Origin of the sequence: Moraxella macacae 0408225 (assembly GCF_000320365.1) — a bacterium.
Lineage (GTDB): Bacteria > Pseudomonadota > Gammaproteobacteria > Pseudomonadales > Moraxellaceae > Faucicola > Faucicola macacae.
Map to the genome: position 1 here is coordinate 1 of NZ_ANIN01000002.1, position 115,343 is coordinate 115,343.

Genomic DNA, 115,343 nt, shown 5'->3' on the forward strand with positions numbered 1-115,343 from the left:
TATTTAGTATCAATGCTAGATGCCTTGCTACTAACTTGATTGCCAGCACTTGTGGCTAATTTTAATGTTCCATCAGTCTCGTCAAGCTTTAACACAATCTCTTTTCCTGCAATTAAATCAGATACACCAGTTTTGTTAAATGTATAATGAATTCCGCAAACTAATCCTGTTGAACCTGACGGTTTCTGTTCAAGCACTACAGCTTTCCCATACTTTCCTGTTAACTCCTCTGTTCCTGATGCTGCTTTTTTTGTATCAGCAAAACAACTCCCATTCTGACGATTGGTTGCAATAGTTGTCTTTAACCCATCTGCTAAAGTAAACGCTTCAGAAACCTGCGACTTAGCAATATAATCCTGATAAGCTGGGATAGCAATCGCGGCTAGGATACTGATTACAGCTTTTCAATACTGTTTTTATCAAGTCCAGTGGCTTGTATAATCATGTGTATGGGTAACCCTAGGTTTTTAAGTTTTTGGGCGGTTTGTAGGATGCCCTGATTCAACCCATCTTCCCAAGCCACCTGCTTGGCATATTCTTGAGTTGCCATGTTGTCTCTGTAGGTCTTTAGACTTAGTTCATATCGCATCCACTCTTCTCGGTTCATGTTGGCGATTTTGGCTTGTTCAAAGGCTTGTTCAAATACTTCATTGCCGTCAAATACTTGGGGTATCATTTGTAAGTCCTTTAGGTTTTTTAGATAAAATAACCATTTATCAAGGTTTGTGGTTAACTCGTTTTCTCCTTTGTCAAACTTTGGCATCTCAAAGTAGATAAGGGTTAGTTTATCATAAAAGATTTGATTGTTTTGGTCTTTTAGTTGTACTTTATGAATGACTTGTTTGTTTGTGTCATTAAAGCAAAAGTCCAAAATACTAATACAGTATACCGCTTTTAATTGATAATGCCAGTCTTTACCTTTTTTGGCTTGTTCTGTGATGGCAAAGGTTGAGTAGTAAAGGGTTCTGTCTTTAAAGAAAGCTTGTTTGGTTCTTTGTAGTTCTACAATAAACTGCTCACCTGTAATGCTTTCACAAAAGATGTCATAAATGGCTTTGCGGTCATCAATGGTTTCTCCCAATGCTTCTGTGTTTTTAAAGGTTAAATCAGCAATTTGATGATGATCAGGTAAAATGGAGTTTAAAAAGCTGATTAAAAAAGGTTTGGATGCAACTGTGCCAAACAGTCTTTTAAAACCAAAGTCTGTGTAGGGGTTAATAAAGGTTGGGTTTGTCATAAAAGAGTTTCTTAATGGTTTATGTTAATAAAAATTGTAGCATAGAATGATGGTGATTTATAGTGGGTTTGTTTGTTTATGGGTTAATCAGTATCCTAGCCGCGATTGCTTTGCCTGCGTATCAAGACTACATTGCCAAATCTCAAGTGGCAGAGGCGTTTACATTGGCTGATGGATTGAAAACGAGTATTGGGACGAATAGACAGAGTGGATCTTGTTTTTCTAACGGTGCTAGTAGTGCAGGTGCTGATGACAAAACCACAGGTAAGTATGGTACAGCTACAATTCTTCAAGAAACAGGAAAAGATAATAAATTAACCTGCGGAATTCATTATAAATTCGATCAAGTTAAAGTTTCTGACTTGCTTAAGACTAAAGAAATTGTTTTAAAACTTGATGAAAGTAGCGGTACATTGAAGTTAGGAACTGTTAGTTCTAAGTCATCTAACATTGACACTAAATACCTACCAAGTGCTTTTAGATAAATACTACTTTACTTTAAAAGTAAAAACCCCAATATTACGTTGGGGTTTTGTTGTATTAAGGAGTTATGATTATTTGAATGCACTAGGTAAATATTTTTTAACATCAGAAGTACTTGTCTTAGAAGCAACAGTATCCAACTTCAGTGTACCGCTAGTCTCATCAAGTTTTAAGACAATTTCTTTGTTTGTAAGTAGATCTGAAACGCCACTTGCATTAAACTTATAATGAATTCCACAAATTAAACCCACTGTACCTTTTGGCTTTTCCTCAAGAACTGTCGCTGTTCCATATTTACCTGTTAATACCTCTACTCCTGCTGTTGCTGATGTCTTATTATCAAAACAACTCCCATTCTGACGATTGGTTGCAATCGTTGTCTTTAACCCATCTGCTAAAGTAAACGCTTCAGAAACCTGCGACTTAGCAATATAATCCTGATAAGCTGGGATAGCAATCGCAGCTAGGATACTGATAACAACAAATTATTTATATATTTTAATTTTATAATAAAGTTAAATTAACATATTAACTTACCGTGCGTTATCCTACAACTTTTATAAAAAAAATGCTAAACTATTACATTTAGTATTTTTTTGTTAGTGGATTTTGAGTGTTGTGTATGCCGACCCATCGTGAGCCGTCTATTGTATTTGCCATCGCCGTTGGCGTAGCGATTTTGGGCTATTTGTTGCCGTATCATTCACCACTTGGGCGAGATTTTTTGGTGAATGACTTTTCGTTTATTACAGTGGCGTTTGGCACAGCGGTGGCATTGTTCACACAAAACCATTGGCGTGGCGTGCATTTATCAGCGTGGACGTGGCTAGGTTTTATCACAATCTTGCTCGGTCAGTTGGTTTTTTTGCCAATTGCTCACCCTGATGCTCTGATTTTTCCGATTATTTGTTTAGTTTTGGTAATTTTTTCTAGTAGCATTGCTTATCAATTTACCGATAAAGCCTTGTTGTTAAATATCGTATTTGGCTTTGCTATTGTTATGGCATTGACAACTTTTATTATCCAAATTATGCAAATTTATGATTACACGGTTTTTTGGCAAAACTGGGTGATTGTGCGTAATAATGCCCTACCAAATCGATTAGATGGCAATTTTGGTCAAGCAAACCACGCAGGTTACGGTTTTGTATTGGGTTTGTGTGCATTGATTTATCAGTTGCACCAAAGTTTTATGCAGGATCATATGCAACAAAAATTGGCAAATTATCTGTTATGTTACCGTATTGGCCTGGTAATATTGTTTGCTTTATTTTGTGCAGGGCTTGCTTTTACTCAAAGCCGAGCAGGAATGCTGATGATGATCGGCATGATTGCGGTGTATTTTTTTGTCCAACCTATGCGTTGGCGAACAAAATTTGCCTTAACGGCGACGGCTTGGCTGTTTTTTGCTTTGTATTATTTGATGGCAAGTTGGCTTGGCAATCATCTGTTAAACGCAGGTGGTCTTGGTGCACTTGGGCGTATGGCGGGCGGTCAAGGCAACCGCCCAGCACTGAATGAACGGGCGCTTATGATGTTTGGTGATAATCCGCTGTTTGGCGTGGGTTGGAATAACTATATGAAAGCCAGTGTGGATTACGCCCAATTTTTTAAATGGCCAGAAATTGCCGATCATTCGCACAATTTTATCACCATGATTTTGGCTGAAATGGGCGTTGTCGGCCTGCTGTGTTGTTTGCCAATTGCTTGGATATTGTTAAAAGCTGTGCATTTTCGTCATTCGGCACAAAGTGCAATTGCCCTGGCGTTTGTGTTGGCAAGTTTGCTATATGCCAGTGTGGAATATCCGCTATGGTATTTTCGCTATTTGGTTATATTTGCCATATTTATGACTTTAATCGAAACACGCGATTCATTTTTTGTAAAAAAAGCCTTCGCTGTAAAAACAACATTAACTGTAAAAAAAGCATTGCAAATCAAACATATAGCTTTATTACGCTTAAGCGGTGCTACAAGTTTTGCTATGGTATTGGCAGGAATTTTTTATGCATATCAATATCTTAATTTAGGTTATTTAAATTATAGCCGCTTTACCACTCACAAAAATCACCAATTTCGCGATGATCAAATTGATTATAATAATAAACCATTGTTTGGTTTTAGTGCTTATAATCAACGCTTATTGGCAATGCAAGTACCGCTAAATGCCAACCATTTGGCGACAAAAAAACAAATTTTTGCCAATGTATTAACCAATGACACATCACAGTTTAATTTGTTGGCTTATGCCCAATTATTGGCATTGGAAAATAAGCCCAATGAAGCAATGAAATACATTCAAGCATCGTGTGTTATGGTAAAAGATATCAGTTTTTGTGATAATGTAGACAGTGATTTGGCAAAATTGGCTAAAAAGAACCCACAAGTGTTTGCTAATTTATACCAAAACTTTGTAGCGTGGCGCAAGCAACACCCTCAAAAAACAGGTTTGCATGTCAAATCTGAAATTTTTGATTAAAAACGATGATTAAAAACATTGATTAAAATAATGAACAAAAAAAACGATGAAATTTTAACATGATAAAACCTGCTTTTTTGGTTCTGTGGCGGTATCTGTGGGTACGGTTATTGGTCGGGTGGCTTGTCATTGCGATCTTGCCTGCTATGTGGCGATGGACTGGTCGGATATTACGTTTAGATTTACTTGATACTCAATTTAACAGTCTTGTATTGGCAAGTGTGGGCGTGGTGCTAACAACCCTTGCGTTAAACCGTCTGTCGCAGTTTCCCGGGCAACGTTCGTTTAGTTACGTATTACCAACCTTGTTGTTTGTGGTGCTGCTGTTGGCTTCGGTGTTGCTGATTTTTCGCTTGCCTTATTCGCTGTATTATTTGGCATTTGCGTCGATGCTTGGGTTGTTGTTTTTTTTGGTGTCGTATTTGCTTGAGCAAAAAATTTCCAAACCGTTTATGGCGTATATTCCACTTGGACGCTGTCAAAATTTTGAAACCAGCATTCCGATTAATTGGCTGCGTTTAGACAAACCGCAACTGGATCCTGAAATGGCTAAACGCATTGATGGCATTGTGGCGGATTTGGCAAGCCCTAAACTGAATGACGATTGGCAACGGTTTTTAACCAAACAGACTTTGTGTGGCGTGCCTGTGTTTAATCAACAACAAGTGTACGAAAGTTTAACAGGGCGTTCGCCGATTCAACATTTGTACGAAAATGATTTAGGTTCGTTATTGCCCTCACAAAACTACTTAATTGCCAAACAATTGTTGGATATGTTGGTGGTGATTTTGGTAAGCCCTTTGGTTGTGCCAATTTGTGTGTTAACGGCTGTTGCCATTCGTTTTGAAAGTCCGGGCAAGGCAATTTTTGTGCAAGAACGCGTAGGCCAAGGAGGAAAATTGTTCAAAATCTACAAATTTCGCAGTATGTACAGTGATGCAGAAAAACATGGGGCAAAACTTGCGCAAAAAAATGACAGCAGAGTGACAAAAATTGGCAAGTTCATTCGCAAAACACGCATTGATGAATTGCCACAATTTATCAATGTGCTAAAAGGTGAAATGAGTTTAATCGGCCCTCGTCCTGAACAGTTGAGTTTTGTAAAAGAATTTGAACAAAAAATTCCATTTTACAATTATCGCCATATCGTCAAACCCGGAATATCAGGTTGGGCACAGGTTACTCAAGGTTATGCAGGCAATGAAGACGAAACGGCGTTAAAAATTCAATATGATTTTTTCTACATCAAAAATATTTCTTTGGCATTGGATTTGTTGATTGTGATAAAAACCGTGCAAACCATGCTAACAGGATTTGGCGCAAGGTAGTTTAATTTTCATCATTTGTGTCTGTTGCAACAACTGGTTGATTGTTAATCATGCTGTGCGGTTGAATCATATTCTGCAATGTTGGCAACAAACTGCCAATAATCCAATCATGACGCCAACCCAATAACGCCAAGGGCAACGCTCGCTTATTGTCAATAGCGTGGGCGTATAAATCACCAAGCCATTTTTTGCGCATCAGTATGTTTTCTGGGATATTTAACGCTTTGGCATGTGCGTTAATTAAATCTTGTAGGGCTTCTTGTATGTTGCTTGGTAGTTTACGGTAAGGTATTGGTATAAGCTCGGGATAAGTTTTGCAATCGGTTTTTTGCACCTGATGGATAATATTTAAAATTTCATTACCATACATGCGGATAACTTGCGGTTTAATATCGTGATAGCCAAGCTGTTTTATGCCAAACGGCGGTTTTTCCACCAGTTCTTGCAAGGCTTTTGGACGTAAAATATAGGTACGTGGACGGTTAATTGAACGTGCCAATTGTTCGCGCCATTCGCATAAAGCCTGCAATATTGCCAATTGTTCACGATTGTAGTTAAAATTTGCCACATTTAAATACAATTGATCATCGGTAATTTGGCTTAAATTGTATAATTCAGTGCTATAATCTTGACAGTCTTGTTTGGCATATTGCCACAGATTTTGTTGATTAAGCTGTTGTTTTAACGCATTGTATAACGCAAGCAAATAGCGTACATCGTCGCTTGCGTATTGTTCTTGTTCAAAGGTTAGTGGTCTTTTTAGCCAGTCGGATTGGCTTTCACCTTTATTAACATGAATGTCAAGTGTATTTAAAAGGGCTGTTTGATAACCTAAACTTAATTCACCTGTTAAAAAACCAAGCCCAATTTGAGTATCAAACACATTGGTTAAAGCTGGCAATTCTGACAACAAATAATAAATACCCAAATCCTCACCACAAGCGTGAAGCACCATCGTTGGTATATCGCCAATCACTTGCCAAAAATCGTACAAATCCAATTTTGGTGCGTCTAACAAATAAATCACCGTCCCTGTGTTAATCTGTAGCAGTGCAAGGCGCGGAAAAAAAGTATCTCGCTTGATAAATTCGGTGTCAAGGGCAATGATGTCTAATGTGTCAAGTTCGTCCAAAAGTCGTTCTAGTTGTTCATCGGTTTTTATCCAAACAGTGGGTAAATCGTTTAAAATTTGTAATTCGTGGGCGGTTGGCGGTTGTTGAGTAAGCATGGCATGATCCAAAATTATTGCAAAAATTGCTATAAAAACTGCTATAAAAAATTATAAAGAAAAATTGTAAACAATGTTTGTTAAAAATGTTTGTTAAATATGGTAAGTTTTGTTATACTCATCTTACCATATTTAGCGTTTTGTATTCTATCCTTTTTCAACTGTTTCACCAACCACTTGTTTAACTAACAAGCGTTTAACCAATAAACGTTTAACCAATAAGGAAATCCAATGAATAAGTTCAGACAACGCCTTGTGCTTCCATCGTTACTTGCATTAACCACTGCAATGCTCCTAACTGCTTGTAATAATGACAATAAGTCATCTACAAACAAACCTGCCATTACCAATACTACAAAAACACCAAGCAACCTTGGCAATAGCCCAATTACTTATGGAGTGCGTCCTTTTTATCTGATTGATGACATGACAGACAGTGTGGTAAAAACGCAACTACAAAACGCCAGACATCAAACCCCAAAACGCAGTGAATTCTCCATTGCTCACCGCGGTGCAACGCTACAATTTCCAGAACACACCCAAGAAAGTTATGTAGCGGCACATTATCAAGGTGCAGGGGTGCAAGAGTGTGATGTGGCATTTACAAAAGATCATCAACTTGTATGCCGTCATTCTGATGCTGATTTGCACACAACAACCAATATTTTACAAACCCCATTGGCAAATAAATGCACGCAGAATTTTCAACCGGCTACTTTTGACTCACAAGGCAAACTTATAACGCCCGCCAGTGCAAAATGCTTGACTTCAGATATTACCTTGGCTGAATTTAAAACCTTAAAAGGCAAGCAAGATGCAAGCAACCCCAATGCACGCACGGTACAAGAATATTTAGTAGCAACACCATCGTTTCGTACAGATTTATACGCCCAAAATGGCACTTTGTTAAGTTTTGATGAAGCGTTGGCATTGTTTAAACAAATGGGGGTTAAAGTAACGCCTGAATTAAAAGAACCCAGTGTTACCATGCCACATAATGGCTATAGCTATGACAATTATCGTCAGGCGGTGGTTGATTCGCTACAAAAGGCAGGTTTTGCACCCCAAGACACAATTTTACAATCATTTAAAATTGATGACTTGCATTATTGGATAAAAAACAATCCAGAATATGGCAAAACCGCCGTGTTCTTAATGGACGATAGCAATGCAACAAAAACTGGGGCAACTTTTAACACACAAGATCCAAATACTTACAAATACACCTTTGCACAATTAAAAGCAATGGGTATTCAAAACCTTGCACCTGCAACATGGCTGTTGGTAACCAATCAAAATGGTAAAATCGTCCCAAGTGAATTTGCCAAACAAGCCAAAGCCCAAAACCTAGGCTTGATCGCATGGACGGTAGAACGTTCAGGTCCTTTGGCATCAGGCGGTGGTTGGTATTATACAGGCATTAATGATATTGTAAATAATGACGGTGATGTGTATGAGCTGATTGATGTGCTTGCCAAAGGTGTTGGCGTGAAAGGCATTTTTTCTGATTGGCCTGCAACCGTAACCTATTATGCAAATGCCAATGGTTTATAATCCTAAGTATTAACCACAAGCACGGTTAAAGCCTTGTACGATTTTGCAAGGCTTGTCCAAGTGTGATGCTGTCTAAATATTCAATCTCGCCTGACATTGGAACGCCTTGAGCAATACGCGTGATATTTTGCACATAAGGCTTAATGGCTTCGCTGATAAAATAAGCCGTGGTCTGCCCTTTGTCTGTGGTGCTCGTCGCTAAAATTATCTCGTTTATCGGATTGTTTTGCTGTGCTTGGTTGTATAAACGCTGAATCAATTGGTCAATGCCAAGTTGCTCCGCTCCAATGCCATCTATCGGAGATAACACGCCACCGAGTACAAAATATTGCCCTTGAAAACTGGCTGTTTGTTCAATTGCCATCATGTCTGATGCGTTTTCTACAATGCACAGTTGGTTTTCATCGCGATGTGGGTTGCTACAAATTGGGCAAACATCATCATCGGACAAGCCACGACATTGTTTGCATTGTTTGATTTCGTTCATAGCAATGAGTAAGGCCTCAGCAAGCTGTATTCCTTGTGAGCGTTTATGAGTAAGCAGGTTTAAAGCCATGCGTTGGGCGGTTTTTTGTCCAACACTTGGTAGGACTTTAAGCTGTTTTACAAGGTTGTCAAATTTTGGGCTAAACACAAAAATATCCAAAAAGTTAGATGTTAATTATCCACAAAAACCAATTATCGACAAAAATAACCGATAAAGCAAATTTTATCGGTTATTTTGCTAAATTTTGATTAACCAAACAAGCCTTGCATACCAGGCGGCAAGCCCATACCGCTTGTTGCCCCTGCGATTTCTTTTTCGTGCAACTCATCGGCTTGGCGTACCGCATCATTAATTGCAGCGGCGATTAAATCTTCAATCATATCTGGATCATCTTGTAGCAAACTTGGGTCAATGCTAATGCGTTTGACAACGTGCTTGCCATTCATGGTAACTTTTACCAAACCGTTGCCTGCTTCGGCATGAACCTCTTGTTCTGCCAAGCGTTTTTTGGCATTTTCAACATTGGTTTCTACCTGTTTTTGCATCATTTGGGCTTGTTGCATGAGTGCTTGTAAATTCATAAGTATTCCTTAATTGAAAAATTGAATAAAAGAGTTATTGTACCGAATTTGATGGGGCAATGTCTAATAAAATTGTAAGAATGGGTTAGAAATTTTAAAATTTTTAACCATTTGGGTGTTAAAGTTGGTTATCAGTATCCTAGCCGCGATTGCTTTGCCTGCGTATCAAAATTATATTGCACGCTCACAGGTAGCAGAAGCGTTTACTTTAGCAGACGGACTTAAAACTAGCATCGGTACAAACAGACAGAATGGGACGTGTGGTACAGAAGAGATAACAGGCAAGTACGGTACAGCTAAAATTCTTGAAGATAAAGGTACAGGAACACCAGCCAAATTAACTTGTGGTATTAATTATAAGTTTAATACAACTGGTGTTTCTGACTTTCTTACAGGCAAACAAATAACATTGAAACTTGATGATGATAGTGGTGCTTTAAAATTAGATGTTATGAAAGGTGGTGAAAATACCGTTGAGGAAAAATACTTGCCAAGTGCATTTAAAAAATAATTAAATCTTACACATTTAGCTGTATTCATATATTAAAAAAGAGTAACTTAGGTTACTCTTTTTATTTTTTACAATTACTTTATTTAGATTATTGAAATGCACTTGGTAGGTATTTTGTAGGAATATCGGTAGCAGCAGCACCTTTTACTGCATCTAATTTTAATGTACCGCTATCTGAATCAAGTTTTAGGGTAACATTCTTGTTTTTAATCAAGTCTGAAACTTTAGCTTGATCGAATTTATAATGGATTCCACAAGTTAAACCCGTTGCTGTTCCTTTTGGTTTTTCTTCGAGAATTGTAGCTGTACCATACTTACCTACAATCTTATCCTCAGTACCTGCACTAGTAGCAGCGTTAGCAAAACATGATCCACTCTGCCTATTCGTCCCAATACTCGTTTTCAATCCATCAGCCAATGTAAACGCCTCTGCCACTTGAGATTTGGCAATGTAGTCTTGATACGCAGGCAAAGCAATCGCGGCTAGGATACTGATTAACCCATAAACAAACAAACCCACTATAAATCACCATCATTCTATGCTACAATTTTTATTAACATAAACCATTAAGAAACTCTTTTATGACAAACCCAACCTTTATTAACCCCTACACAGACTTTGGTTTTAAAAGACTGTTTGGCACAGTTGCATCCAAACCTTTTTTAATCAGCTTTTTAAACTCCATTTTACCTGATCACCATCAAATTGCTGATTTAACCTTTAAAAACACAGAAGCATTGGGAGAAACCATTGATGACCGCAAAGCCATTTATGACATCTTTTGTGAAAGCATTACAGGTGAGCAGTTTATTGTAGAACTACAAAGAACCAAACAAGCTTTCTTTAAAGACAGAACCCTTTACTACTCAACCTTTGCCATCACAGAACAAGCCAAAAAAGGTAAAGACTGGCATTATCAATTAAAAGCGGTATACTGTATTAGTATTTTAGACTTTTGCTTTAATGACACAAACAAACAAGTCATTCATAAAGTACAACTAAAAGACCAAAACAATCAAATCTTTTATGATAAACTAACCCTTATCTACTTTGAGATGCCAAAGTTTGACAAAGGAGAAAACGAGTTAACCACAAACCTTGATAAATGGTTATTTTATCTAAAAAACCTAAAGGACTTACAAATGATACCCCAAGTATTTGACGGCAATGAAGTATTTGAACAAGCCTTTGAACAAGCCAAAATCGCCAACATGAACCGAGAAGAGTGGATGCGATATGAACTAAGTCTAAAGACCTACAGAGACAACATGGCAACTCAAGAATATGCCAAGCAGGTGGCTTGGGAAGATGGGTTGAATCAGGGGATAGAGCAAGGTATGGAAAAAGGCATCCTACAAACCGCCCAAAAACTTAAAAACCTAGGGTTACCCATACACATGATTATACAAGCCACTGGACTTGATAAAAACAGTATTGAAAAGCTGTAATCAGTATCCTAGCCGCGATTGCTTTGCCTGCGTATCAAGACTACATTGCCAAATCTCAAGTGGCAGAGGCATTTACATTGGCTGATGGATTGAAAACGAGTATTGGGACGAATAGGCAGAATGGATCTTGTTATGCTAATTCTACTGCCACTACTGCAGGTGCTGAAGATAAGATCACTGGCAAATACGGTAAAGCTGAAATTTTACAGGAAACAAAAGATAATAAATTAAACTGTGGTATTTATTATAAATTTGAAGCAAAAGGAGTTTCTGATCTGCTTAAAAACAAAGAGATTGTATTAAAAGTCGATGAGGACAGCGGTACATTAAAATTGATGTCAGGTTCAAACACACTAGGTCAAAAGAAATCTGATATTCCAACTAAATATTTACCAAGTGCTTTTAGATAAATACTACTTTTATTCTTTTATTGTAAAAGTAGAAACCTCAACACAATATTGAGGTTTCTTTATATAGAATATAAGAAATTATATTAATGTATTAGCTAGGTTTTTTAAACGCACTTGGTAAGTATCTGTTTTCAACACCGTTAGTCTTACCACCCATATTTTCCATTTTTAACGTACCGCTAGCTTCATCAAGTTTTAATACAATTTCTTTTGATACAAGTAAATTAGAAACACCAGTTTTATTAAACTGATAATGAATACCACACACCAAAGTTTTTCCTGTTCCATCTTGCAAGATTGTAGCCGTGCCGTATTTTCCCATAATTTTATCTGGATTGTATTTACCTTTGGCTACATCTTCGGTTGAAGCCGCCGCCGCACCATCTGCAAAACACGTCCCACTCTGTCTATTCGTCCCAATACTCGTTTTCAATCCATCAGCCAATGTAAACGCCTCTGCCACTTGAGATTTGGCAATGTAGTCTTGATACGCAGGCAAAGCAATCGCGGCTAGGATACTGATTACAGCTTTTCAATACTGTTTTTATCAAGTCCAGTGGCTTGTATAATCATGTGTATGGGTAACCCTAGGTTTTTAAGTTTTTGGGCGGTTTGTAGGATGCCTTTTTCCATACCTTGCTCTAATCCCTTTTTAATCCCTTTTTCCATACCCTTTTTAATCCCTTTTTCCATACCCTTTTTAATCCCTTTTTCCATACCTTGCTCTATCCCCTGATTCAACCCATCTTCCCAAGCCACCTGCTTGGCATATTCTTGAGTTGCCATGTTGTCTCTGTAGGTCTTTAGACTTAGTTCATATCGCATCCACTCTTCTCGGTTCATGTTGGCGATTTTGGCTTGTTCAAAGGCTTGTTCAAATACTTCATTGCCGTCAAATACTTGGGGTATCATTTGTAAGTCCTTTAGGTTTTTTAGATAAAATAACCATTTATCAAGGTTTGTGGTTAACTCGTTTTCTCCTTTGTCAAACTTTGGCATCTCAAAGTAGATAAGGGTTAGTTTATCATAAAAGATTTGATTGTTTTGGTCTTTTAGTTGTACTTTATGAATGACTTGTTTGTTTGTGTCATTAAAGCAAAAGTCCAAAATACTAATACAGTATACCGCTTTTAATTGATAATGCCAGTCTTTACCTTTTTTGGCTTGTTCTGTGATGGCAAAGGTTGAGTAGTAAAGGGTTCTGTCTTTAAAGAAAGCTTGTTTGGTTCTTTGTAGTTCTACAATAAACTGCTCACCTGTAATGCTTTCACAAAAGATGTCATAAATGGCTTTGCGGTCATCAATGGTTTCTCCCAATGCTTCTGTGTTTTTAAAGGTTAAATCAGCAATTTGATGATGATCAGGTAAAATGGAGTTTAAAAAGCTGATTAAAAAAGGTTTGGATGCAACTGTGCCAAACAGTCTTTTAAAACCAAAGTCTGTGTAGGGGTTAATAAAGGTTGGGTTTGTCATAAAAGAGTTTCTTAATGGTTCATGTTAATAAAAATTGTAGCATAGAATGATGGTGATTTATAGTGGGTTTGTTTGTTTATGGGTTAATCAGTATCCTAGCCGCGATTGCTATCCCAGCTTATCAGGATTATATTGCTAAGTCGCAGGTTTCTGAAGCGTTTACTTTAGCAGATGGGTTAAAGACAACTATTGCAACCAATCGTCAGAATGGGAGTTGTTTTGCTGATACAAAAAAAGCAGCATCAGGAACAGAGGAGTTAACAGGAAAGTATGGGAAAGCTGTAGTGCTTGAACAGAAACCGTCAGGTTCAACAGGATTAGTTTGCGGAATTCATTATACATTTAACAAAACTGGTGTATCTGATTTAATTGCAGGAAAAGAGATTGTGTTAAAGCTTGACGAGACTGATGGAACATTAAAATTAGCCACAAGTGCTGGCAATCAAGTTAGTAGCAAGGCATCTAGCATTGATACTAAATATGTGCCTAATGCATTCAAATAATCTAAACAAAATAGCTCTTAAAAATAAAAAGAGTAACCTAAGTTACTCTTTTTATAATGTATAATTAAAAATATTAATTTTAATTATTTTTTAAACGCACTTGGTAGGTATTTTGAAATATCAGCACTGCTTGTTTTACCACCCATATTTTCTAATTTTAAAGTACCACTATCTTCATCAGCTTTTAATACAATTTCTTTATCTTTCAGTAAATCAGAGACCCCTTTGTTATTAAACTTATAATGAATACCACAATTTAATTTCTTATCCGCTCCTGTTGCTTGAAGAATTGTGGCTACACCATATTTTCCTGTAACTTTGTCTTCAGCATTCGCAGTAGTGGCAGTAGAATTAGCATAACAAGATCCATTCTGCCTATTCGTCCCAATACTCGTTTTCAATCCATCAGCCAATGTAAATGCCTCTGCCACTTGAGATTTGGCAATGTAGTCTTGATACGCAGGCAAAGCAATCGCGGCTAGGATACTGATAACCGATACCTATCATTTTGTAAAAACAGATAACAAAAAACCCTCTCTAAAAAGAGAGGGTTTGTATATGGTGGATCGTCCGCGACTCGAACGCGGGACCAACGGATTAAAAGTCCGCTGCTCTACCAACTGAGCTAACGATCCGATTGAGTGCGTATTATACGCATATTTTTGCAGATTGCAAGGTTTTTTTGGATAATTTTGTAAATTTTGGCAAAAATTTTATGAATGCGTTTTATGCTTGTGCCATTTCTGTGAACACTTGTTTTGCCATTGCCAAGGTAAAATCCAAATCCTCTTGGCTGTGTTCACTGCTCATAAAACCAACCTCAAAAGCAGATGGGGCAAAATAAACCCCACGCTTTAACATACCGTGAAAAAATTTGGCAAATTTTTTGGTATCACATTTGTTAACATCGTCAAAATTTTGTGGTAAGCCATTGTCGGTAAAATACATGCCAAACATACCGCCCAACTGTGTGGTTGTAAAACCGATGCCGGCTTCTTTTGCCAATTTTTCCAAATTATGGGTTAAATACTGAACTTTTGTACTTAATTTTTCATAAAAACCATCTTGGGTCAATAAGTCAAACATAGCAATTCCTGCTCGCATAGCCAGTGGATTGCCTGACAATGTGCCTGCTTGATACACACCACCAAGCGGTGCAATGTGCGACATAATTTCTTTTTTGCCTCCAAACGCACCAACAGGCAGACCTGCTCCGATGATTTTACCAAACGTTGTTAAATCCGGCGTGATGCCAAAACAAGCCTGAGCACCGCCTAAATTGACGCGAAAACCCGTCATCACTTCGTCAAAAATCAGCACCGTACCAGTGTCGCTACATAATTTGCGTAGTGTGTCATGAAATTCTTGACTGGGAATAATCATATTCATATTGCCTGCGATGGGTTCAACAATCACGCATGCCAGTTCATTGCTAAATTTTTCAAAACAGTCTATTAATGCTTGCTTATTATTATACGGTAAGGTTATTGTGTGTTTGGCAAAATCAATGGGTATGCCTTTTGAGGTTGGTTCACCGATATCAAGCATGCCAGAACCTGCTTTTACCAACAAACTGTCAGAATGTCCATGATAGCAACCTTCAAATTTGACAATTTTATCACGCCCTGTATAACCACGAGCCAAACGAATGGCGGACATGGTAGCTTCTGTGCCAGAACTTGTCATTCTTATCATGTCAATGCTTGGAATTAGTTCACAAATTTTGTCGGCAATTGTGGTTTCAAAAGGTGTTGGTGCGCCAAAGGATAAACCGTCATCAGCGGCCTTTTTTACCGCTTCTATGATGTGTGGGTGGCTATGCCCCAAAATCATAGGCCCCCAAGAACCGACATAATCCACATATTCACCACCATTTGTATCGTATATTTTTGATCCTTTGGCACGGCTAATAAAAACAGGCACGCCACCTACACCTGCAAACGCTCGCACAGGTGAGTTGACACCGCCTGCAATATGGATTTTGGCTTGGTTAAATAAATCTTGGTTGGTGTTATTCATGTTATTCCTATGTTTGGGTTAAAAATTTAAATTTTAAACTTAAAGGTTGAATGGTTGAAAGTATTCAGATCAGGGTTTATTTTTTGTATTTTTGGCAATTTTTTTACTTTCGCCAGTATGAGCCAACACAATGTTTGGCTCGTCTGCCACTTGCAGATCTTGTTTTTCGCCTTGTTCGTATAACGCTCCTGCACGTCCAACAATCAGCGGATCGGGCAGGCATACGTTTTTGTTTTGTTTTTGAGTGTAGGGCAATTTGTTTAGAACATAACGCATTGCTCCTAATCTGGCGCGTTTTTTATCGTCAGACTTGATGACAATCCAAGGGCTTTCGGCAGTATCGGTATTGTAAAACATTGCTTCTTTTGCTAGGGTATAATTATCCCATTTGTTTAACGATGCTTTGTCAATTGGTGATAGTTTCCACTGTTTTAAAGGGTGGGCTTCGCGTTGGGCAAATCGACGACGCTGTTCATCACGACTGACTGAAAACCAAAATTTAATCAAATGAATGCCTGATGCAATTAAATGTTTTTCAAATTCAGGCACTTGACGCATAAAATCCTCGTACTGTTCATCGGTACAAAAGCCCATAACACGCTCGACGCCTGCACGGTTATACCAAGAACGGTCAAACAGCACAATCTCACCTTCGGTAGGCAAATGTTGCACATAACGCTGAAAATACCATTGTCCTTGTTCCTGTTTGGTTGGTTTTTCTAGGGCAACAACCCTTGCACCGCGTGGGTTTAAATGCTCCATAAAGCGTTTAATTGCACCGCCTTTTCCTGCGGCATCACGTCCTTCAAACAAAATCACTACTTTTTGTCCGGTTTCTTTAACCCATTTTTGTAATTTGAGCAGTTCAACTTGCAGTTTGTATTTTTGGGCTTCGTAATTTTTACGGCTTAAGCGGTTTTTGTATGGGTATACGCCCTCTCGCCAATTATCTGCCAATTCGTCATCTTTTTTTAAGCCAGTTTTGATACGGCTTGTGATTGCTTGTTTGGCAAACATATCTTTTAATGTGGTTAATTCATCGGCGGTTGCATCGTATAGCAAGGCTTCAAGATGTGCATTGCTTTGTTGCATATTGCCTTTTTTTAAATCAGTTAACAATGTTTCATCAATGGCGGATTTGGTTTTGGTGGCTTTTTTTACTTGGCGATCTTGTTGTGTGATTGTCAACAAGGTATCTGGATCGGTTTCGTAAGGTTCGGTAACTTTTTGTACTTTGTTGTTGGTGGGTTTGTTGTTGGTAGGCTTATTGGCAGCATTGGTAGCTTTGCGAGCGGTTGGTTTTTTTGGGGTGGTTGCCATACGTTACTCCAAATAGCTTAAACTATAAACAATTTAAAATATAAAAAAATAACACGAACAGATTTATGCTTTTAACATAGAGCATTTAGTAGTAGCATAGAGCATTTTTGCTAAATTTACAATAAGATTTTTTATAACATGCATCAAAAATACAGCCAAGTATGCCAACTTTTCGTCATGATTTTTGTTAAAAAGTATGCTATCATAGAGAGATTTTTATTTTTTGTAAAACGTATTTTTATAAAAAATAGGTAATTATAAAAAGTAGTTTTAATTTTTAAAATCAGATTTTACAAACCAGGTAAGTATTATGAATGCCCAAGATTTAATTGATTTATTGCAACCACATTTTCCAAATGGCCTTATCCAATCTGCCAACAATGGCAACAAATTTGATCTGCGTGTTGTTGATGACAGTTTTAAAGACAAACGTCCTGTTGCTCGTCAACAAGCCATACTTGCACTTGTCAATGACAAATTTGCCAGTGGTGAGATTCATGCTCTAAATATTCAAGCCTTAACTTATAGCGAATGGCAGGCAAAACAATAATTGTACAAATTATACAGTAATTGTTTGACAATAATTGCTTGTCAATTGCTTGTCTATTTTTAAGTGGGTTAAGTTTTAAGCAGATTAAGGAAGTTTTATGGATAAATTTGTCATCAACGGCGGTACAAAAGTTGAGGGTGAAGTGCGTATTTCCGGGGCAAAAAACGCCGCTTTGCCCTTATTGGCAGGAATGATTTTGGCAAAAACGCCGATGACCTTAACCAATATACCAACCTTGCAAGATGTAAAAACCCTGATTGCGCTCATTGCTGGCATGGGGGTTAGCATCGAAAAAAAAGGCGATACGGTAACTTGCGACACCAGTACCATTAACAATTATTACGCCCCTTATGAACTGGTTAAAACCATGCGTGCTTCTATTTTGGTATTAGCACCACTGCTTGCACGTTTCGGACAAGCGGAAGTTTCGCTTCCTGGTGGCTGTGCTATTGGCAGTCGCCCTGTGGATCAGCATTTAAAAGCACTGGAAGCTATGGGTGCAGATATTGTGGTAGAAAACGGCTATGTAAAAGCAAAAGCTCCGCTTGGCAAAGACGGCAAGTGCGGACGTTTAAAAGGTTGTCATTTTACTTTTGACATGGTTACCGTTGGTGGCACAGAAAACACGCTGATGGCGGCGGTTTTGGCAGAGGGCGTAACGCATTTGGAAAATTGTGCTCGCGAGCCTGAAGTGGTGGATTTGGCAAACATGCTTGTCAAAATGGGGGCAAAAATTGACGGTATTGGCACGGCTTATATGACGATCACAGGCGTGGAACAATTAAACGGTTGTGAGTATGCAGTTTTGCCTGATCGCATTGAAACCGGTTCGTATTTGGCATTGGCAATGATGACAGGCGGACGGGTAAAAGCAACCCATACCGATGCAAGCATTATGCAAGCTGTGTTAAACAAATTTAGCGAAATGGGCGCACAGGTAAATGTTGGTGATGATTGGATTGAAGTGGCCATGAACAAACGCCCTGTTGCTGTGGATATTCGCACTCAGCCGCACCCGGCTTTTCCGACCGATATGCAAGCACAATTGATGACTGTGTGTGCAATTGCTGATGGTACAAGTACAATTATAGAAAATATTTTTGAGAACCGTTACATGCATGTGCCTGAACTTAACCGCTTGGGAGCAAAAATCAGTGTAGATGGCCATACAGCCGTGGTTAAAGGAGTAGAAGCCTTAAAATCCGCCCCTGTGATGGCAACCGATTTGCGTGCATCGATGTCGCTTGTTATTGCAGCTGTGGCCGCCGAGGGCAAAACCACCATTGAACGGATTTATCACATTGATCGTGGTTATGAAAATGTCGAAGAAAAGCTGCGCGGACTTGGGGTAAAAATTGAGCGAGTGAAAGATTAAGTGAGTGAAAGATTAAGTGAAAGCCAAATGAGCAAGGCATTTTTAAAATGGGCAGGGGGCAAAACCAAACTTGTTCCCTTTATAAAAGCCCATTTACCCGCCCATTTTCTAGATAATAAAACCAATAAACGCTTGATTGAGCCGTTTGCAGGTTCAGCAAGCGTGTCGTTGTTATTGGATTTTGATGAGTATTTATTAAACGACAGCAATGTTGATTTGATTAATTTATACAAAGTATTAGCCGAGCAAAAACAAGAGTTTATTGCTTATGCTAAGTCTTATTTTTGTGAGAAAAACAATCAAGAGCGGCGTTTTTATGAATTAAGAGACGAGTTTAATAATAGTGATGATATAATTAAAAAATCAGCGTTATTTATTTATCTCAATCGCCATGCTTTTAATGGGCTATGTCGCTATAATAAAAAGGGCGGTTTTAATGTGCCATTTGGGCGGTATAAATCACCGTATTTTCCAAAAGATGAATTGCTAAATTTTGTTGATAAATCAAGCAGAATGCGCTTTTTTTGTGGTGATTTCGCTAAAATGTTTGATTTTATTGATAGTAATGATGTAATTTATTGCGATCCGCCTTATATGCCCTTAAGCGAAACTGCGTCATTCGCCAGTTATGCCAAAGATGGTTTTAATTTTGATGACCAAATGCGTTTGGCAAATTTGGCACAAGATTTTTGTTATAAAGCACAAGCGATTTTAATTTCTAATCACGATACCAAACAAACGCGCAATTTGTATCAAGGGGCAATCATAAAAACCGTGCAAGTGCAAAGAAATATTGCAGCCAAAGCCAGCAGTCGGCAAAAGGTGGGTGAGTTATTGGCGATTTATAAAAAAAATAATATAAGAAAAAATAATGATAACAGGTTATCAATCATGTCAACCAACTGGCTTAACCAACCATTTTAACCAAATTAACCAACCAAATAAGACAAACCATGACCAATGAAACTTTTAACGGCTTAACCCTTGCCTTATCCAAAGGGCGTATCTTAAAACAAACCATGCCAATGCTTGCTAAGGCGGGCATTGAAATGCTTGAAGATGTAGAACAATCGCGTAAGCTGATTTTTTCTACGACGCACCCTGATGTGCGCGTGCTAATTTTGCGAGCATCTGATGTACCAACTTATGTTGAACATGGGGCGGCGGATTTTGGTGTGGCGGGTAAAGATGTGCTTTTAGAATACGGTTCGGAAAATCTGTATGAATTGCTTGATCTAAAAATTGCCCAATGTCGCTTAATGACTGCAGGCGTGGCAGGATCAGTGTTGCCAAATCGCCGTTTGCGTATTGCCACCAAATATGCCAATGTGGCACGCGAATTTTTTGCCAGTCGTGGTGAACAAGTAGACATCATCAAACTTTACGGATCAATGGAGCTTGCACCGCTTGTTGGTTTGGGGGATTTAATCGTAGATGTGGTTGACACGGGCAATACGTTAAGGGCGAATGGCCTTGAGCCGTTAGATGAAATTTGCCAAGTTTCATCACGCTTGATTGTTAATCCGGTTAGTTATAAGCGTAAATTTGCCTTGCTTGAAACAATTTTAACCAGTTTTAAACAAAGTATCAAATAAAACCGAAGTATCAAATAAAACCAAAGTGTCAAATAAAACTTCATTATGCTAAATGATATTTTGCTTGGCTTGACAAGCCTTATCACATCAGCGTTAAGTGCTGTTACAGGCGTGGGCGGCGGTATGATTTTAATCGGATTAATGCCGTTTTTCTTACCGAGCCTTGCCATCATTCCTGTGCATGGCATTACGCAACTTGCCAGTAATGCCAGCCGTGCGTGGTTTGGGCGTAAGGATATTATTTGGTTGCCGTTTAAGCGTTTTGTTATTGGTTCAATATTAGGCATGGTGGTATTTGGCATACTTATCCGTTTTGTCAAACTTGACTTAATTCCACTGTTTATCGGGCTTTATATTTTACTTTTGCAATGGTCATCGATATTTAACCGCCTGATCCGTCGTTTTGAAAGTTTTGTGTTGGTGGGGTTTTTGCAGACAGGGCTTGGTGTGTTTGTGGGTACGCCCGGGCCTTTGAATGTTGCGGTGTTAAACAGACATTACAGTGATGCACATCAAGTTGTTGCCACAGGGGCTATCATGATGACTGTGGTGCATGGGGCGAAAGTTTTGGTGTATATGACCTTGGGGTTTGTGTTTTATGATTATTGGCAATTGTTGGTTTTTATGGTGGTGATGGCAACAGCAGGTTCGTGGCTTGGCACAAAATTGCGTCATTGGTTTTCGGCAAATTGGCTAAAAAAAATTTTGCCTTATTTGCTTACGTTGCTTGCGTTAAAATTGATTGTTGGGATTGTGATAAAATAACCGTTGTTTAAATATGACATTGGATCACCTGAAACTAGATCACCTGAAATTTGTGCAATGCTTTCAAAATTCCATCTTCATCGGCATTGGGGCAAACAAAATCCGCCACTTGTTTTAAATCAGTATGCCCGTTACCCATTGCAATGCCAAAACCGACAGCTTTTAGCATTTCAATATCATTGAGTCCATCACCAAACGCCCACGCTTGAGTCATGTTTAAATTAAGTTTATCCAATACCGCTTTGATACCGCGAGCCTTTGATCCGTTAGCGTCCAAAATATCCACGCCAGAAATATGCCAACGTATGGTTTTTAAATGTTTTGGCAAAATTTGCATGAGATTTTCGTCTTGATTGTTGTCATAAAATGCCAAAATTTGGTAGATTTTTTCGCTGTGTTGTGAAGTGTCATCAAAATTTGCATTTAGTGTATAAGGAATGTGTAGGGCGTTTAGGGCGTTTTTTAACGCACAAGTTTCAGACAAAGCAACGATCTTATCTGCAGTCATATAAGCACAAGCAACCCCAATTTTGTGTAAATACTCACGAATAAACACAACATCTTTTTTGTCAAGAGCAAAATCTACCAACGGTTTGTTGCGATACAGCACATATTGTCCATTGATGGTTACAATCACATCAATGCCTATCTCATCAATCAATTGCAAAATCACAGGCGGAAAAACCCCAAGTCCGCGTCCAGTTGCAATTGCGATTAAGATACCGCGCTGTTTTAACGCCAAAAACACCTGCTTAATGCTATCTGGCACGCGGTTTTGTTGTTTAAGATACAGTGTGTCATCGATATCAAAGAAAATAATTTTAGGAGGGGCAGGTTTTGTATTGTGTTTATTCATACTTTTTTGACTGATATGTTATTTTTTGACTGATGTGTTATTTTGGTCGATGTGTTTATTTTGACTGATATATTAGCACATTTTGTTAATCATGTTTGGCAAAACAACATAAAAATAACATGAATAAAAACTTGCATTAACAAAACGCTTAAGAAAAAATTTGGCAAAATCACACAAAATGCGTAAAATATCCTATCTTTTATTAAACTTGAAAAGTTTTTATTATGCCAACTTTAGTCAACAACCTTACAAGCTCAGAGCTAATGGCTGCTATTGATCTTGGTTCTAACAGCTTTCACTTAGCCATTGCCCGTCTTGATCATCACGAGGTGCGAAAACTAGCCTCAATGTCTGAAAAAGTTCAACTTGCCAACGGTTTAGACGAAAACAATTATTTAAGCCTTGAGGCGATCGAACGTGGGGTTTTGTGTTTGAGTCGTTTTGTTGGGCGTTTGGGGGCGGTTTCACCGGAGCGTTTGCGCGTGGTTGCAACCAATACCTTGCGTCAGGCCAAAAATGCTGATGAATTTATCCGCCGTGCCAATGCTGTTTTGCCAAAACCGATTGAAGTCATTGCAGGGCGCGAAGAGGCACGCTTGATTTATCTTGGCGTATCACACACCAATGCCAGCAGTGATAAACGGTTGGTTATCGATATTGGTGGCGGTTCAACCGAGTTTATTATTGGCAAAGGTTTTGATCCGATTTTGACCGAAAGCCTACAAATGGGCTGTGTGTCTTTTAGCAAACGCTTTTTTGTCAATGGTGAAATTAACGAAGAAAATTTTGCCAAAGCCATTGCTTGGGCGCGTAAAGAGCTATTGGTAATCAGTCGTCAATACCAAAAAACCGGGTGGGATAGTGTTACCGGATCGAGCGGTACTATCAAGGCGGTAAAACAGATTTTGGTGAGTTTGGGCTTAGATGACAACGATCAAATTACCTTTAAAGGGGTTGAATATTTAAAGCAACAGTTAATTAAATTTAAACATATTGACAACATTGATTTTGCTGAAATTAAAGACACGCGAAAAGCAGTGTTGCCTGCAGGCGTGGCGGTATTGTTGGCAAGCATGAGTGTGCTTGGCATTGACAAAATGACGTATTCTGATGGTGCATTGTGCGAGGGCGTGATGTATGATATGCTTGGGCGTTTTGCCAGTGAAGATGTGCGTGATAGAAGCGTACAAGCCTTGATGATTCGTTATTCAGTGGACGCCAAACAAGCCAAAAGAGTGGTAAAAACCGCCAAACAATTGTTTGATCAAGTGCAATCTGTGCTTGGGTTAGACGAAGAAGATGCCGATTTGTTACGGCGTGGTGCGTATTTGCATGAAATTGGACTTGCAGTATCACACAGTGGCTATCACCGTCATAGCGCGTATTTGTTAGAAAATTCAGACATTGATGGTTTTTCTCAAACCGACAAGTCTCGCTTAGCCCAAATGACCTTGCACCACAGGCGTAAACTTAAACACGAAGGCTATCAGTTAATCTGTCAAGCAGGCGGTGAAAAACTGCTGTATTTAACGTTATTGTTGCGTTTGGCGGTTTTAATTCACCACAGCCGCAACAAACAAGAGACCTTGCCACTTGTGTTAAACTTAGCCGATAAACAGCATTGGCAAATTAAGCTGTGTCAAAATTTAAACCAGTATCAAGGTTTAAACCAAAATTTGGACAACAATCAACTTTTGTTGTCTGATTTGCAAGAAGAAAGCCAACTTTGGCAAAAATGGGGCATGTCATTGTCAATTCAATTGCAATGATTTGTCTTAAACTTAACCTTAAATTTATCAAACCATTGACTACACAAGGAAGAAAACCATGTCCGTCTGGGAAAAAGTACAGTTAGCACGCCACCCAAAACGCCCATTATTTTTAGATTATGCAAATACACTGTTTAGTGAATTTGATATATTACAAGGCGATAGAGCCTATGCCGATGATAAAGCAATTTTGGGCGGATTGGCAAAATTTAATGGCAAGCCTGTCATGCTTATCGGTCAACATCGTGGGCGTAGCACGCGTGAACGCATCGAACACAATTTTGGTATGGCAAACCCTGAAGGTTATCGCAAAGTCATTCGTTTGGTTAAAATGGCTGAACGTTTTGATTTGCCCGTGTTTACTTTTATTGACACGCAAGGGGCATACCCCGGTGTTGGTGCAGAAGAGCGTGGCCAAGCCCAAGCAATTGCTGAAAGCATTGCCACTTTTTCGGCCTTAAACATACCTGTTATTGCCACAGTGATAGGCGAGGGCGGTTCTGGTGGGGCATTGGCAATTGCAGTAGCAGACCGCGTTAATATGCTTGAAAACAGTATTTATTCGGTCATTTCTCCTGAAGGTTGTGCCTCGATTTTATGGAAGACTGCGCAAAAAGCCCCACAAGCCAGCGAAGCGTTAAAACTATCCGCGGATAATTTGCACGCATTGGGGCTGATTGATTGTGTGGTAAGCGAAGGCGAGGGTGCAAATATCAATAGCGAAGTGGTGATGAATAACTTACGCGTAACGCTACAAAATCAATTGGAGGATTTATCCGCTTTGTCAAATGATGTGCGCTTACAACAGCGTTACGATAAATTGATGAGTTTTAACTCAACAGTAAGCCTATAACCACTGTAAGCCTATAACCACTGTAAACCTGTAACCACTTTAAGCCTGTAACCACTGGGCTATAAAACCACCAAGCAATAACAATAAAGTTTAAGGAATAATCATGGGTAAAATTCATTCAACATTAGACTTAAATTGGCAAACCGATGCGTTAGATGGTCTGGATTTTGCCCCACAAACCTTGGCGGTGCGTGGCGGTTATCATCGCACCGATGAAGGTGAGCATTCTGAGGCGATTTTTACTACCAGTTCGTATGTTTATCAATCTGCCAAAGATGCCGCCGATCACTTTAATGGCAATAAAAAAGGCAATGTATACAGTCGACATACCAATCCAACAGTGCGTGCTTTTGAACGGCGCCTGGCCTTGATGGAGGGCGGTGAGCGTTGTGTGGCAACCGCAAGTGGCATGGGGGCAATTTTAACCATGTGTTTGGCATATCTAAAAGCAGGCGATCATCTGCTTTGTGCCAAACAATTGTTTGGTTCATCGGTGGCATTGTTTGAGACTTATTTTAAGCCGTTAGGGGTTGAGGTTACTTATGTCGACTGTTTTGACAACACAGCGTGGCAACAGGCCATTCAAGCCAATACCAAAATTTTATACTGCGAAAGCCCATCAAACCCACTGGCACAAATTGCCGATTTACAATTTTTAGCCAAACTTGCTCATGCACACAACGCACTTTTGATTGTGGATAATTGTTTTGCCACGCCCGTGTTGCAAAAACCGTTAGCACTTGGAGCGGATATCGTTATTCATTCAGCAAGCAAATATATTGACGGCCAAGGACGCGTACTTGGCGGTGCCTTGGTTGGTTCTGATGAACTGATGGAAAAAGCGTTCACAGTGATTCGTACAGGTGGCATTAGTTTATCGCCGTTTAATGCGTGGGTATTGTTAAAAGGGCTTGAAACCTTGTCAATACGCATGAAAGCCCACTGCGAAAATGCCAATCAAGTTGCCAAATTTCTCACCGATCACCCAAAAGTTACAAAGGTACATTTTTCAGGGCTTACCGATCACCCAAGTCATGAAATTGCCAAACGCCAACACAATGCGTTAAATAATGTAACTGGCGGTGCTTTTGGTGCGATCATCGGTTTTGAAGTGGCCGATCAGTTGTCTGCTTGGCAAGTTATTGACAGCACACAAATGATCAGCATTACCAATAACTTAGGCGATGCCAAAACCACCATTACTCACCCTGCCACAACGACGCATTTTCGCATGACCGCCGAGGCCAGAATCAAAGCCGGGGTGCATGACGGCTTGATTCGGTTATCCGTAGGATTGGAAGAGGTAAGTGATATTATCCGTGATTTAAAACGCGGACTTGACAGTTTGGCTTAGTTGCCTTACTATTTTTTAGAAATGTAACAGTTTTTTACAAATGCAACAGTTTTTTATGAATTTAACATCAACGTTTATAAGGATACTTTTATGACCAACGCCACCGCCCAACGTGCCGAACTGCACCGCCGTATTTGGCAAATTGCCAACGATGTCCGCGGCTCAATTGACGGCTGGGATTTTAAACAATACGTTTTAGGTACGCTGTTTTATCGCTTTATTAGCGAACATTTTGCCAATTATATGGGTATTGGCGAAGATGGCATACGCTATGCGGATTTAACCAAAAACGATCTCCCCCCCCCGTTATTTTAGCCCAAATTAAAGACAACGCCATTAAAGAAATTGGCTATTTTATTTATCCTGATCAATTGTTTGAAAATGTCGCCAAAAACGCCCACACCAATCCAAATTTAAACACCGATTTAAAAACTATTTTTAATGCCATTGAAAACTCGGCCAATGGTTATCCATCAGAACCTGACATTAAAGGTTTGTTTGCCGATTTTGATACCACGGGCAACCGCCTTGGCAATACTGTAAGCGATAAAAATAAACGCCTTGCTGCAGTATTAAAAGGCGTGGCAGAATTAGACTTTGGTAATAATGGCGGCAATTTTGGCAACAACCAAATTGATTTATTTGGCGATGCTTATGAGTTTTTAATTTCCAATTATGCCGAAAATGCAGGCAAATCAGGCGGAGAGTTTTTTACCCCGCAACATGTTTCAAAACTTATCTCGCAATTGGCATTGCACGGACAACAAACTGTTAATAAAATTTATGATCCTGCAGCAGGTTCTGGTTCATTACTTTTACAAGCCAAAAAACAATTTGATGAGCATATTATTGCAGATGGTTTTTTTGGACAAGAGATTAATTACACCACTTATAACCTTGCGCGCATGAATATGTTTTTGCACAATATTAATTACAATAAATTTAATATTATGCTTGGCGATACCCTCACCAATCCGCATTTTAGCGACGATAAACCGTTTGATGCCATTGTTTCTAATCCGCCTTATTCTATTAAATGGATTGGCGAAAATGATCCAACATTAATTAACGATGAGCGTTTTGCTCCCGCTGGCGTGTTAGCACCCAAATCCAAAGCCGATTTTGCTTTTGTGATGCATACTTTAAGCTATTTATCCAGCAAAGGGCGCGCGGCAATTGTATCTTTTCCCGGTATTTTTTATCGTGGCGGCGCAGAGCAAAAAATTCGCAAATATTTAATTGATAATAATTTTATTGAAGCCGTTATATCGCTTGCGCCCAATTTGTTTTTTGGTACAAGTATTGCGGTCAATATCTTAGTTTTATCCAAAGCCAAAACCGAAAATAAAACCCAGTTTATTGACGCCAGCAATTTATTTAAAAAACAAACCAATAATAACATTTTAACCGATGAGCATATTGAGCAAATATTAACTGCATTTGCTGATAAAAAAGACATTGCGCATTTTGCCCGTTTTGTGGACAATGATGAAATTGCCCAAAATGATTATAATTTATCGGTAAATACTTATGTTGAGCCTGAAGATACGCGCGAGATTATTGACATTAATGTGTTAAATGCTGACATTGCCAAAACGGTGGCAAATATTGATACATTGCGCGCGGATATTAATGCGATTGTGATGGAGATTGCGGCGTGATTGGGTTTGTGGAAAGGTTGCTTGGTGGGCGTGGGGTGGAATGGAAAACTTTGGGCGAAATTGCCGAAATTGGAACAGGTAATTCTAATAGACAAGATGAAAACGAAAATGGAGAATATCCATTTTTTGTGCGTTCAAAAACTGTTTTAAAATCCAATACTTATAAATTTGACGAAGCTGCAATTATTATCCCCGGAGAAGGTGGCGTTGGAGAAATATTTCATTTTATTGATGGCAAATATGCATTACACCAGCGTGCATATCGCATTCATATTATTACAAAAAATTTAGAACCGAAATTTGTTTATTATGTTATGCTTAATGATTTTAAAAACTATATTTTAAATCGCTCTGTTAATGCAACAGTAACATCAATCAGAAAACCAATGCTGGAAAATTTTACAATTCCTATTCCTCCCCTAGATGTTCAAACCGAAATCGTCCGAATTTTAGACAAATTTACCGCCCTGACCGCGGAGCATAGCATGAGAAAAAAACAATATCAATACTATCGCGATAAGCTGCTTAGTTTTGGCGATGAAGTGGAATGGAAAACTTTGGGTGATGTTGCTAATTATGAACAGCCAACTAAATATTTAGTTAAATCAACGGTATATAATGACAATTATAAAACGCCAGTATTAACTGCAGGTAAAACATTTATTTTAGGGTTTACAGATGAAACAAATGGCATTTATAAAGCATCTGAAAACCCCGTTATTATTTTTGACGATTTTACAACCGCAAATAAATGGGTTGATTTTGACTTTAAAGCCAAATCATCAGCAATGAAAATGATTACATCAAAAGATGAAAACAAATACTTATTAAGGTTTATTTATTTTTGGTTAAATACTTTGCCGCAAGAAAATAATACCGACCATAAACGCCAATGGATAAGTAATTTCGCCAATAAAAAAATTCCACTTCCGCCACTATCCGAACAAAAAAGAATAGTTGCTATTTTAGACAAATTTGAAACCCTAACCAATTCCATAACTGAAGGCTTGCCAAAAGAAATTGAGTTACGCCAAAAGCAGTATGAGTATTACAGAGAGCAGCTTTTGGACTTTGACCATAATAATTAACCATAATCGCTCACCAATCTAACCACTAAAAGGAATAACAATGACCACAAAAACCACCCCCATCGCCGAAACCAATGACTTTATTATTTTAGATAAATATCAAAAAATAGAACAATCCAGCAACTATCAAACTGAATTTGATTTAGAGCAAGAATTAATTAATGATTTAATTAATCAAGGTTATGAATATCGCAAAGACATTACCGACAATAAAAAAATGCTTGCCAACATACGCCAAAAGTTGCAAATTTTAAATAAAGTAACCTTTAATGATGACGAATGGCAGCGTTTTGTGGTACAGTATTTAGATAAACCGAGCGATAATGCCACTGAAAAAGCGCGTAAAATTCACGATAAAAATACATCTTATGATTTTGAGTTTGATGATAAAAGAGTACAAAATATTTATTTGCTAGATAAAAATAACATTACCAACAACTCTTTACAAGTGATTGGGCAGTTTAGCCAAACGGGCAATTATAAAAACCGTTATGATGTTACGATTTTAGTTAATGGTTTGCCGCTGGTGCAAATTGAATTAAAAAAACGCGGCGTGGCAATTCGCGAAGCCTTTAACCAAATTCACCGCTACAGTAAAGAAAGTTTTAATAGCGATAATTCTTTATTTAAATATATACAAATTTTTGTTATATCAAATGGTACAGATACGCGCTATTTTGCCAATACCACAAAACGCAATAAAAACAGTTTTGATTTTACCATGAATTGGGCAAAGTCGGATAATACGGTTATTAAAGATTTAAAAGATTTTACCGCTACTTTTTTTGAAAAAAATACTTTATTAAATGTGTTAATTAAATACAGCGTTTTTGACACATCTGACACGTTATTAATTATGCGCCCTTATCAAATTGCCGCCACCGAGCGCATTTTATGGAAAATTATTAGCTCATTTAATTCCAAAAATTGGAGCAATACCGGAAGCGGCGGTTTTATTTGGCATACAACAGGTTCGGGTAAAACTTTAACCAGTTTTAAAGCGGCGCAATTGGCAACCGAATTGCCCTTTATTGATAAAGTGCTTTTTGTGGTAGATAGAAAAGATTTGGATTATCAAACCATGAAAGAATATCAGCGCTTTTCGCCAGATAGCGTTAACGGTTCAAATAAAACCGACCAATTAAAAGCCAATTTAGAAAAAGATGATAATAAAATTATTGTAACTACGCTTCAAAAACTCAATAAATTAATAAAAGACAATGCTAATTTGCCAATTTATAACAAGCAAGTAGTATTTATTTTTGATGAATGCCATCGTTCGCAATTTGGTGAAACACAAAAAAACCTGCAAAAGCGGTTTAAAAAATATTATCAATTTGGTTTTACAGGCACGCCCATTTTGTCAGATAATTCCATTAGTGGAGAAACCACTGAAAGCGTATTTGGGTGCAACTTGCATTCTTATATCATTACCGATGCCATTCGCGATGAAAAAGTATTAAAATTTAAAGTGGATTATAATACGGTTAAGGCAGAATTTAAAAAGATTGAAACCGAAACTGATGAGAAAAAAATAACCGCCAATGAAACAAAACAAGCCTTTTTGCACCCCGAGCGTATTAATGCCGTTGCACAACATGTTTTGGAGAAATTTAACGAAAAAACCCATCGTTTAAATTATAATAATACAGGCTTTAATGCGATGTTTGCGGTGAGTAGTATAGATGCGGCAAAATCTTATTATCAAACCTTTAAAATTTTGCAAAAAGACAGCGAAAAATCATTAAAAATAGCCACAATTTTTTCTTTTGCTGCCAATGAGGAACAAAATGCCATTGGTGAGATTGAAGACGAAAGTTTGGATAAAAATGATATTAGTAAAATAAATTTAAGTGCAAAAGAATTTTTGCAAAATGTAATTAATGATTACAATACAATGTTTGCAACCAATTTTAAATTAGAAGGCGATGGTTTTCAAAACTATTATCGTGATTTATCACTAAGAGTTAAAAAAGGCGAAGTGGATTTATTAATTGTTGTTGGTATGTTTTTAACAGGGTTTGATGCGCCCAAATTAAACACGCTTTTTGTAGATAAAAATTTGCGTTATCATGGGCTTATTCAGGCCTATTCGCGTACTAATAGAATTTATGACGCGACTAAAAGTTTTGGCAATATTGTAACCTTTCGCGATTTAGAACAAGCCACCATTAACGCCATTACTTTATTTGGTAAAAGAAATACCAAAAACGTGGTATTAGAAAAAAGCTATAAGGATTATATGCACGGCTTTTTTGATAAAGACACGGGCGATTCTTGCACGGGTTATTTGCAAATTGTAAAGCAATTACAAGAACAGTTTCCCAATCCTGATAAAATTGAAACCGAAAAAGACAAAAAAGAGTTTGCTAAATTATTTGGTGAATATCTAAAAATGGATAATATTTTACAAAACTATGATGAATATACCAGTTTGCACGCTTTGCAAAAGTTAGATTTAAGCGATGAAAAAGCCGTTAATGTATTTAAAGCCAAATATCATTTAACCGATGATGATATACAAAAAATGCAACAACTAGACATTCCAAATGAGCGCAATTTGCAAGATTATCGCTCCACTTATCACGATATTCGTGAATGGCTTATAAAGCAAAATAAAGAAAATAATCAAGCTAAAATTGATTGGAATGATGTGGTTTTTCAAGTAGATTTATTAAAATCGCAAGAAATTAATTTGGATTATATTTTGGAGCTTATTTTTGAACACCATCAAAAAATAAAAGACAAAACCAAAATAATAAAAGAAATTCGCCGAGTTATTCGCGCAAGTATAGGCAACCGCGCCAAAGAAAGTTTGGTTGTTAGCTTTATTGATGAAATTGATTTAAATAATATCAAAAATAAACCTGATATTATTGATGCTTTTTATCAATTTGCCCAAAAACAACAACAAATTGAAGCGGATAAATTAATTGCTAGCGAAAATTTAAATAAAGATGCCGCTAAGCGTTACATTATGAATTCATTAAAACGCGAATATGCCAGCGAACACGGTACGGAATTAAATAACATTATTCCCAAAGTAGGCGGAGGAATGAATTTGCAGTATATTAAGAAAAAACAATCCGTATTTGAAAAAATCGCCGCGTTTGTGGAAAAATTTAAAGGTGTGGGCGGTTATAAATAAGAATACAAGTAAATAAAAATACAAGTAAATAAAAATACAAGTAAATAAAAATACAAGTAAATAAAAATACAAGAAATAAAAATACAAGTTTGGTAAGCAATAAAAATAGCCCTTTATGTTGGATAAAAGGCTAAAACTGGTTTTTCTGTAGAAGAAAAATTAACGGCAATGTTTTTGCTGATACATTTTGGTTAAAAGCTCTTGACGGTCTTTGGCGGCATTAATTGCTTCTTCGGTGTTGCTGTAAGTGCCAAGTAAGGCTGGCCAGAATAACACTGCGGCTGCAACGTTTTTGCCAGTTACTTTACGTTCATCGCGTGCTTTTTTCTCAAATTCTTTGGCTTCGTCAATTTCTGCTTTTAATTGTGAGCAAGACAAATTCATGTCATTGGGCTTGCGTGTTTCTACAACGTGTGGCGTGGCACAGGCTTGTAATAGTAAAGTGGCCGCTAGCATTGCAGTCATTGATAGTTTTGATGTGTGTTTCATACTTATTCCTTAAGAATTTTAAATGAAAAAATGATTTACTAAAAATAATTTACCGCAGGAAAACTACAAAATAGTATATTAAACAATTGCTGTGTTGTCAAATTGTTTTTCAATGTGATAATCGGTAAGTTTTTATGCTAAATTGCTACTAAATTGATACAATGTAACCAAAACCAAGCCAAAACTAATCAAAAAACCAATGATAACTTAACAGATAGTGAGTGTTGTTTTGACCGTGTTGTTGGTGAGTTATGCCTGCTCGTAGAGCACTTTGTTTGCCAATGTCGTATTGTCCGGTTAAGCTGACAATTGGCGAAAAATAATGGTTGCGTTTACGATCATTATTGTCAGCAACACCGTGAAACCAATATGGTAGCCTGGCATCAGCAAGTACGCGTAGTTTTGAGTTAAAGCGATGTGTACAACCCAAATGTACACCCAAACCTATGCGAAAGCCTTGGTTAATTTTACCAATTTGCCCTTGCCCTGTTGCCAAACGATAGCATAATGTATTAGGCAACTCACCTGAATTTGCCTTGCCCTTGCCAATAAACCACGATGATCCGTATTCACCGCCTACGCTTAATACACGATGTTCGTTAGCTTGTTGGTTGTTTTGTCGATAGCTGCCATCTATGATGGGCGTGATTTTTATATGGCCGCCAAAGGTTTTACGCTTGTTTTTTGAGCTATCGGTTTTTAAGCCTGCGTTTTTTGGGTTAAACATAGTCATGTCAATTAAAGTGGCATCGTATAATTGCACGGTTTTATTGTTGCGGTTATGTTTGTCAATATTGTAGCTAAAATTGACAGACATTGTGGTTAAATTTAAAAAATCACGTTTGCCACTTGGATTGTCTAATAAGTCTTGATAACCGCCACGCACGCCGAGCAAAAACATGGGGTTGTTGTGTTTGTGCAAAACCGCCACGTTGATACGGTGCAGTCGATTGGCGGTAGCTGGATCGTTGTCGCTTGGGGTGATTGTTGGCAATTGGTTTAATTGGGCGTTTTTGGCATAATTGTCAATATCGTGTTGTGTGAGTGTGTTTTGATTGGCTTGTATCAATGTACGTTTTGATGGGATAAATTGCTTGTCTGATAGCAGATCTTTTTTTGTTAATATGCGCGAAACTTCAGCAGGGGCAATGATTTTGCCAACATCACCAACCAAGTTATACTGTGGGTTTATCACATCTAGCAGGCGTACAATCTCACTGGCACAGTTGTTGCTTAAAAAACTATAATGCCGATCCATATCCTTAATTTCCCAAAAATGACGCATGATTTGGCGGATATCGCGGTTAGACAGTTTTAGCGTGTATTGCCAAATGTCGCGATTATCGTGAATTAGATAATTGGCTTGTTTTTTGGCATAATTGTCAAAAGTCATCAATCCTGGGCTATGTCCACGCAGTGCGTTAAACACGGTTGTGAGTTTTGAGCGTTTTTGAGTGTTATCTGGGGCAAAATTGATAAACATTGCCAAATCATTGTCATGCGTTGCCAAACTGTGCGGATTGTCAACCTTAATAAGCGTATGTCCAAACGCTGAGGCAAAACGGCTAACATGCTCTTCGGCATGAATAAGCGACAATTGTGTTGCATTTACGGTGTTTAACCAATCATTGACGGCTTTACATTCGTGAAACCCAAGCAGCTTATCCGTGCTGTCTTTTAAGTTGGGTATCTGTTGCATAAGCCAATTACTGCGAGCTGGAAAACGGCAGAGATAATCTGTGGCGGTTTTGGCGTTTTGTAATGCGTGTAGATTTGCCAATAATTCAGCTTTTGCATCGGTTTTGCCCTTTGGACTAACAAAAAAGTCAGCACTTAGCACTTCGCTTGTGTGATTTTTGTACAATAACAAGCGCAGCCAAGTTTTGTGTTGGCTTAAGCGCTCAATCAATGCTTGATCTGTTTTTGTGTTAAAGTCATCAGAAAATAAATCGTTGCTATTTGTCAGATCGGTATGTGCAAAACCGATGTTTGCAAAACAGGTTAGGGCTAACAAAAAAGGCAAAAGAAAGAATGTGCGATACATTGGCAAATATCCGTATCAATGAATTTTAAGCAGTTTAACACAAAAAATCCCAACAACGCAAAACGCTGATGGGATAGTGATTGGTAAAATAAATTTTAGCTTTTTTTGTTGTCTGAATTTTTGCTTTCTAGATAGGTAAACAGTTCATCTTTTAAAGCCAGTTTTTCTTTTTTCATCGCTTCAATTTCGGTTTCGCGACTGACGCTTGCCACTGGATCGTTTTCAAGGTTAATAATTTCTTTATCAAGCTCATTGTGGGCGTTAAATAATTTTTCAAAATGCAGATCGTTTTCGGTTTTTAATTGGGTGATAAGTTCACGATATTCTGGAAACATGACAAATTCCTTAAATAAAATTAAAAATAAGTTAAGACTAATTAATTAAAAACTGGTTAAAAACCATTAAATCAAGATAAGGATTAATACAATTGCCTTATGCTGTTTGTCATTTTAACCAAAAAAACGCTTTTTGACTATAGCTTGTTTGTAGTTTCGTGTGTGTTTTTCGCAAAAGCCTGCAAGAAAGTAGAAAAAAAGCCCAAAAATTGCTGTTATTGATTGATTAAATAAAAATATATTTGATAATTGTTTTGTTTTTTTAATTATAATGATTGACGTTCTAAGGTTGTCAAAGGTAAGTTTTTCTTGGATAATACGCACACTAAATTTATTTTTACACACTGATTTATTTTTAAATAAATTATTTTTTAAATGTGGAGCAAATTATGATTGACAAAAATTTATTAGATGCAATTGCCACTTACAGCGAGCGTATGAACCGTGCCATTACTTTTGTGATGGGTAGTGGCGACCATGAAAAACGCACAGAATTGGTTAAATTTTTAACTCAAGTTGCCAGTGCGACCGATAAGATTGTTTTGGCGGAAAATACCGATGATACTTTAAGCCCAATGAGTTTTAAGATCCAAACCCAAGGGGCGGATACAGGCATAGTATTTAGTGGCATTCCATCTGGGCATGAATTTACAAGTCTGATTTTGGCGGTGTTACAATCAGGCGGAAGTGAACTAAAACTTGATGAAAGCATTCAAACCATTATTAAAAATATCAAACAACCACTTAAATTTCAAACTTTTGTGTCATTGTCATGTCATAATTGTCCTGATGTGGTACAGTCGCTAAACCAATTTGCCTTGTTAAATGATGGCATTAGCAATGAGATGATTGACGGTGGTGTTTTCCCTGATTTGGTGAATGAAAAAAATATCCAAGGCGTCCCTGCGGTATTTTTAAATGGCAAACCGTTTGCCAATGGTAAAATTGACACAGCAAAACTGATTGAAAAATTGCAAGAAAACTTTCCTGATTTGATGAGTGGTATTGCTCCAAGCCAAAGTTTGCCACTACAAGATGTAACGGTATTAGGCGGAGGTCCGGCTGGCGTGGCCGCTTCGATTTATACCGCCCGCAAGGGATTAAAAGTTACCTTGGTAACCGATCGTATGGGCGGACAGGTTAAGGATACGCAAGACATTGAAAACTTGATTTCTGTGCCGTTAACCAATGGCAATGAGCTTTCTAACAATTGTGCCAAACATGTCAAAGAATACCCAATTACGATAAAAGAAATGGTGAGTGTAAAACAAGTTACCGAAAACGATGATTTGACCTACAAAATTACCCTAAACACAGGCGAAACTTTTGCAACGCGTACGGTGATTGTAGCAACTGGGGCAAAATGGCGTAAACTTAGCGTTAAAGGCGAAGATGAAAACATTGGCAATGGTGTGGCATTTTGTCCGCATTGTGATGGCCCATTTTTTAAAGGCAAAAATGTGGCGGTTATCGGTGGCGGTAATTCAGGTGTTGAGGCGGCGTTAGATTTGGCAGGAATTGTCAATCATGTTACCTTGATTGAATACGGTGATAAACTGCGTGCTGACCAAGTGTTGGTTAACAAAGCAAAACAACGCGACAACATTGAGATTATGACCGGTATTGCAACGCAAGAAATCACCGCCAATAATGGTAAAGTAAACGCCATTGTGTATCAAGATCGAAGTACAGGCGAAAATAAAACCCTTGAATTATCCGCTGTTTTTGTGCAAATTGGACTTGTGCCAAACTCTGAAGTGGTAAAACATTTGGTAGAAACCACCAATGCAGGCGAGATTCAAATTGATGTTCGGTGTGCAACATCGCGTCGTGGAATTTTTGCTTGTGGTGATGTTACCACTGTGCCTTTTAAACAAATTAACATTGCAATGGGCGAGGGGGCAAAAGCTGGATTGTCAGCATTTGAGTACTTGGTTATGCAATAAACTTTGTTAAAAACATTTTGTTAAAAACATTTTGTTAAAAAAAATAAAAACCCATTTTAGCCAGGTGTTAAAATGGGTTTTTGTTTTGAGGTGTGTTATAACTTGTGGTGTGTTATAATTTGTTGTGAATGATTGACAACCGATGATGAATTAAAACGATGATGGGTGAAAATGATGAAAAAATTAAGCGTAAAATTTTGTGGGCTAACTCGGGTTGACGATGTTAAAACCGCGGTAAACTTGGGTGTTGATGCGTTAGGCTTGGTGTTTGTTGAACAAAGTCCGCGTTATATAAGTTTGGAGCAGGCGGCGTTATTAAGCCTTGAGATTCCTGCTTTTACTACGGTTGTGGCTCTTGTGGTGAATATGCCTGAACAAGAGCTTGTGGCATTGTCGCACCAAGTACGGTTTGATGTTGTGCAGTTTCATGGTGATGAGTCGGCTCATGCTTGTCATCTGATGAGTCAGCGGATTTGTAAGCGCTGGATTAAGGCTATTCGGATAAAGCCTGATGACACAAGGAGCAGTATTTTGTCTCAAATCAATGAATTGGCAAAATTTGGAGCAAGTGGTGTGATTTTGGATACGTTTAATGCTCAAATGTTTGGCGGAACAGGTGAAAGTTTTGATTGGAATAAAATTCCTGGCAATGCACCGCTACCGATTTATTTGGCAGGGGGCTTAACGCCTGATAACATCGGACAAGTGATTGCCAATCAGGATTTGGTTGAAAAAATTCATGGGGTTGATGTTAGTGGCGGTATTGAGTATAAAAAAGGATTAAAATGTGAGAAAAAAATGGCAATGTTTATGGATCAATTAAAGTTTGCTTAAGTTGATTAAACTTTTTGTAATATGCTGTGAAAAGTTTTTTTATTTGTATCAGGCTTGGTTTTTTGTTAGGATTGATTGAATTTGTTTGAGTATATTAAGTTTTATTTAAATAATTTTTAACAATATATGTTTAATAACATATTTTTAATAACATATTTTTAATAATATATGATTGACAACACACAAGGAAAATTTATGAATATTCTGATTACAGGCGTTACCTCAGGCTTTGGGCTTGCACTTGCCAAAACCTTGCATAAAGACGGACATACGATTATTGGCACTGGTCGCAGAATGGAGCGGTTAACCGATTTAAAGCAGGAGCTTGGCGATGGGTTTATACCACTGTGTTTTGACATTACCAAGACAGAAGAGTTAAATCGTGCATTGGCAAGTATTGATAACCAAATTTTAACTAATATTGACGTGTTGATTAACAATGCAGGCTTGGCACTTGGATTAGAATCTGCGGATAAGGCGAATTTTGACGATTGGCAAGCGATGATAAACACCAATGTACTGGGACTTGTGGCGATGACTCATGCTGTTTTGCCTTATATGGTTGCCAAAAATAGCGGATATGTGATAAATATTAGCTCGACGGCGGGCGGTTATCCTTATTTTGGAGCAAATGTTTATGGGGCAAGCAAGGCGTTTGTCAGTCAGTTTGGTTTAAATTTGCGAGCGGATCTGATTGGCAAAAATGTGCGAGTTACCAATATAGAGCCTGGGCTTTGTGGTGAGACAGAATTTAGCAATGTGCGTTTTAAGGGTGATGACGAAAAAGCTTATAAAGTGTATGAAAGTGTCAATTATATTCGCCCCATTGACATTGCTGATATGGTGCGTTATTTAATTAATTTGCCACCTCGTATTAACATTAATCGCATGGAGATTATGCCTGTTGCCCAAACTTTTGCAGGGCTTACTGTGGTTAAGGGTTTATAAATATTGGTTCATGGCTTAAAACGGTTCATGGCTTAAAACTTTTGATAATTAAAATTTTACGTTTTGTAAGGCTTAAAAAGGCGGTTTATAATGACAGATTATACCCAATTCCCCAATGCGATGGGGTATTTTGATGTTCATGGTGGGCGTTTTGTTTCTGAAACTTTAATGACGGCACTGGAAGAATTAGAAAGCATTTATTTGCAGGTCAAAAACAATCCAAAGTTTTGGCAAGAATATCATGATGATTTGATGAATTATGTTGGTCGTCCTACACCGCTATATTTTGCCAAACGCTTAACAAACGAAACAAATGGTGCAAAAATTTATCTAAAGCGCGAAGATTTAAATCACACAGGTGCACATAAAGTTAACAATACCATTGGACAGGCACTTTTGGCAAAATTGGTTGGCAAAAAACGCATCATTGCTGAAACAGGTGCAGGTCAGCACGGTGTGGCAACAGCAACCATAGCTGCTCGTTTAGGGCTTGAGTGTGTGGTTTATATGGGGGCAGATGATGTTGAACGCCAAAAAATGAACGTCTATCGCATGAAACTGCTTGGAGCGACTGTGGTGTCTGTTACCAGTGGATCGCGCACACTCAAAGATGCAATGAACGAGGCAATGCGCGATTGGGTAACAAATGTAGATACGACTTATTATGTCATTGGCACGGTGGCAGGCCCGCATCCGTATCCGTTATTGGTGCGTGATTTTCAGGCAATTATTGGGCGTGAGGCACGTTTACAGCATGTTGAACTTGAGGGTAAATTGCCTGATGCGCTTGTTGCTTGTGTGGGCGGTGGGAGTAACGCATTGGGGTTGTTTTATGAATTTTTAAACGATAAAAGTGTCAAAATGTATGGTGTTGAAGCAGGTGGGCTTGGTATTGAAACTGGCAAGCATTCTGCACCTTTAAACGCAGGGCGTGTGGGCGTATTGCACGGTAATCGTACCTATCTGATGGCCGATGATGATGGACAAATCATCGAAACGCACAGTATATCAGCGGGGCTTGATTATCCTGGAGTAGGGCCAGAGCACGGTTTTTTAAAGGACAAAGGGCGTGTGGATTATGTGGTAATCAATGATGATGAAGCACTCAATGCCTTTAAGATTTTGACAAAAACAGAGGGCATTATTCCTGCCCTAGAAAGCTCTCATGCGGTAGCGCATGGTTTAAAACTTGCCAAAACACTAGACAAAACCCAGTCTATTATTATTAATTTGTCAGGACGTGGTGATAAAGATTTGCATACGGTAATGCAAGCGGACGGCATTGCAATTTAACAATTTAACAATTTAAAAAGCTATGTAACATCAAAAAATAGTAACAATTTTTTAAATTTTCTAAAAACAGTAGAAAGTCTATGACCAGAATTGAAACGGTTTTTGCAACCTTAAAAGCAAACAACAAAAAAGCCCTCATTCCCTACATTATGGCAGGCGATCCCATGCCTTTGGTAACCGTTGGTTTAATGCACGAATTGGTTGCACATGGATCGGATATGATCGAAATTGGCTTACCTTTTTCTGATCCTATGGCAGATGGCAAAATTATTGCCCAAGCAGGCGAGCGTGCTTTGGCAAATGGCACAAGCACTCGCGATGCGATCAACATGGTGGGCGAATTTCGAAAAACCAACCAACACACACCGGTGCTTTTGATGGGTTATCTAAATCCTATGGAAATTATTGGTTATGACAATTTTTTACAGCTTTGTGAACAAAATGGCGTAGATGGGTTGTTGCTGGTGGATTTACCGCCCAATGAAACTTGTGATGACTTGTTACAAAAACTTAAAGCCAAACACATAAACCAAATTTTTTTATTGGCACCAACCACCCAAAAAGATCGCCGTCAGGCTGTGTTAAAACACGGATCGGGGTTTATTTATTATGTATCACTTAAAGGGGTAACAGGTTCAAAATCACTTGATCCAGATGATGTTGCCAAACATGTACAAATGATTAAAAAAGACACGGATTTGCCTGTTTGTGTGGGTTTTGGTATTCGTGATGAAGCAAGTGCCAAAGCAGTGGCTAAATTTGCCGATGGGGTAATTGTGGGTAGTGAACTGGTGAAAAATTTTGCCGATGTCGGTGATGATAATGCTAAAATTGCACTTGCAAAATCTCAATTATTGGCTAAAATAGCACAGTTACGCCAAGCGATTGATGACATTTAACCAAAATGACATTTAACCAAAAGTCGCTTTTTTCAAATTTACCCAAAAATTGCTTGGTTTGACAAAATTTAATAAACATAAGGATATAGCATGACAAATCAGGCTGAAAATTCATTGGAGCATACATGGCTTAATCGCCCATTGCCAAACGTTAAACCAAAAACCAAACAAGTGTTGACAGCGGTTGAGACCGAACCGTCCACTCAATGCCCAAATTGCCATGCAATTAGCACCAATACCGTGTTAAATTTTAACAGTTATGTTTGTCCGCATTGTGAAGAGCATATGGGTATGACTGCGCGCAGACGCTTGGAGTGGTTTTTTGACCAAATTGATGAAGAACTTGGCAAAAATTTTGTCGCAGGCAATCCGCTTAATTTTGTGGATAGCAAGCCTTATCCCAATCGACTGGAAGAAGCCCAGAAAAAAACCGGCGAAAGTGAAGCCTTGATTGTCATGACAGGCCAATTAAAAGATCTGGGCGTGGTGGCGTGTGCGTTTGATTTTGCCTTTATGGGTGGATCAATGGGTTCTGTGGTAGGCGATCGTTTTGTATTGGCAGGAGAAACTGCACTAAAAGAGCGTAAGCCGTTTGTGTGTTTTGCTTCAAGTGGCGGGGCTAGAATGCAAGAGGGGTTGTTATCACTTATGCAAATGGCTCGCACCTCGGCAGTCATAGAACGCTTAAAACAAGCAGGCATACCGTACATTGTGGTATTAACCAATCCTGTGTATGGTGGTGTAACCGCAAGTTTGGCCATGCTTGGTGATGTAAATATTGCTGAACCTAAGGCAATGATTGGTTTTGCAGGCAAGCGCGTTATTGAACAAACTGTGCGAGAAGTATTGGACGAACCGTTCCAACGTGCCGAATTTTTGGCAGATCATGGTGTGGTAGATATGGTTGTGCATCGTTTTCAATTAAAAGATACGCTTTATCGTTTGCTTGATAAATTAAGTTTTTATAAAAAATCTGCTTAATTTTTTATTAATAAACAAGTTTTGCTAACAAACAAGGTTTTGCTAACAAACAAGGTTTTGTTAATAAACAAGGTTTTGTTAATAAACAAGGTTTTGTTAATAAACAAGGTTAAGCAAAATACGCTTGCCATTCACGACGTAATGGATAATCTTTGCGTAATTGGTCAAAATCTTTGCCAATAACATCAGGGTTTGCCATTAGGCGCAGTTTGGCATCGTCTTGATAAATGGGGTATATTTTGTTAAGATTTTCTAATAATACTTGTTTGTCATATTGATTTAAGGGCTGTAGTTGGTGAAAACGCTGGGCAAATTCTTTGGAAAATAACGGCGTTTCGTTGGGTAAAAACTGCTTAAAATCCACTTTTGGCGGTTGTTGTAAACCATTACATAAGGCATCGTAAATCATTTGAGTGCCACGCAATTTTCCCTCAAGCGTATAACCTGCAATGTGTGGCGTGGCTAAGTGGCAACGCTGCAATAAAGCCTTGTCAATTTTTGGTTCATGTTCAAAAACATCAAGCACAACTTTTTGCGGATTTGCCAAAATATCAGCTCTGGATAACACCTCGCCGCGTGCACAATTAACCATCAAAGCGTAAGGCTTGATTTTTTGCCAGTTTTCGCTCGTCATCAGATGCCCATAATCAGTAGGATAGGGACTATCGTTGGCATGAGTGAGTGGTACATGCAAACTAATTACGTCGCTTTGGCTTAATAATTTATCAAGATTTTGTTGATAGTTTTGTGGATTGTTGTTGTGAAAATGATTGCTATTTGCCAAAAACGGATCAACGCCCAAAACTTGCCAACCCAATAATTTTGCATAATTTGCCAATAATCCGCCAATATTACCAAGTCCAACAATGCCTATGGTTATCGGTTCAAACAAATAATCAGGGTGCGTGTTTAAAATTGCTGTTAAGACATATTGCACAACAGAGTGTTTGCTACAGCCTGAGGCATTGGCAAATCTGATGTTGTGCTGTGCCAAATAAGCCGTGTCAACATGGTCAATGCCAATTGTCGCCGTGCCAATAAATTTTACCCAAGGATTATTTATCAACAATTGTTCATTAATCGGCGTAACCGAACGGATAAGCAAGGCATCGGGACGAAACTTGGCTAACGCATCTGCATTAATTTTGCGTCCTGCCAGTGTGAGTAGTTCAACTTTTTGTCCAAGCGTGTTGGTGTTAAAAAAATCATGCAAATGGGCAATGTTATGATCGGCGATAATTTTCATCGGGTTTGCTCTAAATGTTTTTTCTCTAAGTGTTTTTGGTTTTGTTGGTTAAATTATTGGTTAAATGGTTGCATGATATTTACCAACACCAATAGCAATTGCCAATAGCAATTTTGTAAAAATTGGCAAAAATACTGTAATTTTTTTGCCAATTATGCCAAAATACCGTGGCTTTGTCTTTAATTTTCATGATTGATTTTCATGATTTGAAAAATTTTTAAACGTTTTTAGTGAGTTATTTGATTAAAAAATATTTGGTTAAAAAATAGGTGGTTTTATGAATGAACCGATTGTGGTAAATGGTTATTATACGCTGATTTTGGCGACGATTGTGTTGTTATTGGGCAAATTTATGGTAAAAAGAATTAAATTTTTGTCTAATTTTAACATTCCTGAACCTGTTGCAGGCGGTTTGGTGGCTGCGGTGGTGGTGTATTGTTTGGGGGTGTTTGGCGGATATAGTTTTAATTTTTATAAAGAGCTACAAACAGCTTGTATGCTGATGTTTTTTGCGTCCATTGGCCTTAGTGCAGATTTTAGTCGCTTAAAAGCAGGTGGTACGCCGCTGCTGATTTTTACTGTGTTGGTATCGGCTTTTATTGTGTTACAAAATGGCGTGGGCGTGGCTATGGCATCTGTGCTTGGGCTTGAACCGTTAATGGGACTGGTAACAGGGTCTGTTACCTTGACGGGCGGTCATGGCACGGCAGGGGCGTGGGGGCCGATTTTGGAGGAAAAATATGGCGTGATTGGTGCAACAACGCTCGGTATTGCTTGTGCAACTTATGGGTTGGTAGCGGGTGGTTTAATCGGTGGTCCTGTGGCAAAACGTTTGGTGCAAAAACTCAATATACAGCCGATGAATGCCACAGAAAAAAACCAACTTAACCAACAAAATCATGTAGACAACTTGGCTGTGTCTGATAACGAAATGTTTGAAAAACCCAGTCATGTGCGTTTAATTACCGCCAGTTCCACCATTGAAACCTTGGCATTGTTTGCTGCAACCTTGGTATTTGCAGATTTTATGACGGGTTTTGCCAAAGGATCGGCGTTTGAGTTACCAACTTTTGTTTGGACATTGGGTGCAGGCGTGGTATTGCGTAATGTGTTGACCACGTTTTTTAAATTTGACATGTTTGATCGTGCGATCGATGTGTTTGGCAATGCTGCTTTGTCCTTGTTTTTGGCAATGGCATTAATGTCGCTAAAACTATGGGAATTGGCTGATCTTGCAGGCCCTGTATTGATGATTTTGTTGGTGCAAACGGTATTGATGATTTTGTTTGCTTATTTTGTAACTTTTAGGGTTATGGGCTCAAATTACGACTCGGCGGTATTGGCGGCCGGACATTGTGGCTTTGGTATGGGTGCTACGCCAACTGCGGTAGCAAATATGCAATCCATCACCGATCGTTATGGGGCATCGCATAAGGCGTTTTTGATTGTGCCAATGGTGGGTGCGTTTTTTGTGGATATTGTCAATGCAACCGTGCTGCAATTATTTACAACGATTTTATAAAACTGTAAGGTGGAGATTGTGGCGTGATTGGGTTTTTAGAGAAGTTGTTAAATGGGCGAGCGGTTGAGTGGAAAACTTTAAATGAAGTTTCTGAATTAAAACGCGGTAAAACAATTACCGCTAAAACCGCAACAAAAGGAAATATTCCCGTTATTAGCGGCGGACAAAAACCGGCTTATTTTACAGGTGATTTTAATAGAGATGGTGAAACAATAACCATTGCAGGCAGTGGTTCTGCAGGTTTTGTTATGTATTGGAATGAGCCGATTTTTGTAAGCGATGCTTTTTCAATAAAACCGCATACAGATGTTTTAATAACAAAATACGTTTATCATTATTTATTGTTAAATCAAGAAAAAATATTTGCAATGAAAAAAGGCGCAGGCATTCCGCATGTTTATCCAAAAGATGTAGGAGCTATTAAAATCCCCATTCCGCCCATTGATGTGCAAACTGAAATTGTTAAAATATTGGATAAATTCACTGCATTAAATAGTGAATTAATAAAAGAGCTTATTTTGCGTAAAAAGCAATATGATTATTATCTTAATTCACTATTAAACAATTCATCAAATTTTATTGCATTGGGTCAAATTGGTGAAGTTAGAATGTGCAAACGCATTTTAAAAGCACAAACAAATTCAATTGGCGATATTCCTTTTTATAAAATTGGCACTTTTGGCAAAAAAGCCGATGCCTTTATTGCAAAAGAATTATTTTTAGAATATAAGCAAAAGTACAATTTTCCTAAAAAAGGCGATATTTTAATTTCTGCCAGCGGAACAATTGGGCGCACTGTAATATTTGATGGCATAGATGCTTATTTTCAAGATAGCAATATTGTTTGGTTAGAAAATGACGAAACGCAAGTTTTAAATCGTTTTTTATATTATGCTTACAAAATAGTAGAATGGGGTGCGGTTGAAGGTGGAACAATTAAGCGATTGTATAACGATAATTTAAGAAAAATAACAATCCCACTTCTGCCACTATCCGAACAACAAAAAATCGTTTCAATATTAGACAAATTTGAAACCCTAACCAATTCCATTTCTCACGGTTTACCAAAAGAAATAAATTTGCGCCAAAAACAATACGAATATTACCGCGAACAATTGCTTGCTTTTGACAATTCATTTTAGCAAAATTACTTTAGCAAACTTGCCATGATGAATGTCAAAATCACCACCACGGCCACCACAGCACCAATGATGTATAATTTACGCTCCTTGTCTTTGTCTGTTGTGGATAGACTGGATTGTAACCGAGCTTGATTGGCTAATAACTGTTGCTGTAGTGTTTGTTGTAATTGTGGGGTTAGGGCTACTTTTTGATTGTGGTTTTGATTGTGGCTGTCATTGATTGTGGCGGTTTTGTTCTTGGTTATGCTTACTTCTGTGTTTGTGCTTATTTTTGTGTTTGCACTTGGTGTTGTGTGCATGGTTGCTTGTTGATTTGGGGTTTTGGTGGCTTTAAATCTGGGGTAAAGCCGATTTTCTAGGGATTTATGTTGCTGTACTTGATGGATTTTGGTGGCAATCAAGGTTTGGGAAACTTCTAAATTTTGCTCAAATTGTGTAAGCCCTTTTGCCAACCAATATTGGTAAAATTGTTTAGAAAATTCATCTTTTTGTTGCCAGAAAATTCCGGGCAATGCCATAATCCGCCCCATTTCTGCCAAATTTGCTTGTTGATTGACGATAATTGGTAGGATTGGTAAGGTTAACATAGCATTAGGCAGATGTGGTCGCCAAATCCATAAACTGCTGATTTTAATCGGATTATTGATTTTAACCGAGCTGTTTGTTGCGTTTGTCAATGAATCAGGATAGGCATGTCCAAAAATCCGTGAACGTTCGTCTTGAAAGTGCATGCTAAAAAATGCTTGATCGGTTGGCAATTGATTAAGTGTTGCCAAATCTTGCTGTGCCAGTGCTTGTAATGGTTTGGCAAATGCCAGTAATTGATCGATGGAGGTTTGTCCGGTTGGGTCGTATAAAATTTCTGCGGTGTGTAAGTTTTCGCGGTCAAATCCTTGTAACTCATCGGCTTTTGATAGCGTGTTATCCGCTTTAAGCACAACGCCCCATACCACTTTGCCATGATGATACAAGTTGGCAGTGGCTTGGGCTTGGGTTAACAATTCATCATTTAACAGGCGTGTAGGGGCAAATACTTGCAAATAAGCACGTTTGTTAGGATCGATATCTAGAACATATTTAGGCAAATCAAAACCCTGCCACAGCACTTGTTTGACATCAAATTTAGGCATGTTGATATTCACGCCGATCGCGGATTGGTTGTGGCTTGTGGGTGCAAACAGTTGAATGGTGAGTTGCTTGGCAAGGGCGGTTTTTTGCTGTTTTATTGGGGTTGTTGTCCAATTGTCATTGACACTTGTCAAATTGTCAAGCCAATAATCCGCCCATTGTCCGTTAAGCAGTTTTAGCGGTGCTAAGGTTTGGTATAATTGCCAAACAAAGGCTTGTATGGCAACAAAATTTTCACCGTTTGGGTGGTTTTGATTGCTCACAAAAGGAAAAAGTGCAAAATCGCTTAGCCGATAGGGCAATATCAAAGATAAGTGCAGTTTGGGCTGTGTGCAACGTATGTCTAAACGCAGAGCCGGTTGTCGTCCTGTTGGTAAATTGGCAATCATGGGATAACAGCCAATGAGTATTGGTGCAATGGATTGATATTGTTGCATTTTTTGGTGAAAATCGTTCAATGCTTGCGTGTCATCGTTGTGATTTAACTGTTCGGTTTTGGGCTGAATTTGGTTATTTGCCAGCTTTTGTAGGCTAAAAATCAACGGTTTTGGCAATTTGTGTTGGCTAATGCTTAGCATTTGTTGGTTTAAAATTTTTGCCAAAACGTTTAAGATTTGTTGCCAATTTTTTGGTAAATCGGTAAGGGTGGGTAGGTTTTGCAATTGTAAGTTTTGTAATTGGGTTTGGGAGAACACGCAAAAAATCCCTGCATTTTGGGCGTGAATGTGTTGATAAAACTCGATTGCAGTGGCAGGAAAATTTGGAGCGATGCCAAACAGACGATTGGTAATGACAAGCATTGGCATGCGATAATGATTTTCCATAAGCAATAAAAAGCGGTTTTCTAAGCTGACTTTGCTACCACTGCCACTAAAATCATCACCTAATAGCTGCGTCATTTGCTCAAAATTTGCCCATTTTACTGCAACATTTGCCAAACGACTGGCGGTCATGCCTATATAAAAACCTAATAGATAACAAAATTTTTGGTAACTTGGGTTTTGGATAAAATTTTGGTAATGAATCTGCTGATTGGCTAACTTTTGTTGAATATTGGTTAAAATTTTATCCAAATTTGTCAAACTTTGTTCGCTATAATCAAACTGTAGGGTTTGTAATTCGGCAAAAAATCCAATGTGTGGGTCAAGTAATTTGCCTGTTTTGATTTTGGCAAGGTATTGATAGGCAACTTGATTGGGTTCGTCAAACAGATGTACTTGGGCTTTGGCAAAAATTGCAGTTTGCATGGCGTGAACAAATGTACCAAGTTCATCGGCAGTATCGGGCATGAGCAGTCGTTCTACCATGATAAGCGGTTGGCAGTATACGTCGCCTATTTTGCCAATCAGTGAATTGCCAAAGGTGGGTTCTAAGTGAAAATTGGTATTGTGTTGTTGGTTTTGTATAGCAATTTCTTGGAGGGCGTGTTGATAATCATACCAAACAATGACGTGATCGGTTTTGTGTGCCAAATATTCACCTAAATACACAGCAATTGCCATCAATAACGCCTGGCCGCCTTGTTGTGCGTATAGTTTTTCGGTGGTCATGCCTTTTTGTTGTAAGCATTGGCAAAATTTTTGTAGGTGGGTTAGGCTGATTGGACTAAAATCAAAGGTGATTTTGTGTAGTTGGGGCAGTAACAACACAGCAAAAGGCGGTGTTTGTTTGTCGGTTAAACAGGCCAGCAGTGTATGAATTTGTTTGTTTGTTTCGCTGATTTGGTTGGTGGTATTGGTGTTTGACACGATCTGTCCTTTTGTTTTGGCAATTATTTATATTTTGGCAATTATTTATATTTTGTTAGTTATTTATTGAATAATCATTGTGTTGCACGGTTATTTTACACAAAATTTTAACATTGCACAAAACAAAAAACACTCAAAGCAAAAGCACGGTTTAAGCTGGCGATAAATAATTTTGCCAACTGGTCGGATTTTGTTGCTATTTTGTTTTGTTTGCTATTTTTTGGGCTATTTTTTACAATAGGCTTTTTATTTGTTGAAATGTTTATGAAAACTCCTGCTTATTACCGCTTGTTAATGGTGATTGTAAAGCCAATTTATCGGCTAAAGTTGGCTTTTAGCAAAACCTTGCCACAAGAAACCTATGAGCGTTTTGGTAAAGCGTATCCGCCCATTGTTACGCAAAAACCCATGATTTGGTGTCATGCGGTATCGCTTGGTGAGATTAATACCGCTTATCCGCTGTTACGCCAACTGCTTGCCAAACATTACGCATTATGGATTACCAATACCACGCATACAGGTTTTGCACGAACCGAACAATTGTTTGCAAATGAGCTAAAAAGTGGTGATGTGTATCACAGTTTTGTGCCTGTCGATACTGGCAATATCATTGGGAATTTTTTAGATCATATTAATCCGATAGTGGCATTGTTTATTGAAACTGAACTATGGGCGACAACTTTGTCTGTGTTAAAACAGCGAAACATTGCCAGTGTTTTGGTAAATGGACGTTTGTCAGAAAAATCGTTTGGTGGTTATCAACGTTTTGGTAAATTAAGCCAAAGTATGATGGACAATATCAGTCTTATCATTGCTCAAGATGCCGATTCGGCGAAGTATTTTGGGCAGTTGGGTGCATCGTTTGACAAAATTTGTTTGGCTGCTTCGTTAAAATGGTCAAGCCAAATCAATCCTGCAATGTTAAATCATGCCAAGGTATTGGCAAAAAATTGGGGCTTGGCACAAAGAACGGTGATAGTGGCAAGCAGCACGCACGCAGGAGAAGAAAGTCAAATTTTGGCAACTTTTTTGGCGTTAAATGCCAAATTTTTGGCAAAAAAATTGTTGTTAATCATTGTGCCACGCCACCCAGAACGTTTTGATGAAGTGGCGGTTTTGATTCAACATAGCAGTGCAAAACCTGTTATCCGTCGCAGCCAAAATCAAGCCCCCAGTTTTGCTGAAAATGTGTATTTGGCAGATAGTATGGGCGAGCTTGGTATTTGGTATGCACTGGCTGATATTGCGTTTATTGGCGGTTCGTGGGTGAATGTTGGAGGGCATAATCCAGTTGAGGCGGCTATTGTTGGTAAGCCGATGATTATGGGGCAATACACAAGGTCATGCCAGTTGGTGGTAGACAAGTTAAAAAAAGCCAAAGCATTGCAACAAGTGTATACCAAAGAGCAATTATACCAAGCGTTTGAAATTTGGCTAAAAGACAGTGCATTGGCAAGTCAAGCAGGGCAAAATGGACAACAACTTGCCAAAGCATTTCAAAATGCAACCGATCAACAACTGGCAATGATTGAACAATGCTTATAAGCCTTTAAGCATTTAATTGTTTTGCTGCCTGCATTGCAAAATAAGTCAAAATCCCATCTGCCCCTGCACGGCGAAAGCCCAATAAACTTTCCAAAATCACCGCATCGGTTAGCCAGCCGTTTTGTATAGCGGCCATATGCATAGCATATTCACCGGATACTTGATAGGCGTAAGTGGGTATGCCAAACGTATCTTTGACCTCGCGCACCAAATCCAAATACGGCTGTCCGGGTTTTACCATGACCATATCCGCCCCTTCTTGGATATCCAATGCCACCTCATGCAAGGCTTCAGCTCGGTTGCCAATATCCATTTGGTATTGTTTTTTATGTCCGCCTTTTAAATTGTTGGCACTTCCGACAGCATCACGAAACGGCCCATAATAAGCCGATGCGTATTTGGCCGAATACGCCATAATTGCAGTATTGACAAAGCCTTCATTGTCAAGGGCATTGCGAATTGCCCCAATTCTTCCGTCCATCATATCGCTGGGTGAGATAATATCCGCCCCTGCACGAGCGTGGCTTAGGGCTTGTTTTACCAATACTTCGACGGTTTTGTCATTGGTAACATAGCCTGCGTTATCAAGCAAACCGTCTTGGCCATGACTGGTATAAGGATCTAAGGCAACATCGGTCATAATCACCATATCAGGTATGGCATCTTTTAGTGCTTTGATTGCAGTTACCGCAAGGCCGTTTTCATCGTAGGCGTTTTCTGCAAGAGCGGTTTTTTTGTCAGGATCAATGACAGGAAATAAATCCATGGTGGTTACGCCAAAACTTAACAATTGTTTGGCATAATCAATCAATAAATCCACACTCATGCGTTCTACATTTGGCATGCTTTTTACCGCTTCACGCCGAGATTTGCCATCTAAGACGAACACAGGGGCGATTAAGTGTTTGGGCTCAAGGTGAGTTTCTTGCACCATAGCGCGGATATTGTCATTGTAACGCAATCTGCGCAGGCGTGTGGTGGGAAATGATCGGTTAAAAACGTATGTCATAAGTATTCCTTTTAGCAGCAGCATTGGATTTAACAAAAGTATGGGTTTATTGTAGCATTAATTGGCTTGTTTTTCGAATTTAGGTTTTTGATCATAGCCCATTCCGCCTCCCAGTGCTTGGTATAATTCAATTTGGCTATCAATCAACTTTTGTTTGGCAGTTAACAGGTTGTGTTCGGTGCTAAATTGGTTGCGTAGGGCATCTAATACGCTAAGATAATTGTCAAGCCCTGTATGAAAACGTGCGTTGGCAATGTCAAAGTTTTTATCATTGGCTTGTTTCATGCTTTTGTAGGCATCGATCTGTTGGTGAATGGTGGCACGAATCGCCAGTATGTCATTGACTTCTTTAAATGCAGATTGAATAGACTTTTCATAATTGCTTAACATAATCTGCTCATCAATTTTTTTCACCTCGTATTGTACGCCAAGGTTGCGATTAAAAATTGGCAAGTTTATCGTCGGCGTGATACCGAAGTTAAACGTACCTGATGCAAACAAATTGTGCAACTCTGTGCTTGCAATTCCCGTGGTGGCACTTAGGCGAATGTTGGGAAAAAAGTTGGCACGAGCCACTTGAATGTCCGCACCGCGAGCCTTAAGGGCATGTTCGGCACTGCGTAAATCAGGACGATACAGCAGTAGCTCACTAGGCAAACCTGTGCTAAAAATTTGGTTGTTGGTGATTTTGCTGACTGGGGTTTTTGGTAATAATTCCGGATCAAACGCAACTCCTACCAACTGGCGTAGTGCATTTTGGTTTTGTAGTAGGGCGGTTTTGGCGTTGGCAATGCTGATTTTGGTGGCATCAACCAAGGCTTGGGCTTGCAAACTGCTTAATTCTGAATCAAGTCCTGCTTTAAAACGTTGGCGATTAATTTGTAGCGATTCTTCACGGTTTTTTAAGGTTTCAAGGGCTAATTGTAGTTTTGCTAAATTATAACTGTAGGCAACGTAACTTTTTGCAACCGAACTGATAATGCCAATTTTAACGGTGTCTTTGGCAAAAGCACTTGATAGATAGTTTTGTAACGCTGCTTGTTTGGTATTGCGGATTTTTCCCCAAAAATCAAACTCATATGCTGACATTGCAAGGTTTATCTGATAGTTTGTCCTTGGATTTTTGTCTTGATTTTCAATGGTGCTATGGTTGACAATGCCTGTTGCACCAACGGTTGGAGTATTGCTGTTGTCGGTGATTTGGTAAGTGGCACGAGATTTTTGTAGGTTTAAAATGGCGGTGTTTATTTCTTTGTTGTTGTCAAGGGCTAAGGTGATCAGTTGTTTTAGTTTGTCATCGTGGTAAAAATCTTGCCAGTGCTGGCTTGCGATACTTGGCTGATCGGAGCTGCTTAGGGTTTTATCATCATACACATGGTAGGGTGTGTTGGTTGCAATATTGGGTTTTGCGATGACAGGATCGGTATTGGCTTTTGGAATGGCTTGACAAGCGGTAAAACTAATAAACAAGGCGGTTAAACTGCCAATTTTTAATGGATTTAATAGCTGTTTTTGCATAAAAATATCCTGTATTTTGGTGTCTATGTATTTTGGTGTCTATGTATTTTGATATTTTGGTATCTGTGGAAAAATGGTTTAACTTGATCTGTAACAGTATCTGTTAAACCATTTTTGGTTGCAGTTTTTTGAGTTAACGTGTTTTTATTGAGGTGAGTGGTTAATTGTTTTGCTTTTAAAAATTGAACGCACCCACACATAAAACATCGGAATAAAAAACACGCCGAGCAAGGTAGAACTAATGACGCCACCTAACACACTTGTGCCAATTGCAGTTTGGCTGCCAGATCCTGGGCCTGTGGCAAAAAATAACGGCACAACCCCCATACCAAACGCAAGCGAAGTCATGATGATCGGACGTAAGCGTTGGCGAGCAGCAACGGTAACTGCGTTAAACAGACTGTGGCCAGCTTCTTGGCGTTCTTTGGCAAATTCAATGATTAAAATTGCATTTTTGGCACAAAGACCGACCACGGTTAATAAACCTACTTGCAAATAAATGTCATTGGCAAAACCACGCAGGCTGGTAAGCAATACCGCACCCAATACCCCAAGTGGAACGACGAGCATGACGGCAAATGGAATGGACCAGCTTTCGTATAACGCAGCCAAACATAAAAATACGATTAACAAGGATAAAGCGTATAAAATGGGCGCTTGATCGCCTGATTTTTTTTCTTCAAGGGATAAACCAGTCCACTCAAAACCTATGCCCTCGGGTAATTTGGCAATCATTTCTTCCATAGCACGCATGGCATCGCCGCTGCTTAAACCCATAGCAGCATTGCCTTGAATGTTCATAGAAGACAAGCTGTTATAGCGGGTTAAGCTCGGGCTACCGTATTGCCACTCACCTGTGGCAAAGGCACTAAACGGTATCATCTCACCTTGTGTGTTGCGTACATACCATTTGTTGATGTCATCGGAGGTGGTGCGACTGTCAGGGTTGCCTTGCATGTATACTTTTTTGATACGCCCTCTATCCATAAAATCATTAATGTAGCTGCTTCCCCAAGCGGTTGACAATAGGCTATTAATCACCACAGGATCAACGCCCATACTGGCTGCTGTATCGTAGTTGATGTTAATTTTGTATTGAGGTGAATCTTCAAGGCCATTTGGACGGACGCCTACCACGGCTTTATTTTGGCTTGCCATACCAAGGAGCATATTACGCGCTTGTAACAGTTCATCATGTCCAAGTCCAATTTGATCTTGTAATTGCAAATTAAAACCTGTGGCATTGCCAAGCTCGGTAATTGCAGGTGGTACAATTGCATAAACTGCCGCTTCGTTGACTTGAGTCATAAAATAACCCATAGCACGTTTTGCGATCGCTTGGGCTTTTGCTTCAGAACTTGTGCGATTCTTCCAATCCGACAATTTGATAAACGCAAGCCCCATGTTTTGACCTTGCCCTGCAAAACTAAAACCATTTACCGCAAGCACTGAAGCCACATTGTCTTTTTCTTTATCTCTAAAGTAATTGTCAACTTTATTTAACACCGCTTGCGTTTGTTGTTGGCTTGATCCGGCCGGTAATTGCACCAAGGCTATCATAATGCCTTGATCTTCATCGGGCAAAAACGAGCTTGGAATGCGTGTAAAGAAAAAGCCCATCATTGCAATGATCATTGCATAACCAATCACATACAGCGATTTGGCTTTTATGCTTTTGCCAACCATATTTTCATAACCATGACTGATACGGTTAAAACTTTTATTAAACCAACCAAAAAACCCAGTTTTATCAACATCGTGGTGCTTGGTGCGTTTTAAAAGGGTGGCACACAGTGCAGGGGTAAACACCAAAGCCACAAACGCCGACAACAGCATGCAAGTAATCAGAGTAACTGAAAATTGACGGTAAATCACCCCTGTAGAACCGCCAAAAAACGCCATTGGTACAAATACCGCCGACAACACAACCGCAATGCCAATCACCGCCCGACTTACCTCGTTCATAGATTGACGCGTGGCTTGTTTTACAGTCATATGTGGGTTTTCTGCTAAGACTCGCTCCACATTTTCTACAACCACAATTGCATCATCAACCAATAGACCAATTGCCAAAACAAGAGCAAACATGGTTAAAATGTTAATGCTAAAACCCAATGCCAATAAAATTGCAAAAGCCCCTAAAATCACAACAGGCACAGCAAGCGTTGGAATAACGGTTGCCCGCCAACTTTGCAAAAACACAAACATGACCACAAATACCAAAGCAATTGCCTCAAGCAAGGTTTTAATCACCTGTTCAATGGATAAACGCACAAACGGCGTGGTGTCATAAGGGTTAACGACTTTTAAGCCTTTAGGAAAATTGTAAGAAAGTTCGTCGATTTTGGCTTGGATTGCCTTGCGTGTTTCCAGTGCATTTGCTCCGGCGGCTAAGGATATGCCCATAGCGGCGGTTTCTTTGCCATTATAAGTTGAGGTAACGCTATAATGTTCACTACCCAATTCAACGGTTGCCACATCACCCAATCTTACGCGCGAGCCGTCCGTATTGGATTTTAGCAAAATGTTGCGAAATTGTTCTGGGGTTTGTAGGTAGCTTTGTACCGAAACGGTTGCATTGATAACATTGCGATCGCTGTTGGTTGGCATTTGTCCTAATTGCCCGGCAGAAACTTGAGTGTTTTGAGTACGCACCGCGGCTGCGACATCGGAGGGCATAAGGCGGTAGGCTTTTAGTTTGGCCGGATCAAGCCAAATGCGCATGGAATACGGCGCACCCCACAAGGTGATATCACCTACGCCCTCCACGCGACTCATTTGATCGATAACATTAGAGGAGACATAATCAGCAATATCCGCTCGATCCATGTTGCCATCTTCTGAAACAAACGCAAAAGCGGCTAAAAAACCCGTTGAGGATTTATTGACATTTACGCCCATGCGTTGCACAGTTTCTGGCAATGCACTCATTGCAGATTGTAATTTGTTTTGAACTTGAACTTGGGCGGTATCTGGATTTATGCCATTTTCAAAGGTCAATTTAATTTGTGCTGATCCTGCCGATGAACTGGTTGAGTCCATATATGCCAAACCATCAAGCCCTTTCATTTGTTGTTCGATGACTTGAGTTACTGAGTCTTCAATGGTTTTGGCCGAAGCACCCGGATAAACGGCGCGGATGCTGACTGTTGGTGGTGCAATTTTTGGGTATTGTTCAATTGCAAGGTTAAAAATAGACAATACCCCGGCTAACATGATGATAAAAGCGATAACCCATGCAAAAATAGGGCGGTCAATAAAATAACGTGACATTTAAACCCCTTAGGTTATGGTTGTTGTGTTGATGCAGGTTGAGTGGTGGGCGTTTTTGCCTGTTTTGGTGCAACCTTTGCATTGTTAATTGGTTCTGATGTTGTTGGCATAGATTCTGTTGGCATAGATTTTTTGGGGGTTGGGTTATAAGGTAGGGTTTTTACCAGTTGATCGGGTTTTACTTTGGCACCGCCTGTAATGACCACATTTTCACCTTGTTTTAGACCGCTTGTAATGATCCATTGTCCTTCATAAGTGCCTTGGATTTGTACAGGCCGTACTTGGATTTTTTGCTGATCGTCGACGATATATACCGTGGAGTCGCCTTTTGGTGTGCGCGTAATTGCAGATTGTGGCAATAATAGGGCATGATTGATTGAACCTTGAGTTAGTCTGGCATTCACCATCATGCCGGGCAATAGCATATAATCGTCATTGTTAAACACAGCGCGCAAATTTACCGTGCCTGTATTTGAGTCAACTTTTGCCTCTTCAAAATGCAACTGTCCAACATCAGGATAAATTGAACCATCGGGTAATTTTAAACGCACACTGACACGATTGGCCTGGCTTACATTGCCATTGGCAAATTGCTGACGCAATGCCAACAATTCTGCAACAGATTGGCTAATGTCTACATAAATTGGATTTAGTTGTGAAATGGTGGTAAGTTGGGTTTGCCCTGTGGTGGCAAGCGATCCGACATTGGCACTGTTTAGGCTTGTAATACCGCTAATTGGAGCGGTAACGCGTGTGCGGTTATGGTTAAGCTGATTGCTGTTGATTGCTTGCTTGGCGACGGTGGCATTGGCTTTGGCGGCCGTGATTTGGGCTTGTGCTGACTCAACTGCCAAGCGAGCGGTTTCTACATTGGCAACCCCGATATCATATTCTTGTTGAGAAATGGCATTGGTGTCTTTTAGGGTTTGTAGCCGTGATAAATTTTGGTTGGCAAGGTTTAAATTGGCTTGTTGTGTTTTTAGCGTAGCTTGTGCGGTGCTAATAGATGCAAGTGCTTGATTGTAGGTGGCTTTACTGCCTGCAAGGCTGCTGGCGTAATTGTCTGCATTGATTTGGTAAAGGGCTTGGCCTTGTTTGACAAAACTGCCTTCGCGGAATAATTGTTTGTCAATCATGCCTGTAATTTGTGGCAATACAAGTGCTTCTTGATACGGCGTGATTTTGCCTGACAACTCTTTTATCAGTGGTATGGTTTGAAATTCTACGGGCATAACGTTCACTGTGGCTTGTGGCATTTGTTGTTGAGCGACCACAGCATCTCCTGCCTTGTCCGACTGGTTGCAACCGACCAACATCACAGAGCTTGCCAATGCAACCATTAGCAAAACAGGGTATTTCATAATAACCTCATAAGTAAAAATTGAGAATGGTAAAAATTGAGAATGGGGGTATTATAAATGAAAATCAAACAAAAGTGTTGCAAAAATTGTTAAAATTTTTCTACAAAATCCGCCAAAAAAATACCCATGCCAACTGATATTAACAACAATTGGCATGGGCATAATCTTTAATAACGGCGTAATAAATTGCAATAAAAACGAATAAAAACGTTGGCAAAAACGACTAAACGCTAAAAATTGTCAATTTCTTCTTGCATATAAGTTAAGATAATGTCGATATTTGGCAACACTTTGGCACACGCTACAATGCAAAACTCAATGCTGTCTTGATAAGTACAAAACGTAATGTTCATTGCTTGATCATTGATAACCACAGAAACAGGGTATAAGGCTTTTAGTTTTGCCCCTTGCCAATACAGTGGTTTTTTGGTGGCGGGTACGTTAGAAATAATCAAGTTAAAACCGCGGTATTCAGGCATAATTCCAGTTAACACTTGTAAACCTGCTCGGCTATATACCACGCCACTGTATAAAATGGAGCTGGCTTGGTTCATACGGGCAAAACGGTTTTTGCTGTTTTTGGTGCTGGCGTTAATGGTGTGTAACCGTTCAACCGGATCTTGGATATGGGTGGCAAGGTTGGCTAAAATAAAGGTAATTTGGTTGCCAATTTTGTGCTGTTTTTGTTGATTGTCTCTAAGTGATAAGGGCACAAAGCCAATCAGTGGTTTTTTGGGTAATGCGTGCTGATCGGTCAAATAACGTCGCAACGCCCCTGCACACACTGCCAAAACCACATCGTTAAAGGTTGCGTTGTGGGTTTTGGCAATTTCTTGAAAACGCGAAAACGAAAATGATGCCACTGCGATCCGGCGCGAACTGGAAATTGGCTGATTAAGCAGGCTATCAGGAGCTTGGGCGGTGCTTACATAGTTTTTATTAAAACGCTCATAAATGTTTTTAAATAATTCGCGTCCGACAGGGGGCAAAGCAAGGCTTTGTTCTTTGACAATTTGCCATGCAGATTTATAAGGCGGTATCAAGGCATCAAGCTGATGCCGATGCCTTGTCATCAATGACCAAATCGGTAGGCTGATTTTTTCGGTTGGAGATTGTGATAGCGATTTTTTAACCAATTGCAAGGCTGCCACACCATCTACCATAGCGTGATGAATTTTAAAATACAGTGCAAAATGATTGCCGTGCAACCCTTCAATGATATGACATTCCCACATTGGCTTAGATTTGTCTAATAAATGGGCGTGTTCTTTAGAAACATAGCCAAGTAGGGCGTCCATATTCGCAGGTTTTGGCAGTGCAATATGACGAAAATGGTGCGACACATCAAAATTTTTATCAGTTTGCCAAAATAACAAACGGTATAAAACTTGGTTAAACGGAAAACTTGGCGGAATTTGACTGTTGCGCATGAGTTCAACCAACTCACTGACAAAGTTATCTTTAGCACCAAAGGGCAACTCAAACAAAAACAACCCTCCAATGTGCATGGGTTGGTTGCGAGTTTCTAATAACAAAAATAACTGGTCAACGGCGGTTAATAAACGCATGAACTTGCCTTAATTTTTTAACTTATTTAAACTTATCTAAAGATATTTTTTAAAATATTGCCAAATTTTAACGGAAAAAATAGCCTGTTTGTGGCGAGCTTGCTTGAGCCATAGCACGCATTGGTATTCTGCCTGCCAAAAATGCCTGGCGTCCTGCAATAACCGCGTTTTTCATTGCAGAAGCCATTAATACGGGGTTTTTTGCACAGGCGATCGCGGTATTCATCAAGACACCATCACAGCCTAATTCCATTGCAATACTGGCATCTGAAGCCGTACCAACGCCTGCATCTACAAGCACAGGTATGTTGGCTTGTTCAATAATTAAGCTTAACGTATGACGATTTAACAAACCAAGGCCAGAACCTATCAAACTGCCTAAGGGCATAATTGCCACACAGCCCATACTCTCAAGCTCTTTTGCAACAATTGGATCATCGGAGGTATAAACCATCACATCAAACCCATCATCAATTAAACGCCGGCAGGCTTTTAGGGTTTCGGTTACATTTGGATAGAGATTTTTTTCATCACCTAAGACCTCTAATTTTACCAAATTATGCCCATCAAGCAACTCACGAGCCAAATGACAAGTGCGTACCGCTGTATCGGCATCAAAACAGCCTGCGGTATTGGGTAATAGGGTATATTTTGTTGGAGAGATGACATCAAGCAAATTTGGCTCGGTTTTGTTTTGGCCGATGTTGGTGCGTCGAACAGCAACCGTAACAATCTGACTGCCACTGGTTTCAAGGGCGTTTTTGGTTTCGTTTAAATCCTTGTATTTGCCTGTACCGACCAATAAGCGTGAGTGAAATGTGCGTGAACCGATTTTTAAAACGTCTGTTGTCATCGTCATCTTCCTTTTTAAATTTTAAACGATTGAAATGGCTTATTATAACAAAAAATTCTCACTATTTTTAATAAAAATTTTAATAAAAATTTTGTTGTTAATTTTTAGGCGAATTGGTTACAATAGGCGTTTTATCGTAACCTTGATAATGGTTAATTTATGCTAAATCCAGTTGCCTTGCCTTACAGTTTTGCCAAACGCCACCAAGTGTTGTTGCAGTATACAGCCGATCTTGATACGCCGCCCATACTGATTTTGACTGAAAATACGCCCATGTTGGCTGTCAATGAAGCCAATCGTTTTGCAGGCGATCAGGGCATTGCCTTGCCCTTAACCATTCAAATGACGGCGGTGAGTGATTTTGACAAAATTTTAGCAAGTACCTATGCAGGCAATACAGGCGAAAGTCAACACATTGCACAGGGTTTAGAAGATCACCCAGATTTGGCAAGCCTTGCCGATAGTGTGCCTGAAACTGAAGATTTGATGGATCAAGAAGATGACGCGCCGATCATTCGTTTGATCAACGCACTTTTGTCAGAAGCTATCCGCCTAAATGCCTCGGACATTCATATTGAGACTTTTGAAAAACGCTTGTCGGTGCGTTTTCGGGTCGATGGACAACTAAAAGAGATTGTAACTCCAAAACGTGAACTTGCTCCGCTTTTGGTTTCTCGGATTAAAGTCATGGCAAAATTGGACATTGCTGAAAAACGCGTGCCACAAGATGGGCGTATTTCACTGCGTTTGGCAGGTCGCGAGGTTGATGTGCGTGTGTCTACTTTGCCCTCTAATTTTGGTGAACGCGTGGTTATGCGTTTGCTTGACAAACAAGCAGGGCGGCTAAATATGACTTATTTGGGCTTGTTAGATGACGATTATAAAACCTTAAAATACTTAATTCACCGTCCGCATGGGATTATTTTGGTAACAGGGCCGACAGGTTCTGGCAAAACCACCACGCTGTACGCAGGTTTAAGCGAACTGAATGACAACACGCGCAATATTTTGACTGCCGAAGATCCGATCGAGTTTCAACTAGATGGCATTGGACAAACTCAAGTAAATAACAAAGTAGACATGACATTTGCACGAAGTCTAAAAGCCATGCTTAGACAAGACCCTGATGTGGTGATGGTGGGCGAAATTCGTGATTTAGAAACCGCCGAAATTGCAGTGCAAGCATCGCTTACAGGGCATTTGGTATTGTCTACATTGCACACCAATACCGCAATTGGAGCGGTAACTCGCTTAGCGGATATGGGGGTTGAACCGTTTTTGTTGTCATCGTCATTGATAGGGGTTATTGCTCAACGCTTGGTGCGTACATTATGCTCGCATTGTCATACTTGGGTGGCAGCCGATGAATTTTCTGCCAATATTTTTAAAGAAATTGACATTCATCATTTAGAAAAACTTCCAAAAGCTGTTGGTTGTGAAAAGTGCAATCATTCAGGTTTTAAAGGAAGAACAGCGATTTATGAAGTGGTGCCTGTTGATGAAAAATTACGCCAACTCATTCACGCTCAAGTGGCAGAATTTGAACTGGAAAAATACGCTCGCAGCAAATCAGGCTCTATTCGTGCTGACGGCTTAAAAAAAGTGTTGCAAGGTAAAACCACGCTGGAAGAAGTGTTAAGAGTAACCAAAGAAACGGATTGATTTTTTATTTACAGGCTTTATTTACTGGTTTTATTGAATTTACCGGTATTGAATTTACCAGTTTTGTTTATTGATATGGACAACCATGAAAAATATTATTTTAGCCATCACAGGCGGTATTTCTGCTTACAAATCTGCTTTTTTTGCTCGCTTGCTTGTCAAAAACGGCTTTAATGTGAGAGTGATAATGACCAAAAACGCTCAGGCTTTTATCACGCCTTTAACCTTACAGGCCTTGACGGGCAATGCGGTACATACCGAGCTTTTGGATACGAGCGCTGAACTTGGTATGGGGCATATTGAGTTGGCAAAATGGGCGGATTTAGTCATGATTGCTCCTGCCAGTGCCAATACGCTTGCTAAGCTGTCAATGGGTGTTGCAGATGATTTATTAACCACGGTTTGTCTTGCGACCACTGCTTGTGTGCTGATTTGTCCTGCAATGAACCAACAAATGTACGCCCACCCTGCACTCAAACTGAATTTACAGACATTAACTGATTTGGGCTATATTGTCATACCTCCAGAAAGTGGCGAGCAGGCGTGCGGTGATGTTGGCGAGGGTAGGTTGCCAGAGCCTGAACAACTGCTTGATTTTTTGCAAAATTTTATTGCAAAACAACAAAAATCGCAGCGTTTAAGCGGTAAGCATGTGGTTATCACCGCAGGGGCAACTTTAGAGGCCATTGACCCTGTGCGCTATTTGTCTAACCATTCTACAGGCAAAATGGGTTTTGCATTGGCAAAAGCCTGCGAACAGTTGGGTGCAAGCGTTACTTTAGTGGCAGGCAATGTTCACTTACCAACACCGTTTAACGTTGCCAGAATTGATGTAACATCTGCCAGTCAAATGCTTGCTGTTTGTCAAATGTTAGCCGGTGATAAAACAAACCCCATCTCGGTTTTTATTGCAACCGCCGCAGTTGCTGATTACCGCGTTAAACAGCAGGCCTTACAAAAAATCAAAAAAACCACCGATGCTTTAACCTTGGATTTGGTAAAAAATCCTGATATTTTGGCAACCATTTCACGCGAAAACCCACAAATTTTTAGCGTTGGTTTTGCAGCAGAAACCCAAGATGTTGAAACCTATGCCAAAGGCAAATTAATTGCCAAACAATTGGACATGATAGCGTGTAATGATGTATCACGGACGGACATCGGTTTTGGTAGTGATGACAATGCAATCACGGTGTTTTTTAAGGGAAGCAACACAAAGGTGCGTTTAGAAAAAACCTCAAAAGACAAAATTGCTGAACAATTAGCCGACTTAATTGGCAAACAATTGGCAAAAAAGTTTACTTTTGTGGGCTAACTTTTGTTGGCTAATTGTTCGTATTGATTGGTTATTTAACAATCACAAGGTTGGTTTAAAAACCGCTTATTTAAGAAACGCTTTCAAGAAATACAATGGCTTCAATTTCAACCAAGGCATCTTTTGGCAATTTTGCAACTTGTACAGCTGCACGAGCAGGGTAGGGCTGTGGCAGGCGTGCAGTAAAAATCTCATTTAGTGCGTTAAAATTTGCCAAATCCACCAGTGAAACATTGTATTTTACCACATCGCTAAGTGAACCGCCTGCTGCTTGGCAAATGGCCTCAATGTTGCTTAATACCTGATTGGCTTGGTCTTCAAAACCATCTGCCAGTTGCATGGTGGTAGGGTTAAGACCGATCTGCCCTGAAATATAGACGGTTTGTCCGACTTTTACCGCTTGCGAATAAGTGCCAACCGCTTTTGGGGCGTTATCGGTGTGAATGATTTGACGACTCATAATATTTCCTTGATAAGTTGGATTTTGGTATGCGTTATTGTAGCATACATATACGTTAACACAAACACACATTAAACATAAGTTGTTAATTGGCTGTGTTGTTAATTTGTTGTCAATTATGCTTTGTTGTCAATTATGCTGTAAGCTACGGTTTTATCGAAACTTTAATGGGCGTGTTGTACATGCGAGTATTGGCAAGTGTCGCACCGTCACCAAGCGATCCTTCAAAGCTCCAGCCCCAAGTTAAAACGCCGCCGTTTTTGTCTTTTGCCACTTGGTGCAAGGCTCCAACTGCCATGTCGGTTACGGTTAAATTGGCCAATTTGTCAGTCGGTTCGTTTAAATCCAAATAATCGGTAATGCCCAATGCATCGGTTTCACCAAACAGTCCCCATGGCTGTATTGTGTGATTGTTAAACATGACATAGCTTGTGTTGCCATTGGCATAAATGTGTTTGGCGGTTTTTTTGGTTGACCAAGGCAAAAGCGTCGGTTTGCCAATGTTTTCCGCCCATTCTTTATTGGTGTATACATACCCTTCGCCGTGATAGCCAACTTGACTGCTAAAGTTTAAGCCCCAAGCATACACTTGACCTTTATCCGTCATTGCCAACAGATGATCGCGTCCGGCGGCAAGCTCGCTGATTTTTACATCACTTGCAAACGGCACAAACAGTGGCGTGCTAGAATTTACCAAACAATTTGGCGTTAAGGTTTTGTCATTTTCATCACAGATTTTGTCATTCCCAAGGTTGCCATATTGATTTGAGCCCCACGCCCATACTTGCCCTTTATTGTCAAGGGCATACGACGTATCGGCACTGGCAATGACTTGAATGATTTTGCCAACATTGACGTTGTTAAAATTGACTTTCACAGGTTTACTGCTGTTTTTAACGCTTACATTTTGTCCAAGTTGCCCTTGGCTATTACTGCCAAACGCCCAAACTTCACCAGATTTTGTCAATGCCAAACGATGGGCATACCCACTGGCAATTGATATCACATCATTTAAACCATCAACCGCACCGATTGTCAAACGGCAATTTGCCACTTTGTCCGTGCAAATTGTGCGTCCGCTATCACCACGTCCAAGCTCGCCGTTTTCATCATCTCCCCAAGTGTAAACTTTACCGTCTTTGGTTAAAAGTGCTGAATGGTTTTGGCTAAAAGAAATGGAAACTGCGTTGTTTGGTGCTTGAGTGATTAAATACGGTCGGGTTGAATGATCTGTATCTTTAAGGGAGGTGGTTTTGCCCATGCCAACTTGCCCCAAATTATTACGCCCCCACGCATAAACTTTGCCATCAACAATCGCCCCTGTGTGAGATCCGCCTGCTGCCAGCGTGTTGCCAAAATATACCTTGCCATTTTGCTTAACGGTATTGCCTGCACTGTCGCTAACCGATACGATAAACTGGTTATCCCCTGCAATTAAACCCACAGGAATGGTAAACTTGCCAGTGCTAGGAATGTCAAAATTTTGGGTGTTATCCGCTTGAATAATGCTTAATTTTAAGGGCTGTGGTAAATTATCACTTGCCACACCAGTTAACACAATTTGGCTCGTGCGACTTATCTCATCGGTGATTTGAGTGGTTAATGTCAGCACAGGGGCTGTGTTGTCAAGAATGATTTTTTGGGTAAGGTTTGCTTGATTGCCTGCTTTGTCTGATACGCTGATTTGTAGCTTGTTTTCACCCGATGTTAGTTTTGTGTTTAAGATAAAATTGCCATCAGCATCAGTAACACTTTGAGTTTGTTTGCCCGTGGTTAAATTTTTGACAATTACATTAAGCCCCAAAGTATCTTGATTGTCTGACACTTTACCGGCCAAGTTAAAATCTGTTTGATTGGTACTGGTAAGTTTTGGTAAGGTTAAAGTTGGTGCAACCTTGTCAACCTTAGCAGGGTTAGAATTTGATGGGTTGGAACTTGATGTATGGTTGCCACAAGCGGTTAACATTAAACTCATCACGCTTATGGCAAGGGTTGTGTAAAGAGGGCGTGGCATATATTTTCCTGTGTGCTTGATTTGTCAAAAATGAAAATGATAATAATTATCATTTATTATACAACAAAACACCAACAAAATACAATTGTGTAAGAAAAATAAAATGCAAGAAAAATAAAATTTTAGCCACGCACAGTTGCAAATACAGTTAATTGCAAATACAGTTAATTGCAAATACAGTTAATTGAATAAGCGTTAAAACTCCTCAAGCCATTGGTAGAGTCGCTGAATGTTGGGATAGCCAAGTGCATTACGCAAACGATGGATAATATCCGATAATTGTTCGCGGTTTTCAATGACTAAAAATAACAAGCTGTGAGCGTGAAAATTTTTCACCGTTTCCACCCCTGCGTTGGCTTCACGCACCTCAAAAATCACCTGACTGGTTTGTTCATCGCTAAGTGGCATGGAAATTTTTAGCACCGCATCAAAGAAAAAACGGTGTTCATCGGCGTATTGTTCAAATTGTCGCCAATGTAGTGGAATGACTTGATAGGGATTTTCACGGCGAATTTCATCAATGGAAAAGCATTTATGACGATGCACAACCAGGCCATTTTTGGATAAATGCCCCACGATGCGATCGCCATAAATCGGATGGCAACAACTGGAAAAATCAACCTCGACGCCAACTGCATCGGCAATTAAACTTTGTGGTTGATGGGCGTTATGGGCAATTGCTTGATTTTCAGCAAGCTGTTGTTGGCTAAATAAACGCGATACCATAATTTGTGGCAATATCACGCCTGTGGTAATTTGTTGGTACAACTCGCTTTTTTCTTTAACGCCACGCCAATCGAGCAGTTGCTGCCATTCTTCATTGCTTAATTCATCAATGTTGCGACCTTGATTTTTTAAGGCACGAGCAAAAGCATCATGCCCATGTTGTTGGCGCTGTTCATCGGTTAAGCCTTTTAACCATTGACGTAAGGCACGGCGGGCTTTATTGGTTGCCACAAAACCAAGCCACTCGGCTTTCGGTTCAGCTTTCGGATCACTTTCAATTTCTACATATTGCCCAGATTTTAACACACTACCAAGTTTGGCTTTTTCGTTGTTAATGTTTGCCCCTGTTGCACTATTGCCAAGCCCTGTACTCACCGCATAAGCAAAATCCAAAGCCGTTGCACCGCGTGGCAGTTCGTGAGGATCGCCGTTTGGGGTATAACACACAATTTTGCGTTCGTGTAGATAATCCATCAGTTTGTTTACAGTATCCAGTGCATCATCGGCAAGGTTGTCTTTATCCACAAGCAAACTTTGCAAATTGCGTAACGATGCTTGCACCACCGAGCGACTCACCGCCGATGCACTATCACTCATTAACACACCAAGCCGCGATGCTTGCAGCATGCGTTGAGTTAAAATCACCACCTCGATACTGTCAAAATCCCTCTGATAAGTCAAAGTTAAAGATTGATTGCCTCCGGCTAATGGTTTACGGATATTGTCAGCGATATTTTCGTTTGGAATTTGGTATTTTTTGATAAGATAATCTGCTACTTTATCACAATCTTCTACGCTATTTAGCACCATCATAAAGGCATATTGGCGTAACAAACTGCTCATATCACCACGGTTGTTAAAAAATTGGCGGTATAACACCACTTTATTGTCAATGTCTTTAATATCACCGCAAATATTTAGTTTATTTAATACAATATTTAAGTAAGCATAAATATTTTCAGTCTGAAAATTACGCCCCAAACCATGTTGCAACATTTTGTCTGACAAGGTATTGTACATTTGTGGGTTTAAATTGCGATAACACAAAATCTCAATATAATCAGCGATATTATTAAGCCCCATCAACCGTGCAAAAGGCACATAAAAATCAAGGGTTTCTTGGGCGGTGGAGCGTTGTTTTTCTGGACGAACGGCGTCCATGGTTGACATATTGTGCAGGCGATCGGCAAGTTTAACAATTAATACACGCGGATCTTCTAAGGTTGCGGTAAAAATTTTGTGAAAGGTGCCTGCTTTGGTGGTTTTTTTATCTTTATTTTTATCGGATTTTAATTTGGTAACGCCGTCTACGATTTTCACCACATTTTTGCCAAATAATTCATGAATCTGACTTTCGGTAACTTCTGTATCCTCTACCGTATCGTGCAAAATTGCTGCAATGATCACATCTACATCTAAGCGAAAACCCGCCAAAATTTCGGCCACTGCAACTGGGTGGGTGATATACGGTTCACCTGATTTACGCTTATCTTTGATATGGGCTTTATCACCAAAATGACAGGCTTGCACCACTTTTTGTTGGTTTTCGTTTGAAAAATAACTGATTGCTCGCATTAAAGAGGCGACCGCATCATCAACGAGCGGATGGCTAAATTTTTGGTTAATTGGCATAAATTCCCCCTAAAAAATCGTGGCTAAACAGACAAAACCCTATTTTTAACTTAATTCTTTTTAACTTAGCTTAGCTTAACTTAGCTTTTAACAATAATATATAGGTTTTTAAATTAACATAGGGAAAAATGACCAAAAAACAACCATCAATAACAAAATATCCTAATTTAAACATGAATTTTAATAAACTGTCAATGTTTTTATTATTCAAAAAATTGATGTTTGGTATTTAGATAAAAAATAAAACAACCAACAACCAACCAATCAGCAATCAACACAAAAAAAACAAAAGCCATCAAAATGATGACTTTATGTGTTTGAATGGAATGTGTTTGAGCGGATATGCCTAACGTGTTATTAGTTTGTTAAAAACCATGACCGCTTGATAAGTTTAATTCGGCACGTTGAAATTTTGGGTTTTCGCGTTCTGGTTGGTTCAAAATATCACGACCAACCAAACCATCAGCAATTTCACGCAAAGCAATAACTGTAGGCTTATCATGATCCGGGTTTACCATAGGTTCGGATATGCCACGAGCAACTTGATGGGCACGCTTGCTTGCCACCAAAATCAAATCAAAACGGTTGTGAATATTTTTAAGACAATCTTCTACAGTGACTCGTGCCATGATATTACCCTTTTTAACAAAATTTTTTACAAAAAAAATTAACAAAATAAAACCACCATTGTAACAAAGATTATAAAAAAATGCTATGCCAAAACAACCCACTATCAAAATTTTTTTACTATTTGGGTGATTTGGGCTAAAATGGGGGTTTAAATTTTAACAAATTTTGCTGAGTGTTTTATGACCATGTCAACAAAAGCCACAAGCCCTCCTGATTTTATCGTTATTGCCGATGATGACAATCCGTTGATTGATACATTGCAAGCGACAGAATTGGCAGAATTGGCGAATTTATGGACGCAAGGACAAACAAATTTTGAGAAAAATTATTTTGCCAAGCACTTATTTCAGCCAACCAAAACCATTGTTGCACATTGTGAATATGGGTTGGGTGATTTTCATCATGTCAGTATGCAAATTGCAGATGAAATGGGCGAGCCTGAAAATCAGCAGCAAGCGATAGAAAATTTACCACCAATTGAACCAAAAACCAACAAAGCACAGCCAACAATAATTAAGCATACCAAAACCACCAAAGCCCTTGCCAATCCAAAATTACATAAAAATTTACTCAATCAAAAAAAATCCATGATTGATACGCAAACTGTTGCCAAAGACAGCTTTAGCGAATTGGAGCATGATTTACAAGTTATTGATTTATCGGACAATGTTTCTAAAAAACATCAACAAATTTACCATCAGGCACTTGAGGTTTTGGCCAATCCAAAAGTTAAAAACCATCACCAAAAAGCCCTTGCAGTTGTACAAAAATTCGCTCATGCCAATAGCACCGATGCCATGTTGCGTTTGGCATTGTGGGCGTTGCGTGGCAATGCTTATTTGGGAATTGACAAAAACAGTGAACAAGGATTAAAGTGGCTAAAACAAGCGGCCAAATTGCACGATAATCGAGCACAAAAATTGTTAAGTAAGTTGTATTTTAGTGGCGATCTGTTGGATTTGGACGTCAAACAAGGCGAATATTGGCTCAATCAGGCAGCCAAACACGGTCATAATCAGGCTAAACAATTGCAACAAGCGTTTAACAGTGCAGAAATGTTAAAACAAACACGCACCGAAGAGAACAAGTATTGGAAAAAATTGGGCTTATTGGTGATTTTGTTGGTGTTTGTTTTGTTCGCAGTTTTGTTGGTTAAAATCTGATTTATGTTTGAGTGTCTTTTTAAGGACTTAACGTGTTTGGTTGAGTGTTTGTGTCATTTTTTTGGATAAAAGTGCTTGTTAACATCGGATAATTGTTGAGAATATGACAAAATAATTCTGCGGTTTTTTGGGTATCGTACAAAGCAGAATGGGCGTCATTGCCACTAAATTCAATGTTTGCGTACTGACAAGCACGTGCCAGCACAGTTTGGCCAAATGCCAAAGCCGATAGCGTTACTGTATCCAGCACTGAAAACTGATGAAATTGGTTTTGATTTTTGGTGCGTGTGCGTTCAATGAGTGCATTTAAAAAATTTAAATCAAAATGGGCGTTATGCCCCACCAAAATACATTTGTTGCAATGGTTTTGTTGGCGAATGGTTTTTAAGTGTTTAAAAATGCGTTTTATCGCGGTTTTTTCATCTTCGGCAATTGCTTTGCGCATCGGACTGTCTACTTTAATTCCTGTAAATTCTAACGCGCGTTGTTCCAAATTTGCCCCATCAAAGGGATCAATGTGGGCGTTGATTGCTTCGCCTGGGTAAAATTTGCCCTCGTGATTGAGTAAAATTGGAATGCAGGCAATTTCAAGCAAAGCATCGGTTTTTGGATTAAAACCTGCGGTTTCTACATCTACCACCACAGGCAGATAATTGCGAAAGCGTTCAGAAATTGGTGATAATTTAGCAGTCATATACACTCTTTTTAGTAAATATTTTTTTAGTAAATATTTTTAATAAAAACTTTAGTAAAATTTATTATTTTTGTTTAATTGTTTAATTGTTTAATTGCTTAATTGGCTTTAAATTTGTGGCTTATACAGCAAGTCCAAAAGGCAATACTTTCCAATCAAGTTTTTGTCCTGCCATGAGTGGTGTTAAAGTTTTATCACCTAAATATTCATAAAAATCAGGTACTTGCCATGTATCACGCACCAAGGTTACTTTATCACTGTTGACAGGCAAGCCATAAAATTTTGCCCCATTAATGCTCATAAAAGCTTCCAATTTATCCAATTTATCCACTTTATCAAAGGCTTGGGCGTATAGCGACAGGGCAAGCGGTGCGGAGTAACAGCCGGCACAGCCACAGGCATTTTCTTTGGCGTGTGTTGCGTGAGGGGCTGAGTCTGTTCCTGCAAAAAATTTTGGGTTGCCACTGGTTGCCACATCAAGCAGCACTTGTTGATGACTTTGGCGTTTTAACACAGGCAAGCAGTAAAAATGCGGTTTTAAGCCACCAACAAGCAGATGATTGCGATTAAACAACAAATGTTGTGGGGTAATCGTGGCACATATATTTTTGCTTTGTGATAGGACAAAATCTACCGCATCGCTGGTTGTGATGTGTTCAAATACGATTTTTAGTTTAGGAAATTTAAAGATTAATTGGGTTAAAACTTCATCAATAAACCGTTTTTCGCGATCAAAAATATCCACATGTTCATGCGTTACTTCACCATGCAACAATAAAGGCAAGCCTAACGATTCCATTTTGGCAAATACGTCCGTGCAGTGATTGATGTTGGTAACGCCGTCATCTGAATTGGTGGTTGCTCCTGCAGGATAAAGTTTTACCGCCTTGACAATGCCAGAATTTACCGCTTCTTCGATATCTTGTGCTGTTAAGTTTTCGGTCAAATACAGCACCATTAACGGCTCAAACTGTTGGCTGATACTGTCGCTTGGAATGTGGGCTACAATGCGTTCGCGGTAGGCTATGGCTTGGGCGGTGGTTTTAATGGGTGGCACAAGATTTGGCATACAAATGGCACGGCGAAAGTTGGCAGATACATGTGGCACAGTGGTCGCCAAGGCATCAAAATCACGCAGATGGATATGCCAATCGTCAGGTGCGTTCATAGTCAAGGTGTTGATGGATTCTTTCATGATAATTTCGCTTTTTATTTTTGACAATGATTTTGGACAATGTTCGGTAAAAAATTTGGCTAATGATAGCAGTTTTTGAGCAAAAACAACACAATTAAACGCAGGTTTTTTAGGCTTTTTAGATTTTACTTGGCTTAATCATTGGATTTACAATCAAAAGTTATGAATTTTATAAGCATTTTTTGCAAAATTTTAGCACTTTTTGTTTACACTTTGGCTAAAATTAGGTTACAATCAACACAATTTTTCTTTTTTGCAACAAGTTTTTTAATGAAACAAAACCACTGGAGGGATTTATGTCAAATTCACACGATATCAAAAAAATCGTCCTTGCTTACTCAGGTGGCTTGGATACATCGGTGATTTTGCGTTGGCTACAAGACACTTATAACGCGGAGGTGATTACTTTTACCGCAGATTTGGGGCAAGGTGAAGAGGTTGAGCCTGCGCGTGCCAAAGCCCAAGCTATGGGTGTTAAGCACATTCATATTGAGGATTTGCGCGAAGAGTTTGCGCGTGATTATGTGTTTCCGATGTTTCGTGCCAATGCCATTTATGAGGGTGAATATTTGCTCGGTACATCAATTGCACGGCCATTGATTGCCAAGCGTTTGGCAGAAATTGCACGCATGCATAAAGCCCATGCAGTTTCTCACGGTGCAACAGGCAAGGGCAACGATCAGGTGCGTTTTGAACTGGGTGTGGATGCGTTGGATCCGAATTTGGTAACCATTGCTCCTTGGCGGATTTGGGATTTAACCAGTCGTGAAACCTTGATGGCGTATGCCAAAGAGCACAACATTCCGATTGATTTTGCATCAGCAACGAAAAAATCACCGTATTCTATGGATGCAAACTTGTTGCATATTTCGTATGAAGGCGGTGTGTTAGAAGATCCATTGACTGAAGCTGAAGATGACATGTGGCGTTGGACAGTTAGTCCAGAACAAGCTCCAGATACGCCTGAATATGTGGAATTAACCTATAAATCAGGTGATATTGTCGCCATTAACGGTGAGGTATTAAAACCGCATGAGGTGATGATTAAACTTAATGCACTGGGTGGCAAACACGGCATCGGGCGGCTTGATATTGTAGAAAACCGCTATGTTGGTATGAAATCGCGTGGTTGTTATGAAACACCAGCAGGCACGATTATGCTAAAAGCCCACCGTGCTATTGAGTCCATCACGCTTGATCGTGAAGCGGCTCACTTAAAAGATGACATTATGCCACGTTATGCCAAACTCATCTATAACGGCTACTGGTGGAGTCCTGAACGCAAAATGTTACAAGCGTTAATTGATGAAAGCCAAAAAGATGTAGACGGTTTGGTGCGTTTAAAACTGTACAAAGGCAATGTGATTGTGGTTGGACGTGATTCTGAAAAATCACTGTTTGACAGCAAAATCTCAACATTTGAAGATGATGCAGGTTCATACAACCAAAAACACGCAGAAGGTTTTATCCGTTTAAATGGTTTACGTTTGGCAATTGGTGCAAAAAAAGGGCGTAACATGGACTGATTTTATGCGTATAAGTTTTTATGCGTATAAGTTACAATGTTATAACAATAGGTTGTCAAATTGACGACCTATTTTGTTTGTTGTATTCTAAACAGTTTTTTAACAGTTTTTTAAGTAATATTTAAGCAGTCTTTAACCAATCACATCACAACCCATAAACGGACGCAACACTTCTGGTATGCCAATTGTGCCATCGGCATTTTGGTAATTTTCCATAATAGCAAGTAAAGTGCGACCGATCGCAAGCCCTGAACCGTTTAGGGTATGCACAAGTTCACTTTTTTTGCTGTCTTTTGATTTAAATCTTGCTTGCATGCGTCGTGCTTGAAAATCACCACAGTTGGATACGCTTGAAATTTCACGGTAAGTATTTTGGCTTGGCAACCACACCTCGATGTCATAAGTTTTCATTGCCCCAAAACCCATATCACCGCCACAAAGTACAATTGTGCGATAAGGCAACCCCAAACTTTGCAAAATAAACTCGGCTTGTGCAGTCATCTCCTCCAATGCTTCCATAGATTTATCAGGGTGTACAATTTGCACCATTTCTACTTTTTCAAACTGATGTTGACGAATAAGTCCGCGCGTATCTCGCCCTGCAGATCCTGCCTCGCTTCTAAAGCAGGGCGTATGGGAGGTAAGTTTAATCGGTAAATCTGTATCGGCCAAAATCACATTGCGTACGGTATTGGTAAGTGGCACTTCACTGGTTGGAATCAGATAATACGCTTTATCACCACGCAATTTAAACAAATCTTCTTCAAATTTTGGCAATTGCCCTGTACCTAACAAACTGTCAGAATTTACCATATAAGGCATATACATCTCGGTGTAGCCACGCTGGGTATGCACATTTAACATATAAGCAACCAGTGCACGGTTTAATTTAGCCAAGGATCCTTTTAGAACGCTAAAGCGCGAACCTGTCAATTTGCTTGCCAATTCAAAATCCAATAAGCCCAAATTTTCACCCAAATCACTATGATCTTTGATGGCAAAATCAAAAGTACAAGGTGTGCCCCAACGACGAATTTCTACATTGTCATTTTCGTTTAATCCAACAGGCACACTGTCATCGGGCAAATTTGGCAAGGCTAACAAGGCTTGTGTTATGGTTTCTTGGAGTGTTCTTAATGCCTCTTCAGCTTGTTTCATTTGTTCACTGATGGTTTGCATGTCATGCATTAACGCATCGGTATTTTCACCTTTGCGTTTTAATTCACCGACTTTTTTTGCACCTGCGTTTTTTTTGGCTTGCAAATCTTCGGTTTTCACCTGCAAGACCTTGCGCTGTTCTTCTATACCCAGCCAAAATGTTTTATCAAGCTTGTAGCCGCGTTTGGCAAGTTTTGTAGCAACGGTATCAAGTTCGGTTCTTAATAGTTTTTGGTCAATCATGCGAATCTCTTTGAATATATTCTTGGATAAAATCTGCCAATCAAAATAATGGTTAAAACAATGGTTAAAATAAGTGTCATCATAGCAATTTTTTGCCAAATTTTCATCTTTATTGCCAAATTTTTTATATTTTTTTGCTTTTTTACAAAAAATTGGGAAAAAAATTGGCGTGTTGGTTTATTTTTTAGCAAAAGCAAGGTAATATAGTCAATTTTGCAAACAACTTTTAATGGGAATGAGGGATCATGGCGCTTTATCCTTATACGTTGCAACCTGTGGATTTAAATTTGACTCAAGCGGAATTTCGTCAAGCTCAGACACAGCTGTTTGACAGCAATAATCAACAATTGATGAAAATTGGCATAAAAACTTGGGTAATTGTTGCGATTGTTGGTGCGATCGCATTGGCAGGCATTGTGTTTTTGCAAGGCTATTCCAGTATTATTTTTTGGCTTATGCTTGTCGGTGTTGCAATTTATCTGTTGGCGCGTACTTATGGCCTAAAATGGTATGCCAAGCAAGAGTTTGAAAAACAAATGACCGCCCAGCCCATGCCGGACGAAATGAAAACCATGAAAATTGGCATTCAGCAACACGGTTTGGTGATGAGTATGCCACTAAACAACATGCCAAAAATGCCAAAAGGTTATAATCAACCGCTTGTGCGTGGCAATCAAATGCAACAAGCCATCATCAAATGGGATAATATTTCAAATTGGCAAGAAACCACAGATTTTATCGTCATGATGTTTGATGTGCAAGGGCAACGAGGCAGTCAAATTATCCCAAAACGCCTTGAAAAACAAAAATTTCCGATTGAAACCTTGAAAAATCATTTACAAGAATATGTTGGTATTCAAGGTTTTGATCTAAAAGACAGTCAAAACCACAATAAGGCTTAGAAAAATAAAACTTAATAAATCAAAACTTAATAAATTAAAACACAACAACAAAAAAACAACAGTTTCTTTTTGCTAAATCACACAAAAATTTGCTATGCTAGCTATGCTATTATTGCATTGCTGTATTTATTGCATTGCTATATTTTTGAATGAAAAAGTTAAAAAAGTTAAACAATTACCGAAAAAACAACCGTAACACAAGGAGATCATCATGGCAAAAGCCACCACTTCCAAAAAACCTGCCACAAAAAAAACCGACATTGGTCTTGAGGCATCGGATTTAAATAAAGTAGCCGATCAACTCAATGCAATTTTAGCGAATTACCATATTTTTTATATGAACGTGCGTGGTTATCATTGGAATGTTAAAGGTTCGGATTTTTTTACCTTGCACGTTAAATTTGAAGAATTATACACCGAACTGCAATTACAAATTGACGAAATTGCCGAGCGTATTTTAACCATTCGCGGAACGCCAGCCCATGCGTATAGTGATTTTGTGAAAGTATCCAGCATTAAAGAAGACAAAAATGTTTTTGATGGGCGTGGCTGTGTGCAAGGTTTGTTGACAGGGTTAAGCGTGTTAATTGCAAAACAACGCGAGGTGATTGAGTTTACCGAAAGCGTGGAAGATCAAGGCACGGCGGATATTTTAACAGGTTATGTGCAAGCCCAAGAAAAACTTATTTGGATGTACAATGCTTATTTAGGCTAAAGCATTGACAAAGAAATCTTAACAATCAGAAATATTAACAAAAAGCGATTTTATAAAAAGTCGCTTTTTTATTGGCTATTTTGTCAAAAATTATAAAAAATTAAAAAATTATCAATTTATAAAATTTTTCACAAAATTTTTACCCAATATTGACAAAAACCGTTATAATAAGCAAGTTTATTGTTTTTAACTTTTATGTTTTTTTAACTTTTATTGTTTTTAACTCACGAGTGTGTGAATGGCAGAGCAGCAACTTAGCCTTTATTTAGATATCAAACAAGATGCCAGTATCAGTGATTTTGTCGGGCCAGGGTGGATGGCGATGGTGGATATGGTGCGTCAGTTGCACATTGGGTTGTTATCACAGATTTACCTATATGGCGATGCAGATACTGGAAAAACCCATTTATTATCAGCGATTTGTGAGTCATTTCGTGATAGTGGCAAGTCGGTTATGTATTTGTCGCTTAAGGATTTGTTAACCACCGATCCGATGGTGCTAAACGCCCTTGAAAGCATGGAGGTGATCGCCATTGATGATATTGACAGTGTGGAGGGTTATGATTATTGGCAAGAGGCGATTTTTCATCTGATTAATTTGAGCAATGAGTATGGGCATACCTTGATTTTTACCAGTCGTAAGCCTGTTGGCCAGTTGGATTTTAAATTAAAAGATTTGGTTTCGCGGTTGGCAAAATCAGCCACGTTTCAGTTGCCATCAGGGGCAAATCGTCAAGATCGAGAATTGATTTTGCAAGCAGTGTTAAAACGTCGCAATTGGCATTTTGACCCACGCATTATTGAACATTTGTTGGCAAAAGGCCCTGAACGCATAGGGGCGATGCTTGATGTGTTAACTTGTTTACAGCCTATATTTTCTAATGTGCGCAATATCACCAAAGCCAAAATTGCCCAAGCGGCACAAATTATTGATGAACAAACCTTGTTGCACGAAGTTAAAGAATTTGATTTTGATGAAGAAGAAAGTTTTTTGGATTTTTAAATGCTTAATGGAGTAAAAAATGCTTTTGGTTAAAAAATTAGCCCTTGTTGGTCTAATCATAATGAGTATGCCTGCGGTGGCTGAAGTTACCTTAAATGTGGGCGATTATACGGTTGTTACAGCGATTAATGGACAAGAGATAAAAACTGGGCTGTTTTCTAAACCAAAACGCCAGTTTATTTTAACGCCGGGCAAACACGTCATTACAGCAAAATACCACAGATTGTATGATCTTCGTCAGGATCAGCACGATATATTGCGTTCTGGCAATGTAAGTATTCCTGTGGAATTGGCGGACAACCAACGCTATACGCTTGTTATGGCAAATCAGCCAGATGATTATCAAGATGCCAAAGATTATGCAAAAAATCCTACGCTGGCGGTAATGCAAGGTGTTAATACCATTGCCAGTAAAACTGGTGTTGCTGGCGATTCGGATGTTTTTATGGGCTTGAGTTCGGCATTGGGTGGTGTGTTTGGTGGTTCACAATCACTAGAATCCAATCAACAAACGATTGGTGCACTAGAAAACACAACAAAAAACACAGCAACAACTGCCAATGCATCTGCTCCTAAAGACAACACATTGGATCAATTTATGCAATTATGGCTACAAGCAACGCCGACAGAACGTGAAAAAATCCGCCAATGGATCGCACAATAATTTTATAATTTTGCATGGTAAATTTTACCATTTCTTACCATCAAGGCTTGACAAATAAGGCGTTAAAATTAATACGATACCACGCTTTGTACATCTAATTTGTCAGGGCTTGTTTGGTTAATTTGTAATTGTTGAATGTTAAAACCTTGTTGTTGAATTTGATTAAACACATTGTTTATCACAATTGCTTGTGAATGGCTAAAATTCAGTTGAATGTTTTCCCCTGATTGGGCAACCTGTCCTGTTACGCCTGATTGTGTTAAAATTTGTTGTAGGCTGTCAACTGGGTTTGTTTGGTTTTGGCTTGGATTGATATTGCCTGCTTGACTGCGTAACCAAAACACATCGCTTATCGCTGCGTCATAGGCTTTTTGACTGGCGTTGGCTTTTTGATGTAAGCTGTAACCACCATAACCAAACACCAAAAATCCTAAAAATACCCCCAATACCCACAACGCCAATTTATCACGAAAGGCTAAACCGTTATACTTTTCGTGTAAATTCTGCCAAGAATTGGTTAATTGTTTCATTGAAAATACCGTATTAATTTTAAAAAATTCATTGTGTTTTAAGACAAACCAATCTCTACCGATGCAACCGCTCCTGCTTCGCTCGGTGTAACCGTCCCTAATTTTGCATGAATCTGCTGGGTGTTTAGGGCGTTTATTGCACGGGTTAGGCTGTCGCTGTCTTTGGCAATGAGTTGTAATTGTAAGCGATTGTTTTGGTAATTAAGCTGCTTGGCAATGATCTCATTTTGTTGCAAAATTGGCTGAATGCTAGCCAACACGGTCATTAAGCCGTTATCATTATTTTGTTGATTGATGAGTTTATTGGCAATTTGTTTGTCAATTTTTAAGCGAGGGTTAAAACTTTCATTAGGAAACCATTGTTCATATTGTTGTTTTAGCAAGGTTTTTGTGTGTTTGGTGGCTTGTTGATAATGATAAATGCGCAAACCATCGACAACAAACAAGGTTAACAAGGCCAAAACCACCACAAAACCGATGACTTTGGCATAAGGTGAAATGCGTTGGTTTTTTTTGTTAAGGGCAAAATTTAACGCATGACGTTGTGGTTCGGTGATTGGTTTTGGTGAATAATTATTTAATTGATAATCAATATTTTCTAATAAATCAAGTTCTTGTGTCAGCTTTGTATCGATATTGCCTGTGAGAGTGATTTGCCATTTTTCTGAAGTTTGTTTTAATAATTTATGTAAAAATAATGGTAAATGTGGTATAGCAAAACCTTGCTGTTGAGTGGTTTTTAGCAATTGTGTGGCATTGTCTTGATAAAAAATTGCTTGGTTGGTGGTTGTGTCTGAATCGTTGGCATTGAATAAATAATCATCTAGCAAACAAAAATCCGGTAGCATTGCGACGATATTAAGCCCTGACAAATTTGCCAAATTCTCCCACTGTTTACGGTCAGATGCGTGGAGGGCGTATAAATTGTTATTATTTAGCGTTTTGATTTGTAAGTCTTCCACAGGGGCTATGCTAAGTTCTTCAAATAAATATTTTCGCCCCAGTTCACCGAGCTGTTTTAGTTGCGTGGCATTTAAATTTGGCTGAATGTGAAGCAAAAGCATGCTTGGAAAATACAGACAAGTTTGTTTGTTTTTTGGGTGTTGCAAGCCGATTAAAGTTGCAAGTTCTTGCCAATTTTCGGCAATTTGCCAATCTTGACTGGTCGCTTGCCAAATCCGAAGCGGTGCGTTGGGAGATGGGAGCCAAATATGTATCACGAAAGTTGCCTTGTTCGGTTCGATGGTTGATTTAAATGTGCGTGTTCAAGGGTTTTAAATGCTACATAGTAGCATAAAATCGGATATGAATAAATAAAACAATTGGAAAAACTTGCAAAAATAAGCATTATGTTATAATATAACATTTTACCCATTATGGATTATTTTTGTAGACTATTTTTTATTGTTAATCGGAGTATTTGTATGCAAGTATTAAGCTCATTAAAATCTGCCAAAAACCGTCATGAAGACTGTCAAATTGTGCGTCGTCGTGGGAGGGTTTTTGTGATTTGTAAATCCAATCCGCGTTTTAAAGCGGTGCAGGGCAAGGGCGGTAAAAAATAATTCATTCAACCGTTGGGTTTGGGTGATATTTTAGTTTTTCTTTAACATTTTTTGCCAAACTTGACGTCTGTTTTGTACTTGATTAACCGTTGCAACAAGCCACAACAAGCGGGCAAAAATTGTTGCAACGGTTAAACTTTCTGTGTTGAACACATAAAATTCATTTAGCCATGCGCCGGCCTGATAGCTGTTGCTTACACCACCAAAAGGGCATTGGGTGCTAATTGCAACCAAGCAGTTTTGCGTATAGGCTTGGATTAAGGCTTGTTCTACTGCTTGGCTGTGCGGTAAATTTCCTGCACCAAAACCCAATAAAATCAAGGCATCGGGTTTGTGTTTTAGCATGTTTTGCAAAAGGTTTGCCAAATCATCGCCTGACATTGGAGTTAAAAAAATTGGCAATATTTTAGCGTTTGCCAAATTTTTTAGGGTATTGTCTAGATTTTCTAAATGCTGTGTTAACCAAATTTCACGTTTGGTGGTAAATTGCTTGTCGGTAAATTGATGGTAACTGGTTGCAGGGTAGCCGGCGTTTTGATGTCCTGTAAAGGCAATGGTATCGTGGCTGTGGATTTTTTGTACGGTTTGGGCTGGCCAATGGTCATAAGCAAAGCATGCGTATACCCCGGCTGTACCTGTGAGGGCTAAATGACAGCTTTGTAGCAGATTTTTACTGGCATCGCTGGCAGGATTTAGCGTGTATTTGGGTGAAAGTGGCTGTAGCAGTGGTTGCATTGCCCCTGTTACAATCACGCAAATATCACTATCAGCGAGACTGTGTGCCAAAAACGCCGCCAAATAACTTAGTGTATCCGTACCTGTTAGTAACACAAACTGATAAATGCCGCTTTGATAAGCCTGAATAATCAACTGATAAAAATGAGCAAAATCAGCAGGCGTTAATTGACTGCTGTCTTTCACAATTGGATTGGGCAGAATTTGCCAATGTGTGGTGGTTTTGTGGGCAAAATGTTGCTCTAAAATATCGGTTAAGATAGGTAAAAATGTGGAATTGTCAAGGCTTTTTAGCGGATTGCCATGACTGCCAAACGTTCCACCTGCATAGATGATTCCAATGGTTGCTGATTTAGGCATTTTTGGCGGCTTCCGATTTTTTTAACAATACCAATACCGCACCGTTGCCACCTTGTTGAGCAGGGGCGGAGCAAAAAGCCAAAACTTCAGGGATTTGGCGTAACCAACCATTTACGCAGGTTTTTAAAATGCTGTCTATGCCTTTGCCATGAATGATTTTTACCGAACTTTCGTTGGTTTTGTAGGCTTGTGTGATGAGTTTACTGACTGCTTTTTTGGCTTGTTCAATGTTTGAACCGTGCAGATCTACTGCATCATGCCAACGGATTTTGCCTTGTTTTAATGCGTTAAATACTTTGTTGGGTAAGGTTGGTATTTTGTAGGATAGATAAGTATCACCTGATACAGGGTTTAATAGAGCCTGCATGTCAGAAAGTTGGTGATTGTTATCATCAGTATTGCCTTGGGCGGCGGCACGTTTGGCAAGAGTGGCAACATCGGATTTTTGGCCAAGTTTGTTTGTGTTGGCCAGGTTTTTATCAGCTCGGTTTTTGTCTTTGATGGGACGAACACCTGTCATAGCTTGCATAAATAGCAGTTTGTCATCGTCAATGTGTTCACTGTTGTATTGTTTGACTTGTTTGGCAACTTGGTTTTTGCTTGGTAATGCGACGTTTTCGACAGGTTTGCTGTTGTTGTTTAAGGTGCGTCCTTTAGAAAGTTCGGTTTTTAGCTGTTGCAATTGGGCTTGCATTTCGGTAGAAAAAAGGTTGTTTGACATGACTGGCTCTTTTAATTGGTTGGTTTTTGGCATTATAAAATATTTGTGCGATCAAAACAATCCGATTGGACTTGGTGTGCAGCGGTTAGTTTTTGTGCTTTGTATGGTTTAACCACCATAAAATCAGGTATTTATCCAAGGTATAAAACATCAGCACCACGGAGGCAATCAAGCCATAACGCCCTGCTAAAAATTGTCCACGCATGATGTATTCACGCATAAACGAAAATCCAGCACGCAAAAGTATGCCAACAAGTGAGCAGCGTTTGTTTTGACGGTGTTTATCCACCGCCCAATCATGGGCATAGCGGATGCGTTTGTCAATATAATGATACAAATCATCGTTGGTGTGGTGGTGCTGTAGTCCGTTTAATTTTACGATGGCAGCGTTTTTGCTGTCCACAGATTCATGCACGTCCAAGTCATTGTAAGCAAAATTATTGGCATACAAACGATTTTCCCAATCTCGATACCAACCATTTAGGTGGGTTGGCACGCCACAAAAATAGTTAATCCGAGCAAAGGCAAACACTTTATCCCGTTGCACGGGCTGCTTTAATACCAAGGCTATCGCGGTGCGTAAATTTTGGTCAAGGCGTTCATCGGCGTCCAGCACCAAAATATAATCGCCCGTTGCATAGCTTTGAGCCAATTGACGCTGTTTGCCAAAACCTTGCCAATCGGTATTGACATGCCATTTTGCTCCAAATTGTTTGGCAATTTGTTCGCTATTATCGCTGCTGCCACTGTCTAAAATCACAATTTCATCGGCTAAATCTTTGGCGGTTTGTAAACAAGCTGACAAATGTTTGGACTCGTTTTTGACAATCATCACAAGCGACAAAGTGGATTTTTTGTCGGATAAATCAACGGGTTGTAAATTTTTTGTCAGGGCGGTTGAGTGCAAAAAAGCGGCGTTGGCTTGATTGTGGCTTAAATCAAAAAAAATGGCGTATTTATTAAAAGTGTATTGAGTAAAAAACAGCGAATACATCAGCCCATACGAGCCTTGCAAAAATCTGCCATCAATAAAATATTGCTTAATAAAAGCCCATAATGGATTTAAAATAATTTTGCTAAATTTACTTTTTTTACCTTGTTTATGTCTATCTTCCGCCCATGCTTTGGCATACGATAAGCGTTTTTTTAGCCAAAATAACGGTGTGGGAGCGGTGTGATGATGTAAAAATCCGCCAAGTTTTTTAGTATTGGCTTTGTTAGTATGGGCATTGTTTAATACAACCGATTCATGCACCAAATTATCATCATAATAAAAATGTTTTGGATACAGACGCCAATGGGCTTTTACGCCCCATAACGCATTGTCAATTTGCTGATTAAAGATAAAATCCAGTCGTTTTATACCATAAACCGTATTGTCGGGTTTGGTGTTTTTAACCGCCAAAATGCTTTGTTTAAGCTTTGGGGTAATTTCTTCATCGGCATCTAATGCCAAAATCCAATCGCCCGTTGCATAGCTTTGGGCTAATTGACGCTGTTTGCCAAAACCTTGCCAATCGGTATTGACATGCCATTTTGCTCCAAATTGTTTGGTAATTTGTTCGCTGTTATCGCTGCTGCCACTGTCTAAAATCACAATTTCATCGGCTAAATCTTTGAGTGGTGGCAGTGAAATTGCTAAATTGTTGGCTTCGTTTTTGACAATCATCACCACTGACAATGTGTATTTTGATGATGGTGTCATTTTGGTGGCTCCTTAATTTCGCTTTCTTTTGGCAATAACAGCTTGCCATCAAACGGTGCTAATTTGGCAAATTCCGTCGTGCGTTCAATAAATACAGGCACGGTATTTAAATCGGTTTGCTCGGTTTGATTTAAAAAAGTATTTTGTGCTTGATTGTAAGTTTTAATGCCAAGCCAATCGGTTAAATACCATACAAAACCGTAACCTGCTTGTGGCTTATTATTTGTTATTTGTGTGGTGTCATCACTGGATAATTTAAACAGGGGTGTGCTTAGGGTAAATTGGGTGGCATCGTGTTTTAATTTGGTTTGATGTAAACCGTGGTCGGAAGTATAAACCATGCTAAACGGCTGGTTGGCGGTTTGCAATGCTTGATAAATTTGTTTTAAAAACATATCGGTTTGGTAAATGGTGCTTAAATAATCGGATAAATACCCATTGCTAAAGTCAAAACGCGGTAGATTTTTATCCAAACGCTTCACAAAACGCGGATGCGAACCCATTAAATGTATCATAATTAATTTGGGTTTATCACTTGGTTCGTGAATAACTCTTTGAATTTCTGGCAACATTTCATAATCAAAGCGATGCGATGCAACAGGCACATGTTCGCCATAAAAATACAAATAATCGGCGTGATTGGCAACATAAGAAATTTCACTGTCATAAATGCCAACGCGGTCTTGATTGGAAAGCCAATAGGTTTTTATGCCAACTTGTTTGGCCAGATTTAAAATGCTGTTTTGAAATTCTATTTCTTTTGGGTTGGGAATGCTCAAAAGGCGTGGCACAGAAGCGGCTGTATGTCCGGCCGGTGAAATAAACTGGGTGTATTTTATACCGTTTACGCTGTCTAAAAACGGCGTGGTTTTCACAGGATAATTATATGATGACATATAATATCTTGACATACTTTCGCCAATTACAAAAACGTAATTTTGATATTTGGGGGTAAAACTTTTAACTTGCCAAGCGATTGGTCTTTGTGAAAGTGTTGCCAACTTGCTATTATACTCTTTATATTCGTGATAGCTCTTCACTGTATAAGGAATTAAATTTAAAATTTCAGAATAACCCCATTTAAAACTTGATCGTCCAATGGGGGCAATGCTGCCAATAAATAACAGCGTTAAGACAATGCTAAAACCTTTAAAAAATTTGTGCTGTTTTGTTGTGATTTTGATCTTTTTGGTTAAATAAATCACAGTAATAGTGGCTACAATAATAATACAATAAAGCAATAATGTAAATGGATCAAAAAATTCTGTGGCTTCATTGACATTGGTTTCTAAGGCAGCAGCAATAATCGCTGAATTTGGATAGCCAAATTGCCAACCAATGGGAAAATATACCACCCATAATAATAAAAGTGGGCTAAACACTTTAAACACAATGGGCTTAAACCATAGACAATTTAGAATGAGCCAAATCAGCAAAATATCGTGGATTCTGGGCGTGCTGCCTACCACGCCCCAACATAAAAATGCAGCAAAGATTAAAGTGGCGATAAAAACAAAATAATTGTAATATCTGAACGGTTTTTTGTGCTTGGTGAGTGTCATAGCAGTGCTTTTATTTTCATGATACTTTACAGGGCAATCAATTCATCTTTTTTATTGAGTTCTTTGAGTGCATTAATAATATCATCTTTTTGGTTTAGGAGCAGTTTTAAATCATCAATGCGTTCTTGTTGATGTTTTAAAATAAGCTGTAGTTTGTCTATTTCCGCGGTCAGTTTTGCAACATCGCTTTGCAATTTTTCGTCATGGTTATAATAATTGTTGTTACTGTGATAATTTTCACCAATTTGCACAATGCTTTTATGCTCTGATTTTAATAATTCAGCAAATTGCACATCAAGCAATTCGGCAATGTCATGTAATCTTTTTAAATTTGGCATGCTTTTTCCTGCTTCAATTTTGGCATAGCCATTACGACTTAAACCCAATTTTTCGGCCATTTGCTCTTGTGTCCAGTTGCGTTCTTCGCGAAGTATGCGAATGGTGTCAAAGTCAATCATAAAAAAATTCCTAAAATGCCAACTGGCAGTTGGCAAATGCAAGGTGTGGGTTGGTTTAAAGTTTGGTTGGTTTATTGTAACATAATTTTGCTGAAATTTATAAATTTTAATTAATATCATGAAAAAAATCAAAACACACTATGACAATTTGGGTGTCGCACGCAATGCCCAGCCTGAAGTGATTAAGGCGGCCTATAAGGCTTTGGCACAAAAATATCACCCAGACAGAAATCCTAATAATCCTGATGCCGAGCGCATTATGAAAATCATCAATGCTGCTTATAATGTATTGATTGATCCTGTGAGTCGCGCCGAGCATGATCGCTGGATAAAAGAGCAAGAGGCAAAACTTAATGCCAATGCCAATCAAACCAATGCCAATCAAGCCCATCAAACTCAAAATAACAGCTCAAATCGCACATGGAATAATTATACCAATACGCAAAACAACACGCAAAACAATACGCAAAATCATCAAAACAACAATCAGCAAAATAAAAAGTCATCGTCTTGGTCGGTTCATGGGAGAATGAAACGAAGTACTTATGCTTTGTTGGGTATTCCTACTATCATTGTATATTGGACTATGCGTATTGGTGCCACAGGCATTGCCGAGGGAATGGATACCTATGTTTTTAGCGAATTATTATTTTTAATGTTACTAGAATTACTACCACTTTACTTTTTGTTTTTTTTATCCATCAAAAGAGCACACGATTGTAATCTGAAAGGTTGGTGGGTTTTAATTCCATTTTATATATTCATACTGTTTTTTAAGAATCCAACCAAAGGGGTTAATCGTTTTGGTTATGATCCAAGAGAAGAGTATGTTGACGATGGAAGGGAATTTGAAAAGGAGTACTCTTTTTGGTGGATTGTTGGTTTTAATCTTCTATTGAATCTGATTCAGATATCTAGTGCTGTAGCACAACAACCCAAACCTGATATCGATACAAGCAGCCAAACCACCGAAAGCACCTATTCCACCGAAAACAACAATCAGCCTGAACCACCAACGCCCCCAGTGGCAACCACAGCGGTATACACGCCAACAGAAACACCAACAGAAACGCACACAGAGACACGCAATGAACCCAGTCTAAATGTTGCCAAATCTGAATATGACAGGGCGGTGAACAATATTAACTATGTTTGGGATAGTTTGCATCCAAGCGTGCGTGATTTTTTGCGTGATGAACAAAAAGCCATTAACAAAAAACGCGAACAAGACTGTAAAGCCTATGGCAACAATCAAAGCAGCAATAAAAATACCGCCAAGGCTTATCGTTATTTGTGCGAAGTGCCACAATTAAACGAGCGGGCAGAGTATCTAACAACCCAGTTAAATACGGTGATAACGCCACCGATTAGTCCACAGCCCTTACCTGAAACCGGTGCAACCAACAAACCTAATTTACACGGTGATTCGCCTTTACAAATTAAAACCAGTGCAGGCAGTCATTATTGGGTAAAAATTGTTAAGTCCTATAATGAAAAAGCTGAAATCGTCAGTTATTTTATTCGTGGTGGCGAAACTTTAGATGTGAATTTGCCAAGTGGAGAGTATATTATCAAATACGCTTATGGCGATACTTGGTATGGTAGAGAGCATTTATTTGGTGAAAATACGCGTTATTCTAAAGCCGATGAAGTTTTAGATTTTTATTACAATCAAGGTTATACCATCGAACTTATCCAGCAGATCAATGGCAATTTACACACAACAGCAATTGACGAAAGTCAATTTTAAGGAGTTTTTATGTCAGAAAATCAACCTAAAGCCAAACAGAAATTCCCAATTTGGATACCTATTGTGTCTATTATTGTGGCAGTTGTTTTAAATGCAGGGCCGTTGCAATATGGATTTTATGAATTAGCAATGGTTGATATTTTTGGTTCATTTCTTGCGAATTGTTTTATTTTATATCTTATCAACGGTATTGTTAATCTGTTTAGGAAGTAAAAGGAGTTTTTATGAAAAAATGTATGAAAAAACTGGCGTTGTTTTTATTGTTAGGCTTATCAATCAACGCTCAAGCCTATGAAGTAAAAAATGTTTGTGCCAAATACATGACTAATTACAGTTGGTCAAAATCTTATAGCGTGCAAACCCAAATCTATGAAGGGCGAGAACTAAATCAAGCCACTGGCAATCCGTATTTTGGTAATTATGATATGTTTAGCCATTATGCGGTGATTTGGTGGGATAGAGGCAAAGCAAGCATCATTAAACTTAATTTTCATGTTGCAGGCAGTATGCTTTTAAACAGCAAAGGCACAGATCAAAATGGCCGTCAGTGGCAACTTTCCGATGACAGCTATGGTTACTGTTTTTAAGGAAACTATCATGCCTGATGTAAATAAAAAAGAAGCAGCATTTGGTGTATATGTATTTATTGTGGTGGCAGTTAGAATTTTTTTGAGTGCTGTTATGCCAATTTATGCCATTGTAAAAGATGTGCAAAATGACAAAATCATGTGGGCGGTGGCTGATTTTGTGTTGTTTTTCCCCATTGGTACAATCCGTGGGTTAATGTATTTATTTGAACTTTAAGGAATTTTTATGAAAAAATTAATGTTAGCAAGTTTGTTATTAATAAGCAGTCAAATGACAATGGCAGCGGATTGGGCGTTAGTTGGAACAGGTATGGCTGGAAAAAAAATCAGTATTGATAATGACAGTATACAAGGCTATTATTTTAATGGCTATGACAAAGACAAGTATTATGTAACCGCTTGGGTAAAATATAACTATCCAAAATTGCAGACGATACCTAGTGGTAAATCCAAGGGTAAAAAATACAAAGAAGACAGAAGTTTTTGGTATGCAGATTGTTTAAATAATAAACATAACATAGGTGAGATTCATTATTATTCTGTATCGGGCGCTGTGGTTCATAGTGAAAAATATTATGTCAGTACATCCAGTTCTGATAGTTGGGAGAGAATTATTCCTGATACAGTAGGTGAAAAAATAACAGAACGCATGTGTGCAATATATCAACTAAAACAATCTTATAAAAAGTAAGGATTCTGATGAAAAATAAACCATATTTAACCGTGCTATTTTGCACCATATTGTTTAGCCAATCTGCGTTTGCTATTTACATTCCTGATCTGTTTGGAGCGTATCAGCGCGGAATGGAGCAAGCTCAACGCGACAATGCCCGAGATGCTTATTATTACCAACAATTAAATCAACCTAAAATTTTCTTTGAGGTGATTAATAGAAAAAGCGACAAAACAAAAAATAATTTTAACCTGTCTGTGAAAAACGGTGATATGTTGTGTTGGAGTGTTTATAACCTTGCATATGATGGTGTATATCAATCTCTAGAAATTATCAACATGCCTTATCAAGGTGAATTTACCGGTCAATCGCTAAATAATGATCAACAAGCCATAATAAATAAAATGTATTTAAACAAAAATACAATTGCATTTACCAAAAAGTTAATCAGCGAAGATAATCAGATTTATACTTGTTGGGGGTTTCACCCGAAAAATACTCCAAAGGGCAAATATATCATTTCTATTGTGGTGGGTAATAGAGATTTTGGTGCAAAGATGTTTAATATTGTAGATTGAGTAATTATTATGTTGAAGAAAATGTTGAAGAAAATTTGGTATTTTTTAACTTTTAAGACTTATGGGAGCAATCTGTTAGATTCAGATGGTGCAAAGCACTTAAGTGCGATTGCGGTGATTGTGTCGCTTGCTGCCTTGTCTGAGGGTTTTGCATGGGGGCATTTTGGCAGCAGTTTTACACCTGATAATCCAATCTTAGGTAGGGCTGCGCTTGGTATCTTTGTTTTTTTGTTATTTTGGTTTTTTGATCGCACCATGATAACGCAAGATATGATGGGTGAAGAACACGCCAAAGTTTTAGAAGGAGAGGAGTATGATTCAAAAGAAAAGAAGAATACATTTATTTTTCTTGTACAATTAATTAAAAAAAATAAGAGCATATTTATTTTTGCTATACGATTGGTTATCGTGGTAGTATCTTTGCGTATTACTGCTCCGTTTTTGACCCAGTTAGTCTTTAAAGCAGATATTGAAAAAGAAATACAAGTTCAATATCAAGACAGTATAGAAAAAGCCAAAGAAGAAACTCTTGGCAAAATAGAGCAAAAAATTAGCGAACAAGAAAACCATGTTCGCGAAATTAATGAAAAACTGCAACAAGAACTTAGTGGCAAACGTGGCACAGGATATGGCAAAGGCGTGGTAGCCCAAAGTATTGAGGCTGAACTTGCTGCTGCAAGTGCTGAATTTGAACAGCTAAAAGAACAATTAGCCAACACCAAAACTCGTTTGGATAATGCCATTATCCAAGATGACACTAAAACTTTGGAAAGTTTTGGCATTTTTATCGTCAAAGACAGTCCGCTTTTTCGTGCAAACTCTATCCAAAAATTAAAAACTCAGCCTGCTTTTCAAAATATCGAATGGGGTGTAAATGGCTTTTTAATATTGTTGGGTGTGATTTTAATTTTATCCAAATTGTTACAGCCGTATTCACTTAAAATGTATTACTCATCACGCTTACAAGAAGCATGGAGAAATTACAAAGAAGGCAATTATGATGATTATTTGCTTGAAAATGAAAAAAGCACTCGCATTCCAACCGATCCGATGCCACAGACATTTGAAAAAATTGCCATTCATTACGCCCAAACCAAAAACCAACGCCTAAAAGACGATGCCGAACACAAAGAAAAAATAAAACAAGCAGCATTGCAAGCTGAGCTTGAGCAACAAAAACTCAAAGAAAGCGAAAAGGCATATGATGAACATCACGCCAAAGAATTACAAAACAGCAGTTATGAATTTAAGGTAACAGGTGAGAAAAAAGAGCGGGTTGGTAATGCTTTAGATCAGACGCGTGATTATAAACAAAGGCTTATGCAAGAAAAACATCTTGATAAACAACTGTTAGAGGATAGAAAAAACCAAGTGGAACAAGAGTTGTTTGAGGTCAAGCGTATTTACGAAAGTCAATACGAAGATGCGATGGCACGCCAAAAACGCATGGAAAACGAACAAAGCAAATTGCTTGAATTACAACAAATTGCCAATGAACGCGAACAAAAAGACAAATCAAATGTAGAAAATGTAAAATCATTTATCGCAGTACAAGATGCTATAGAAGATCAAAAGCAAAAGATTAAAAACATGCAAGACAATCATTTAACTTTTGAGCGCGATATGAACATTCATAAAGAAAAAGTGGATAATCTTGAAAGTGAACTCGGTCGTATCATTGTGCAAACGCAAGCCATAAATGAAGAAATAGCAAGGCTTGATGAAAATATTGCAGTTTTAGAATGGGATAAAATAAAATTTTTTACCGACATTGCTAAAAACAGTCCCACCATTTATGCAAAAGGCGATGATATCGAGTTGGGTTGTATGATAAAAAAGATAAAAGAAAACAATGGTGTGTATGAGTTTACGCATTTTAACAACAACTCAAAAACAAATCGATGATAAATTTCTTATGCCAAAACTTTCAAAAATTTACCGCCAAAACTCTGTAATCCACGGCGTAGGCAGTATTTTGCGATACCATTTGCCCGTTTTGCCGATGATGGCATCTGGCGGGTTGACTTCACCGTGAAAAATCACCATTTTGGCATTTTTTGGCAATATTGGCGGGGTTGTAAAACTTAAAGGAAACGGCTGTACGCATTGGTATTTGAAACTTACGCACCAAGATTTATCCCAATATTCAAGGTGGTGGTGCTCACGCAAATAATTGGATAAAAACGCTTGTTCATGCCGAACTTCACGGCGGATTTTGTCAAAATTTTGCTCAAAATAATTAAGCAGATTTGGATAAGTATTGTAGCCAACCTTAAAGCGATACACAGATGAATTGCCAACCATACGCCAAGGTTTTTTCCAATCACGGATAATCATCACGCTGTCATCATGTTTTGCCTTATGGTGAAAAAAACAGTCAATATTTGCCACAATGACAATGTCAATGTCTAAAAATAAAGCCGTGCCTTTTAAACCGTATAAGTCAGGTTTAAACGTGGTGAGTTTTTTCCATCCTCTCTCGGGTAAATTAGCGGGCAAATTTGGCGGTAGGTTTAGTGTGGGAATGGGATAGCAAGTTACCCTAGGGTCAATGCCTGTACTGTCATCGGTTAGGCAAATCATCTCAAAGGGTAGGGTGAGGTTTTTTGTTACCATATTGTAAAGGCGGTTGACGTATTCTGCGGGATATTTTTTGCCCCATTTCATGCAGATGATGTAGCGGTTGTCGCTCGTTGCTTGCTTGGTTTTTTGGCTGATTTCTTGGTTGATGGCATCGGTCATTGGGTGTCTCTTATTGCTAAGTCTATTGCCAAGCGTTGTTGTAAAATTGTATCAAAATCTAGCAGATACAGATTTTCGGCAATTGGCGTGTGTTTAAATCTGCGATAGCCCCACATATATTCATCAAAATGCTCGTTTATCATCATTTGCATGGCGTCGTTTAGGGCTTTGGTGGCAATTTTGCTGTCGTTATGGTATAGATTTTTATCGGTTAAATCGTAACAAAATATATGAAAGCCGTCATTTTTTTGTACGCATGCCAAACCCACCAAGCTGCACTGCGTTTTACTGGCAAGTTTGGCAGTCAGCGTCCCCGTCAGTGTTGGTATGCCAAAAAACGGCACAATCACGCCGCCGTTTTTATCGGGTACATGGTCGGGTAAAATGATGCTAAATCCGCCGTTTTTTAAGGTTTTAAAAATTGCTTTGACACCACTGGCATCGGTTGGTACTAAAGTGGCATTTAAGCGTTCGCGGCCTTTACGGATAATGCGATCAACTTGCTTGTTGTGTAAGGGTTTGTACATGATGGTCGGATTGCCAAAACCATTGAGCCACGCATTCATCATCTCCCACGCACCGATGTGTGGCACGATAGCAAGCATGCCGTTTGGATTTTTTAAAGCGTTTTGTAAAATGGCTTGATTGTGAACTTGGCTGATTTGGTTGATTGCCCAATTGGTTGGCATGATCCACGTTTTGGCACTGATAAAGGTGTTATTTAACTGATTATACAGAGCTTTTGTAACCAATTGCTTGCGTTCGTCATCTTTTTGGGTGGGGTTAACCAACATAAGGTTGATATTAATACTGCGATACAGGCTTGAGTTTTTAAACAATACCAATACCCATGATAAAAACCATGCCAATGCGGATAAAAACCACAAGGGCATGACTTTTAATAGTGAAAATAATAGCGAGTACATCATTCAGAGAGATTAACTAACATAATTTAAACCAACTTTTAAATTAATTAATCAGCTTTTTTCTCTTTTTCACGCACACGAATGCCTAATTCGCGTAATTGTTTGTTATCCACTTGGGCAGGGGCTTCGGTGAGTGGACAATCGGCGGTTTTGGTCTTAGGAAAAGCGATGACGTCGCGGATAGAGCTTGCTCCTGTCATTAACATAACCAAACGGTCAAGGCCAAATGCCAAACCTCCGTGTGGCGGTGCACCGTATTTTAACGCATTTAGTAAGAATGAAAATTTTTCTTCGGCTTCTGATTCATCAATACCTAAGGCCTCAAACACGGCTTTTTGCATGTCTAATGTATTGATACGAAGTGATCCGCCTCCGATTTCTGTACCGTTTAATACCATGTCATAAGCAACAGAAAGGGCGGTTGCTGGGCTGTTTTTCATTTCTGCAACGCTGCCTTTTGGCTTGGTAAAGGGGTGATGTACCGAAGTCCATTTACCATCATCGGTTTCTTCAAACATCGGAAAATCAACCACCCAAAGCGGTGCCCATGCACAAGTTGCCATGTTTAAATCATGGCCAATTTTGACACGCAATGCCCCCATCGCATCATTGACGATTTTGGCTTTATCCGCTCCAAAGAAAATAATATCACCTGTTTTGGCTTCGGTGCGTTTTATCAATTCTACCAATACGTCATCAGTCATGTTTTTGATAATCGGAGATTGTAAGCCTGACTCTTTATCCACGCCGTTGTTGATATTGCTTGCATCATTGACTTTGATGTAGGCTAAGCCTTTTGCTCCATAAATGCCAACAAATTTGGTGTATTCATCAATTTGTTTGCGAGTTAGTTCGCTGCCATTTGGTACACGCAAGGCAACCACACGCCCTTTTGGATCATTGGCAGGGGCTGAAAAAACTTTAAATTCCACGTTTTGCATGATGTCAGCGACGTCAATCAGTTTCATAGGAATGCGTAAATCAGGCTTATCAGAGGCATAATCACGCATAGCCTCTGCATAAGGCATACGTTGGAATTTGTCAAATGTTACCCCCAACAACTCATCAAAAAGTTTAACCGTCATGCCCTCCATCAGATCCATGATGTCATTGTCATCAAGAAATGAGGTTTCGATGTCAATTTGGGTGAATTCTGGTTGACGGTCAGCACGCAAATCCTCATCACGAAAACATTTGGCAATTTGGTAATATCGGTCAATGCCACCCACCATTAACAATTGCTTAAACAATTGTGGTGATTGGGGCAGAGCGTAAAAATCACCATTGGATACACGGCTAGGCACAAGATAATCACGCGCACCTTCAGGAGTGGCACGGGTTAAAATGGGGGTTTCTACGTCCAAAAAACCATGATCGTCAAGGTAATTACGGATTAAAGTTGTTACTTTTGAGCGAAAACGCAAACGTTCAAGCATTTCAGGACGGCGAATGTCTAAGAAACGATATTTTAAGCGAATGTCTTCAGAAACGGTAATAAAATCATCGTTTAAAGGAAAAGGTGGGGTTTCAGATTCAGCGACAATGCTGATTTTTTCGGCAACCAATTCAATTTTACCACTTTTGTGATCAAGGTTAAACGCACTTTCATCACGCATACGCACTTTGCCTGTGATTTGCAAGATGTACTCGTTACGCATTTTGCCTGCTGCTTCGTAAAGGGCAGGATCATCTTCTTTTTCAACAATAACTTGAAGCAATCCATCGCGATCGCGTAAATCAAAAAAGATAACATGACTGTGATCGCGACGGCGATGCACCCAGCCTACAGTGGTAACGGTTTGTCCTACAAGCTCTTCGGTAATACTACCGCAATAATGTGTACGCATCATGAATATTAATCCAAAAAAATAAAGAAAAATTAAACGTGTATTATGCCTTTTTTGGGTGGCTTGTGCAAGTTTTAATCCAATTGGCTTGTTAAAAACCAAAAAATAAAAAACAGCTGATGATTGAAATAAAAAAAATCGTCGTTATTATAAAGAATATTTTTGATAAATTTAACAGCATTTAACAACCAATATTTAACAACCAATATTTAACAACAAGCATTTAGTACTAAACATTTAACAACAAACATTGAACAACAAAACAGGAATAAACATGCTATTTCAATCGCAAAAACAACCAACTGAACTTAAAATCACCCATTTAAACAAAGTGCAAAATCAGCACAAACAGCAACTGATGTTAGAAATTGCCAATAAAAAAGCAGTTAAACAATTTGTTAAACAAATCTTAAAAGACACAGCAAAACTTGCCAAAAATAAAGACAAACCTAATAATGTGTATGTGCTTGATTTTCATGGTGATATTAAGGCGAGTGACACACAACAACTGCGCGAAGAAATTAGCGTGATTTTATCCACAGCCAATCAGGGTGATGAGGTTGTGGTTCGCTTGGAGTCGCCGGGCGGTATGGTGCATGGTTATGGATTGGCGGCCGCCCAGTTGGCTAGAATTAAAGAAGCAGGGTTGTACCTAACTGTATGCGTGGATAAGGTTGCAGCCAGTGGCGGTTATATGATGGCGTGCGTGGCTGACAAAATTGTGTGTGCTCCGTTTGCGGTGGTAGGTTCTATCGGTGTTGTGGCGCAAGTGCCAAATTTTTATGATTTTTTACAAAAACACGATGTGGATATGAATGTGTTTACCGCGGGTAAATACAAACGCACCGTAACTGTTTTTGGTAAAAATGATGCCGAAGATAAACAAAAATTTCAACAAGAATTGGAACAAACTCACCAACTATTCCAAGATTTTGTTACCAAATACCGCCCACAGCTTGAACTTGACAAAGTTGCTACAGGCGAAACGTGGTATGGTGAAGATGCCATTGGGCTAAAATTGGTGGATAAATTACAAACATCGGACAGTTATTTGTTAGATTTGCTAAAAAATCACCAAGTCTATGCTTTACATACGCGTAAAAAACCAACCCTTGCAGAAAAACTAGGTTTTGCTCAAGTTAGCCAAAATTTGTTAAAAACAGCCGTAGATACCGCAGTGGATAAAATGCCAGATGTGTTGGCAACATTAGAAAACAGCAAATTGCCAATGTTTAAAGCCAAATAGTTGCTTAAAGCCAAATAATTGCTTAAAGCTAAATACTTGCAAAAAAGTGTTGCTTAAAAAAATAAACCGTTAATGTGATAACGGTTTATTTTAGTTTTGGTAAAATGTTTGGTTAAGCGTTTTTCATTTTTCCTGTATTCCAATGACTTAGTGCTCGTTCTACTTGGGTGCTATGCCACTTGAGTTTTTGTTCAATTTGCAAAAATTGTTCTTTTAATTTTTCATCTGCTTCGTGTAAGCGTTGGGCAAATTCGGTTTTTTTCAGTTCAATTGCTTGAGTTTTTAGATTTTGCCATTCTAGTAAGGTTTGTTTGAAGGCTTGTTGTTCTTGTTGAATTTTTTCTTTAAATAATTGAAATTCAGTGGTTAGGTTGCCTTTAAAATTATCAATTTGGCTTTGTGCCTGTTTAAAGCGCATTTCAGCTTGGGCGTGCTGGATAGCCACTTCAGGTACGCGTTTTAATTCCTTTGCCAAACCAACTTTTGACAATCCGTAAATAATCCATTTGGTCGGATCGTATTGCCACCATTTAACGCCATTGCGGTAATCGTATTGGAAATAGTGGTGATAATTGTGATAACCCTCGCCCCAGGTAAAAATTGCCAAAATCGCATTGTCGCGTGCGGTATTGCTATCAGTGTACGGTCGTGTACCAAACATATGACACAGTGAATTGATAAAAAAGGTAAAATGATGACTTAATACCAAACGCAATAAACCTGCTAAAATCAACGCACCAACCACATCTCCAACCAACCAACCAAGCAACATCGGAATACCAAAGTTGGCAAGCACTGTCCAAAATCCGTAATATTTGTGTTGAATTTGCAATACTTTATCAGCAGTTAAATCAGGAATGTTTTTGTAATCAAACTGTCCGCTTGGATAATTGCGTAGCATCCAACCCAAATGCGAAAACCAAAAACCACGCTTGGCAGAGTAAGGATCTTGCTCGGTATCATCTACATGGCGGTGATGCATGCGATGTCCTGAACACCAATCAAACACCGAACTTTGCATACTAAACGTACCGCCAATTAGCCAAAACCACTTTACCAAAGGGTGCGCTTGATACGAGCGATGTGCCCATAAGCGGTGATAGCCCGCGGTAATGCTAAGGCCTGACCATGCCATACAAAATCCAAACACTGCCCATACTTGCCAACTTATGCTATGAGTCCATAGATAATACGGCACTAAAAATAATGCCACGATCGGTGTACTAATCAGCACAATCGCAGGCACCCAATTAATCGGTGCATGATCAAAATCAGAATGGGAGTGAGTCATAAAATTGCCCTAAATTGAATGTATTGGGTAAAAAACAATGTATTGGATAAAAAAGTGTACAACGGTTAAACTTGCCTTTGCATTTTACCCTAAAAACTACAAAAAGTGAATAACTGTAAACTTAAATTTTGTAAAAATTTCAACAATTAATTTCAACAATCAACTGGCTTAACAAAAAATTACAATCTAACATTCCAAACTTAGTGGCGAATTGTGTGTGAAATTGCTAAACTTAGCCATTTTTTAGCATTTTTGCCAAATTTTTTGCTAAACTTGAGATGATTGACTGTGAATAAACTTAGCCCAATGATGCAACCGCGCCTATTTTTGCCAATTTTATTCACATTTTTTTTGCCAATATTGGTTCTTTTGCCAGTGTTAAGTGCTTGTCAGCCCTTGCCAAAACAGCCGCATTTAAGCGTTTCAACGGCACTGACTTTAACGCCAACCAAGAATAAACAGCCAAACAATCAACACTTGTTAACTAAAATTAGCAATACCAAACCCAATCATTCAGAGCTTTCAGGTTATTATCCGATCATCACCAGTCGCGATGCGCTGGCCTCGCGCAGTTTGCTTACAAACTATGCCAAGCACAGCATTGACATTCAATACTATATTTGGAATAACGATGAAGCAGGGCAGTTGATGTTAAAACAACTGTACGATGTGGCAAATCGTGGGGTAAAGGTGCGTTTGTTGCTCGATGATTTAAATACCGATGGCAAACTTGACCAACTGTTGTTGGCTTTTTCTGGGCATCCGAATATTGCAGTGCGTCTGATTAATCCAAAAATTATCCGTGCTGTACGTCCGATTAATTTTGTGCTTGGTATGCCACGTTATCACCGACGCATGCACAATAAAAGCATGACTTTTGACAAACAATTGTCTATTATTGGTGGGCGAAATATTGGCAATGAATATTTACGCAGTGATACGAACAATGAATTTTCTGACCTTGATGTGTTGTTGGCAGGCAAAGTGGTTGACAGTATTAGCGAAAGTTTTGAGCGTTATTGGCAATCGGAGATGGCGTATGACATTGAAACTTTGGTTTATCCGTATAAGATGATGAATACAACCAATCCAAATGCCAAAAATCCAAGCCCTAAGCAACGGTTTTTGGCAAGTTTGGATAAAATTTACCAACCAAAACTTGCCAACCCATGGCTTACTTCTGCCAAATTTTACCAATTGCCTAATTGTCAACAAAATTGTAGTCCTAACAATGAATTAACCAAACATACGGTAAAAACCGCGGTTAGTATTGATAAATTATTAATCACAGGCAAATTGCCACTGCGTTGGAAAAAGATTGATTTTTTTGCCGATAACGTTACAAAATTAACCAAAAAAGATGACGAGTCGAGCCGTTTGGTTACTCAATTACGCAACACAATTGGCACACCGAAAAAAAAGTTTACCGTCATTTCGTCATATTTTGTGCCGACCAATCAAGGGGTTGCTGAGCTTAATCAGCTTGTCAATGATGGGGTGAAAGTTACGGTTTTAACCAATTCTTTTGACTCAACCGATGTACCAATTGTGCATACAGGCTATAGCAAAGCACGTTTGCTTATGCTGCGTGCAGGCGTGCGATTGTATGAACTAAAATCCAGCGCTGATGCTGATTTGCGTATAAAAAAACCAAGTTTGCGCCGTAACGAAATTAGCACAAGCCTACATACCAAAGCGTTTGCAGTAGATGATCGTTTGGCATTTATTGGTTCTTATAATGTTGATCCGCGATCGGCTCATATTAACACGGAGCTTGGCGTGGTGATTTATGACAGTGCATTGGCAAAAGCCCTTCATGCAATTTTTGATGATGAACTGCTAAATGTGGCGTATCGTTTGGGTTTTGGGGCAGATGATCAACTGGTTTGGCAAACTTTAGACGAAGATACGTTGGCGTTGCAAAAAGTTGTTATCACCAAAAATAACGAGCCGCGTTTATCCTTGGCAAATAACTTATGGATAAGTGTGTTTTCGCTGTTGCCCATTCAGTGGTTGCTGTGATTGTGGTTGCTGTGATTAATGAAAAATTAACGGTTTTAAAAGCTAAACTTACTAAATTTAATTTAGTAACCAATTAAATTTAACAAACAATACTTAACAAACAATTAAACTTAACAATAAGTTAAATTAAAACGCATCGGTGTCAACTATTATGCCATTTTTTTCAAATATCAATGAAGAATTGCGAGTGCTGCATGCTCGTGAACGCCAAATTATTGCATTGGTTGCTTGGGCGGGTTTTTTTACCTGTTTTAATTTTATTGTGTATTTTTTCTTTTATGATGCAATTGTGCATGCGTTTTTTCCAAAAGACTTAGACAATGACTTAAAAAGTTTTGGTTTTTTGGCATTGGTGATTGTAGGTTATACATCGCGGCCATTGGGTGGGTTGATATTGGCGGATATTGCTGATCGTTTGGGACGCAAAAAAGTCATGCTATACAGTCTGTTTAGTATGACTTTTTCCACGCTTGTGATTGGGCTTATGCCAACTTATGATGTGATTGGGGTTTGGGCAATTGGGCTGTTTGTGTTAATGCGGTTATTGCAAGGTGTTGGTATTGGTTCGGAGTTGCCAATTTCGTGGGTGTATATGCTTGAGCAAGTACCGCGTTGGCAAACAGGTCTTGCAAGTGGGCTTATGATTGCGGTATTGGTGGTGTCTGCATTGGTAGCAAGTATTAGTGCAACGAGCTTATCGGCGGTGCTGACTTTTGAGCAGATGTATCGTTTTGGTTGGCGAATACCGTTTATTGTGGGAGCGTTAGGGTCGCTGATTACAGTTTTTTTGCGTTATCGTTTGACTGAAACACCGCTGTGGCTAAATGCCAAACAAAAAGGTGAGTTGTTGCCAAAACTGCCTGTGTTAAGCGTGTTAAAAAAATACCGTTATGGCTTAACTATGACTTTTGTGCTGTCATGGTTTAGTTCCAGTGTGTATTTGATTGGGTTTTTATTGTTGCCAAATTTAGCGATAAATTATTTTGATGTGTCAAACAGTGAAATTATGATAGCCAATGGACTGGCGATTTTATTTGCAAGTCTTGGTGCAGTCATGTTTGGTTATTTATCCGATCGATTAAATGCAGGCAAGGTGTTTGGTGTAGGGTGTTTGTTGCTTGCAATTACGAGCGTGCTGTTTTTTATCATTTGGCACATATGGGTGATTTTTTGTTGCTTTATTATGTGATATTTGGCTTTTTTATTGGTGTGATTGGGGTTGTACCAAGCATTTGTGTAGGTTTATTCCCTGCCAAAGTTCGATGTACAGGCATATCGATGGGTTATAATTTGGCCTATGCTGGGACGGGTGTGTTAACGCCGATTATGCTGGGCTTTATGATAACCAAATTAACCTTAGCTCCTGCGTTGTATTTGGTATTTTTGTGCATTGGGGGCGTGATTGCATCTATTTTGTTGGCAAATTTGCATGGATTGTATCGTATGGAAAACAAGTAACTTATCAAACAACAAACTTATCAAACAACAAACAAGGCAGCAATGATCAATGTAAAAATAAGTTAAAAAATTGTAATAATTATCCTTAAATTTTAGATAAAATTTTATTATTTATCAATTTGGTTGTTGATTTGTTAAAACACACTCGTTACAATATAAAACAATCTAAATTGAACAAATTTGCGTTTTTTGATATAGACATGGATTAGGTCTTGATGGATACGCATCTACCCCAAATGATGGCTAAATTTGCTAGGAGCATTTAGTGTTGTTTGGTAAAAATCATACAACAAAAACGGATTGCCCTAAAACGCGGTTTTGTTTTGTTAAAAATCTCACCATGATTGGTATTAAAAGATTGGTATTAAAATTAATTCTTAGTTATTACAAGCGAGTTCCTTATGAAAACATTGCTAAAAAAAACGTTGGGCGTAGGTGCTTTGGTTGCAGGTTTGGTTGCTGCTGGTGCAAGTCATGCAGAATTGTCGCTACAATCAGGACAAGCAAAAATCAGTTGGGGCGGTCAAGACAGCTTGGATCAAGCCAAAGCAGTCATGTATCACAATAGCAGCTTGGCAACCACCACCCGCACTGTTCAAACCATCACCACACAGCCTTCCTCTAACAATCAATACAATTCTACCAACTTAGACAACGCCAATTGGAACAATCCAAGCAACTACTACTATGCCAATTCAGCAGGAGCATTGGTATTGGACGCATTGACAGGGCAGGTTATTTATGAAAAAAATGCCGATATTGCACGCCCAATTGCATCTATCACCAAGGTAATGACCGCACTTGTGGTATCAGAATCCAGAGCGGGCATGGACGATATTTTAACCATTGATTGGCTAGATTTTAAAACCCCAAAAAAATCAAACAGCGATCGCTTAAAAGTTGGCGATCAATTAAACCGTGCTGAAATGCTGCTGATGATGTTGATGAAGTCAGAAAACCCTGCGGCTAAAGCTTTGGCACGTACCGATCCTTTTGGTTATGATGGTTTTATGAATAAAATGAACCAAAAAGCCCGTGAGCTTGGTATGACTCAAACCGTATTTTATGATCCATCAGGGCTTGATGCTCGTAACGTAGCATCACCACGCGATTTGGCAATTTTGGCACGTCATGCATACAAACATAATTTGATTAGCCAGTTTAGCACCACGCCAAACCGTGAATTTTATGTAAACAATACCGCATCGGGTTTTCGCAGCATTGCAGCACGCAGTACCAATTATATGGTGCGTGATGGCTTGTATAATATTGGTTTTTCTAAAACGGGTTTTATTCGCGAAGCGGGCAACTGTGTGATGTTTGAAACAACGGTAAATGGACGTCCATCAATTGTGGTATTGCTTGGTGCACCGGATTCAAAAACCCGTTGGCAAGATGCAGAAAACATCATAGCAAACTTAAGCATGCGTCGTTTTACTTAAATTTTAATTGCTTAAATTTTAATTGATTGATCCAACAAGTCAAAAATAGCTTAACTGTAAATGTAAAACTATAAATGTAAAAACCCCTTAATTACAAGGGGTTTTTGTGCGATCATCTGATTGTTAAATTACAATGTACCATAATTTACCAAGGCATCGGCAACACGGCTAAAGCCTGCGATGTTTGCACCTTTTTTATAGTCAATTTGACCGTCATCAGTTTTGCCATACTGTACACAGGCTTCATGAATATTTTTCATGGTGTCTTGTAATTGGTGATCCAGTTGTGCAAATGTGCTGTACTGGCGCACTGAATTTTGCGACATTTCCAACCCAGAAACCGCCACGCCCCCTGCGTTTGATGCTTTACCAGGGGCGTATTTCACCCCATTTTTTTGGAAGATGCCAATTGCATCGGCATCGCTTGGCATGTTTGCTCCTTCAGCAACGTATTTCACCCCATTTTTTACCAAGTTTTTTGCATCATCGCCGTTAATTTCATTTTGAGTGGCACAAGGCAAAGCTATGTCTGCTTTGATATGCCAAGGACGAGAGCTTTCAATCCACTCACCACCAAAGGCTTTTACATAATCTTTTAGTGCTTTACGATTGGCTTTTTGTTCAATAACCCAGTCTATTTTTTCTTGAGTTAAGCCGTTTTTGTCATATAGCGTACCGGTTGAATCTGATAGGGTAACCACGATACCGCCCAGTTCGGTAACTTTTTTGGCTGCGTAGGTTGCCACATTGCCCGCCCCAGAGATAAGCACGGTTTTGCCTGTTAAGCAGTCATTGTCAGTTTTTAGCATGTTGTCTAGAAAATACACAAGGCCGTAACCGGTTGCTTCGGTGCGGATAAGACTACCACCATGACCTACACCTTTGCCTGTTAGCACGCCTGTCCATTCGCGAGTTAGGTTTTTGTACATAGCAAACATGTAGTTAATTTCACGTCCGCCCACACCGATATCACCTGCAGGAACATCTGTGTCCGATCCGATAAACGGAGCGAGTTCACGCATAAACGCATAGCAAAAGCGGCGAATTTCACTGTCGGATTTGCCTTTTGGATCAAAATCAGAACCGCCTTTTGCACCGCCCATTGGCAAACCTGTTAAGGCATTTTTAAAAATTTGCTCAAATCCTAAAAATTTTAACACCGATGGATTAACGGTTGGGTGAAAACGCAAGCCACCTTTATAAGGCCCTAACGCATTGTTAAACTGCACGCGCCACCCACGGTTGACTTGTACATTGCCCTTGTCATCTTCCCAGTTTACCCGAAAACTAAACACGCGATCGGGTTCTGTGATACGGCTTAACACGTTAACGGCTTGGTATTTGTCATGATTGTCATACATAGCGGCGATGTCTTCTAATAATTCTTCTACCGCTTGGATAAATTCAGGTTCATGGGCGTATTTTTTTTTAAGATTTTCTAATACTTGATTGCTTTTCATAAGTAATCCTTAAAAATAATGGGTTTTTGTAACAACTTATTTTTGATAACTTGTTTTTGACAACTTGTTTTCAATGTTGATTAAGCTTTTGTGTGTTTTTGTGTAAGCCCAATACAATTTTAACAAGGGGAATTGACTATAGCAATTTTTTTTTCATATTACAAAATATTTATTGTTTGTTTTGTGTTATACAAACAAGCCTATCGTTATTTAAACACCGAACGGATAAATTTTTTGTTGCAAATAATACGAAAACAGGTGTGTTCATGTTCTATCACATATTCCAAATCGGCATGATTGGCCTGGCAAAACGCTTGTGATAAATACAAGCCAAGCCCTGTGCCATCATTATCTGTGGTAAAAAATGGGTTAAACAAATCTTGAATATGATTTTCAGCCACGCCAGCTCCCAAATCAATCACATCAAGGTGAATAAATTTGCCTGCATCGTATACATCAAGATCAACAAAGGCGTGTGCGTGTAATTTTTTGCTAAAACGCAAACCGTTTTTAATCAGATTTACCAGTACTTGTTCCAGTTGATAATTGTCAAACAAAAAACCATTGTCGGTATGACAGTGTAATTCTATGTCTTGATCGATAAAATTTTCTTTTAAAAAAACAGGCAGCCAGGTTTTAGGTTCAATATAAATTTGGTTCGGTTTTTTTTGGCGTGAAAGTTTTAGCACATCTTCAATGATTTTGTTGACTCGAATTGTTTGTTGAAAAATGGTCTGATACAGTTCAAGATTATCATCTGATAAGGGGCTATTTGTGTCATGGGCGTCTTCTATGAGCATTTCACTGGCATAACTAATAGATGCCAGGGGGTTGCGAATTTCGTGGGCGATACTGGCAGTCAATTGTCCAAGCGATGCAAGTTTTAGCTGCTGGGCGTGGGCTTGTTCGCGGCGCAAATCTTCTACCAAAATCAAGGCCAAATTTTTTTCTAACTGGGTAATGCGTAAACGATAGTCGGTAAAAATTTGGATATTTTTGTTCGTTTCGTGCTTGTGTTGGCGAAAAATTAATGTTTCTTCGTGTTCTTTGATATAAGGTTTAATCAAATTGGCAAGTTCGGTTGAAATGTTGGTTAAAGAAAAGTTTTCAATATTGCTGGGCAATTGTAATTGTTTGATAAAGTTGTCATTGGCAATGAGCACTTCTAAATCATGCGAAACTACCATAACGCCTTGTTCAATGATTTGTACGATTTTTTTGTTAATGCTGTTTACCACATTGACCTCGGTAATTTGGCGTTCGGATAAGGCCTCAATTTGTTTGACGCGTTTTGACAAACTATCACTTAGATAAGCCACAATGATAAAACTTGCCGTCATCAAGCCAATTTCATTAAGTAAACTGTAATTTAAATCACCTTTTAACGGTTGATAAAACTGTTGATACATCACAAGGCTAATGGCAAATAACGTTAACAAAGTTGCCTGATGACTGCTTACCAGCATAAACGACGAGGCGACTTGGACAAAAAACAACAAAATAATCTGTAAGTCAGAGCCACCGCTAAAATACAACATGATAGATAGGGCAATAAAATCTATCATCAAACCAAACATTAATAATAAATTGCGTGGATAAAAATGATAAACAAGCACAATGCCAATTGCAAACAACAAATATCCAAAAGTTGGCAATAAATTCATGATAACCAACAGATCTTGGTTGCTTTTTTTGACTGCAATGATAAAATTTAGGCTAAAAAATAACGCGATAATCACCCGATAAAAGTTATAAATCATACCGAGGCGTTTGGTTTTATTCTTTTGTAATTCATTGTTAAAAATGGACAAAAAAATTGGGTTGGTAATCATAATGTATCACTTGAAGCGTGCTTGGTGAAATTGGGTGAGTTTTTTAAGTATATTTTTTAGTAAGTTTTTAGGTTTTATTAACAATCAATTGGCTTGAATTAAACCATGTCGCATTGCCAAATGAGTAAGTTTTACATCACTGTCAATGTTTAGCTTTTCAAAAATCCGATAGCGATAAGTGTTAATGGTTTTCACACTTACAAACAATTGATCGGCGATTTGTTGAGGGCTGTGGCAATTTACCACCATCATAGCAACTTGCATTTCGCGTTCGCTTAATAAATCAAACGGTGATTGATTTTTGTTAGAAACCAACATATCTGCAAGCTGCTCTGCCACGTCAGCACTAAAATAACGGTTGCCTTGGGCTACTTTTTTTATGGCTTTTATCATTTCATCAAGTGGGGTGCCTTTGGTGATATAGCCACTCACTCCTGCTTTAATTAGTAGCGATGGATAGGGCTTATTGACAAGGCTGCTCACTGCCAAAATTTTATTGTTTTTGTCAATTTGCATAAGGCGCTTGGTAACTTCAAGACCGTCCATATTTGGCATATTGACATCTAGGAGTATGACATTTGGATTAAGTTTTCTGGCCAAACTAAGTCCTGTTTCGCCATTGTCTGCTTCACCCACCACGCGAATATCTAAGCTGTCTGCCAACATGCGACTAATACCCATACGCACCAAATCGTGATCATCAATCAGTAAAACCGTTATCATGATTATACCTTGTCAATATTTAAAATAAACCAATAAATAAGAGTATGGTAACATAAATTAACCAAACTTTGAAAAATCAATCACAAAATTGATAAAAAATTTTAAATTTAAAATAGCCGATTTTAACAAAACACTTTATAATACGATGAAACCACCGTTAAACATTGTAACAAAAAGCAGAAAAAACCATGCGTATCCGTAAACTTTTTAAATTTGAAAACGCCCATATCGTGCGTAATTGTAGTTCTGATCGCTGTAAGTTCTCCATTCACGGACACAGCTACCAAGTTGAGTTGATTTTGGAGGCTTACGCTCTTGACAATGGACAGATGGTTTATGATTTTGGCTTGTTAAAATCGTCTATTAAGGATATGATTGACAGTTTTGATCATGCCATTACATTTTGGAATAAAGATGACAGTGAGTATATCCGTGCGTGTAAAAATTTCTCCGCGCGCTGGGTAAGTTTGCCTGTATCACCATCTGCTGAACAGTTTAGTCGGGTGATTTTCTTTTGGGCGAGGCATATTTTAAAGCAAACTCAAATGCAAAACGGCGAAAGTTTGGTTAAGGTGTATTCGGTCATTGTGCACGAAACTGCCACAGGCTACGCCCAGTGTTTTGAGTATGATGTGGATAATGAACAAATGGGTAAACTGCATTTGACAGAGTTTGCCTTTAGCGATCAGGTAAAAGCAGAATGGAGCGATCCGAAGATGTATGAAAAATTGTTACAGGGTGAAAAATTTGTCAACCCTCTTGTCAAAGCTCAAGTTGTCAATGCCAAACTTTAACCAAAAACCTTTAACTAAAAACAACCTAAAACGAATAATTATGCAAAACCAAACGCTTATCTTAAAAAATGAAACCGACACCAAAAATTTTGCGACAATGCTTGCCAAAACCAATCCAACAGGTTCAATTTGGCTATCAGGCGATTTGGGAGCGGGTAAAACCACATTTACGCGTTATTTGCTACAAGCCCTTGGACATGATGGGGTGGTAAAAAGTCCAACTTATACCTTGGTTGAAGCCTATCAAATTATCCAAAACCATACGATAAAACCAGTTTATCATGCAGATTTATACCGCTTAACCGATCCAGAAGAATTGAATTTTATTGGATTTTTTGAGTATTTTGATGAACCAAATTCACTGGTAATTATAGAATGGGCAAGCCATGCCAAAAATATTTTGCCAAAACCGGACATTTTGATTGACATTGTTCGTTTAAGTGGTGGCGATCAAAACAATGACGACAGACGGTTAACTTTAACCACTGGGTCAAATTGTAAGGTATAATTTGTGTGATGTATAATTTGTCTTTTTTTTCTAAACTAACTTATCGTTTTTACTAACTTATATTTTTTACTAACTTATCGTTTTTACTAACTGATAAATCTCTACCAACTGATAAATTTTTAAATGGTGAAGCCGCTGATATGAAACCTATCACTTTAATGTTTAAGCGACCGTTTAACAACGTTAATTTGTCAATTTTGACTGCATCTGTATTGGTTATGTTAACCCAGTCTGCTTGTGCCAACTCAACCAATTCAGATTGGCAAAATCAGACCCATGCAGGCGATGCTTATTTTAATGAAGCATTAAAAGCCAGTCGCAGTGGCGGTGATATGTACCAATATCAACAGCAAATGGCAGGTTCAAATTTGGCAATGTATCCAGAATATTGGCAATTAAACCAATCTCTTAGCAGTCAAAGTCCTGATGTGATTATTGGTTTTGTTAAGCGCTATCAAGGATCGGCAATTGCAGAAAAACTGGTGGCTGATTATGCTGAAACCAAGGCCTTTAGCGGTGATTATGCCTCGGTGCGGGCGGTAGCAGGCTATATCAGTAATGCTGATGTGTCAGAAAGTTGTGCGATTGGTTTGGCTTATCAAGCAGGCGGTGATAGTATGCGTGCCTTGATAGAAAAAAATAAAGTTTGGCTGGATACCAACAAAAAACAGCCCGAACTTTGTCGTCAATTGGCAAGTCAACTTAACAACAGCGTTATGGTGAGTAATGATGATCGCGTCCAACGTTTATATCGCATGATTCGCACAGGCAACAATAGCGAGGTTGTGGCATTGGCAAGTCGTTTGGGTATCAGTTTGGATTATGTTCAATTGGCAGATATTGGCAATCGACCAGATGCGTTTTTTTTAAGTTTACCGACCTTAGAGCCGACAGCCACCAATCGGCTGTTGTATCTGTTTGCTTTGGCAAAAGTTGCCAACCAAGGCGGTGATTTTGTAAACACAGCCAACATGCAGTTAAATTATGACATGCGTCAATATCCAAGATTTTTTGATGAACGCACCAAACGCTATGCCTATCGCACGCTTGGTGTGGCACGCATGAATGTGAATACCGATATTGGTTTTAGTGTGGATGCGGTAAATTGGATGCAAAAAAGTTTGGGCGAGCCGTTTAATTTTGAAGAAGCAGAAGATTATGCCACAGCCAGCATTCGTTTTAGCCGTTGGACGGATTTGAGTTTGGCAATTGGTGCAATGGACTACCAAATCCAACAACAACCAATTTGGCAATATTGGCTTGCCAAAGCCTACCACCATGCAGGCAATACCAAACAACAGCAAAATGCTTGGCAAATATTTGCCAAATTAGCCAAAAAAAATGACTATTATGGATTGCTTGCTAAAGAACAATTGGGACAGCGGTTTGATCGTTTGCCTACCACCAATGCTCCGACGGCTTTTGATTATCAGCGTTTGGCACAAGATCCGCATTTTAACCGTGCTTTTAGCTTGTATCATCAAGCAGCAAATTCAGCTTATAGCAACCGTGAATGGAATTGGGCGGTACGTAAAGCACGCGAACGTGGTGATAATGGCATGATTTTGGCGGCAGCCAAACAAGCCAATGACATCGGGTGGTATGATCGTGCTATTTTTGCAATTGAAACCACGCACACCATTCCAAACATTGCTTTGGCTTACCCCATGCCTTATCAGGCAAGTGTGGTAAATTACAGCCGTCAAGTTGGCATTGATCCTGCGTGGGCGTATGGTATCATGCGTCAAGAAAGCCGTTTTAACGTTGGGGCAAAATCCAATGTAGGCGCAGGAGGTTTAATGCAAATCATGCCAACAACCGCCAAAGAAATTGCCCGTAAAATAGGCGAGTCCTACAGTGCAAGCAAGGTAGCAACAGGCGATACCAATATTCGTTACGGCACGTTTTACATGAGTGATATTTTTAAACAATTGGGTGCAAACACGGTACTTGCCACCGCAGGCTATAACGCCGGGGCGAGCAAAGCACGCAGATGGCAGCCACAGTTTGGTTCACTTCCTGCCGATCAATACATAGAAAGCATTCCTTATCCAGAAACTCGCGGTTATGTAAAAGCGGTCATGGAAAATACCGCCAATTATAGTGTATTGCTTGGCGAAAACCAAAGTTTTGGGCAGCGTATGAACATGATTGATGTCAAAAAATAATATCAAGGTAAAAATAACATCAAGGTAAAAACAACATCAAAGCAAAAAGAACGCCAAAGCAGCGCCAAAATTCAGTAAAGCAAAAAACGCAAAAAAAATTTGTTAAATGTGCTAAGTTTTGCTATACTCAATTTTAGTGTATTTTAAAAACCTAGTGCTTTAAAAAACTAGTGCTTTAAAAACTTAGTATATTTAAAAACCACAACAGTAAAAAACCACAATCAGGAGAATTCTATGTCAACATTAAAACAACCCGTTCGTGTTGCTGTAACAGGTGCAGCAGGTCAAATCAGCTATTCACTGCTATTTCGCATTGCATCAGGCGATATGCTTGGTAAAGATCAACCAGTGATTTTACAATTGCTTGAAATTACCCCAGCTTTAGAAGCCTTAAAAGGCGTGGTTATGGAGCTTGAAGATTGTGCTTTTCCGCTTTTGGCAGGCGTGGTACAAACTGATGATGCCAATGTTGCCTTTAAAGATGCCGATTATGCGTTATTGGTTGGTGCAAGACCTCGTGGCCCTGGTATGGAGCGTAAAGATCTGTTAGAAGCCAATGCTGCTATTTTTTCAGCCCAAGGCAAAGCATTAAACGACAATGCCAGTCGTAATGTTAAAGTGTTGGTGGTTGGCAACCCCGCCAATACCAATGCCTTAATTGCCCAGCGCAACGCTCCAGATCTAAACCCACGCAATTTTACCGCCATGACACGCTTGGATCATAACCGCGGTATGGCACAGCTTGCCGAAGAAACCGAAACAACGGTTAATGACATCAAAAAAATGATCATTTGGGGCAATCACTCATCTACTCAATACCCAGATTTAACTTTTACAACCATTAAGGATAAGCCTGCTTTGGAACAAGTTGATCGCGATTGGTATGAAAACACTTACATTCCAAGTGTACAACAGCGTGGTGCAGCCATCATCAAAGCTCGCGGTGCTTCATCAGCCGCTTCAGCTGCCAACGCAGCCATTGCTCACATTCGTTCATGGGCGTTAGGCACGGACGAGAATGACTGGGTATCTATGGGTGTATACTCAAACGGCGAATATGACATCGAAAAAGGCTTGATTTATTCTTACCCATGTACTTGTAAAGATGGCGACTGGACAATTGTTGAAGGTTTGGACGTGTCATCAGACTTTTCACAACAAAAAATGAAAGCCACCGAAACTGAATTGTCAGAAGAACGCGATGCAGTCAGTCATTTATTGCCAAACTAACAAGTATTGCCAAACCAATAAGGAAAAAAGTTATGCTCGGTGATGTTGAATACACCATAAATGAACTATTTGCCCAATTGGGTTTAGATGATAGTGATGAAGCGATTGAGCAATTTATCAAAACCCACCAACTGCCTGGTGATGTGATGTTAAACCAAGCAGATTTTTGGAATGAAAAGCAAAAAGCATTTTTAAACGAAGAATGGCGACGCGATGCTGTTTGGTCGCTTGTGATTGATGATTTAAATGAGCGTTTGCACAAAGAAGCAATGTAAAAAGAAGCAATGTAAATTGTAAGTTTATGTAAAAAATCCCTTAATAAAAGTTAAGGGATTTTTATTGGTTGTTGGATTTTATCAAAGATTATGCAAAAATCTCATTGATGGCTTGTGTGTCAAAACGGTAAATTTGGCCACAAAAACCGCAATCCAAGCCAATTTCACCGCCTTGTTCCGCCACAAGATTTAGAGCTTGTGTTTTGCCAAGTTGAAAAATCGCCGATGCACTTTTTTGGATTGAACAAGTACAGCCAAAACTTAAGTTGACAGGATCGGCTGTTATAACCTCTTCTTCATGATACAGGCGGTATAAAATCTCATTTGGCGGTAGTTTGGTTAATTCAGTGGCTTTTAAGGTTTTGGTTAACACAGTCAAACGTGGAAATAAATCGTTATCAATGTGTTCTTGTTCATCTTCACTGTAAGGCAACAGTTGCACCAAAATTCCGCCGGCTTGTTTGCCATCACAGGCAAGGTTAATTAGGGTTGGAATTTGTACGGATTGCTGTTGATAATGCGTTAAGCAATCCGCCAAATTATCTGCCACACGCTCCACAATGCCTTGATAACCTTCAGCCTGCATGCCAGATTGTGTGGTGTTGGATTGAATGTTGATAAATAACACGCCTCCTTTACCGAGTTTGGCAAACGCATCGTTGGCTGTGATTAAACCCGACCAATTGCCCGTCCAATCCGCCAAACCACGCACAAAACCATGACTGTCGCACTCTGCCATTGCCCAATTTAGTTGACTTGCACGATCTGTATTGTTGCTGTCTGTGTCTGTCTTGGCATCGGTGCTATTTTGTAGTTGAATTGACAAACGCCCATCAATTTTTAGCGTACCAATGAGTAGGCTTGCAGCAACCAACATTTCACCGAGCAACTTTTGCAGAGCAATTGGATAATCTTTTTGCTCAATGACTGCTTGATAACTGTCATCAAGGCGTACCACATCACCACGCACTGGGCTGTTTTTGATAAAAAAACGTTGGCGCAAATCTTGAATAGAATGAGTAGAAGACATAATTATTCCTAAAATTAACATGAATATGCTTTTAATAAGGCTTTTTTTTAAAAAATAAAGACGATGAATAGGCAGTTTAAATTTTGCTTAACTGGTATGTCGTATGAGTAAAAATGAATGACAACGCAACGTAAACATTGGCAACGCAAAAATTGTACGCAAACATTCATGCTTTTATGGCTGGTTTTGGCCTTGTTTGGTTGTGAACGCAGTGCTTTGGAGCAACAAACTTTAGAACAACAAAATGACCAACAAAAACTTGCTGCTGTCAATAATCAAACCCTTGATAAAATTCTAAGCAGTCAAACCATTGTCATCGGTTATCGTGATATGCCAGCGCCGTTTTCTTATTTGTCAAAAGCGGATAATCAGCCAATAGGTTATTCCATTGACATTGCCAATCATATTGTAAATGGCATCAAAAAAGCCACCAATAATCCAAATCTTAAGGTTGTATACAGGCCAGTTACATCGAGCGAACGCATCAGTGCGGTGCAACGTGGTGATGTGGATTTTGAGTGTAGTACCACAACAAATACCTTGGATCGTCAACGAAAAGTGGCGTTTTCTGTTGGATTTTTTGTGGTAACGCCACGGTTTTTGGCAAACAAAAACAGCCAGTTTCAAGGTTATAAAGATTTACACAATCAGACCATTGCGGTGATTGAAAATTCATCTTCTGAATACAGCTTGTTAAATTATATTGCAATCAATCAGTTGGCGGTAAAGACTTTGCGAATGACAAACAGTTATGAGCTTGAAAATGCGTTAAATACAGGCAAGGCAAATTTGGTTTTTAGTGATGATGTGTTGTTGGCAAGCAATCGCTTAAATCTAAAAAATCGTGATGATTGGGAAATTACAGGCGAGCCAAAAACGTATGAAATTTATGCGTGCAGTTTGCCAAAAAACGATGTCAATTTTAAACGTTTGGTGGACAACAGTTTGTTGGATTTGTACAGCACAGGCGGTATTTATCGCTTGTATGACAAGTGGTTTAAAAATCCAATGCCTGAGTTAAATGTGAATTTAAATCATGCGTTATCGTTACAAAATGCAGAATTGTTTGCCAAACCGAATGACGCACCATCGCTTGACAATATCACTCAAGCCACGCAGGATATTTCTAAGGCTTTTGGTATGGCGAATTGATAAAAAAGTTAAAATATTTGCATTTGTCTATTGTAACATTAGAAAAATTAAGTTACTATAACTGTACAAACCCCTTTTGGATAAATATTTTTGTTTGATTGGACGATTTACAAACAGAAGAATAATGGATTGAAAAAAGCAGGGTTGTTTGTTCAACGCAAAAAAGGATAAGGAATGATTTATGAACAAAGTGCAATTTAACAAAAAAGCTTGGGCATTCGCAACGCTTGCAAGTTTAAGTATGGGATTGGTTGCTTGTAATAAAGCTCAAGAAACAGCGAGCAATCCAGCAACAGAATCGGCTTCTACAGCCACAGCCACTGAAGGTACGCTTGACAAAATTAAAAAATCAGGTGAGATTGTTTTGGCTCACCGCGACTCGTCCATTCCATTTTCTTATATTGCTGATAAACCGAACGAACCTGTTGGTTATGCTCATGATTTACAACTAAAAGTTGTTGATGCAGTCAAACAACAGCTGAATATGCCTGATCTAAAAGTGCGTTATAATTTGGTTACCTCGCAAACTCGCATTCCATTGATACAAAACGGTACGGTAGATTTAGAATGTGGCTCCACCACCAACAACACCGAACGTCAACAGCAAGTTGATTTTTCAGTAGGGTTTTTTGAAATTGGTACGCGTTTGTTGGTTGCCAAAGATTCTGGCATTAAAGATTTTGCTGATTTAAAAGGCAAAACTTTGGTAACCACCGCAGGCACAACATCAGAGCGATTTATCAAACAAGAAAACGAAGCTAAAAAATTAGGCATTAACATTGTTTCTGCCAAAGATCACGGCGAGTCATTTTTGATGCTTGAAAATGGCCGCGCTGCAGCTTTTATGATGGACGATGTGTTGCTTGCTGGCGAAAAAGCCAAGGCTAAAGATCCAAACAAATGGGAAATTGTTGGTACGCCACAGTCTTTTGAGATTTATGGTTGTATGGTGCGTAAAGGCGATAGCGCGTTTAAAACTTTAGTAGATGACACATTAAAAGCCACTTATGCCTCGGGTGAAATTAATACCATTTATAACAAATGGTTTATGACTCCAATTCCACCGAAAAATGTCAATATGGATTTTCCAATGTCGGATAACTTAAAAGCATTGCTTGCCAATCCGCATGATAATGCCGAACCTCAAGCAGCAACTGCCACTGCCAGTGTTGCTGATGCATCAAAAGCACAGTAATTTTATCGTTATTGCAAAAAATTGCAAAAAAACTAACGTCCGTTTGGCGTTAGTTTTGCTTTTTGACAACCAAAAAAGTATGCATAAAAGCAAAATATGCATAAAAGTGGTGATAAAGACGGATAGGGCTAAGGGGAGTTTATGAATTATACTTGGAATTGGGGCGTGCTGTTTAATCAAACAGGGGTTGGTAGTGAGGTTTATTGGCAGTGGCTGGCAAAGGGTTTTGGTTGGCTGATTGTGATTGGTACATCAGGCTGGCTTATCGCGTTAATGGTTGGCACGGTTTTGGGTATTATGCGTACATTGCCAAATACCACGCCTATTAATAAAGTCGCTCGCATGCTCGGTACTGCGTATGTCAATTTTTTTAGAAATGTGCCATTGCTTGTGCAGTTATTTTTTTGGTTTTATGTTATGCCAACGTGGTTGTCTGGTGATTTGCAAAAATGGTGGTTGCAAGACATTCACCCAAACACATCGGCGGTAATTTCAGCAAGTATTGGCTTGGGATTGTTTACCGCAGCGCGGATTGTTGAACAGGTGCGTACAGGCATTGAATCATTGCCAAAAGGACAATCTAACGCAAGTTATGCCTTGGGTTTTACCACATCGCAAGTTTATCGCTATGTTTTATTGCCACAAGCGTTTCGGGTAATTTTGCCTCCATTAAGCTCTGAGATGACTAACTGCTACAAAAACGCATCTGTGGCATCATTGGTAGGCGTAGCAGAATTAATCTCCCAAACCAAAACCATTAGCGAGTACACTCAAAATACCATTGAGGTCTATGCGTTTGCGACTTTAATTTATTTGGTGTTTAATTTAACGTTGATTTTCTTGATGACAAAATTGGAACAAAAATTACGCATTAAGGGACAAATTGACGGAGGTTTGGCATGAATTTTACCGAATTACAAACAGCAATGCCTGCTTTGATGAGTGGGGCTACCATGACGATAAAAGTACTGTTTTTGGCGATTATTGGCGGTATGGTGCTGGGTACGGTGCTGGCACTTATGCGCTTATCTGGCAATAAACTGATTGCAACTTTTGCCAAATTGTATGTCAACTTTTTTCGCTCCGTACCGCTGCTTTTGGTTTTAATGTGGTTTTATTTTGCTGTGCCTATGGTGTATAAACTTATCACAGGGCAATTTTTGACGTTAGACACGGCGTTTGTGTCATGCGTGGTGGCGTTTATGGTCTTTGAGGCGGCGTATTTTTCAGAGATTGTGCGAGCGGGGATTCAGTCGATTGGTAAGGGGCAGGTAAACGCAGCCAAAGCCCTTGGCATGAATTATAACCAAACCATGCG

Annotated in this window: 103 protein-coding genes, 1 tRNA gene and 1 pseudogene (1 of these 105 running past the window's edge); 58 read left to right on the top strand and 47 right to left on the bottom strand. The window is 39.0% G+C overall.

Annotated features, from left to right (window positions below):
* Both MOMA_RS05515 and MOMA_RS05520 read right to left on the bottom strand, forming a co-directional pair.
* Positions 1-395 (bottom strand): pilin (locus MOMA_RS05515; RefSeq protein ID WP_051012751.1); only part of this gene is annotated, 395 nt, incomplete at its 3' end.
* The gene (locus MOMA_RS05520) at positions 395-1,237 is read right to left on the bottom strand and encodes an Rpn family recombination-promoting nuclease/putative transposase (protein ID WP_009501487.1); all 843 of its coding nucleotides are present in this window, start codon (positions 1,235-1,237) and stop codon (positions 395-397) included. The genes MOMA_RS05515 and MOMA_RS05520, both read right to left, overlap by 1 nt.
* A 62-nt stretch (positions 1,238-1,299) precedes the next feature.
* Between MOMA_RS05520 and MOMA_RS05525 the strand changes: the two genes are divergently transcribed.
* A complete protein-coding gene (locus tag MOMA_RS05525; RefSeq protein ID WP_009501488.1) occupies positions 1,300-1,722 on the top strand; it encodes a pilin in 423 nt (140 codons plus the stop codon).
* 69 nt (positions 1,723-1,791) lie between these two features.
* Here the strand turns inward: MOMA_RS05525 and MOMA_RS05530 are convergent, their stop codons facing one another.
* Positions 1,792-2,196 (bottom strand): pilin, encoded by a 405-nt coding sequence (locus tag MOMA_RS05530; RefSeq protein ID WP_051012733.1) that lies wholly within the window; start codon positions 2,194-2,196, stop codon positions 1,792-1,794.
* 146 nt (positions 2,197-2,342) lie between these two features.
* On the opposite strand from MOMA_RS05530, the gene MOMA_RS05535 reads away from it, so the two are divergent.
* Positions 2,343-4,199, top strand: a complete 1,857-nt coding sequence (locus MOMA_RS05535; RefSeq protein ID WP_009501489.1) for an O-antigen ligase family protein — start codon at positions 2,343-2,345, stop codon at positions 4,197-4,199.
* A gap of 59 nt (positions 4,200-4,258) precedes the next feature.
* On the top strand, positions 4,259-5,527 hold the full coding sequence (locus MOMA_RS05540; protein ID WP_009501491.1) for an exopolysaccharide biosynthesis polyprenyl glycosylphosphotransferase: 1,269 nt from the start codon (positions 4,259-4,261) through the stop codon (positions 5,525-5,527).
* Position 5,528: 1 nt separating this feature from the next.
* Here the strand turns inward: MOMA_RS05540 and MOMA_RS05545 are convergent, their stop codons facing one another.
* The gene (locus MOMA_RS05545) at positions 5,529-6,755 is read right to left on the bottom strand and encodes a ribonuclease D (protein ID WP_009501493.1); all 1,227 of its coding nucleotides are present in this window, start codon (positions 6,753-6,755) and stop codon (positions 5,529-5,531) included.
* 231 nt (positions 6,756-6,986) lie between these two features.
* On the opposite strand from MOMA_RS05545, the gene MOMA_RS05550 reads away from it, so the two are divergent.
* A complete protein-coding gene (locus MOMA_RS05550; RefSeq protein ID WP_009501494.1) occupies positions 6,987-8,309 on the top strand; it encodes a glycerophosphodiester phosphodiesterase family protein in 1,323 nt (440 codons plus the stop codon).
* Between the two features lie 25 nt (positions 8,310-8,334).
* Here MOMA_RS05550 and recR read toward each other — a convergent pair whose 3' ends face one another.
* Positions 8,335-8,943 (bottom strand): recombination mediator RecR, encoded by a 609-nt coding sequence (gene recR / locus MOMA_RS05555; RefSeq protein WP_009501495.1) that lies wholly within the window; start codon positions 8,941-8,943, stop codon positions 8,335-8,337.
* 101 nt (positions 8,944-9,044) lie between these two features.
* Complete coding sequence (locus MOMA_RS05560) at positions 9,045-9,377, bottom strand: YbaB/EbfC family nucleoid-associated protein (protein ID WP_009501497.1); 333 nt, start codon at positions 9,375-9,377, stop codon at positions 9,045-9,047.
* Between the two features lie 154 nt (positions 9,378-9,531).
* Here MOMA_RS05560 and MOMA_RS05565 point away from each other — a divergent pair, with 154 nt between their 5' ends.
* Positions 9,532-9,888: a pilin gene (locus MOMA_RS05565; protein ID WP_152411803.1), complete on the top strand. Its 357-nt coding sequence runs from the start codon at positions 9,532-9,534 to the stop codon at positions 9,886-9,888.
* 88 nt (positions 9,889-9,976) lie between these two features.
* Here MOMA_RS05565 and MOMA_RS05570 read toward each other — a convergent pair whose 3' ends face one another.
* Positions 9,977-10,408 (bottom strand): pilin, encoded by a 432-nt coding sequence (locus tag MOMA_RS05570; protein WP_009501499.1) that lies wholly within the window; start codon positions 10,406-10,408, stop codon positions 9,977-9,979.
* 62 nt (positions 10,409-10,470) lie between these two features.
* Between MOMA_RS05570 and MOMA_RS05575 the strand changes: the two genes are divergently transcribed.
* Together MOMA_RS05575 and MOMA_RS05580 are read left to right on the top strand one after the other, a co-directional pair.
* A complete protein-coding gene (locus MOMA_RS05575) occupies positions 10,471-11,337 on the top strand; it encodes an Rpn family recombination-promoting nuclease/putative transposase (protein WP_009501501.1) in 867 nt (288 codons plus the stop codon).
* A gap of 23 nt (positions 11,338-11,360) precedes the next feature.
* Positions 11,361-11,747: a pilin gene (locus MOMA_RS05580; protein WP_083874861.1), complete on the top strand. Its 387-nt coding sequence runs from the start codon at positions 11,361-11,363 to the stop codon at positions 11,745-11,747.
* Positions 11,748-11,838: 91 nt separating this feature from the next.
* Here MOMA_RS05580 and MOMA_RS05585 read toward each other — a convergent pair whose 3' ends face one another.
* Both MOMA_RS05585 and MOMA_RS05590 read right to left on the bottom strand, forming a co-directional pair.
* The gene (locus tag MOMA_RS05585; RefSeq protein WP_009501503.1) at positions 11,839-12,246 is read right to left on the bottom strand and encodes a pilin; all 408 of its coding nucleotides are present in this window, start codon (positions 12,244-12,246) and stop codon (positions 11,839-11,841) included.
* Positions 12,247-12,269: 23 nt separating this feature from the next.
* A complete protein-coding gene (locus MOMA_RS05590; protein ID WP_009501504.1) occupies positions 12,270-13,220 on the bottom strand; it encodes an Rpn family recombination-promoting nuclease/putative transposase in 951 nt (316 codons plus the stop codon).
* Between the two features lie 62 nt (positions 13,221-13,282).
* Here MOMA_RS05590 and MOMA_RS05595 point away from each other — a divergent pair, with 62 nt between their 5' ends.
* Positions 13,283-13,723, top strand: a complete 441-nt coding sequence (locus tag MOMA_RS05595) for a pilin (protein ID WP_009501505.1) — start codon at positions 13,283-13,285, stop codon at positions 13,721-13,723.
* A gap of 83 nt (positions 13,724-13,806) precedes the next feature.
* Here the strand turns inward: MOMA_RS05595 and MOMA_RS05600 are convergent, their stop codons facing one another.
* The 4 genes from MOMA_RS05600 to ppk2 form a co-directional block, all read right to left on the bottom strand.
* Positions 13,807-14,190, bottom strand: a complete 384-nt coding sequence (locus tag MOMA_RS05600) for a pilin (protein WP_083874862.1) — start codon at positions 14,188-14,190, stop codon at positions 13,807-13,809.
* A 92-nt stretch (positions 14,191-14,282) separates the two neighbouring features.
* Positions 14,283-14,358, bottom strand: a tRNA-Lys gene (locus MOMA_RS05605).
* Between the two features lie 91 nt (positions 14,359-14,449).
* Positions 14,450-15,742 carry a glutamate-1-semialdehyde 2,1-aminomutase gene (gene hemL, locus MOMA_RS05610; protein ID WP_009501507.1) on the bottom strand — a complete coding sequence of 431 codons (1,293 nt, stop codon included), beginning with the start codon at positions 15,740-15,742 and terminating at the stop codon, positions 14,450-14,452.
* Positions 15,743-15,811: 69 nt separating this feature from the next.
* Positions 15,812-17,062, bottom strand: a complete 1,251-nt coding sequence (gene ppk2 / locus MOMA_RS05615) for a polyphosphate kinase 2 (protein ID WP_009501508.1) — start codon at positions 17,060-17,062, stop codon at positions 15,812-15,814.
* 310 nt (positions 17,063-17,372) lie between these two features.
* Between ppk2 and MOMA_RS05620 the strand changes: the two genes are divergently transcribed.
* The 5 genes from MOMA_RS05620 (at position 17,373) to MOMA_RS05640 (ending at position 21,347) form a co-directional block, all read left to right on the top strand.
* Positions 17,373-17,612: a BolA/IbaG family iron-sulfur metabolism protein gene (locus MOMA_RS05620; RefSeq protein WP_009501509.1), complete on the top strand. Its 240-nt coding sequence runs from the start codon at positions 17,373-17,375 to the stop codon at positions 17,610-17,612.
* Between the two features lie 97 nt (positions 17,613-17,709).
* Positions 17,710-18,987, top strand: a complete 1,278-nt coding sequence (murA, locus tag MOMA_RS05625; RefSeq protein WP_009501510.1) for a UDP-N-acetylglucosamine 1-carboxyvinyltransferase — start codon at positions 17,710-17,712, stop codon at positions 18,985-18,987.
* A complete protein-coding gene (locus tag MOMA_RS05630; RefSeq protein WP_264622240.1) occupies positions 18,988-19,911 on the top strand; it encodes a DNA adenine methylase in 924 nt (307 codons plus the stop codon). It abuts the gene before it with no gap.
* 29 nt (positions 19,912-19,940) lie between these two features.
* On the top strand, positions 19,941-20,582 hold the full coding sequence (hisG, locus tag MOMA_RS05635; protein WP_009501512.1) for an ATP phosphoribosyltransferase: 642 nt from the start codon (positions 19,941-19,943) through the stop codon (positions 20,580-20,582).
* Between the two features lie 45 nt (positions 20,583-20,627).
* The gene (locus MOMA_RS05640) at positions 20,628-21,347 is read left to right on the top strand and encodes a sulfite exporter TauE/SafE family protein (RefSeq protein WP_009501513.1); all 720 of its coding nucleotides are present in this window, start codon (positions 20,628-20,630) and stop codon (positions 21,345-21,347) included.
* Positions 21,348-21,381: 34 nt separating this feature from the next.
* On the opposite strand, the gene MOMA_RS05645 is transcribed toward MOMA_RS05640, so the two are convergent.
* Positions 21,382-22,203 carry a Cof-type HAD-IIB family hydrolase gene (locus MOMA_RS05645; RefSeq protein WP_009501514.1) on the bottom strand — a complete coding sequence of 274 codons (822 nt, stop codon included), beginning with the start codon at positions 22,201-22,203 and terminating at the stop codon, positions 21,382-21,384.
* A gap of 224 nt (positions 22,204-22,427) precedes the next feature.
* Between MOMA_RS05645 and MOMA_RS05650 the strand changes: the two genes are divergently transcribed.
* The 6 genes and pseudogenes from MOMA_RS05650 to MOMA_RS05675 all read left to right on the top strand — a co-directional run bounded on the left by MOMA_RS05650 (position 22,428) and on the right by MOMA_RS05675 (position 32,076).
* Positions 22,428-23,972 carry a Ppx/GppA phosphatase family protein gene (locus MOMA_RS05650; protein WP_009501515.1) on the top strand — a complete coding sequence of 515 codons (1,545 nt, stop codon included), beginning with the start codon at positions 22,428-22,430 and terminating at the stop codon, positions 23,970-23,972.
* 58 nt (positions 23,973-24,030) lie between these two features.
* The gene (locus tag MOMA_RS05655) at positions 24,031-24,825 is read left to right on the top strand and encodes an acetyl-CoA carboxylase carboxyltransferase subunit alpha (protein ID WP_009501516.1); all 795 of its coding nucleotides are present in this window, start codon (positions 24,031-24,033) and stop codon (positions 24,823-24,825) included.
* Positions 24,826-24,928: 103 nt separating this feature from the next.
* Positions 24,929-26,179 (top strand): O-succinylhomoserine sulfhydrylase, encoded by a 1,251-nt coding sequence (locus MOMA_RS05660; protein WP_009501517.1) that lies wholly within the window; start codon positions 24,929-24,931, stop codon positions 26,177-26,179.
* A 90-nt stretch (positions 26,180-26,269) separates the two neighbouring features.
* A pseudogene (locus tag MOMA_RS05665) lies at positions 26,270-27,840 on the top strand (type I restriction-modification system subunit M).
* Positions 27,837-28,928, top strand: a complete 1,092-nt coding sequence (locus MOMA_RS05670) for a restriction endonuclease subunit S (protein WP_009501520.1) — start codon at positions 27,837-27,839, stop codon at positions 28,926-28,928. Before MOMA_RS05665 ends, MOMA_RS05670 begins: the two are co-directional and overlap by 4 nt.
* A 40-nt stretch (positions 28,929-28,968) precedes the next feature.
* Positions 28,969-32,076 (top strand): type I restriction endonuclease subunit R, encoded by a 3,108-nt coding sequence (locus tag MOMA_RS05675; protein ID WP_009501521.1) that lies wholly within the window; start codon positions 28,969-28,971, stop codon positions 32,074-32,076.
* Between the two features lie 159 nt (positions 32,077-32,235).
* On the opposite strand, the gene MOMA_RS05680 is transcribed toward MOMA_RS05675, so the two are convergent.
* The 3 genes from MOMA_RS05680 to MOMA_RS05690 all read right to left on the bottom strand — a co-directional run bounded on the left by MOMA_RS05680 (position 32,236) and on the right by MOMA_RS05690 (position 34,944).
* The gene (locus MOMA_RS05680; protein WP_009501522.1) at positions 32,236-32,565 is read right to left on the bottom strand and encodes a hypothetical protein; all 330 of its coding nucleotides are present in this window, start codon (positions 32,563-32,565) and stop codon (positions 32,236-32,238) included.
* A 184-nt stretch (positions 32,566-32,749) separates the two neighbouring features.
* The gene (locus tag MOMA_RS05685; RefSeq protein ID WP_009501523.1) at positions 32,750-34,609 is read right to left on the bottom strand and encodes a DUF7840 domain-containing protein; all 1,860 of its coding nucleotides are present in this window, start codon (positions 34,607-34,609) and stop codon (positions 32,750-32,752) included.
* 95 nt (positions 34,610-34,704) lie between these two features.
* Positions 34,705-34,944, bottom strand: a complete 240-nt coding sequence (locus MOMA_RS05690) for a YdcH family protein (protein WP_009501524.1) — start codon at positions 34,942-34,944, stop codon at positions 34,705-34,707.
* A 389-nt stretch (positions 34,945-35,333) separates the two neighbouring features.
* Here MOMA_RS05690 and ahpF point away from each other — a divergent pair, with 389 nt between their 5' ends.
* From ahpF to accD, 6 genes are all read left to right on the top strand, one after another.
* Positions 35,334-36,890, top strand: a complete 1,557-nt coding sequence (gene ahpF, locus MOMA_RS05695) for an alkyl hydroperoxide reductase subunit F (RefSeq protein WP_009501525.1) — start codon at positions 35,334-35,336, stop codon at positions 36,888-36,890.
* A gap of 174 nt (positions 36,891-37,064) precedes the next feature.
* A complete protein-coding gene (locus MOMA_RS05700) occupies positions 37,065-37,724 on the top strand; it encodes a phosphoribosylanthranilate isomerase (RefSeq protein ID WP_009501526.1) in 660 nt (219 codons plus the stop codon).
* Positions 37,725-37,919: 195 nt separating this feature from the next.
* Positions 37,920-38,672, top strand: a complete 753-nt coding sequence (locus MOMA_RS05705; protein WP_009501527.1) for an SDR family NAD(P)-dependent oxidoreductase — start codon at positions 37,920-37,922, stop codon at positions 38,670-38,672.
* Between the two features lie 90 nt (positions 38,673-38,762).
* Positions 38,763-39,965, top strand: coding sequence for a tryptophan synthase subunit beta (trpB, locus tag MOMA_RS05710; RefSeq protein WP_009501528.1), 1,203 nt, complete (start codon positions 38,763-38,765; stop codon positions 39,963-39,965).
* Between the two features lie 80 nt (positions 39,966-40,045).
* On the top strand, positions 40,046-40,864 hold the full coding sequence (trpA, locus tag MOMA_RS05715; protein ID WP_009501529.1) for a tryptophan synthase subunit alpha: 819 nt from the start codon (positions 40,046-40,048) through the stop codon (positions 40,862-40,864).
* A 90-nt stretch (positions 40,865-40,954) separates the two neighbouring features.
* The gene (gene accD / locus MOMA_RS05720) at positions 40,955-41,845 is read left to right on the top strand and encodes an acetyl-CoA carboxylase, carboxyltransferase subunit beta (RefSeq protein WP_009501530.1); all 891 of its coding nucleotides are present in this window, start codon (positions 40,955-40,957) and stop codon (positions 41,843-41,845) included.
* Positions 41,846-41,954: 109 nt separating this feature from the next.
* On the opposite strand, the gene MOMA_RS05725 is transcribed toward accD, so the two are convergent.
* Positions 41,955-43,091 carry a 4-phosphoerythronate dehydrogenase gene (locus MOMA_RS05725; RefSeq protein WP_009501531.1) on the bottom strand — a complete coding sequence of 379 codons (1,137 nt, stop codon included), beginning with the start codon at positions 43,089-43,091 and terminating at the stop codon, positions 41,955-41,957.
* Between the two features lie 352 nt (positions 43,092-43,443).
* Here MOMA_RS05725 and gltS point away from each other — a divergent pair, with 352 nt between their 5' ends.
* Together gltS and MOMA_RS05735 are read left to right on the top strand one after the other, a co-directional pair.
* Positions 43,444-44,613: a sodium/glutamate symporter gene (gene gltS, locus MOMA_RS05730; protein ID WP_406564470.1), complete on the top strand. Its 1,170-nt coding sequence runs from the start codon at positions 43,444-43,446 to the stop codon at positions 44,611-44,613.
* 23 nt (positions 44,614-44,636) lie between these two features.
* Entirely contained in the window at positions 44,637-45,755 is a 1,119-nt protein-coding gene (locus tag MOMA_RS05735; RefSeq protein ID WP_009501533.1) for a restriction endonuclease subunit S, read from the top strand.
* Positions 45,756-45,760: 5 nt separating this feature from the next.
* On the opposite strand, the gene MOMA_RS05740 is transcribed toward MOMA_RS05735, so the two are convergent.
* Entirely contained in the window at positions 45,761-48,631 is a 2,871-nt protein-coding gene (locus tag MOMA_RS05740; protein WP_009501534.1) for a hypothetical protein, read from the bottom strand.
* A 264-nt stretch (positions 48,632-48,895) separates the two neighbouring features.
* Here MOMA_RS05740 and MOMA_RS05745 point away from each other — a divergent pair, with 264 nt between their 5' ends.
* Positions 48,896-50,176 (top strand): 3-deoxy-D-manno-octulosonic acid transferase, encoded by a 1,281-nt coding sequence (locus tag MOMA_RS05745; protein ID WP_009501535.1) that lies wholly within the window; start codon positions 48,896-48,898, stop codon positions 50,174-50,176.
* Between the two features lie 4 nt (positions 50,177-50,180).
* Here MOMA_RS05745 and hemB read toward each other — a convergent pair whose 3' ends face one another.
* From hemB to MOMA_RS05775, 6 genes are all read right to left on the bottom strand, one after another.
* Positions 50,181-51,185 (bottom strand): porphobilinogen synthase, encoded by a 1,005-nt coding sequence (hemB, locus tag MOMA_RS05750; RefSeq protein WP_009501536.1) that lies wholly within the window; start codon positions 51,183-51,185, stop codon positions 50,181-50,183.
* A 57-nt stretch (positions 51,186-51,242) separates the two neighbouring features.
* Positions 51,243-52,703: an efflux transporter outer membrane subunit gene (locus tag MOMA_RS05755; RefSeq protein WP_009501537.1), complete on the bottom strand. Its 1,461-nt coding sequence runs from the start codon at positions 52,701-52,703 to the stop codon at positions 51,243-51,245.
* Positions 52,704-52,847: 144 nt separating this feature from the next.
* On the bottom strand, positions 52,848-55,976 hold the full coding sequence (locus MOMA_RS05760) for an efflux RND transporter permease subunit (RefSeq protein ID WP_009501538.1): 3,129 nt from the start codon (positions 55,974-55,976) through the stop codon (positions 52,848-52,850).
* A 14-nt stretch (positions 55,977-55,990) separates the two neighbouring features.
* Positions 55,991-57,337: an efflux RND transporter periplasmic adaptor subunit gene (locus MOMA_RS05765; protein WP_009501539.1), complete on the bottom strand. Its 1,347-nt coding sequence runs from the start codon at positions 57,335-57,337 to the stop codon at positions 55,991-55,993.
* A gap of 230 nt (positions 57,338-57,567) precedes the next feature.
* Positions 57,568-58,905, bottom strand: a complete 1,338-nt coding sequence (locus MOMA_RS05770; RefSeq protein WP_009501540.1) for a WS/DGAT/MGAT family O-acyltransferase — start codon at positions 58,903-58,905, stop codon at positions 57,568-57,570.
* A gap of 67 nt (positions 58,906-58,972) precedes the next feature.
* The gene (locus MOMA_RS05775; protein ID WP_009501541.1) at positions 58,973-59,758 is read right to left on the bottom strand and encodes a thiazole synthase; all 786 of its coding nucleotides are present in this window, start codon (positions 59,756-59,758) and stop codon (positions 58,973-58,975) included.
* Positions 59,759-59,917: 159 nt separating this feature from the next.
* Here MOMA_RS05775 and gspE point away from each other — a divergent pair, with 159 nt between their 5' ends.
* Positions 59,918-61,420, top strand: a complete 1,503-nt coding sequence (gene gspE, locus MOMA_RS05780) for a type II secretion system ATPase GspE (RefSeq protein WP_009501542.1) — start codon at positions 59,918-59,920, stop codon at positions 61,418-61,420.
* A gap of 85 nt (positions 61,421-61,505) precedes the next feature.
* Complete coding sequence (gene coaBC, locus MOMA_RS05785) at positions 61,506-62,735, top strand: bifunctional phosphopantothenoylcysteine decarboxylase/phosphopantothenate--cysteine ligase CoaBC (protein WP_009501543.1); 1,230 nt, start codon at positions 61,506-61,508, stop codon at positions 62,733-62,735.
* A 70-nt stretch (positions 62,736-62,805) separates the two neighbouring features.
* Here the strand turns inward: coaBC and MOMA_RS05790 are convergent, their stop codons facing one another.
* The 4 genes from MOMA_RS05790 to rpoZ form a co-directional block, all read right to left on the bottom strand.
* A complete protein-coding gene (locus tag MOMA_RS05790; protein WP_009501544.1) occupies positions 62,806-63,195 on the bottom strand; it encodes a RidA family protein in 390 nt (129 codons plus the stop codon).
* 145 nt (positions 63,196-63,340) lie between these two features.
* Positions 63,341-65,209, bottom strand: a complete 1,869-nt coding sequence (locus MOMA_RS05795) for an RCC1 domain-containing protein (RefSeq protein ID WP_009501545.1) — start codon at positions 65,207-65,209, stop codon at positions 63,341-63,343.
* Between the two features lie 195 nt (positions 65,210-65,404).
* On the bottom strand, positions 65,405-67,567 hold the full coding sequence (locus MOMA_RS05800) for a RelA/SpoT family protein (protein WP_009501546.1): 2,163 nt from the start codon (positions 67,565-67,567) through the stop codon (positions 65,405-65,407).
* Positions 67,568-67,932: 365 nt separating this feature from the next.
* Entirely contained in the window at positions 67,933-68,196 is a 264-nt protein-coding gene (gene rpoZ, locus MOMA_RS05805; RefSeq protein ID WP_040625234.1) for a DNA-directed RNA polymerase subunit omega, read from the bottom strand.
* A 180-nt stretch (positions 68,197-68,376) separates the two neighbouring features.
* Here rpoZ and MOMA_RS05810 point away from each other — a divergent pair, with 180 nt between their 5' ends.
* Entirely contained in the window at positions 68,377-69,360 is a 984-nt protein-coding gene (locus tag MOMA_RS05810) for a tetratricopeptide repeat protein (RefSeq protein WP_009501548.1), read from the top strand.
* Between the two features lie 19 nt (positions 69,361-69,379).
* Here the strand turns inward: MOMA_RS05810 and rnt are convergent, their stop codons facing one another.
* Entirely contained in the window at positions 69,380-70,054 is a 675-nt protein-coding gene (gene rnt / locus MOMA_RS05815; protein ID WP_009501549.1) for a ribonuclease T, read from the bottom strand.
* Positions 70,055-70,175: 121 nt separating this feature from the next.
* Positions 70,176-71,249: a dihydroorotase gene (pyrC, locus tag MOMA_RS05820; RefSeq protein ID WP_009501550.1), complete on the bottom strand. Its 1,074-nt coding sequence runs from the start codon at positions 71,247-71,249 to the stop codon at positions 70,176-70,178.
* A 296-nt stretch (positions 71,250-71,545) separates the two neighbouring features.
* Here pyrC and MOMA_RS05825 point away from each other — a divergent pair, with 296 nt between their 5' ends.
* On the top strand, positions 71,546-72,775 hold the full coding sequence (locus MOMA_RS05825; protein WP_009501551.1) for an argininosuccinate synthase: 1,230 nt from the start codon (positions 71,546-71,548) through the stop codon (positions 72,773-72,775).
* A 132-nt stretch (positions 72,776-72,907) separates the two neighbouring features.
* On the opposite strand, the gene serS is transcribed toward MOMA_RS05825, so the two are convergent.
* Entirely contained in the window at positions 72,908-74,176 is a 1,269-nt protein-coding gene (gene serS / locus MOMA_RS05830; RefSeq protein ID WP_009501552.1) for a serine--tRNA ligase, read from the bottom strand.
* Between the two features lie 245 nt (positions 74,177-74,421).
* Between serS and MOMA_RS05840 the strand changes: the two genes are divergently transcribed.
* From MOMA_RS05840 to MOMA_RS05855, 4 genes are all read left to right on the top strand, one after another.
* Entirely contained in the window at positions 74,422-75,078 is a 657-nt protein-coding gene (locus MOMA_RS05840) for a YcxB family protein (RefSeq protein ID WP_009501554.1), read from the top strand.
* Positions 75,079-75,289: 211 nt separating this feature from the next.
* Positions 75,290-75,793 (top strand): Dps family protein, encoded by a 504-nt coding sequence (locus MOMA_RS05845; RefSeq protein ID WP_009501555.1) that lies wholly within the window; start codon positions 75,290-75,292, stop codon positions 75,791-75,793.
* Positions 75,794-76,031: 238 nt separating this feature from the next.
* Positions 76,032-76,796: a DnaA ATPase domain-containing protein gene (locus MOMA_RS05850; RefSeq protein ID WP_009501556.1), complete on the top strand. Its 765-nt coding sequence runs from the start codon at positions 76,032-76,034 to the stop codon at positions 76,794-76,796.
* Positions 76,797-76,815: 19 nt separating this feature from the next.
* The gene (locus tag MOMA_RS05855; RefSeq protein ID WP_009501557.1) at positions 76,816-77,460 is read left to right on the top strand and encodes a DUF2057 family protein; all 645 of its coding nucleotides are present in this window, start codon (positions 76,816-76,818) and stop codon (positions 77,458-77,460) included.
* Positions 77,461-77,528: 68 nt separating this feature from the next.
* Here the strand turns inward: MOMA_RS05855 and gspM are convergent, their stop codons facing one another.
* Positions 77,529-77,990: a type II secretion system protein GspM gene (gspM, locus tag MOMA_RS05860; protein WP_009501558.1), complete on the bottom strand. Its 462-nt coding sequence runs from the start codon at positions 77,988-77,990 to the stop codon at positions 77,529-77,531.
* A gap of 38 nt (positions 77,991-78,028) precedes the next feature.
* Positions 78,029-79,210: a GspL/Epsl periplasmic domain-containing protein gene (locus MOMA_RS05865; RefSeq protein WP_009501559.1), complete on the bottom strand. Its 1,182-nt coding sequence runs from the start codon at positions 79,208-79,210 to the stop codon at positions 78,029-78,031.
* Between the two features lie 204 nt (positions 79,211-79,414).
* Between MOMA_RS05865 and ykgO the strand changes: the two genes are divergently transcribed.
* Entirely contained in the window at positions 79,415-79,555 is a 141-nt protein-coding gene (gene ykgO / locus MOMA_RS05870; RefSeq protein WP_009501560.1) for a type B 50S ribosomal protein L36, read from the top strand.
* Positions 79,556-79,585: 30 nt separating this feature from the next.
* On the opposite strand, the gene MOMA_RS05875 is transcribed toward ykgO, so the two are convergent.
* The 5 genes from MOMA_RS05875 to MOMA_RS05895 all read right to left on the bottom strand — a co-directional run bounded on the left by MOMA_RS05875 (position 79,586) and on the right by MOMA_RS05895 (position 85,096).
* On the bottom strand, positions 79,586-80,650 hold the full coding sequence (locus MOMA_RS05875) for an asparaginase domain-containing protein (RefSeq protein WP_009501561.1): 1,065 nt from the start codon (positions 80,648-80,650) through the stop codon (positions 79,586-79,588).
* A complete protein-coding gene (locus tag MOMA_RS05880) occupies positions 80,643-81,371 on the bottom strand; it encodes a Smr/MutS family protein (protein ID WP_040625160.1) in 729 nt (242 codons plus the stop codon). Before MOMA_RS05880 ends, MOMA_RS05875 begins: the two co-directional genes overlap by 8 nt.
* Positions 81,372-81,456: 85 nt before the next feature.
* Positions 81,457-83,076 carry a glycosyltransferase family 2 protein gene (locus tag MOMA_RS05885; protein ID WP_009501563.1) on the bottom strand — a complete coding sequence of 540 codons (1,620 nt, stop codon included), beginning with the start codon at positions 83,074-83,076 and terminating at the stop codon, positions 81,457-81,459.
* Positions 83,073-84,638 (bottom strand): phosphoethanolamine transferase, encoded by a 1,566-nt coding sequence (locus MOMA_RS09580; protein WP_009501564.1) that lies wholly within the window; start codon positions 84,636-84,638, stop codon positions 83,073-83,075. The genes MOMA_RS05885 and MOMA_RS09580 overlap by 4 nt, the downstream gene beginning before the upstream one ends.
* Positions 84,639-84,664: 26 nt before the next feature.
* Positions 84,665-85,096, bottom strand: coding sequence for a helix-turn-helix domain-containing protein (locus MOMA_RS05895; RefSeq protein ID WP_040625239.1), 432 nt, complete (start codon positions 85,094-85,096; stop codon positions 84,665-84,667).
* Positions 85,097-85,214: 118 nt separating this feature from the next.
* Between MOMA_RS05895 and MOMA_RS09875 the strand changes: the two genes are divergently transcribed.
* Genes MOMA_RS09875 through MOMA_RS05930 form a run of 7 tightly spaced genes read left to right on the top strand, consistent with a single transcriptional unit; the run spans position 85,215 to position 90,589 of the window.
* Entirely contained in the window at positions 85,215-86,846 is a 1,632-nt protein-coding gene (locus MOMA_RS09875) for a DnaJ domain-containing protein (protein ID WP_009501566.1), read from the top strand.
* Positions 86,847-86,855: 9 nt separating this feature from the next.
* Positions 86,856-87,059, top strand: a complete 204-nt coding sequence (locus MOMA_RS05905; protein WP_009501567.1) for a hypothetical protein — start codon at positions 86,856-86,858, stop codon at positions 87,057-87,059.
* Between the two features lie 11 nt (positions 87,060-87,070).
* A complete protein-coding gene (locus tag MOMA_RS05910; protein WP_009501568.1) occupies positions 87,071-87,433 on the top strand; it encodes a hypothetical protein in 363 nt (120 codons plus the stop codon).
* Between the two features lie 10 nt (positions 87,434-87,443).
* Positions 87,444-87,650 (top strand): hypothetical protein, encoded by a 207-nt coding sequence (locus tag MOMA_RS05915; protein WP_009501569.1) that lies wholly within the window; start codon positions 87,444-87,446, stop codon positions 87,648-87,650.
* 9 nt (positions 87,651-87,659) lie between these two features.
* A complete protein-coding gene (locus MOMA_RS09905; protein ID WP_009501570.1) occupies positions 87,660-88,124 on the top strand; it encodes a surface-adhesin E family protein in 465 nt (154 codons plus the stop codon).
* Positions 88,125-88,132: 8 nt separating this feature from the next.
* Positions 88,133-88,684: a hypothetical protein gene (locus MOMA_RS05925; protein ID WP_009501571.1), complete on the top strand. Its 552-nt coding sequence runs from the start codon at positions 88,133-88,135 to the stop codon at positions 88,682-88,684.
* Between the two features lie 21 nt (positions 88,685-88,705).
* Positions 88,706-90,589, top strand: a complete 1,884-nt coding sequence (locus tag MOMA_RS05930) for a DUF4407 domain-containing protein (protein ID WP_009501572.1) — start codon at positions 88,706-88,708, stop codon at positions 90,587-90,589.
* A 30-nt stretch (positions 90,590-90,619) separates the two neighbouring features.
* Here MOMA_RS05930 and MOMA_RS05935 read toward each other — a convergent pair whose 3' ends face one another.
* From MOMA_RS05935 to aspS, 3 genes are read right to left on the bottom strand one after another with little or no spacing between them, the layout of a single operon-like run.
* Complete coding sequence (locus MOMA_RS05935; RefSeq protein WP_009501573.1) at positions 90,620-91,426, bottom strand: hypothetical protein; 807 nt, start codon at positions 91,424-91,426, stop codon at positions 90,620-90,622.
* Complete coding sequence (locus MOMA_RS05940) at positions 91,423-92,355, bottom strand: lysophospholipid acyltransferase family protein (protein WP_051012739.1); 933 nt, start codon at positions 92,353-92,355, stop codon at positions 91,423-91,425. Before MOMA_RS05940 ends, MOMA_RS05935 begins: the two co-directional genes overlap by 4 nt.
* 44 nt (positions 92,356-92,399) lie before the next feature.
* On the bottom strand, positions 92,400-94,202 hold the full coding sequence (aspS, locus tag MOMA_RS05945; RefSeq protein WP_202593252.1) for an aspartate--tRNA ligase: 1,803 nt from the start codon (positions 94,200-94,202) through the stop codon (positions 92,400-92,402).
* A 271-nt stretch (positions 94,203-94,473) separates the two neighbouring features.
* Here aspS and sohB point away from each other — a divergent pair, with 271 nt between their 5' ends.
* Positions 94,474-95,445 carry a protease SohB gene (gene sohB, locus MOMA_RS05950; protein WP_009501576.1) on the top strand — a complete coding sequence of 324 codons (972 nt, stop codon included), beginning with the start codon at positions 94,474-94,476 and terminating at the stop codon, positions 95,443-95,445.
* 112 nt (positions 95,446-95,557) lie between these two features.
* On the opposite strand, the gene MOMA_RS05955 is transcribed toward sohB, so the two are convergent.
* The gene (locus MOMA_RS05955; protein ID WP_009501577.1) at positions 95,558-96,736 is read right to left on the bottom strand and encodes a fatty acid desaturase; all 1,179 of its coding nucleotides are present in this window, start codon (positions 96,734-96,736) and stop codon (positions 95,558-95,560) included.
* 288 nt (positions 96,737-97,024) lie between these two features.
* Between MOMA_RS05955 and MOMA_RS05960 the strand changes: the two genes are divergently transcribed.
* The 4 genes from MOMA_RS05960 (at position 97,025) to MOMA_RS05970 (ending at position 101,658) form a co-directional block, all read left to right on the top strand.
* Positions 97,025-98,758, top strand: coding sequence for a phospholipase D family protein (locus tag MOMA_RS05960; RefSeq protein WP_009501578.1), 1,734 nt, complete (start codon positions 97,025-97,027; stop codon positions 98,756-98,758).
* Positions 98,759-98,909: 151 nt separating this feature from the next.
* Positions 98,910-99,947 carry an MFS transporter gene (locus MOMA_RS05965; RefSeq protein WP_009501579.1) on the top strand — a complete coding sequence of 346 codons (1,038 nt, stop codon included), beginning with the start codon at positions 98,910-98,912 and terminating at the stop codon, positions 99,945-99,947.
* A gap of 89 nt (positions 99,948-100,036) precedes the next feature.
* The gene (locus MOMA_RS09910) at positions 100,037-100,216 is read left to right on the top strand and encodes a hypothetical protein (RefSeq protein ID WP_202593253.1); all 180 of its coding nucleotides are present in this window, start codon (positions 100,037-100,039) and stop codon (positions 100,214-100,216) included.
* A gap of 401 nt (positions 100,217-100,617) precedes the next feature.
* Positions 100,618-101,658 carry a D-alanyl-D-alanine carboxypeptidase family protein gene (locus MOMA_RS05970; protein WP_009501581.1) on the top strand — a complete coding sequence of 347 codons (1,041 nt, stop codon included), beginning with the start codon at positions 100,618-100,620 and terminating at the stop codon, positions 101,656-101,658.
* 128 nt (positions 101,659-101,786) lie between these two features.
* Here the strand turns inward: MOMA_RS05970 and gdhA are convergent, their stop codons facing one another.
* The 3 genes from gdhA to MOMA_RS05985 all read right to left on the bottom strand — a co-directional run bounded on the left by gdhA (position 101,787) and on the right by MOMA_RS05985 (position 105,673).
* Positions 101,787-103,118, bottom strand: coding sequence for an NADP-specific glutamate dehydrogenase (gene gdhA / locus MOMA_RS05975; protein ID WP_009501582.1), 1,332 nt, complete (start codon positions 103,116-103,118; stop codon positions 101,787-101,789).
* A gap of 206 nt (positions 103,119-103,324) precedes the next feature.
* Entirely contained in the window at positions 103,325-104,950 is a 1,626-nt protein-coding gene (locus MOMA_RS05980) for a sensor histidine kinase (protein WP_009501583.1), read from the bottom strand.
* 84 nt (positions 104,951-105,034) lie between these two features.
* A complete protein-coding gene (locus MOMA_RS05985; protein ID WP_009501584.1) occupies positions 105,035-105,673 on the bottom strand; it encodes a response regulator in 639 nt (212 codons plus the stop codon).
* A gap of 188 nt (positions 105,674-105,861) precedes the next feature.
* Here MOMA_RS05985 and MOMA_RS05990 point away from each other — a divergent pair, with 188 nt between their 5' ends.
* From MOMA_RS05990 to MOMA_RS06010, 5 genes are all read left to right on the top strand, one after another.
* Positions 105,862-106,467, top strand: a complete 606-nt coding sequence (locus MOMA_RS05990; RefSeq protein WP_009501585.1) for a 6-pyruvoyl trahydropterin synthase family protein — start codon at positions 105,862-105,864, stop codon at positions 106,465-106,467.
* A 40-nt stretch (positions 106,468-106,507) separates the two neighbouring features.
* A complete protein-coding gene (gene tsaE / locus MOMA_RS05995) occupies positions 106,508-106,975 on the top strand; it encodes a tRNA (adenosine(37)-N6)-threonylcarbamoyltransferase complex ATPase subunit type 1 TsaE (RefSeq protein ID WP_040625246.1) in 468 nt (155 codons plus the stop codon).
* A gap of 140 nt (positions 106,976-107,115) precedes the next feature.
* A complete protein-coding gene (locus MOMA_RS06000) occupies positions 107,116-109,143 on the top strand; it encodes a lytic transglycosylase domain-containing protein (RefSeq protein WP_009501587.1) in 2,028 nt (675 codons plus the stop codon).
* Between the two features lie 234 nt (positions 109,144-109,377).
* Complete coding sequence (locus MOMA_RS06005; RefSeq protein ID WP_009501588.1) at positions 109,378-110,373, top strand: malate dehydrogenase; 996 nt, start codon at positions 109,378-109,380, stop codon at positions 110,371-110,373.
* Between the two features lie 32 nt (positions 110,374-110,405).
* Positions 110,406-110,648, top strand: coding sequence for a DUF2789 domain-containing protein (locus MOMA_RS06010; RefSeq protein WP_009501589.1), 243 nt, complete (start codon positions 110,406-110,408; stop codon positions 110,646-110,648).
* Between the two features lie 88 nt (positions 110,649-110,736).
* Here the strand turns inward: MOMA_RS06010 and hslO are convergent, their stop codons facing one another.
* Entirely contained in the window at positions 110,737-111,678 is a 942-nt protein-coding gene (gene hslO / locus MOMA_RS06015) for an Hsp33 family molecular chaperone HslO (protein ID WP_009501590.1), read from the bottom strand.
* Positions 111,679-111,846: 168 nt separating this feature from the next.
* Here hslO and MOMA_RS06020 point away from each other — a divergent pair, with 168 nt between their 5' ends.
* The 4 genes from MOMA_RS06020 to MOMA_RS06035 all read left to right on the top strand — a co-directional run.
* Positions 111,847-112,830, top strand: a complete 984-nt coding sequence (locus tag MOMA_RS06020) for an amino acid ABC transporter substrate-binding protein (protein WP_040625247.1) — start codon at positions 111,847-111,849, stop codon at positions 112,828-112,830.
* 181 nt (positions 112,831-113,011) lie between these two features.
* On the top strand, positions 113,012-114,025 hold the full coding sequence (locus MOMA_RS06025) for a glutamate/aspartate ABC transporter substrate-binding protein (protein WP_009501592.1): 1,014 nt from the start codon (positions 113,012-113,014) through the stop codon (positions 114,023-114,025).
* A 141-nt stretch (positions 114,026-114,166) separates the two neighbouring features.
* Positions 114,167-114,928 carry an amino acid ABC transporter permease gene (locus MOMA_RS06030; RefSeq protein ID WP_009501593.1) on the top strand — a complete coding sequence of 254 codons (762 nt, stop codon included), beginning with the start codon at positions 114,167-114,169 and terminating at the stop codon, positions 114,926-114,928.
* Positions 114,925-115,343, top strand: the 5' portion of a protein-coding gene (locus MOMA_RS06035) for an amino acid ABC transporter permease (protein WP_009501594.1). Its footprint extends 253 nt past the window's final position; 419 of the gene's 672 nt are visible here — the first part of the coding sequence; it begins with the start codon at positions 114,925-114,927; its stop codon lies off the right edge, out of view. Before MOMA_RS06030 ends, MOMA_RS06035 begins: the two co-directional genes overlap by 4 nt.

Excerpts from the sequence above, each read along its gene's own strand:
- rnt (WP_009501549.1), bottom strand. The coding sequence starts at position 70,054 with ATGACTGCTAAATTATCACCAATTTCTGAACGCTTTCGCAATTATCTG.
- MOMA_RS05550 (WP_009501494.1), top strand. The coding sequence starts at position 6,987 with ATGAATAAGTTCAGACAACGCCTTGTGCTTCCATCGTTACTTGCATTA.
- MOMA_RS05905 (WP_009501567.1), top strand. The coding sequence starts at position 86,856 with ATGTCAGAAAATCAACCTAAAGCCAAACAGAAATTCCCAATTTGGATA.
- MOMA_RS05575 (WP_009501501.1), top strand. The coding sequence starts at position 10,471 with ATGACAAACCCAACCTTTATTAACCCCTACACAGACTTTGGTTTTAAA.
- MOMA_RS05825 (WP_009501551.1), top strand. The coding sequence starts at position 71,546 with ATGTCAAATTCACACGATATCAAAAAAATCGTCCTTGCTTACTCAGGT.
- MOMA_RS05935 (WP_009501573.1), bottom strand. The coding sequence starts at position 91,426 with ATGACCGATGCCATCAACCAAGAAATCAGCCAAAAAACCAAGCAAGCA.
- serS (WP_009501552.1), bottom strand. The coding sequence starts at position 74,176 with ATGATTGACCAAAAACTATTAAGAACCGAACTTGATACCGTTGCTACA.
- MOMA_RS05755 (WP_009501537.1), bottom strand. The coding sequence starts at position 52,703 with ATGCAAAAACAGCTATTAAATCCATTAAAAATTGGCAGTTTAACCGCC.
- aspS (WP_202593252.1), bottom strand. The coding sequence starts at position 94,202 with ATGATGCGTACACATTATTGCGGTAGTATTACCGAAGAGCTTGTAGGA.
- MOMA_RS05990 (WP_009501585.1), top strand. The coding sequence starts at position 105,862 with ATGCGTATCCGTAAACTTTTTAAATTTGAAAACGCCCATATCGTGCGT.
- MOMA_RS05760 (WP_009501538.1), bottom strand. The coding sequence starts at position 55,976 with ATGTCACGTTATTTTATTGACCGCCCTATTTTTGCATGGGTTATCGCT.
- MOMA_RS06010 (WP_009501589.1), top strand. The coding sequence starts at position 110,406 with ATGCTCGGTGATGTTGAATACACCATAAATGAACTATTTGCCCAATTG.
- MOMA_RS05880 (WP_040625160.1), bottom strand. The coding sequence starts at position 81,371 with ATGTCAAACAACCTTTTTTCTACCGAAATGCAAGCCCAATTGCAACAG.
- MOMA_RS05970 (WP_009501581.1), top strand. The coding sequence starts at position 100,618 with ATGAAAACATTGCTAAAAAAAACGTTGGGCGTAGGTGCTTTGGTTGCA.
- MOMA_RS05660 (WP_009501517.1), top strand. The coding sequence starts at position 24,929 with ATGGGTAAAATTCATTCAACATTAGACTTAAATTGGCAAACCGATGCG.
- MOMA_RS05955 (WP_009501577.1), bottom strand. The coding sequence starts at position 96,736 with ATGACTCACTCCCATTCTGATTTTGATCATGCACCGATTAATTGGGTG.
- MOMA_RS05590 (WP_009501504.1), bottom strand. The coding sequence starts at position 13,220 with ATGACAAACCCAACCTTTATTAACCCCTACACAGACTTTGGTTTTAAA.
- MOMA_RS05790 (WP_009501544.1), bottom strand. The coding sequence starts at position 63,195 with ATGAGTCGTCAAATCATTCACACCGATAACGCCCCAAAAGCGGTTGGC.
- MOMA_RS05770 (WP_009501540.1), bottom strand. The coding sequence starts at position 58,905 with ATGCGTTTATTAACCGCCGTTGACCAGTTATTTTTGTTATTAGAAACT.
- rpoZ (WP_040625234.1), bottom strand. The coding sequence starts at position 68,196 with ATGGCACGAGTCACTGTAGAAGATTGTCTTAAAAATATTCACAACCGT.
- MOMA_RS05980 (WP_009501583.1), bottom strand. The coding sequence starts at position 104,950 with ATGATTACCAACCCAATTTTTTTGTCCATTTTTAACAATGAATTACAA.
- MOMA_RS05985 (WP_009501584.1), bottom strand. The coding sequence starts at position 105,673 with ATGATAACGGTTTTACTGATTGATGATCACGATTTGGTGCGTATGGGT.
- MOMA_RS05545 (WP_009501493.1), bottom strand. The coding sequence starts at position 6,755 with ATGCTTACTCAACAACCGCCAACCGCCCACGAATTACAAATTTTAAAC.
- MOMA_RS05540 (WP_009501491.1), top strand. The coding sequence starts at position 4,259 with ATGATAAAACCTGCTTTTTTGGTTCTGTGGCGGTATCTGTGGGTACGG.
- MOMA_RS05855 (WP_009501557.1), top strand. The coding sequence starts at position 76,816 with ATGCTTTTGGTTAAAAAATTAGCCCTTGTTGGTCTAATCATAATGAGT.
- hslO (WP_009501590.1), bottom strand. The coding sequence starts at position 111,678 with ATGTCTTCTACTCATTCTATTCAAGATTTGCGCCAACGTTTTTTTATC.
- MOMA_RS05850 (WP_009501556.1), top strand. The coding sequence starts at position 76,032 with ATGGCAGAGCAGCAACTTAGCCTTTATTTAGATATCAAACAAGATGCC.
- hisG (WP_009501512.1), top strand. The coding sequence starts at position 19,941 with ATGACCAATGAAACTTTTAACGGCTTAACCCTTGCCTTATCCAAAGGG.
- coaBC (WP_009501543.1), top strand. The coding sequence starts at position 61,506 with ATGAAAAATATTATTTTAGCCATCACAGGCGGTATTTCTGCTTACAAA.
- MOMA_RS05685 (WP_009501523.1), bottom strand. The coding sequence starts at position 34,609 with ATGTATCGCACATTCTTTCTTTTGCCTTTTTTGTTAGCCCTAACCTGT.
- MOMA_RS05910 (WP_009501568.1), top strand. The coding sequence starts at position 87,071 with ATGAAAAAATGTATGAAAAAACTGGCGTTGTTTTTATTGTTAGGCTTA.
- MOMA_RS05875 (WP_009501561.1), bottom strand. The coding sequence starts at position 80,650 with ATGCCTAAATCAGCAACCATTGGAATCATCTATGCAGGTGGAACGTTT.
- murA (WP_009501510.1), top strand. The coding sequence starts at position 17,710 with ATGGATAAATTTGTCATCAACGGCGGTACAAAAGTTGAGGGTGAAGTG.
- MOMA_RS05640 (WP_009501513.1), top strand. The coding sequence starts at position 20,628 with ATGCTAAATGATATTTTGCTTGGCTTGACAAGCCTTATCACATCAGCG.
- MOMA_RS05840 (WP_009501554.1), top strand. The coding sequence starts at position 74,422 with ATGGCGCTTTATCCTTATACGTTGCAACCTGTGGATTTAAATTTGACT.
- MOMA_RS05705 (WP_009501527.1), top strand. The coding sequence starts at position 37,920 with ATGAATATTCTGATTACAGGCGTTACCTCAGGCTTTGGGCTTGCACTT.
- MOMA_RS06005 (WP_009501588.1), top strand. The coding sequence starts at position 109,378 with ATGTCAACATTAAAACAACCCGTTCGTGTTGCTGTAACAGGTGCAGCA.
- MOMA_RS09875 (WP_009501566.1), top strand. The coding sequence starts at position 85,215 with ATGAAAAAAATCAAAACACACTATGACAATTTGGGTGTCGCACGCAAT.
- MOMA_RS05520 (WP_009501487.1), bottom strand. The coding sequence starts at position 1,237 with ATGACAAACCCAACCTTTATTAACCCCTACACAGACTTTGGTTTTAAA.
- ppk2 (WP_009501508.1), bottom strand. The coding sequence starts at position 17,062 with ATGGCAACCACCCCAAAAAAACCAACCGCTCGCAAAGCTACCAATGCT.
- MOMA_RS05680 (WP_009501522.1), bottom strand. The coding sequence starts at position 32,565 with ATGAAACACACATCAAAACTATCAATGACTGCAATGCTAGCGGCCACT.
- MOMA_RS05690 (WP_009501524.1), bottom strand. The coding sequence starts at position 34,944 with ATGTTTCCAGAATATCGTGAACTTATCACCCAATTAAAAACCGAAAAC.
- MOMA_RS05940 (WP_051012739.1), bottom strand. The coding sequence starts at position 92,355 with ATGATGTACTCGCTATTATTTTCACTATTAAAAGTCATGCCCTTGTGG.
- MOMA_RS05845 (WP_009501555.1), top strand. The coding sequence starts at position 75,290 with ATGGCAAAAGCCACCACTTCCAAAAAACCTGCCACAAAAAAAACCGAC.
- gspE (WP_009501542.1), top strand. The coding sequence starts at position 59,918 with ATGCTAAATCCAGTTGCCTTGCCTTACAGTTTTGCCAAACGCCACCAA.
- MOMA_RS09905 (WP_009501570.1), top strand. The coding sequence starts at position 87,660 with ATGAAAAAATTAATGTTAGCAAGTTTGTTATTAATAAGCAGTCAAATG.
- gltS (WP_406564470.1), top strand. The coding sequence starts at position 43,444 with ATGGTAAAAAGAATTAAATTTTTGTCTAATTTTAACATTCCTGAACCT.
- tsaE (WP_040625246.1), top strand. The coding sequence starts at position 106,508 with ATGCAAAACCAAACGCTTATCTTAAAAAATGAAACCGACACCAAAAAT.
- MOMA_RS09580 (WP_009501564.1), bottom strand. The coding sequence starts at position 84,638 with ATGACACTCACCAAGCACAAAAAACCGTTCAGATATTACAATTATTTT.
- trpA (WP_009501529.1), top strand. The coding sequence starts at position 40,046 with ATGACCAGAATTGAAACGGTTTTTGCAACCTTAAAAGCAAACAACAAA.
- MOMA_RS05675 (WP_009501521.1), top strand. The coding sequence starts at position 28,969 with ATGACCACAAAAACCACCCCCATCGCCGAAACCAATGACTTTATTATT.
- ahpF (WP_009501525.1), top strand. The coding sequence starts at position 35,334 with ATGATTGACAAAAATTTATTAGATGCAATTGCCACTTACAGCGAGCGT.
- MOMA_RS05810 (WP_009501548.1), top strand. The coding sequence starts at position 68,377 with ATGACCATGTCAACAAAAGCCACAAGCCCTCCTGATTTTATCGTTATT.
- MOMA_RS05800 (WP_009501546.1), bottom strand. The coding sequence starts at position 67,567 with ATGCCAATTAACCAAAAATTTAGCCATCCGCTCGTTGATGATGCGGTC.
- MOMA_RS05650 (WP_009501515.1), top strand. The coding sequence starts at position 22,428 with ATGCCAACTTTAGTCAACAACCTTACAAGCTCAGAGCTAATGGCTGCT.
- MOMA_RS05655 (WP_009501516.1), top strand. The coding sequence starts at position 24,031 with ATGTCCGTCTGGGAAAAAGTACAGTTAGCACGCCACCCAAAACGCCCA.
- MOMA_RS05915 (WP_009501569.1), top strand. The coding sequence starts at position 87,444 with ATGCCTGATGTAAATAAAAAAGAAGCAGCATTTGGTGTATATGTATTT.
- MOMA_RS05795 (WP_009501545.1), bottom strand. The coding sequence starts at position 65,209 with ATGCCACGCCCTCTTTACACAACCCTTGCCATAAGCGTGATGAGTTTA.
- MOMA_RS05745 (WP_009501535.1), top strand. The coding sequence starts at position 48,896 with ATGAAAACTCCTGCTTATTACCGCTTGTTAATGGTGATTGTAAAGCCA.
- MOMA_RS05885 (WP_009501563.1), bottom strand. The coding sequence starts at position 83,076 with ATGACACCATCATCAAAATACACATTGTCAGTGGTGATGATTGTCAAA.
- MOMA_RS05700 (WP_009501526.1), top strand. The coding sequence starts at position 37,065 with ATGAAAAAATTAAGCGTAAAATTTTGTGGGCTAACTCGGGTTGACGAT.
- MOMA_RS05765 (WP_009501539.1), bottom strand. The coding sequence starts at position 57,337 with ATGAAATACCCTGTTTTGCTAATGGTTGCATTGGCAAGCTCTGTGATG.
- MOMA_RS05560 (WP_009501497.1), bottom strand. The coding sequence starts at position 9,377 with ATGAATTTACAAGCACTCATGCAACAAGCCCAAATGATGCAAAAACAG.
- MOMA_RS05725 (WP_009501531.1), bottom strand. The coding sequence starts at position 43,091 with ATGAAAATTATCGCCGATCATAACATTGCCCATTTGCATGATTTTTTT.
- accD (WP_009501530.1), top strand. The coding sequence starts at position 40,955 with ATGACAAATCAGGCTGAAAATTCATTGGAGCATACATGGCTTAATCGC.
- sohB (WP_009501576.1), top strand. The coding sequence starts at position 94,474 with ATGCTATTTCAATCGCAAAAACAACCAACTGAACTTAAAATCACCCAT.
- trpB (WP_009501528.1), top strand. The coding sequence starts at position 38,763 with ATGACAGATTATACCCAATTCCCCAATGCGATGGGGTATTTTGATGTT.
- hemB (WP_009501536.1), bottom strand. The coding sequence starts at position 51,185 with ATGACATACGTTTTTAACCGATCATTTCCCACCACACGCCTGCGCAGA.
- MOMA_RS05895 (WP_040625239.1), bottom strand. The coding sequence starts at position 85,096 with ATGATTGACTTTGACACCATTCGCATACTTCGCGAAGAACGCAACTGG.
- MOMA_RS05535 (WP_009501489.1), top strand. The coding sequence starts at position 2,343 with ATGCCGACCCATCGTGAGCCGTCTATTGTATTTGCCATCGCCGTTGGC.
- gdhA (WP_009501582.1), bottom strand. The coding sequence starts at position 103,118 with ATGAAAAGCAATCAAGTATTAGAAAATCTTAAAAAAAAATACGCCCAT.
- gspM (WP_009501558.1), bottom strand. The coding sequence starts at position 77,990 with ATGAAACAATTAACCAATTCTTGGCAGAATTTACACGAAAAGTATAAC.
- MOMA_RS06000 (WP_009501587.1), top strand. The coding sequence starts at position 107,116 with ATGAAACCTATCACTTTAATGTTTAAGCGACCGTTTAACAACGTTAAT.
- MOMA_RS05620 (WP_009501509.1), top strand. The coding sequence starts at position 17,373 with ATGAATGCCCAAGATTTAATTGATTTATTGCAACCACATTTTCCAAAT.
- MOMA_RS06025 (WP_009501592.1), top strand. The coding sequence starts at position 113,012 with ATGAACAAAGTGCAATTTAACAAAAAAGCTTGGGCATTCGCAACGCTT.
- MOMA_RS06020 (WP_040625247.1), top strand. The coding sequence starts at position 111,847 with ATGCTTTTATGGCTGGTTTTGGCCTTGTTTGGTTGTGAACGCAGTGCT.
- MOMA_RS05775 (WP_009501541.1), bottom strand. The coding sequence starts at position 59,758 with ATGACAACAGACGTTTTAAAAATCGGTTCACGCACATTTCACTCACGC.
- MOMA_RS06030 (WP_009501593.1), top strand. The coding sequence starts at position 114,167 with ATGAATTATACTTGGAATTGGGGCGTGCTGTTTAATCAAACAGGGGTT.
- MOMA_RS05645 (WP_009501514.1), bottom strand. The coding sequence starts at position 22,203 with ATGAATAAACACAATACAAAACCTGCCCCTCCTAAAATTATTTTCTTT.
- MOMA_RS05965 (WP_009501579.1), top strand. The coding sequence starts at position 98,910 with ATGCCATTTTTTTCAAATATCAATGAAGAATTGCGAGTGCTGCATGCT.
- ykgO (WP_009501560.1), top strand. The coding sequence starts at position 79,415 with ATGCAAGTATTAAGCTCATTAAAATCTGCCAAAAACCGTCATGAAGAC.
- MOMA_RS05930 (WP_009501572.1), top strand. The coding sequence starts at position 88,706 with ATGTTGAAGAAAATTTGGTATTTTTTAACTTTTAAGACTTATGGGAGC.
- MOMA_RS09910 (WP_202593253.1), top strand. The coding sequence starts at position 100,037 with ATGGGTTATAATTTGGCCTATGCTGGGACGGGTGTGTTAACGCCGATT.
- pyrC (WP_009501550.1), bottom strand. The coding sequence starts at position 71,249 with ATGAAAGAATCCATCAACACCTTGACTATGAACGCACCTGACGATTGG.
- hemL (WP_009501507.1), bottom strand. The coding sequence starts at position 15,742 with ATGAATAACACCAACCAAGATTTATTTAACCAAGCCAAAATCCATATT.
- MOMA_RS05925 (WP_009501571.1), top strand. The coding sequence starts at position 88,133 with ATGAAAAATAAACCATATTTAACCGTGCTATTTTGCACCATATTGTTT.